Origin of the sequence: Stenotrophomonas sp. Pemsol (genome assembly GCF_003586545.1) — a bacterium.
In the GTDB taxonomy this organism is placed as follows: Bacteria; Pseudomonadota; Gammaproteobacteria; order Xanthomonadales; family Xanthomonadaceae; genus Stenotrophomonas; species Stenotrophomonas sepilia.
Window position 1 is genome coordinate 720,257 of the sequence record NZ_CP025780.1, and the last position, 83,695, is coordinate 803,951.

At 67.3% G+C, this 83,695-nt stretch carries 78 protein-coding genes (1 of these 78 only partly in view); 32 read left to right on the forward strand and 46 right to left on the reverse strand.

Annotated elements, in window-relative coordinates:
* The 4 genes in view from PEM_RS03325 to purM are tightly spaced (at most 39 nt apart) and all read right to left on the reverse strand, a layout consistent with a single transcriptional unit that may run on beyond the window.
* Nucleotides 1-194, reverse strand: partial view of a DUF2238 domain-containing protein gene (locus tag PEM_RS03325; protein WP_111126886.1) — the 5' end (the start) only. It extends 469 nt beyond the left edge of the window; only the first 194 of its 663 coding nucleotides appear in the window; its start codon is at nucleotides 192-194; its stop codon lies beyond the left edge, outside the window.
* A 39-nt stretch (nucleotides 195-233) separates the two neighbouring features.
* The gene (locus PEM_RS03330) at nucleotides 234-656 is read right to left on the reverse strand and encodes a hypothetical protein (RefSeq protein ID WP_005415569.1); all 423 of its coding nucleotides are present in this window, start codon (nucleotides 654-656) and stop codon (nucleotides 234-236) included.
* Complete coding sequence (locus PEM_RS03335; RefSeq protein ID WP_005415570.1) at nucleotides 653-1,141, reverse strand: hypothetical protein; 489 nt, start codon at nucleotides 1,139-1,141, stop codon at nucleotides 653-655. Before PEM_RS03335 ends, PEM_RS03330 begins: the two co-directional genes overlap by 4 nt.
* Before the next feature lie 21 nt (nucleotides 1,142-1,162).
* Nucleotides 1,163-2,221 (reverse strand): phosphoribosylformylglycinamidine cyclo-ligase, encoded by a 1,059-nt coding sequence (purM, locus tag PEM_RS03340; RefSeq protein ID WP_053500215.1) that lies wholly within the window; start codon nucleotides 2,219-2,221, stop codon nucleotides 1,163-1,165.
* Between the two features lie 99 nt (nucleotides 2,222-2,320).
* On the opposite strand from purM, the gene PEM_RS03345 reads away from it, so the two are divergent.
* The 3 genes from PEM_RS03345 to hda are packed head-to-tail and all read left to right on the forward strand — an operon-like array spanning nucleotide 2,321 to nucleotide 5,333.
* Nucleotides 2,321-3,460, forward strand: a complete 1,140-nt coding sequence (locus tag PEM_RS03345; RefSeq protein WP_032953985.1) for a DUF2066 domain-containing protein — start codon at nucleotides 2,321-2,323, stop codon at nucleotides 3,458-3,460.
* Nucleotides 3,457-4,626 carry an AI-2E family transporter gene (locus tag PEM_RS03350; protein WP_053500214.1) on the forward strand — a complete coding sequence of 390 codons (1,170 nt, stop codon included), beginning with the start codon at nucleotides 3,457-3,459 and terminating at the stop codon, nucleotides 4,624-4,626. The genes PEM_RS03345 and PEM_RS03350 overlap by 4 nt, the downstream gene beginning before the upstream one ends.
* On the forward strand, nucleotides 4,626-5,333 hold the full coding sequence (hda, locus tag PEM_RS03355) for a DnaA regulatory inactivator Hda (RefSeq protein WP_053500213.1): 708 nt from the start codon (nucleotides 4,626-4,628) through the stop codon (nucleotides 5,331-5,333). The genes PEM_RS03350 and hda overlap by 1 nt, the downstream gene beginning before the upstream one ends.
* A gap of 204 nt (nucleotides 5,334-5,537) precedes the next feature.
* On the opposite strand, the gene murU is transcribed toward hda, so the two are convergent.
* From murU to PEM_RS03375, 4 genes are all read right to left on the reverse strand, one after another.
* On the reverse strand, nucleotides 5,538-6,248 hold the full coding sequence (gene murU, locus PEM_RS03360; protein WP_111127011.1) for an N-acetylmuramate alpha-1-phosphate uridylyltransferase MurU: 711 nt from the start codon (nucleotides 6,246-6,248) through the stop codon (nucleotides 5,538-5,540).
* Nucleotides 6,245-7,270 (reverse strand): phosphotransferase, encoded by a 1,026-nt coding sequence (locus PEM_RS03365; RefSeq protein WP_119706065.1) that lies wholly within the window; start codon nucleotides 7,268-7,270, stop codon nucleotides 6,245-6,247. The genes murU and PEM_RS03365 overlap by 4 nt, the downstream gene beginning before the upstream one ends.
* A 64-nt stretch (nucleotides 7,271-7,334) precedes the next feature.
* Nucleotides 7,335-7,604: a GlsB/YeaQ/YmgE family stress response membrane protein gene (locus tag PEM_RS03370; protein ID WP_005415577.1), complete on the reverse strand. Its 270-nt coding sequence runs from the start codon at nucleotides 7,602-7,604 to the stop codon at nucleotides 7,335-7,337.
* Nucleotides 7,605-7,673: 69 nt separating this feature from the next.
* Complete coding sequence (locus PEM_RS03375; protein WP_088496714.1) at nucleotides 7,674-9,167, reverse strand: M20 family metallopeptidase; 1,494 nt, start codon at nucleotides 9,165-9,167, stop codon at nucleotides 7,674-7,676.
* A 199-nt stretch (nucleotides 9,168-9,366) separates the two neighbouring features.
* Between PEM_RS03375 and PEM_RS03380 the strand changes: the two genes are divergently transcribed.
* The 4 genes from PEM_RS03380 to PEM_RS03395 all read left to right on the forward strand — a co-directional run bounded on the left by PEM_RS03380 (nucleotide 9,367) and on the right by PEM_RS03395 (nucleotide 12,520).
* Nucleotides 9,367-9,693, forward strand: a complete 327-nt coding sequence (locus PEM_RS03380) for a helix-hairpin-helix domain-containing protein (protein WP_032953992.1) — start codon at nucleotides 9,367-9,369, stop codon at nucleotides 9,691-9,693.
* 352 nt (nucleotides 9,694-10,045) lie between these two features.
* Complete coding sequence (locus PEM_RS03385; protein ID WP_111127811.1) at nucleotides 10,046-11,137, forward strand: L,D-transpeptidase; 1,092 nt, start codon at nucleotides 10,046-10,048, stop codon at nucleotides 11,135-11,137.
* A 17-nt stretch (nucleotides 11,138-11,154) separates the two neighbouring features.
* Complete coding sequence (locus PEM_RS03390; protein WP_065185834.1) at nucleotides 11,155-11,880, forward strand: murein L,D-transpeptidase catalytic domain family protein; 726 nt, start codon at nucleotides 11,155-11,157, stop codon at nucleotides 11,878-11,880.
* Between the two features lie 34 nt (nucleotides 11,881-11,914).
* The gene (locus PEM_RS03395; protein WP_111127813.1) at nucleotides 11,915-12,520 is read left to right on the forward strand and encodes a HutD family protein; all 606 of its coding nucleotides are present in this window, start codon (nucleotides 11,915-11,917) and stop codon (nucleotides 12,518-12,520) included.
* A 116-nt stretch (nucleotides 12,521-12,636) separates the two neighbouring features.
* Here PEM_RS03395 and PEM_RS03400 read toward each other — a convergent pair whose 3' ends face one another.
* From PEM_RS03400 to PEM_RS03460, 13 genes are all read right to left on the reverse strand, one after another.
* Nucleotides 12,637-14,241: a sulfite reductase subunit alpha gene (locus tag PEM_RS03400; RefSeq protein WP_111127814.1), complete on the reverse strand. Its 1,605-nt coding sequence runs from the start codon at nucleotides 14,239-14,241 to the stop codon at nucleotides 12,637-12,639.
* Nucleotides 14,238-15,209 (reverse strand): FAD:protein FMN transferase, encoded by a 972-nt coding sequence (locus PEM_RS03405; RefSeq protein ID WP_111127895.1) that lies wholly within the window; start codon nucleotides 15,207-15,209, stop codon nucleotides 14,238-14,240. Before PEM_RS03405 ends, PEM_RS03400 begins: the two co-directional genes overlap by 4 nt.
* A gap of 52 nt (nucleotides 15,210-15,261) precedes the next feature.
* A complete protein-coding gene (locus PEM_RS03410; RefSeq protein ID WP_095376991.1) occupies nucleotides 15,262-16,065 on the reverse strand; it encodes a DUF4198 domain-containing protein in 804 nt (267 codons plus the stop codon).
* 121 nt (nucleotides 16,066-16,186) lie between these two features.
* The gene (locus tag PEM_RS03415; protein WP_111127815.1) at nucleotides 16,187-16,705 is read right to left on the reverse strand and encodes a DUF2271 domain-containing protein; all 519 of its coding nucleotides are present in this window, start codon (nucleotides 16,703-16,705) and stop codon (nucleotides 16,187-16,189) included.
* A 40-nt stretch (nucleotides 16,706-16,745) separates the two neighbouring features.
* The gene (locus PEM_RS03420) at nucleotides 16,746-17,384 is read right to left on the reverse strand and encodes a PepSY-associated TM helix domain-containing protein (protein WP_111127817.1); all 639 of its coding nucleotides are present in this window, start codon (nucleotides 17,382-17,384) and stop codon (nucleotides 16,746-16,748) included.
* A gap of 169 nt (nucleotides 17,385-17,553) precedes the next feature.
* A complete protein-coding gene (locus tag PEM_RS03425) occupies nucleotides 17,554-19,974 on the reverse strand; it encodes a TonB-dependent receptor (RefSeq protein ID WP_111127818.1) in 2,421 nt (806 codons plus the stop codon).
* Between the two features lie 145 nt (nucleotides 19,975-20,119).
* The gene (locus PEM_RS03430; protein WP_111127820.1) at nucleotides 20,120-20,521 is read right to left on the reverse strand and encodes a hypothetical protein; all 402 of its coding nucleotides are present in this window, start codon (nucleotides 20,519-20,521) and stop codon (nucleotides 20,120-20,122) included.
* A 164-nt stretch (nucleotides 20,522-20,685) separates the two neighbouring features.
* Nucleotides 20,686-21,363 (reverse strand): Fe2+-dependent dioxygenase, encoded by a 678-nt coding sequence (locus PEM_RS03435; RefSeq protein WP_053496849.1) that lies wholly within the window; start codon nucleotides 21,361-21,363, stop codon nucleotides 20,686-20,688.
* Nucleotides 21,364-21,373: 10 nt separating this feature from the next.
* On the reverse strand, nucleotides 21,374-22,093 hold the full coding sequence (locus tag PEM_RS03440; RefSeq protein WP_111096446.1) for a tetratricopeptide repeat protein: 720 nt from the start codon (nucleotides 22,091-22,093) through the stop codon (nucleotides 21,374-21,376).
* A 68-nt stretch (nucleotides 22,094-22,161) separates the two neighbouring features.
* The gene (locus tag PEM_RS03445) at nucleotides 22,162-24,453 is read right to left on the reverse strand and encodes a TonB-dependent receptor (RefSeq protein WP_111127822.1); all 2,292 of its coding nucleotides are present in this window, start codon (nucleotides 24,451-24,453) and stop codon (nucleotides 22,162-22,164) included.
* A gap of 149 nt (nucleotides 24,454-24,602) precedes the next feature.
* A complete protein-coding gene (locus tag PEM_RS03450) occupies nucleotides 24,603-25,007 on the reverse strand; it encodes a hypothetical protein (RefSeq protein WP_053496854.1) in 405 nt (134 codons plus the stop codon).
* A 177-nt stretch (nucleotides 25,008-25,184) separates the two neighbouring features.
* Entirely contained in the window at nucleotides 25,185-25,517 is a 333-nt protein-coding gene (locus tag PEM_RS03455) for a non-heme iron oxygenase ferredoxin subunit (RefSeq protein WP_005415593.1), read from the reverse strand.
* The gene (locus PEM_RS03460) at nucleotides 25,514-26,053 is read right to left on the reverse strand and encodes a GNAT family N-acetyltransferase (protein WP_095376986.1); all 540 of its coding nucleotides are present in this window, start codon (nucleotides 26,051-26,053) and stop codon (nucleotides 25,514-25,516) included. Before PEM_RS03460 ends, PEM_RS03455 begins: the two co-directional genes overlap by 4 nt.
* Before the next feature lie 207 nt (nucleotides 26,054-26,260).
* Between PEM_RS03460 and PEM_RS03465 the strand changes: the two genes are divergently transcribed.
* Entirely contained in the window at nucleotides 26,261-26,911 is a 651-nt protein-coding gene (locus PEM_RS03465) for a transposase (protein ID WP_111127897.1), read from the forward strand.
* A gap of 15 nt (nucleotides 26,912-26,926) precedes the next feature.
* Here PEM_RS03465 and PEM_RS03470 read toward each other — a convergent pair whose 3' ends face one another.
* From PEM_RS03470 to PEM_RS03490, 5 genes are all read right to left on the reverse strand, one after another.
* Nucleotides 26,927-28,183, reverse strand: coding sequence for a cysteine desulfurase (locus PEM_RS03470; RefSeq protein WP_005415596.1), 1,257 nt, complete (start codon nucleotides 28,181-28,183; stop codon nucleotides 26,927-26,929).
* A complete protein-coding gene (sufD, locus tag PEM_RS03475) occupies nucleotides 28,180-29,442 on the reverse strand; it encodes a Fe-S cluster assembly protein SufD (protein ID WP_111127824.1) in 1,263 nt (420 codons plus the stop codon). The genes PEM_RS03470 and sufD overlap by 4 nt, the downstream gene beginning before the upstream one ends.
* Nucleotides 29,442-30,206 carry a Fe-S cluster assembly ATPase SufC gene (gene sufC / locus PEM_RS03480; RefSeq protein WP_005415598.1) on the reverse strand — a complete coding sequence of 255 codons (765 nt, stop codon included), beginning with the start codon at nucleotides 30,204-30,206 and terminating at the stop codon, nucleotides 29,442-29,444. Before sufC ends, sufD begins: the two co-directional genes overlap by 1 nt.
* 70 nt (nucleotides 30,207-30,276) lie before the next feature.
* Complete coding sequence (gene sufB, locus PEM_RS03485) at nucleotides 30,277-31,752, reverse strand: Fe-S cluster assembly protein SufB (RefSeq protein ID WP_019659402.1); 1,476 nt, start codon at nucleotides 31,750-31,752, stop codon at nucleotides 30,277-30,279.
* A gap of 18 nt (nucleotides 31,753-31,770) precedes the next feature.
* Nucleotides 31,771-32,226 carry an SUF system Fe-S cluster assembly regulator gene (locus PEM_RS03490; protein ID WP_049414161.1) on the reverse strand — a complete coding sequence of 152 codons (456 nt, stop codon included), beginning with the start codon at nucleotides 32,224-32,226 and terminating at the stop codon, nucleotides 31,771-31,773.
* A 211-nt stretch (nucleotides 32,227-32,437) separates the two neighbouring features.
* On the opposite strand from PEM_RS03490, the gene PEM_RS03495 reads away from it, so the two are divergent.
* A complete protein-coding gene (locus PEM_RS03495; protein WP_012479369.1) occupies nucleotides 32,438-32,905 on the forward strand; it encodes an SET domain-containing protein-lysine N-methyltransferase in 468 nt (155 codons plus the stop codon).
* Nucleotides 32,906-33,027: 122 nt separating this feature from the next.
* Entirely contained in the window at nucleotides 33,028-33,570 is a 543-nt protein-coding gene (locus PEM_RS03500) for a type 1 glutamine amidotransferase domain-containing protein (protein ID WP_005415602.1), read from the forward strand.
* Between the two features lie 38 nt (nucleotides 33,571-33,608).
* Here PEM_RS03500 and PEM_RS03505 read toward each other — a convergent pair whose 3' ends face one another.
* The 4 genes from PEM_RS03505 to PEM_RS03520 all read right to left on the reverse strand — a co-directional run bounded on the left by PEM_RS03505 (nucleotide 33,609) and on the right by PEM_RS03520 (nucleotide 35,884).
* Complete coding sequence (locus PEM_RS03505) at nucleotides 33,609-34,205, reverse strand: DUF1439 domain-containing protein (RefSeq protein ID WP_005415603.1); 597 nt, start codon at nucleotides 34,203-34,205, stop codon at nucleotides 33,609-33,611.
* 81 nt (nucleotides 34,206-34,286) lie between these two features.
* A complete protein-coding gene (locus PEM_RS03510) occupies nucleotides 34,287-34,826 on the reverse strand; it encodes a hypothetical protein (protein WP_065177922.1) in 540 nt (179 codons plus the stop codon).
* Between the two features lie 56 nt (nucleotides 34,827-34,882).
* Complete coding sequence (locus PEM_RS03515; protein WP_005415605.1) at nucleotides 34,883-35,191, reverse strand: DUF3861 family protein; 309 nt, start codon at nucleotides 35,189-35,191, stop codon at nucleotides 34,883-34,885.
* A 294-nt stretch (nucleotides 35,192-35,485) separates the two neighbouring features.
* The gene (locus PEM_RS03520) at nucleotides 35,486-35,884 is read right to left on the reverse strand and encodes an HU family DNA-binding protein (protein ID WP_005415606.1); all 399 of its coding nucleotides are present in this window, start codon (nucleotides 35,882-35,884) and stop codon (nucleotides 35,486-35,488) included.
* A 372-nt stretch (nucleotides 35,885-36,256) separates the two neighbouring features.
* Here PEM_RS03520 and PEM_RS03525 point away from each other — a divergent pair, with 372 nt between their 5' ends.
* Nucleotides 36,257-36,688, forward strand: a complete 432-nt coding sequence (locus tag PEM_RS03525) for an OsmC family protein (RefSeq protein WP_005415607.1) — start codon at nucleotides 36,257-36,259, stop codon at nucleotides 36,686-36,688.
* 99 nt (nucleotides 36,689-36,787) lie between these two features.
* On the opposite strand, the gene PEM_RS03530 is transcribed toward PEM_RS03525, so the two are convergent.
* Both PEM_RS03530 and PEM_RS03535 read right to left on the reverse strand, forming a co-directional pair.
* The gene (locus tag PEM_RS03530) at nucleotides 36,788-37,666 is read right to left on the reverse strand and encodes a PhzF family phenazine biosynthesis protein (protein ID WP_111127825.1); all 879 of its coding nucleotides are present in this window, start codon (nucleotides 37,664-37,666) and stop codon (nucleotides 36,788-36,790) included.
* Nucleotides 37,667-37,779: 113 nt separating this feature from the next.
* Nucleotides 37,780-38,655 carry a PhzF family phenazine biosynthesis protein gene (locus tag PEM_RS03535; RefSeq protein ID WP_111127827.1) on the reverse strand — a complete coding sequence of 292 codons (876 nt, stop codon included), beginning with the start codon at nucleotides 38,653-38,655 and terminating at the stop codon, nucleotides 37,780-37,782.
* 76 nt (nucleotides 38,656-38,731) lie between these two features.
* Here PEM_RS03535 and PEM_RS03540 point away from each other — a divergent pair, with 76 nt between their 5' ends.
* From PEM_RS03540 to PEM_RS03555, 4 genes are all read left to right on the forward strand, one after another.
* Nucleotides 38,732-41,326, forward strand: coding sequence for a bifunctional aspartate kinase/diaminopimelate decarboxylase (locus PEM_RS03540; protein ID WP_072168632.1), 2,595 nt, complete (start codon nucleotides 38,732-38,734; stop codon nucleotides 41,324-41,326).
* Nucleotides 41,327-41,402: 76 nt separating this feature from the next.
* Nucleotides 41,403-42,755 (forward strand): UDP-N-acetyl-alpha-D-muramoyl-L-alanyl-L-glutamate epimerase, encoded by a 1,353-nt coding sequence (gene murL / locus PEM_RS03545; RefSeq protein WP_111127828.1) that lies wholly within the window; start codon nucleotides 41,403-41,405, stop codon nucleotides 42,753-42,755.
* Nucleotides 42,736-44,145 carry a UDP-N-acetylmuramoyl-L-alanine--D-glutamate ligase gene (murD, locus tag PEM_RS03550; RefSeq protein WP_111127830.1) on the forward strand — a complete coding sequence of 470 codons (1,410 nt, stop codon included), beginning with the start codon at nucleotides 42,736-42,738 and terminating at the stop codon, nucleotides 44,143-44,145. Before murL ends, murD begins: the two co-directional genes overlap by 20 nt.
* A gap of 98 nt (nucleotides 44,146-44,243) precedes the next feature.
* Entirely contained in the window at nucleotides 44,244-44,777 is a 534-nt protein-coding gene (locus tag PEM_RS03555; protein ID WP_111127831.1) for a hypothetical protein, read from the forward strand.
* A gap of 87 nt (nucleotides 44,778-44,864) precedes the next feature.
* On the opposite strand, the gene PEM_RS03560 is transcribed toward PEM_RS03555, so the two are convergent.
* The gene (locus tag PEM_RS03560) at nucleotides 44,865-45,458 is read right to left on the reverse strand and encodes an SMI1/KNR4 family protein (RefSeq protein ID WP_032953996.1); all 594 of its coding nucleotides are present in this window, start codon (nucleotides 45,456-45,458) and stop codon (nucleotides 44,865-44,867) included.
* 133 nt (nucleotides 45,459-45,591) lie between these two features.
* On the opposite strand from PEM_RS03560, the gene PEM_RS03565 reads away from it, so the two are divergent.
* A complete protein-coding gene (locus PEM_RS03565; protein WP_111127832.1) occupies nucleotides 45,592-46,383 on the forward strand; it encodes a dienelactone hydrolase family protein in 792 nt (263 codons plus the stop codon).
* A 185-nt stretch (nucleotides 46,384-46,568) separates the two neighbouring features.
* Here the strand turns inward: PEM_RS03565 and PEM_RS03570 are convergent, their stop codons facing one another.
* Complete coding sequence (locus PEM_RS03570) at nucleotides 46,569-47,567, reverse strand: polyprenyl synthetase family protein (RefSeq protein WP_111127834.1); 999 nt, start codon at nucleotides 47,565-47,567, stop codon at nucleotides 46,569-46,571.
* Nucleotides 47,568-47,781: 214 nt separating this feature from the next.
* On the opposite strand from PEM_RS03570, the gene PEM_RS03575 reads away from it, so the two are divergent.
* Nucleotides 47,782-49,395 (forward strand): alpha-glucosidase family protein, encoded by a 1,614-nt coding sequence (locus tag PEM_RS03575; RefSeq protein ID WP_065196576.1) that lies wholly within the window; start codon nucleotides 47,782-47,784, stop codon nucleotides 49,393-49,395.
* 280 nt (nucleotides 49,396-49,675) lie between these two features.
* Here PEM_RS03575 and PEM_RS03580 read toward each other — a convergent pair whose 3' ends face one another.
* Nucleotides 49,676-52,429, reverse strand: a complete 2,754-nt coding sequence (locus PEM_RS03580; protein ID WP_111127898.1) for a TonB-dependent receptor — start codon at nucleotides 52,427-52,429, stop codon at nucleotides 49,676-49,678.
* A gap of 251 nt (nucleotides 52,430-52,680) precedes the next feature.
* Nucleotides 52,681-54,732 carry a glycoside hydrolase family 97 protein gene (locus tag PEM_RS03585; protein WP_111174784.1) on the reverse strand — a complete coding sequence of 684 codons (2,052 nt, stop codon included), beginning with the start codon at nucleotides 54,730-54,732 and terminating at the stop codon, nucleotides 52,681-52,683.
* A 237-nt stretch (nucleotides 54,733-54,969) separates the two neighbouring features.
* Here PEM_RS03585 and PEM_RS03590 point away from each other — a divergent pair, with 237 nt between their 5' ends.
* From PEM_RS03590 to PEM_RS03615, 6 genes are all read left to right on the forward strand, one after another.
* On the forward strand, nucleotides 54,970-57,159 hold the full coding sequence (locus PEM_RS03590) for a Six-hairpin glycosidase-like protein (RefSeq protein ID WP_111127837.1): 2,190 nt from the start codon (nucleotides 54,970-54,972) through the stop codon (nucleotides 57,157-57,159).
* On the forward strand, nucleotides 57,156-58,643 hold the full coding sequence (locus PEM_RS03595; protein WP_111127839.1) for an MFS transporter: 1,488 nt from the start codon (nucleotides 57,156-57,158) through the stop codon (nucleotides 58,641-58,643). Before PEM_RS03590 ends, PEM_RS03595 begins: the two co-directional genes overlap by 4 nt.
* Entirely contained in the window at nucleotides 58,643-60,358 is a 1,716-nt protein-coding gene (locus tag PEM_RS03600; protein WP_111127840.1) for an alpha-amylase family glycosyl hydrolase, read from the forward strand. Before PEM_RS03595 ends, PEM_RS03600 begins: the two co-directional genes overlap by 1 nt.
* Before the next feature lie 121 nt (nucleotides 60,359-60,479).
* A complete protein-coding gene (locus PEM_RS03605; RefSeq protein WP_111127841.1) occupies nucleotides 60,480-60,866 on the forward strand; it encodes an SseB family protein in 387 nt (128 codons plus the stop codon).
* A 140-nt stretch (nucleotides 60,867-61,006) separates the two neighbouring features.
* Nucleotides 61,007-61,471, forward strand: coding sequence for a GNAT family N-acetyltransferase (locus tag PEM_RS03610; RefSeq protein ID WP_032954000.1), 465 nt, complete (start codon nucleotides 61,007-61,009; stop codon nucleotides 61,469-61,471).
* Nucleotides 61,468-61,761, forward strand: a complete 294-nt coding sequence (locus PEM_RS03615) for a hypothetical protein (RefSeq protein ID WP_065177907.1) — start codon at nucleotides 61,468-61,470, stop codon at nucleotides 61,759-61,761. The genes PEM_RS03610 and PEM_RS03615 overlap by 4 nt, the downstream gene beginning before the upstream one ends.
* A 115-nt stretch (nucleotides 61,762-61,876) precedes the next feature.
* Here PEM_RS03615 and PEM_RS03620 read toward each other — a convergent pair whose 3' ends face one another.
* The 3 genes from PEM_RS03620 to PEM_RS03630 all read right to left on the reverse strand — a co-directional run bounded on the left by PEM_RS03620 (nucleotide 61,877) and on the right by PEM_RS03630 (nucleotide 67,537).
* A complete protein-coding gene (locus PEM_RS03620; protein ID WP_111127842.1) occupies nucleotides 61,877-65,461 on the reverse strand; it encodes an ABC transporter permease subunit in 3,585 nt (1,194 codons plus the stop codon).
* 12 nt (nucleotides 65,462-65,473) lie between these two features.
* A complete protein-coding gene (locus PEM_RS03625) occupies nucleotides 65,474-66,376 on the reverse strand; it encodes an ABC transporter ATP-binding protein (RefSeq protein WP_005412555.1) in 903 nt (300 codons plus the stop codon).
* A gap of 129 nt (nucleotides 66,377-66,505) precedes the next feature.
* On the reverse strand, nucleotides 66,506-67,537 hold the full coding sequence (locus PEM_RS03630; protein ID WP_053496894.1) for a LacI family DNA-binding transcriptional regulator: 1,032 nt from the start codon (nucleotides 67,535-67,537) through the stop codon (nucleotides 66,506-66,508).
* A 291-nt stretch (nucleotides 67,538-67,828) separates the two neighbouring features.
* On the opposite strand from PEM_RS03630, the gene PEM_RS03635 reads away from it, so the two are divergent.
* The 5 genes from PEM_RS03635 (at nucleotide 67,829) to PEM_RS03655 (ending at nucleotide 72,555) form a co-directional block, all read left to right on the forward strand.
* Complete coding sequence (locus PEM_RS03635) at nucleotides 67,829-68,401, forward strand: single-stranded DNA-binding protein (RefSeq protein WP_043034165.1); 573 nt, start codon at nucleotides 67,829-67,831, stop codon at nucleotides 68,399-68,401.
* A 202-nt stretch (nucleotides 68,402-68,603) separates the two neighbouring features.
* Nucleotides 68,604-69,509: a TIM barrel protein gene (locus PEM_RS03640; RefSeq protein WP_111127844.1), complete on the forward strand. Its 906-nt coding sequence runs from the start codon at nucleotides 68,604-68,606 to the stop codon at nucleotides 69,507-69,509.
* A gap of 27 nt (nucleotides 69,510-69,536) precedes the next feature.
* Nucleotides 69,537-71,222 (forward strand): GMC family oxidoreductase, encoded by a 1,686-nt coding sequence (locus PEM_RS03645; protein WP_111127845.1) that lies wholly within the window; start codon nucleotides 69,537-69,539, stop codon nucleotides 71,220-71,222.
* The gene (locus PEM_RS03650; RefSeq protein ID WP_005415638.1) at nucleotides 71,222-71,797 is read left to right on the forward strand and encodes a gluconate 2-dehydrogenase subunit 3 family protein; all 576 of its coding nucleotides are present in this window, start codon (nucleotides 71,222-71,224) and stop codon (nucleotides 71,795-71,797) included. The genes PEM_RS03645 and PEM_RS03650 overlap by 1 nt, the downstream gene beginning before the upstream one ends.
* Entirely contained in the window at nucleotides 71,797-72,555 is a 759-nt protein-coding gene (locus PEM_RS03655) for a DUF1080 domain-containing protein (protein ID WP_065186013.1), read from the forward strand. The genes PEM_RS03650 and PEM_RS03655 overlap by 1 nt, the downstream gene beginning before the upstream one ends.
* A 10-nt stretch (nucleotides 72,556-72,565) precedes the next feature.
* On the opposite strand, the gene PEM_RS03660 is transcribed toward PEM_RS03655, so the two are convergent.
* The 5 genes from PEM_RS03660 to PEM_RS03680 are packed head-to-tail and all read right to left on the reverse strand — an operon-like array spanning nucleotide 72,566 to nucleotide 77,201.
* Nucleotides 72,566-72,862 (reverse strand): cytochrome c, encoded by a 297-nt coding sequence (locus PEM_RS03660; RefSeq protein WP_111127847.1) that lies wholly within the window; start codon nucleotides 72,860-72,862, stop codon nucleotides 72,566-72,568.
* 18 nt (nucleotides 72,863-72,880) lie between these two features.
* The gene (locus PEM_RS03665) at nucleotides 72,881-73,747 is read right to left on the reverse strand and encodes a sugar phosphate isomerase/epimerase (protein ID WP_111127848.1); all 867 of its coding nucleotides are present in this window, start codon (nucleotides 73,745-73,747) and stop codon (nucleotides 72,881-72,883) included.
* A gap of 19 nt (nucleotides 73,748-73,766) precedes the next feature.
* Nucleotides 73,767-74,891: a Gfo/Idh/MocA family oxidoreductase gene (locus PEM_RS03670; RefSeq protein ID WP_111127850.1), complete on the reverse strand. Its 1,125-nt coding sequence runs from the start codon at nucleotides 74,889-74,891 to the stop codon at nucleotides 73,767-73,769.
* A 12-nt stretch (nucleotides 74,892-74,903) separates the two neighbouring features.
* Nucleotides 74,904-76,121, reverse strand: coding sequence for a nucleoside permease (locus PEM_RS03675; protein ID WP_111127851.1), 1,218 nt, complete (start codon nucleotides 76,119-76,121; stop codon nucleotides 74,904-74,906).
* Between the two features lie 27 nt (nucleotides 76,122-76,148).
* Nucleotides 76,149-77,201 (reverse strand): sugar phosphate isomerase/epimerase family protein, encoded by a 1,053-nt coding sequence (locus tag PEM_RS03680; protein ID WP_111127853.1) that lies wholly within the window; start codon nucleotides 77,199-77,201, stop codon nucleotides 76,149-76,151.
* A gap of 95 nt (nucleotides 77,202-77,296) precedes the next feature.
* On the opposite strand from PEM_RS03680, the gene PEM_RS03685 reads away from it, so the two are divergent.
* The 4 genes from PEM_RS03685 to PEM_RS03700 all read left to right on the forward strand — a co-directional run bounded on the left by PEM_RS03685 (nucleotide 77,297) and on the right by PEM_RS03700 (nucleotide 82,549).
* Nucleotides 77,297-78,301, forward strand: coding sequence for a LacI family DNA-binding transcriptional regulator (locus PEM_RS03685; RefSeq protein WP_111127854.1), 1,005 nt, complete (start codon nucleotides 77,297-77,299; stop codon nucleotides 78,299-78,301).
* 148 nt (nucleotides 78,302-78,449) lie between these two features.
* Complete coding sequence (locus PEM_RS03690) at nucleotides 78,450-79,502, forward strand: sensor domain-containing diguanylate cyclase (protein ID WP_111127856.1); 1,053 nt, start codon at nucleotides 78,450-78,452, stop codon at nucleotides 79,500-79,502.
* 116 nt (nucleotides 79,503-79,618) lie between these two features.
* Nucleotides 79,619-80,644, forward strand: a complete 1,026-nt coding sequence (locus tag PEM_RS03695) for an AI-2E family transporter (protein ID WP_095376960.1) — start codon at nucleotides 79,619-79,621, stop codon at nucleotides 80,642-80,644.
* 162 nt (nucleotides 80,645-80,806) lie between these two features.
* Complete coding sequence (locus tag PEM_RS03700; protein ID WP_111127899.1) at nucleotides 80,807-82,549, forward strand: GGDEF domain-containing protein; 1,743 nt, start codon at nucleotides 80,807-80,809, stop codon at nucleotides 82,547-82,549.
* A 9-nt stretch (nucleotides 82,550-82,558) separates the two neighbouring features.
* Here the strand turns inward: PEM_RS03700 and PEM_RS03705 are convergent, their stop codons facing one another.
* Together PEM_RS03705 and PEM_RS03710 are read right to left on the reverse strand one after the other, a co-directional pair.
* The gene (locus tag PEM_RS03705) at nucleotides 82,559-83,065 is read right to left on the reverse strand and encodes a PaaI family thioesterase (RefSeq protein ID WP_005415649.1); all 507 of its coding nucleotides are present in this window, start codon (nucleotides 83,063-83,065) and stop codon (nucleotides 82,559-82,561) included.
* Between the two features lie 37 nt (nucleotides 83,066-83,102).
* Nucleotides 83,103-83,695 (reverse strand): hypothetical protein (locus tag PEM_RS03710; RefSeq protein WP_240431585.1); only part of this gene is annotated, 593 nt, incomplete at its 5' end.

Consider the following 83,695-nt stretch of genomic DNA (forward strand, 5'->3'; position numbering starts at 1 on the left):
CGGCGGTCGACCCATAGCAGTGCGGCCAGCCCGATCACGGTCAGGGTGCTGTGCAGGGCCTGCTCGATGGGCCACAGCGGGTGGATCCAGCTGATCGCGAACACCGCCAGCACGGCGGCGAAGGCCAGCTTCTTGGGGCCCGTGAAACGGGAAGCGGCAGGCGAGGCGGTCGTGGAGAGGGCAGGCGCGGACATGGGCAGTCGATCAGGGGAGGGAGGCGTCTGCCGGCAAGCTCAGACGCTGAGATGGTCGCCACGGTCGAACAGTGCGGCCATGTCAGGCTTGGACAGAAACACCCAGGCATAGGCGGTCAGGGCCATGCCCAGCGGGCCAGCCAGTACCGCCAGCCAGGCCGCGCGCTGGCACCAGGCCAGCCCGGTGCGGCGCGACAGCAGGCGTGCGGTGTGCAGCTGCACGACGCCAAGCGCGGCCGCCAACAGCGAAATGACCCCGTACACCGTGGCCAGTACCGCGCCATCGGCCAGCCCGCGTGAGCTGGCGACCAGGCCGATGAAACCGAGGAACGCCAGCGCGGCCATCCAGTGGAAAACCGCCAGCGCGTAGAACAGCACCTTCAGCGTCTGCAGGTGGCTGGCCAGCTGCAGTTGCGCCAGGGTCTGCTGTGGTAGCGGCGGTGGTGCGCCGGGTGTCGTCATGTCGTTGCACCCCTTGCATCGAAGGCGGCCTTGACCTGCGGGCGCAGCAGCGTAACCAGGGTGAATACCCCCAGAACGGTGCCCAGCGGCGCGCACAGGCAGAGCAGGCCGGCCACGATCAGGCACAGCAGGTGGCGACGACGCTGGGCCAGGCAGCGTCCGGCCTGGATGACGAATGCGGCCATGCCCAGGCCACCGGCGACGAACACGGTCCCCAGCACCGTGAACACCCAGCCGAACAGGCGCTGTTCGGCCGGCGACGAGGGCTGGCCCCCGGAGTTCATCGGCAGATGGCCGCTCAGCGCACTGATGCCGAGCACGATGTACAGAATGAAAAACAGCGAGAGCAGCGCGATCAGGCCACCGAACACATAGTGCGCGATGGACAGCGCGCGCAGGTGGTCGGCGTCCTGCCTGCTGAAGACCGGCACGGCCGCCAACGGCGGCGGTACCGGGGTGGGTGCCAGGGGGGGCGTTGCGTCCATGCGGGCTCCTCGGGGTCGGGTTCAGCCGATGCGGACGCGTTCGGCGCCTTCGGCGGTGACCACCTGGCCGATGGTCCAGTGGTCCAGGCCCTGGGCTTGGACCGCCTCGGACACGGCAGCGACCTGCTCCGCTGCCACGATCAGCACGAAGCCGATGCCGCAGTTGAAGGTGCGCCACATCTCGCTGTCGGCGACCGCGCCTTCCTTCTGCAGCCACTGGAACACTGGCGGCAGGGTCCAGGACGAGGCCTGGATGTCCAGGCCGAGGCCATCGGGCACCACGCGGATGATGTTCTCGGTCAGGCCGCCACCGGTGATGTGGGCCATGCCGTGGATGGCATCGCCGTGCGACTTCAGCAGCGACAGGATCGGCTTCACGTACAGGCGGGTCGGTGCCATCAGCGCGTCGACCAGCTTCACGCCACCTTCCAGTTCCAGATCGGCCGGGCGGCCGGCGCGGTCGTAGATGCGGCGCACCAGCGAGTAGCCGTTGGAATGCGGGCCGGACGAGGCGATGCCGATCAGCACGTCGCCGGCGGCCACGCTGGCGCCGTCCTTCAGCTCGCTCTTCTCGACCGCAGCCACCGTGAAGCCGGCCAGATCGTACTCGCCCGGGGCGTACATGTCGGGCATTTCAGCGGTTTCACCGCCGATCAGCGCGCAGCCGGCCTCGGTGCAGCCGTTGGCGATGCCGCCCACCACCGCCGCGGCGGTATCGACGTCCAGCTTGCCGGTGGCGAAGTAGTCCAGGAAGAACAGCGGCTCGGCGCCCTGCACCAGCACGTCGTTCACGCACATCGCGACCAGGTCGATGCCGATCGTATCGTGGCGGTTCAGTTGATGGGCCAGCTTCAGCTTGGTGCCCACGCCGTCGGTACCCGACACCAGCACCGGCTCGCGGTACTTGTTGGACAGGTCGAACAGGGCGCCGAAGCCGCCCAGACCGCCCATCACTTCCGGGCGGAAGCTGCGCTTGACCAGGGGCTTGATCCGCTCGACCAGCGCGTTGCCGGCGTCGATGTCGACACCCGCGTCACGGTAGGTGAGGGGGGAGGGGGCGGAAGACGGGGTGTTGGTCACGGGCGTCGGCGCTGGCAGGGGTTGAACGGGCGATTTTAACAGGCCGCATTGGCGCAAAGGCCGTATTCGGGCAACAATTCCCCCGGATTCGTCGAGCCAATGGATGTCCTGATGCGCCGCAGCCTGATTCTGACCCTGCTCCTTGCACTGAGCCTGCCGGTGGCCACGATGGCCCAGAGCGGCCTGCGCACCGAGGGAGATGTTGCCACCGCCTCGGGTGCGTACGAGGCCGAAGTGCCCGTCAACAGCCAGGCCGAAGCCGATCGCAACGGCGCCCTGGCCCGTGCCCTGAGCGTGGTGCTGGGCAAACTGTCCGGCGACCGCAACGTGATGTCCCGCCCCGGCGTGGTGCAGGCGCTGCGCAACGCCAAGGACTACGTGGCCAGCTACGACTACAAGCAGGACCAGAGCGTGGGCGCCAGCGGCGCGCCGAGCTTCAGGACCCTGCTGGTGGCCCGCTTCCGCGAGGATGACGTCGACTCGCTGGTCTCGGCGCTGGGCCTGCCGCTGTGGCCGCAGCCGCGGCCGAAACCGGTGGTGTGGTTGGCCGTCGACGACGGCAGTGGCCCGCGCCTGGTCAGCGTGCAGCAGGCCAACGCCGCCCGCCCGCTGCTGAACCGCGCCATCGAGCGGGGTTACAAGCTGGGCCTGCCCAGCGGCGGTGCCGCCGAACAGGCGCTGGCCGGTGCCATCTGGCGCCAGGACAGTGCCGCCGTGGCCCGCGCCTCGTCACGCTACTCGCCGCCGATGCAGCTGATCGGCAAGCTCTACCGCGCCAACGGCGGCTGGCAGGCGGACTGGGTGTTCGTCGACAACGGCCGCGAGCTGAACAAGTGGACCAGCAAGGACGCCAACGCCATGCGTGCGATGGCCGCCGGTGCCGATGGCGCCGCCGACGCGCTGGTCAAGCGCTATGCCAAGGCGGGTGCCGCCGTCGGTCAGGCCGGGACCTACCGCGTGGTGGTCACCGGCATCAACAGTGCCGACGACTACCTGCGCCTTGCCGCCGGCCTGCGCGAGGTGCCGGTGGTGCGCAACGTCACCCCGCTGCACGCTTCGGCCGGCCAGCTGGAGCTGAGCCTGGAGATGACCACCGGCCTGGCCGGCTTCAACCGCATGCTGGGCGACAATGGCGTGCTGGTGCCCAGCGCGACGCTGCCGGCCCTGCCGACCCCGATCGATGACACCACCGGTGCCCCGGTGGCCGCGCCGGTCAGCAACGAGTACCGCTTGCGATGACCCTGACCCCGGAAGCCGAAATCGCGCAGTTCCTGCGCCGCCTGAAGTACATCCTGTTCGCCGGCCTGGTCGGCTGGGTGGTGTGGCTGCTGGCACCGATCCTGACCCCGTTCGTGCTGGCGCTGGCGCTGGCGTGGCTGGGCGATCCGCTGGTGGACCGCATCGAGGCCACCGGCCGTTCGCGCATGACCGGCGTGGTGCTGGTGTTCGCTGCGATGGTGCTGGTGATCGTGGCGCTGCTGCTGGTACTGGTGCCGATGATCGAGCGCCAGATCACCACCCTGATTGCGGTCGCGCCGCAGGCACAGGCGTGGCTGATGGAGAAGGGGATCCCCTGGTTCGAGCAGAAGACCGGCCTGGAAGTGATGCAGTGGCTGGATCCGGACCGCCTGATCGAATGGGTGCGCAGCCACTGGCAGCAGGCCGGCGGCTTCGCCACCACCTTCATGGGCTACGTCTCGCGTTCGGGCTTTGCGATGGTGACCTGGGTGGTCAACATCCTGCTGCTGCCGATCCTGGCGTTCTACTTCCTGCGCGACTGGGACAAGCTGGTCGAGCGGGTGGCGTCGGTGATTCCGCGCAACCACATCGGCACCATCAGCGCGTTGGCGCGCGAGTCCAACGAGGTGCTGGGGGCGTTCATCCGCGGACAGTTCCTGGTGATGCTGGCGCTGGGCGTGATCTATGCCGGCGGCCTGTCGCTGGTCGGCCTCAAGCTGGGCCTGCTGATCGGCCTGATTGCCGGCCTCATCAGCTTCATCCCATACCTGGGCGCGACCACTGGCGTGCTGATGGCGGTGATCGCGGCACTGGTGCAGGCGCAGGGCTTCGACCTGAAGCTGCTGATCCTGGTGGGCGTGGTGTTCACCGTGGGCCAGCTGCTGGAAAGCTACGTGCTGACCCCGCGTATCGTCGGCGACAAGATCGGCCTGCACCCGGTGGCAGTGATCTTTGCGGTGATGGCCGGCGGCCAGCTGTTCGGCTTCCTCGGCATGCTGCTGGCGCTGCCGGTGGCGGCGGTGACCAACGTGCTGCTGCGCTATGCGCATCAGCGCTACCGCCAGAGCGAGCTGTACGTGGGCGAGAAGCCGGCGATCGTGCTTGATGGCGTAGTGGACGCCCCCCATATCATCGTTCCGAACGACAAGGGCCCCGACCTGAAGTGATGGGTGTGCCGCAACTGCCGCTGGCCCTGCATTACCCGAGGGACCAGCGCCTGGAGACCTTCATCGGCGCGCCGGACGGCGCGCTGGCGCAGCTGCGCGCGATCGCGGTTGGTGCCAGCCACGACTGGGTCTACCTGGAAGGTGCGGCGGGAACCGGCAAGACCCACCAGGCGCTGGCGATGTGCTCCAGCGCCGAGCAGGCCGGGCGCCTGCCGACGTACGTGCCACTGGCCAGCGCCGCCGGCCGCGTTCGTGCAGCGCTGGATGGGCTGGACGCACGCGAACTGGTGGCGCTGGACGGGCTGGACGAGGTTGCCGGCAATCGCGAGGACGAGATCGCGCTGTTTGATTTCCACAACCGCGCGCGCGCTGCAGGTGTGACCGTGCTGTACACGGCGCAGAAGGCGCCGGGCGAGCTGGGCCTGGTGCTGCCGGACCTGCGTTCGCGCCTGGGCCAGTGCGTGCGCGTGCTGCTGCAGCCGCTGGATGAGGAAGGTCGTGCTGCGGTGCTGCGCGAGCGTGCACTGCGACGTGGCCTGGCCATCGATGAAGCGGCCATCGAATGGCTGCTGTCGCACACCGGCCGTGAGCTGGGTGGATTGATCACCCTGCTGGACTGGCTGGACCGCGAATCGCTGGCGGCGAAGCGGCGGATCACCGTGCCGTTCCTGCGCCAGGTGCTGGAAGAAGGCCGGCCCCGCTACTGAGGGTGGGGTTTGTTTGCAGGGCTGCGCCCTGCACCCGCGGTAGTGCCGGCCGCTGGCCGGCAGCTTCAACAGCAACGTCAAAAGCTGGCTTCCTGAGGGGAGGCGGGGTGGCTCAGGTTGCGGGGGGGACTTGCAGCGTCCCCTGCATGGCCCACCCGCCCGGCCAAGCACGCGATCCGCTTTACGCGACCAACCACGAGGGGCTCAGCCGTTCGCCGCCAGCTCCACATCCAGCGCGCGCAGGCGATCCACGGTCCCGACATCGGTCCAACGCCCCCGATGGTGCTGCCCCGTCATCAACCCCTGCGCCATGAAATGCTTCTGCAGCGGCACCACCGAGAACCTCGGCGGCAGCCGCTCGCTGCCCGGCGCATCGCCGATCACCGCGCGCCAGTCGGCCACGATCGAGGGGCGGTACACGCCGATGCCGGCATAGGTCAGGCATGGCCCTGCGCGGTCGTGGTGCAGCAGGCCCTGTGCATCCAGCCGATAGTCACCGTTCGGGTGCTGAACCGGATTGTCGACCAGCACCAGGTGTGCCTGGCCCTGCGGCTCGCGCGGCAGCGTGGCGAAATCGAAATCGGTCCAGATATCGCCGTTCACCACCAGGAACGGGGCATCGCCCAGCACCGGCAATGCGTTGAGGATGCCGCCGCCGGTTTCCAGCGGGGTCTGCCCTTCGTAAAGGAAATGCAGACGCAGGCCCCACTGGCTGCCATCACCCAGCGTCGCCGGGAACTGCTCGGCCAGCCACGCGGTGTTGACCACCACCTCGCGCACGCCGAGCGTTGCCAGGCGCTCCAGGTGCCAGACGATCAGTGGCTTGCCGGCCACTTCCAGCAGCGGCTTGGGTGTGTGCAGGGTCAGCGGGCGCATGCGCTCGCCGAGCCCGGCGGCAAAGACCAGCGCCTTCATCGGGCCACGCGCATCGGTGCGCCCAGTTCGGCCAGCGCCGGCTTGATGCGGCTTTCCAGCAGCTGCTGCAGAGGCGCCAGCTCGCGATAGCGTGGCAGCACTTCATCCAGATAGCCGATGAAGCGCGGTGCGTCGTCCAGGTAATGGCCCTTGTTGTCGCGGTAGCGCAAGCGGCAGAACAGGCCGAGGATCTTCACGTGGCGCTGGATGCCCATCCAGTCGGCATCGCGCAGGAAGGTGGCGCGGTCGGGCACCGGCAGGCCGGCGTCGCGCGCGCGTTCGTGGTACTGCGCCAGCCACTCGTCAACGCGCTGCAGCGGCCAGCTCAGGAAGGCGTCCTTGAACAGGCTCACCGCGTCGTAGGCGATCGGGCCACGCACCAGGTCCTGGAAATCCAGCACCGCGGGGCCGTCGTCGACCGGCATCAGGTTGCGCGGCATGTAATCGCGGTGGGTCATCAGCTGGGCCTGGCCCAGCGCGTTGTCCATCAACCGGCGATGTACCAGCTGCAGCCCCTCGAGCTCACCGCAGTCCAGTTCCAGGTTCAGGTGACGCTGCAGGAACCATTCGTCGAACAGGCCGGCATCGCGCTGCAGCAGCGCTTCGCCGAACTGGCCGAAGTCGGCCGGTACCGGAATCGCCTGCAGGCGCAGCAGCTGTTCGATCGAGCGGCCGAACCATTCATCGGCGTTGCGCGCGTCGAGGATCCTGGCCAGGGTCGGGCCGCCGAGATCTTCCAGCAGCAGGAAGCCGGCCTCCAGGTCCTGCGCCAGCAATGCAGGCACGCGCAGGCCGTGGTCGTGCAGCAGGCCGCGCATGCGCAGCCACGGCCGCGGATCTTCCAGCCCCGGTGGGGCGTCCATCACGATGTGGCTGCCACGGGTGCTGGTCGTGCGCCAGTAGCTGCGCATGCCGGCATCGACCGAAGCGCGCTCGACCACCGCGCTGGCATCGTCGAGCTGGGTACGGGCCCACTGCAGGCGCCGCGCGCTGCGCTGGGGATCGGAGGCGGGTTCGGTCATGCGGGCATATCCGGGGGCGCTGGGCGCGCCAACGTCGGGAACAGGAGGGGAAGGAGGGACGGGGTCAGCGGCGGCCGCTGAACAGGCGCAGGACGGCCAGCACGGCCACCGCGCCCACTACCGCACCGAGGAAACCGGCCGGTTCGCCGGGGGCGTACCAGCCCATGTACTGGCCGAACCAACCGGCCAGCAGTGCACCGAGGATGCCCAGCACGATGGTCAGCAGGCAGCCCATGCGGTTGTTGCCGGGCATGAAGAAACGCCCGAGCAGGCCGACGAAGAAGCCGACCAGCAGGATGTACAACCAGCTGCTGCTGCCGAACAGACCATTCATGCGCGCGGATTCCGCTTGAGTGTGGACGCAGCCTAGCAAGGCCAGGCTGCGTCCGTCACCGGTGCCGGATCAGCAGCAGCCGTGGTCGCCGTGGCGGGTGCCGCTGTCGGCAGCCACCGGCGAACCGCTGGTCTCGCCACGCAGGCTGGCGGCGTAGTGCTCGCTGATCACCTTGGACACGCAGGCGGTGACCTTCTTGCCCATCGGGATGTGCAGGAACTCGTTCGGGCCGTGCGCATTGGAGTGCGGGCCGAGCACGCCGGTGATCATGAACTGCGCACCCGGGAACTTCTCACCGAGCATGCCCATGAACGGGATCGAGCCGCCTTCGCCCATGTACATTGCCGGCTTGCCGAAGAAGGCCTGGCTGGCATCGTCGATGGCCTGGGTCAGCCACGGCGCCATGGCCGGGGCGTTCCAGCCAGTGGAGGCCTTTTCCAGGTCCAGGGTGACCTGCGCGCCGTTCGGTGGGTCGCGCAGCAGCGCTTCCTTCAGCAGCTCGCCGCAGGCCTTGCCATCGGCGGTCGGCGGCAGGCGCAGCGACAGCTTCACCGAGGTCTGCGGGCGCAGCACGTTGCCGGCCGATTCCAGCGGCGGCATGCCGCCCACGCCGGTGACCGACAGGGCCGGGCGCCAGGTGCGGTTGAGCACCAGTTCGGTCAGGTCCTCGTTCATCGGGCGCAGGCCGTCGACCATCGGGAACTTCTCGAAGATCTCGGTATCGACCACTTCGGCCGCGCGCTTGGCCTGTTCCAGGCGTTCGGCCGGGATTTCGACGTTCATGCCGTCGATCAGGATGCGGCCGGTGTCCTGGTCCTCGATGCGCGACAGCAGCTGGCGCAGCAGGCGGAAGCTGGACGGCACAACGCCGGAGGCATCGCCGGAATGCACGCCTTCGTTGAGCACCTTCACGGTGAAGTTGCCGCCGGTCAGGCCGCGCAGCGAGGTGGTGCACCACAGCTGGTCGTAGTTGGCGCAGCCCGAATCCAGGCAGACCACCAGCGAGGGCTTGCCGATGCGCTCGGCCAGGTGGTCGACGTACGCCGGCAGGTCGTAGCTGCCGGACTCTTCGCAGGCCTCGATCAGCACCACGCAGCGGGCGTGCGGCAGGCCCTGGGCCTGCAGCGCCAGCACCGCGGCCAGCGAGCCGAAGATGGCGTAGCCGTCGTCCGCACCGCCGCGGCCATACAGCTTGTCGCCGCGAAGGACCGGCGTCCACGGGCCGAGGTCGTCGTCCCAGCCGGTCATTTCCGGCTGCTTGTCCAGGTGGCCGTAGAGCAGGATGGTGTCGTCGCCGGTTTCGGCGCCGGTAGCCGGAATTTCCAGGAAGATCAGCGGGGTACGGCCTTCCAGGCGCACCACTTCAACCTTCAGGCCGGGCAGCTGCTGGGCCCTGGCCCAGTTCTCCATCAGGGTGACCGCCTGTTCCATATAGCCGTTCTGCACCCAATTGGCGTCGAACATCGGCGACTTGTTGGGAATGCGGATGTAGTCGACCAACTGCGGGACGATTTCGCTGTCCCACTTGTCATTGACGAATTGGCCGAGCTTGGCGCTGTCCATCTGAAACTCCGGTTGCATGGGCTGATCCGGCCATTCTACGCCTGTGCCACGGGTAGGGTTTTTCCTACATCACGTCGGGTATTTGGCTGGCTTACGGAAATCCGGGAAACCGATAGGCTGTGCACATGTGGTGACGGACACTGTTCCTGCCGACGGGATTGCCGGTCGGGGCGGCCAGAATCACAGGGAGATACACGTCGTGCCTTGGAGTGTCGTGTTGAGGGCACTGGTGCTGGTAGTGGGGATCGCTGGGGCGCATGCCGCCGAACCGATCGACATCAACCGCGCCGATGCCCAGGCGCTGCAGCAGGGATTGACGATGGTCGGAGCCGCCAAGGCCGAGGCGATCGTCGAGCACCGGCGCAGACACGGCCCATTTCATCGCGTCGAGGACCTGGCGCAGGTGAAGGGGATAGGGAAAGCGATCGTCGAACGGAATCGACAGCGGATCACCGTAGGCAACAGGTTGTTGCCGGCGGATCCGGTACCCGGATCGGTACCGGTGCGGACCGTACCCAGGCGCTGACAGCAGGAATCGTCGGAACCGGCAGGAGGCTGGTTCAGCGGTCACGGACAGGACGGCCGTGACCACCGACCGCCGCAGGATGCGGCACCAATCACCAGGATGGTGGCATCACAGACCTGTGGAAGGGGCTGAGATACAAACAGGACAGACGCGGCCGCGTGCAGGATGCAACGCTGCCCCCACAGCGCAGGATGCGAGGGGGCGGCAGCAGGCCGACAAGGACGTAACGATTGCCCGGTACGACACATGGCTGTGTCGCCGGGCAGTTTCATTTCCGGCGCCTGGTTTTGCCGCGGCCACCACGGGCCTATGGTGTACGGTGGCTGCACCGCATGGAAAGGACCCCCGCTGGATGCTTCCGCACCGCCCCACCACCCTGATGCTCGCCCTGGCACTGGCACTGGCCCTGCCGCTGCTGGCCCATGCCGCTGCGCCGGCACCGGCTGCCAAGCCCGCAGCTGCCACTGCCGGCACCGCCGAAGTGCGCGGGCCGACCGACCTGAAGCCGGGCGAATACCTGTGGCATCCGGAAATCTCGCCGACCGGCCCGATCGTGCTGGTGGTCAGCCTCGATGAGCAGCGTGCCTACGTCTACCGCAACGGTATTGCCATCGGCCTGACCACGATCAGCTCGGGCAAGGCCGGGCACGAGACACCGACCGGTGTGTTCACCATCCTGCAGAAGGACAAGGACCACAAGTCCAACCTCTACAACAGCGCGCCGATGCCGTACATGCAGCGGCTGACCTGGGACGGCATCGCCCTGCATGGCGGCAGCCTGCCCGGGCATCCGGCCTCGCACGGCTGCGTGCGCCTGCCGCAGGCCTTCGCGCAGAAGCTGTTCAGCGAAACCCAGCGCGGCGATACCGTCGTGGTGGCCGATGCCAAGAGCTCGCCGATGACCCTGGCCTATCCGTCGGTGCTGGCACCGGTCAATGCACGCGGCCAGGCCCTGCCGGAGACGGAGGGTGGGGCGCCGGCACAGGCCTGGTGGAACGACAGCGCGGCGCCGGCCGGGCAGGTCGGCATCCTGGTCAGCCTGCACGACCAGCGCCTGTACGTGCTGCGCGATGGCGTGATGATCGGCGAGTCGCCGCTGAAGGCCGACGCGCTGCCGGCCTTCCAGGGCACCACCCTGTTCGTGATGGGGCAGGGTTTCAGCGATACGCCCAGCCCGCTGGACGCGAACCAGCGCCTGCACCAGTGGACGGCCTACCCGTTGCTGGGCCAGGACCGCGCCCAGGCCACGCCGGACCTGCTGGCCACGCCCTCGCTGCCGATGGCGCTGCCGGCCGAGTTCGCCCGCCAGCTGTACCGGGTGCTGGTGCCAGGCACGACCCTGCTGGTCACCTCGCTGCCGGCGGTCCGCCCAAGCCCGGCTGAATCCGGAATGCAGCCGGTCTTGGAATCCGAGCCGCCAGGGTCCACCCTCAAGGGCAACTGAGTCCCTTCGTTGTGCCCATGACTGCATCCCGCCTGTGCCGGCTGGCCGCGTTCGGCCTGCTGGCGACCTCGGCCAGCGCCCCGGCGCTGGCACAGACGCCCGCCCTCGCCACCAGTGCCGAAGATCTGGCTGCCTTGCTGTCGCGCAGTGCGCCCAAGGCCGACCGCCACGTGTTGCAGCTGGCGGCGCGCGCCATGCGCTGTGCGTTGCAGCGGCCGGAGCTTGGCATCAACGGTGACCGACTGAGCGTTATCGATTACTCGCGACCGTCCACCGAGCCGCGCCTGTGGGTGTTCGACCTGGCCCACCAGCGCCTGCTGTTCGAGGAATGGGTGGCGCATGGCCGCAACAGCGGCGAGAACCGCACCGAGCACTTCTCCAACCGCGATGGCAGTTTCATGTCCAGCCTCGGCGCGTTCACCGCGCAGGAGACCTACATGGGCGGCAACGGCTATTCGCTGCGCCTGGCCGGGCTGGAGCCGGGCTTCAATGACCGCGCGCGTGATCGCGCGATCGTCATCCACGGCGCGCCGTATGTGAACCCGGCCACCGCGCAGCTGCAGGGGCGGCTGGGCCGCAGCCTGGGCTGCCCGGCGGTGCGCCTGTCGGTGGCCAAGCCACTGATCGATGCGTTGCGTGGCGGCACGATGGTGTTCGCCTATTACCCCGACCAGGACTGGTTGAAACACTCGCAGCTGCTGGCCGGCGGGTGCGGCGGCCAGGGCACGCTCGCCACGCGGTGATGCACGATGGCGCGCGGCGTGATGCAATGCGCCGATGAACGTCGACTCCCTGCTGCACACTCCGAGCCAGGTCATCTCACGCCTGGACTACCGCCGCGAACGCTGGCGCAACGGCCTGGGCTGGACCCGCGAGATCCTGCGCCTGCCCGCGCAGGGCGACGACTGGGCGCTGCGCCTGTCGGTGGCCGAGATCGAGCAGGACGCGGCGTTCTCCGCGTTTCCCGGTGTGGAGCGTGAGCTGGTGCTGCTGCAGGGCAATGGCGTGCGCCTGCGCTTCGAGGATGGCCGCGTGGCCGAAGTCCTGCCGCCGCATGGGCGCGTGCGCTTTGCGGGCGAGGAAACGCTGCACGGCGAACTGGTCGACGGCACCACCCACGACTTCAACCTGATGTGGAAGCGCGACCTGCTGCAGGCCGAACTACTGCATCGGCCGCTGGTGGGCTCGATGTTCTTCTTCTGCGAACCAGGCGTGGCCTGGGCGCTTTACCTGTTGGCCGGTCATGCCGAATTTGGGGCTGACAGCGGTCTGCCGCCGATGCACGCTGGCGATACCGCGTGGTTGGCGGCCGGTGAACGGCAAAGGCATGCGTTGCAGGGCGGGGGCGAGTTGTTGGCGATCAGGGTGAGTGCGGCGGGATGATTCCTGGGCGCCGGTGGGTACCATCCACGCATGGCGTGGATCTACTTGCACTGCGGTTGCCACCCTGCCTGGACACGCGGTTCAGTAGATCCACGCCATGCGTGGATGGGGCAACCTCAATACACATCGCGCCGGTAACGACCGGCCAGCAGTAGCGCTTCCTTGTCCGCAGTCCCCAGCACCTGCTCGATCACCGCATCCACCGCCGGGGCCATGCCCTGCAGGCTGCCACAGACCAGGATCGTCGCGCCTTCATCCACCCACTGCCGCAGTGTTGCTGCTTCGGCCAGCAGGCGGTCCTGCACATAGCGATGCACACCGCCATCGCGGCTGAACACAGCATCCAGCCGCGCCAGCGTGCCGTCGGCCAGCATCGCCTGCAGCTCTTCGCCGAAATGGAAGTCATGCGCGGCGGTGCGCTCGCCGAACAGCAGCCAGGTACGGCGCGCGCCACTGCGTACGCGTTCGTGCAGGTGTGCGCGCAGGCCGGCGATGCCGGTGCCGTTGCCGATCAGCAGCAGCGGTACCTCGGCGGCGACGCCATGGAAATTGTCGTTGCGGCGCAGGCGCAGTTGCACCGGTTCGCCAAGTGCGGCGTGGTCGCACAGCCAGCCGCTGCCGATGCCGGGTGTTCCATCGGCGCGTAGCTGGCGACGCAGCAGCAGCTCCACCGCGCCGTCGGCCATCACCGAGGCGATGGAGTACTCGCGATGCGGCAGCGGCTGCAGGGTCGCCAGCAGCGCGGGCAGATCGCCCGGGGGGACCAATGAAGGCAGGTGCGAGTGCGCGACGCGTGCCAGCAACGTCTGCCCGTCATCCAGCACCCTGTCCGCATCGAAGCGCTGTGCGTCCAGCCAGGCACGCACGGTGTGCGACGCATGCTGCGGGCCGATCTCGGCGATGTCGCCGGCCTGCCACTGCACATCTGCGCCGGCCGGTGGCCGCAGGCGCAACCAGTACACTGGACCGCCGGAGCTGCCCGGGTTCAGATGTTCGCGCTGCAGCAGCGTCCACGGCTGGTATTCGGCCGGGCTCCAGTCGGGCAGTTCACTGGCGCCACCACCGAGTTGTCCCAGCAGCTGTTGCCAATGACGCAGCGCTGCCGGATCGGCGTTGTCGACCTCGATCACATCGAACAGCGCATGCGCGCCGTGCTGCCGCAGCCATTGGTCAAGCTGGTGGCCGAATCCGCAGAAGTGGCCGTAGCTGCGGTCGCCCAGCGCGAGCACGCCGTAGTGCAGGTGCTGCAGTGAAGGCGGCGAGACCATGACATCGCGCAGGAACGGCAGCGCGTGGTCAGGCGGATCGCCCTCACCGGTGGTGCTGGCGATGAACAATGCACGCTGGCTGCCGGCCAGCAAGGCGGCGTCGACCTCATGCAGACCGCGCACGCGCACCGGCACGCCGGCACCACGCAATGCCTCGCCACTGCGTTCGGCCAGCTCGCGGGCAAAGCCGGTCTGGCTGGACCAGACCAGCAGGAGGGGCGCGGTGTCTCCGGTTGCGACATCGTCGCGCGCGCGCCCACTCCACCACAGTACAGCGCAGGCCAGCGCATACAAGGCCGTGGCGAGTGCCGCGATCTGCGAGTGTCGAATCGGTGGCGCGCCCTGCCACCATGCCTCACCGAGATGCAGGCGCAGCAACGCCCCGCCGATCAGCGCCAACAGGAGCAGGGCCAGGGTGTTGCCGAGCCACGCGCGCGACCGGCGTCCGCTCATGCGCCCTGCTCGTCAAGAAGACGCTGGAAGGCGCTGCTGAGGAACTCCTGTGGGCCGCCTGCAGCGCGCTGCAGGTAGCGCGCCGCCAGGCCTTCGCGCTCGGCCAGCGCCATGCCCTGGTCGCGACCGAGTACGGTCAGCGCGGTTGCCCAGGCATCGGCGTGCATCGCATCGCCGGCCACCACCGTGACTGCCGCAGCGACCTGGCGCACCGGCCTGCCAGTACCCGGATCGAGGCTGTGGCTGTAAGCCTCGCCATCGGCGTGGTACTGGTGCCAGCGATCGCCGGAGGTGGCCACCGCCCGGCCATCCAGTGCCAGCACGCGAGGCGGGGTGTCGGTCCGCGCATCTTCTTCCGGTGCGGACTCCACCAGCACGCGCCACGGCTGGCCATCCGGTTTGCGGCCGTAGCCGGCCAGCTCGCCGCCGACTTCGATCAGCGCTGCCGCAATGCCTTGACCACGCAGCCAGGCAGCCACGTGATCGACGCCGAAGCCCTTGGCGATCGCAGAGAGATCCAGTTGCAGTCCGCCCGGCTGCTGCAGCGCATCGCCGCGCCATTGCAGGCGCTGCCAACCGCAGCGCTCGCGCGTGGCCTGCAGGGTAGCGTCGTCGGGCGGGCGGCGTTCGCCGGCGTGTGCACCGAAGCCCCACAGCGCAACCAGCGGACCGATGGTGGGATCAAAGGCGCCGCCACTGGCGGCAGCGATGGCCTGTGCGCAGGCCAGAACGTGGCGGGTCTCGGCCGGCAGCACGCACCATTGGCCCGCGTTGGCGCGGTTGTAGCGACTCAGGTTCGAGCCGGGCTCCCAGGTGCTCATCTGCGCCACCACCGCATCCAGCCGCGCCTGGATGCCGGCATGCAGTGGGTGCAGGTCGCGCTGGCGCGGCGCGACCAGCGACACGCTCCAGGTGGTGCCCATGGTGGTGCCGCCGAGGTGGGCGATGTCGAGCTGGGGATCAGTCATGGTGATGCGTCGTGGCGGCGATGCCGGGGTGTGCCCGGCATCGTGGTCCACATCACTGCGGCAGCACTTCCAGCGTGGCGACGTAGCTCAGGCGGCGCTTGGCGGCCTGCTTCACCGAGGTCTTGTTGTCTTCGGTGCCGGTTTCCAGCCAGTACATGCCGGCTTCCGGCCAGGTCACCTTGATCTCGCCCCTGGCGTCGCTGGTGAGCTTCAGTTCGTCCTGTGCGTTGCGGTAGCGGGTGGCGCCCCGCACGATCTCGAACTCCAGGCCAGCGGTCGGCTTGCCATCGACCAGCACGCGGAAGGTGGCTTCCTCGCCGGCGAACAGGTCGTTCGGGTGGCCAACAGCGACCAGCTCGATACCCCGGTTGGTCGGCTTCAGGGCGGTATCGTTCGGTGCACCGTTGGTGACGAAGGTCTCCACGCGGCCCACCGACTGGCTCAGTTCCAGCTTCTTCGCGTCCTTGGGCAGTTCGCCAAGAGTCGCCACGCTGCCGCGCCAGCGCTTGCGCTCGCCGTTCTGCTCGTAGGTGGCGAACAGGCCGTCATTGACCGAGGCGATGCGGTAGGTGCCCGCCTGCTTCAGTTCGATGTCGAACACGCTGCGGTACTTGCCGGTGGTCGCGTTCTGCGGCAGCACGGTGCTGCCGTCCGGCGCGGTGATCACCAGCGATTCCAGTCGCAGCGGCACGTGGTTGAAGTAGAACAGGTCGTTGGAGACCGCACCGTCGACGGTGATCCACGGTGCGTTGCCGGCGATCACGGTCTGCGAGGGCAGCAGCCAGGCCTTGTGGGCCAGGGCGGAGAAGGGAAGGGCAGCGGCCAGGGCGGCGGCGAGGACGAGCGTGCGCTTCATGCGGAAGACTCCAGTTGGAAGGGGTCGGATCCCTTTCCAACGGAAAGGGCTCTGATCCCGGGGATGTGGCGATGGGGTCAGAGCCCTTCCTGTGGAAGGGATCCGACCCCGGCTCAGACAATTACGGTTTGACGGACAGGGTGACCTGACCCAGTTCGGTGGCGCCCTGCGCCTTGCCGTTCTGCGCGGCGGTGGCCGGCCAGGTGAAGGGGATCTTCAGCAGTTCGCGGCCGCCGACTTCGCGCACCGCCTCCACCACCAGGGCGTAGTTGCCCGGGGCCAGCTGCTTCAGTGCCGGCTGCCTGTCGCTGAACGACAGTGCGTGCCTGCCGGCCGGGCGGGTCGGGCCGGTCACGCCGTCCACCGGCACCTGCAGGGTACGGCCACTCTTGCGCCACCACTGGCGCAGGTCGGGCAGCCACTTGGTGCCGTGGCCCTCGCTGTTGCTGGTCTGCTGGTACCAGACCGACAGGTTGGCCGCGACCTTCTGGTCGGCGCCTTCCAGCCACACCGCCACATACGGGCGGTGGTACTCGGCCACGTTGAGCCTGGGCACTTCGACGTTGATGTCGAGGGTGGTGGCATAGGCCGGCGAGGTGGCCAGCAGGCCGCTGAGGGCGATGGTCAGGGTGACGCGCATGGGGCGGCTCCGGAGGAACGGATGGAATTCACGGTGGAAGTCAGTGGATCAGCAGCAGGGCGATCAACAGCGGGATCATCAGGCCGAGGCCGACCAGCGGCCAGGTCATGCGCCGTTGCCGCGCATGCAGGTGCAGCAGGAACAGGCCGGTGATGCAGAACACCAGGCAGGCCACGGCGAACAGGTCCAGGAACCATCCCCACGCCGGGCCTGCGTTGCGGCCCTTGTGCAGGTCATTGAGGTAGGAGACCACGCCGCGCGAGGTCGATTCGTACTCCACCGCGCCGGTTTCGCGGTCGATGCTCAGCCAGGCGTCGCCACCGGGGCGCGGCAGCGACAGGTAGATCTCCTCGGCCGACCACTCGGCCGGGCGCCCACCGATGGCGATGCCCAGCTGCGTGTCCAGCCATTGCCGGGCCGGGCGCGGAATCGGCGCGTTGCCGTCCTCGCGCGTGCCCAGCTGGCCCAGCAGCGCGGCCGGCAGTTCCACATGCTGGTTCTGCACCTCGGGCTTGGCCTCGATCTTCGCGGCATGGTTAAGAGTCAGGCCGGTCACCGCGAACAGCAGCATGCCGATCAGGCACACCGCCGAGCTGATCCAGTGCCACTGGTGCAGCGTCCGCAGCCAGAAGCCACGGTTCTGTTGCTGCTGCACGGTGGAAGAGGCAGGACGGCTCACGGCACGGTTCGAAGCGGACGGGGACTGCCCATTACATCATTGATGAGAATAGCTCGCAATTGCGTGTCGTTCTGTATCCCGGAGCAGGCATTCCGGGGTGCCGGCCAGCGGCCGGCACTACCGATCGGTAGATCCACGCCATGCGTGGAGCAGGAGCAGGGCGCGGCGATCAGAACTTCGCGTTCAGCGAAATCCAGTAGCTGCGCCGCTGGTCCTTGGTCGCATAGTCGTCCACGCAGTTGAATTCGCTCTGGCTGATCAACAGGCACGACTGCGAGACGAAATCCTTGTCGAGCAGGTTGTTGACCCGCGCGTTCACCGTCAGCCAGGGCGTGGCCTTCCAGCTGCCACCGAGATGGAAGATCGTGTAGTCCTCGTAGTAGCGGGTGTTGCTGGCGCCGTTGGCATCCAGCAGCGTGTCGCGGTAGCGGTCGTAGCGGCCCTCACCGATCAGCGACAGGCTGACCGCTTCGTTGATCTGCCAGTTGAGGCTGGCGTTGGCCATGTGTCTTGCCGGCATGGTGCCGCTGATCGGCAACCCCTTCTGTGCGCCACTGGTCTGCTCACTCTTCGTCCAGGTGTAGTTGCCGCGCAGCTGCAGAGTGTCGAGCAGGTCGACATGCGCGGCCAGTTCGGCACCGCGGGTCTCGGCCTTGTCGATGTTCACGCTCTGGGTGAAGGTGCTGTAGCCCAGTGCCGCCCAACCCGGGCCGATGTCCACGCAGTAGCCGCTGCCGGCGCGCGCCACTTCGCAGTTGGGGAAGGTGCCGCCGCTGGCGATCTTGTCTTCGAACGTGTTGAAGAAGCCGGTGACGTTGAAGCCCCAGCGCTGGCCCTCGTAGTAGGCGGCCAGCTCGTAGTTGGTGCTGGTTTCAGGCTTGAGGTTCGGCGAACCGACCAATGGCAGCACGCCCTGACCACCGAAGCCGGTGATGCCCGGGAACAGCTGGTCCGGTCGCGGGGTCTTGTAGCCGGTGCTGACGCCGCCCTTGAAGGTCCACGCATCGCTGGCGTTCCACACCAGGTAGCCACGCGGACTGACGTGGCTGCCGAACACGTTGTGGTCGTCGTAGCGCAGGCCGAAGGTGGCGGTGAGGGTGTCGGTCAGCGCCCAGTTGTCCTCGGCGAACAGCGCCCACATGCGGTGCTTCTGCCTGGTGTTGCTGCGGTAGCCAGCGCCATCCATGCCGAACACGCCATCGACCATGTCAGTGTTGTTGTACTGGCCACCCACGGTCAGCTTGTGTGCGCCGAAGTCCAGGTCGAGCATCGTGTCGAGCAGGTAGCCTTCCAGCTCCATGGTGCGCAGCGGGCGCGGCAGGAACGCCTGCAGGCGCGCCATCTCGCTGGGATGGAGTGCGGCCAGCGCATTGCCACGGCCGGCCGCGCAGTTGTTGGAAGCGCCGGTGCGACGGCAGACGTCATTCCACAGCGCCTGCAGGTTGGCACGCTCGTCCAGGGTCAGCGGCAGAGAACGGCCGAGATTGCTGCTCTTGCTGTGGGTCAGCGAAGTCTGCCAGGTGCCGAAGCTGTAGCGGCCCTGGTGGGTCAACGATAGCTGATCGCGCTCGTAGCGCTGGTAGGCGGTGTAGCCCACGCGCGGCTGCACCACACGGCGGGTGACGGTGCCGCTGCCGTTCGGGTTGGGGATCACCGCATTGCCGACGCGCCACAGGCTGGCCAGGCTGTCGAGGGTGCCGGTCTGGCCTTCGCTGTTGTCGTATTTCTGCCGCGACACGTCGTAGTCCAGCCACAGTTCGTGATCGTCGTTGATGCGGAAGTCCAGGCGCACCCCGGTATTCCAGTTGGTGTTGGCGACCGACTTGCCGCCACCGCCGAAGCCGATGCTGCGCTCCCACGGCGTACCGTCGGGAAGGGTCAGTGCATCCCATTCCGGGTTCGAGGCCTTGGCATCGTAGTAGCTGCCGCGTACCGCCAGGCTGAGGCGATCCTTCAGCAGTGGGCCGCTGAGGTAGAGGTCGGTGGTGCGCGCATCGCCGAACTGGTCGTCCTGCTGCACGGTGAAGCCTTGGGTCACCGAGCCGTGCCAGCTGTCCTGGTTGCGGCGGGTGATGATGTTGATGACGCCGCCCATCGCGTCCGAGCCGTACAGCGTGGACATCGGCCCGCGCACGACTTCGATGCGTTCGATCGCCTCCAGTGGCGGCAGGTAGGCGAACTGGCCGCCACCGAAGTTGTTCGGGTAGATCTGGCCGACATTGCTCTGGCGACGGCCGTCGATCAGCACCAGGGTGTACTCGGACGGCAGGCCGCGCATCGACACGGTGGCGCGGCCGTTCTTGTCGGTCGCTTCCAGGCCCACGTCGATGCCTTCGACGTCGCGCAGCGCATCGACCAGGCTGGTATACGGGCGCTTGCTCAGTTCCTCGCGGCTGACCACGCTGATGCTGGCCGGGGCATCGATCACCTTCTGTTCGAAGCCGGAGGCAGTGACCACCACCTTGTCCAGCGTCTGCGGTGCGCCGGCGGCGTCACCGTGGGCGAAGGCGGGGCTGGCGAAAGCCGCCAGCACGGCGCTGGTCAGCAGGGTACGGGACAGGGACGAACGGACACGATGGCGCTGGGCCATGGCAGTTACCTCGAAGGATGCAGGGTGGCGCGATGCCGTGCGCGAAGGGCGCGGCAGGCACGGAAGGCCCGGTCAGGGGCGGCAGGGATGAAGCAGACAGTGGCGTGCAGGCGCGACCGCGCAGGCGGTCACGCCAGGCCGTGGATCAGGCGAGCGGCGGCGCCTGGCCGCGTTGCTGGCGGCGCCCGGGCGCATCGGCCCAGGGCGTGTCCGGAGCGGCCAGCGGCCAGTCCGGGCGCACGCCGGGCATGGCCGGCGTGGCGGGTACGAGTTCGAGTTCAGTGCGCAGCCAGTGGCTGGCCAGCAGCAACGGCGGGTGTGGCTGCTCGGCCGCTTTCACCGGGGTGGCGGCACAGCGGCGCAGCTTGGCCGGCGCCTCTTCCTGCAGGGGGCTTTCGCCACCGCGCTCTTCCAGCGGCATCTGCATGGCCATTCCGGCCTGGGCCTGTGGCAGCAGTGGCAGGGTGCCCAGCAGCAACGCCAGCATCGCCACCCATGCCAGCAGGCTGGCCAGCGCCGGACGCTGGCCGCGCATGGCGGTGCCCATCTTGCGATGGATGAGTGGGCGAGGGCGAAGCGGACGCAGCAAGCAGGGGTCCCCAGGGGTCTGCCGGCAGCGGCCGGCATCAACGGGGCGTGATTGTAATGAGAGCCGTTAGCTGTTGCAAATGAGAATGATTGCCAAAATATCGCAGGCCGGCCCGGCAAGGCTCAGACTTCGCTCCAGCGCCGCAAAAGGTTGTGGTACACGCCGGTCAGCTGCAGGATCGCCTCGGCGTCGCCGCCGGTCTGCCGCAGGCGCTCGATCGAGCCATCCATTTCCCACAACAGGCGGCGCTGCACGTCGTCGCGGATCATGCTCTGCACCCAGAAGAAAGAAGCCACGCGTGCGCCACGGGTAACCGGCCGCACCTGGTGCAGGCTGCTTGACGGGTACACGACCAGGTCGCCGGCCGGCAGCTTCACTTCGTGCTCGCCGTAGGTGTCGCTGATGATCAGCTCGCCGCCTTCGTACTCCTCGGGCGCGGACAGGAACAGGGTGCAGGAGATGTCCGAGCGCAGCTGCTCGCCATTGGCCAGGTTCATCACCGCACCATCGACGTGGTAGCCATAGGCGCCGCCACCACTGTAGCGGTTGAAGCGCGGCGGCAGGTACTTCAGCGGCAGCGCGGCGCTGAAGAACAGCGGGTGCCGGGCCAGCGCGACGAGGATGATCTCGCCCAGTTCGCGGCGCAGCGGGGAAGCCTCGGGCAGCTGCTGGTTGTGCTTGGCCTGTGCGCCCAGATGGCCGACGGTCTCGCGGCCATCGGTCCAGTCGGCGTCGTCGAGGCGGCGCCGGAAGCCGGCCACCTGGTCGGCGCTGAGAATATCGGGGATGTGCAGCAGCATGCGGAACTCCTCAGAGCGACGGTGGCGCGACCAGGGCGCGCACCTGGGGATGCGGCGATGCGGCCAGCTCCGGCACGATGTGCGCCATGAACGCCGGGCTGCCGTGCGCCAGTGCAAGCTGCAGCCAGTGCACCGCCTGCTCGACCTGGCCGGCCTGCAGCAGGATCGAGGCATAGTTGGCCTGGCCGCGGAAATCACCGGCCTCGGCCGCGCGCTGGTACCAGGCCAGCGCCGCCTGCGGATCGGGTGCGGTATCCAGCCCGTCCTCGAGGTGGCGGGCCAGCAGGTTCATCGATTTGGCATGGCCCAGGTGCGCGGCACGGGTGTACAGGGCCAGTGCCTGCGCGCGGTCCTGGGTCACGCCGCGGCCGGTGGCCAGCAGGTTGGCCAGGTTGTACAGGCCCCAGTCCAGCCCGGTGTCGGCCGCACGCCGGTACCACACCGCCGCCAGTGCCGGGTTGGCCGTGGTGCCCTGGCCCAGCTCATGGCAGCGGCCGAGCATGTTCATCGCCATCGGCGCGCCGTTGTTGGCGGCGGTTTCGTACCAGAGCAGCGCGGCCGAGGCGTCCTGTGCGGTGCCTTTGCCTTCCATGAGCATCTGCGCGAGCAGCAGTTGTGCCTCGACCTGTCCGGCCTGCGCGGCGTCGCGCACGCGTGCGAACGCGGCCTGCGGATCGTGCTGCAGCAGCTCGGCCAGGGCGTCGCTGTCGATGGGAGTGCGGGTAACCATGGGGTGAGTATCGCCGGAAACAAAAACGGCGGCAGGAGCCCCTGCCGCCGTGGTGGAGCGCCGTTACATCAGAACTTGACGTTCAGTGCCAGGGTGGCCGAGCGACCCGGGGCGATGCTCGCGTAGTGCGAGGCATAGGCCTTGGTGAAGTAGGTCTTGTCGGTCAGGTTCTGCACGTTGAGCTGCAGGCTGATGTTGTCCTGGATCGCGTAGCTGGCCATCGCGTCGAAGCGGGTGTAGCTCGGGATCCACTTGGTGTTGGCGACATCACCGTACTGCTTGTCCGAGTAGAACGCGCCGGCGCCGATGGTCAGGCCGATCGGGAAGCGGTAGGTGGTCCACAGGTTGGCGCTGTGCTTGGCAGTGTTCGGGAACACGTTGCCGTTGTAAGGCGACGGCACGTACACGTTGGACGGGCAGGTGCGGCCCACCGGTGCGCCACAGACGAAACCGTTGTCCTTCAGTTCCGAGTCCAGGTAGGTGTAGCCGCCGTATAGGCTCCAGGCGTCGGTCAGCTGGCCGGTGAAGCCCAGTTCGAAGCCGTTGATTTCCTTCTTGCCGGCGTTCTGGCTGGTGCCGTTGTCGACCGTCACGCGTGCGTTGTTCATCACGGTGTGGAAGATCGCTGCGGTCAGGTTCAGGCGCTGGTCGAACAGGTCCCACTTGGTGCCCAGTTCGAGGTTCTTCGTGTCCTGCGGCTTGAGGTCGGCCACGGCGGCGCTCAGGCCGTCCGAACCGTCACCACCGTCCATGCCGGGCGGGGTCGAGGAGGTGCCCCACGACAGGTAGATGCTGCCGTTGGCGGCCGGCTTGAACACCACACCGGCCTGGTAGTTCAGGAAGTCGTTGCTGTTGCGCACGCGGGTCGGTGCCTTGCCCGCCACCGGAGTGGTCAGGGTGGTGCGGAAGTCGTCGTAGCGCAGGCCGAGGTTGATCATCCACTGCTCATTGAGCTCGATGGTGTCGAACACGTAGGCGGAGGTGGTCCTGGTGCGCTGCTCGACGTCCAGTGCCTTGTCGCTGCGGTACACCGAATGCGTGGCCGCCCACGGATCGCGCGGATCCGGATGGGCGAAATCGGTGCAGTTGTAACCGGTGGCCGCGCCGGTGGTCGGGCACTTGCTGTTGCCGGTGAGCGGGTTGCTGGTGCCCGGCGTCATCAGGTAGCTGCCGCGGGTCATCTTCTCGTCGCTGTATTCGACGCCAGCGCTGTAGCTGTGCTTGAGCGCGCCGGTCTGGAAGGCACCGGTCAGGCCCAGCTGGTCGGCGAAGCTCTTGACGTCGACGGCGCGGGCGTTGGTACGGCGCCACAGGGTGCCGTAGTTGTTCGGGTTGCCCTGGCTGTCGTCCGGCTGGGTCCACAGGTAATCGTTGCTGGTGTTGCCCAGGCGCGCGATGTTGCGCAGCTTGTGGCCGCCGAAATCGTAGCTGGCATCCAGCGTGCTGATGTCGGCGCGGGTGCGCTGGAAGTCACGGTCGACCAGGCCGTAGTAGTTGTTGCGGTCCGGCACCATCGGGCGGCCGTCGACCCACTTCGAGGCCGGCGCCCCGTTCGGGTTGCCATACGGGAAGCCACCCGCGTCCGGCAGGTCATCGCTCTGCATGTGGTAGTGGCTGGCGATCAGCTGCGCCGGGCCGTTCAGGCCGAACGCGATCGACGGTGCGATGCCCCAGCGGCTGACATTGGCGGCGTCGCGGCCAGCGATGTCCGATTCGTGCTTCATCAGGTTCAGGCGCGCGGCGATGCCGTCGCCCAGCACGTAGTTGGCGTCCACGGTGCCGCGTGCGTAGCTGTCGGTACCGATGCCCATGCTGGCGCTGGTCTCGTTCTTCAGCTTCGGCGTTTTGCTCACCAGGTTCAGGCTGCCACCACCGGAATCACGGCCACCGTAGGCCGAGCTCGGGCCCTTGACCACTTCCACCTGCTCCAGGTCGAAGATCTCGCGGGTCTGCGAGCCGACGTCGCGCAGGCCGTCGACGAAGACGTTGCTCTGCGAATCGAAGCCACGGATGAAGGGGCGGTCGCCGGTCGGGTTGCCGCCTTCGCCGGCACCGAAGGTGATGCCCGGCACCATGCGCAGCGCATCCTGCAGGTTGGTCGCACCGGTTTCGGCGATCAGCTTCTCCGACACGATCGACACTGACTTGGGGGTGTCCAGCAGTTCGGCGGTGAACTTCGGCGAGGACGGATTGAACCAGCTGCCGCGCACCTGCACCTTGTCCAGGTCGGTGGCCTTGCTGGATGCGGCATCAGCGCTGTCGGCAGCCTGCGCGGCCAGCGGCGCGAAGCCTGCGGCCAGGGTGGCGGTGGCGAGCAGGGAAACGCGCGGGGCGTGCTTGCGGGACGTGATGTGGGTCATGGCTTTGGGTAGTGGCGTGGATCGGGAAACGGCGAAGGCCGAAGCGCAGACAGCGCGACGACAGGGAGGGAGCGTCTTCTGTAGAGCCGAGCTGATGCCCGGCGATGCGGCGAACGACTTCAGGCGCACGGCAACAGCCGCAGGGCGCCTCAGCTGGCGTGCGGTGCGGGCGGTGCGTGGCCGGGGTTCAAGCGCAGTGCGGGATCGTGCAGTTGCCGGCGCAGGGCATCGGAGCGCCATAGCGGGATATGTGCGACCAGGGGCGCGCGCAGGGGTGCCACTCCGGTGCAGGGCGTGTTGCCCTCACCATCAAGCGGCGGCTCCGGTGCAGGTGCAGCATGTTGCGGGCATTCGTCTGCCGACGGCGCCGGCAATGGCATGACCTGGCGCAACCCTTCGGCATGTGCCTGCCACCCTTGGGTAGTCGGGGCGTTGCTGCGTCCTTCGTGCAGCGCCGACCAGCCCAGCAGCAGCGTCAGCAGCACGGCCACGGCCAGTGGCCACCCCTGGCGGGCGAGCTGGCACAACGTGGCAGTGGGCGCGGGCGATGCCATGGCGCGAGGGCGAAGTCGTTACGAAGATGTTACGTAGAATAACATCAACGATAATGATTCGCATGTACGGGGTGCTGCGGGACGCCGGGGCGGCCGGGGAACGCCCTGCGAAGGCCCTTGCGGGGCCTCCTGCAGATCCAGCCCATGGGTGGGTACCCCCCAGGTCGGGGCGCCGCCTCAATCCCGGTCGTCGCGCGTCCAGACGGCGTCGTGTTCGCGCTTCACCGGGAACTTGGGCACCGGGGTATAGGCCGGTGCGCACAGGGCGCGGCCATCGCGTACGTCGAAGCGCGCGCCGTGCAGCACGCACTCCACGCTGCCTTCGGCGGTGTTGAACTCGCCCGAGGACAGCTCGAATTCCTCGTGCGTGCACTGGTCTTCCAGCGCGTACAGCTCGCCGTCGAGGTTGAACACCACGATCGGGGTGCCGGTCACCTCGTCGAACACGCTCTTCATTTCACCGGGCAGCAGCTCGTTGCTGGCGCACACGAAGGTCCAGGTATCGCTCACGCGGCCGCTCCGGCCAGCGGTTTTTCCAGGATCTCGAAGCGCAGGTCGTCGCGCTTGGGGATGCCGAAGCGTTCGTCGCCATACGGGAAGGGTTTCTTGATGCCGGTCCGCTGGTAGCCACGACGCTCGTAGAAGGCGATCAGTTCGTCGCGTACGTCGATCACTGTCATCTGCATCACCGGCACGTTCCATTCGCGTGCAGCGTGGGCTTCGGCGGCGACCATCAGCTGCTTGCCGACGCCGCCGCCCTGCTGTGCGGGGTCGACCGAGAACATGCCGAAGTAGCCCTTGCCGTCAACGTCGGCAACGTGGGCGCAGGCGACAAGAAGGCCATCGCGCTCGGCCAGCAGGATGGTGGAGCGCGGGCGGTCCAGGTCGGACTGGATGCCTTCGGCGTCGATGCGGGCGCCATCCAGCAGGTCGGCTTCGGTGGTCCAGCCCACGCGGCTGGCGTCGCCACGGTAGGCCGAGGTGACGAGGGCGATCAGGGCGGGGATGTCGGCCGGCGTGGCGGCGCGGAAGGTCAGGGTGCTCATGGGGGCATTTTAGGTGGGCAGTGGGCGGGCGCAAATGGGGGAGTGGGGTCAGATCCCTTTCGCAACGCGAAAGGGATCTGACCCCGGTATCTACTGACTCAACGGCAGGCCATGGACCGACTGGCGCGGGCCCGGAATCGGCAGATGCTCGGGGTCAGATCCCTTTGCGCAGTGAAGGGCTCTGACCCCTGTTCCCAGGAGAAGCCCATGCCAAGGCCACCACGCATCGATGCGCCCGGTCACCCGCAACATGTCGTTCAACGTGGCAACAATCGCCAGCCCGTGTTTTTCACCGATGGCGACCGTGTGGCCTACTTGCGCCTGCTGTGCCAGCACGCGGACCATCAGCACTGCCGGGTCCACGCGTACGTGCTGATGGACAATCACGTTCATCTGCTGGTGACGCCTGATGTCTCCGGCGGGCTGTCACGGATGATGCAGGCCGTGAGCCGGACCTACGTGCGGCGGGTGAATGATCGGCAGGGCCGCACGGGGACCCTGTGGGAGGGGCGTTTCTACTCGACGCTGGTCGATACGGATCGCTATCTGCTGGCCTGCCAGCGCTACATCGAGCTCAACCCTGTCCGTGCGGGAAGGGCGGCGCGCCCAGGGGACTATCGCTGGTCGAGCTATCGGGCGAATGCGCACGGCAGGCCGAATGCGCTGCTCAAGCCGCATTCGGCATTCGAACTGATTGCCCTGCATCTGGATGAACGGCGCAGGCGCTATGCGGCGTTCATCGAGGAGGGAATTCCTGCCGCGGATGTGGCGGCGATCCGGCGAGCATTGCGGTCGCAGCGACGGTTGGCCGGTTCGCTAGCGGGGGCAGAGCCCTTTCGCGATGCGAAAGGGATCTGACCCCGTCTGCCGGGGTTACCCCAGCAGCTTGCGTACCTTGGTCAGCGCGGTCATGAACCGCTCGATCTCGGCGTGCGTGTTGTAGAACGCCAGCGAGGCGCGGCAGGTGGCGGCGACGCCGAAGTACTGCAGCAGCGGGTGTGCGCAGTGCTGGCCCGATCGCACGGCCACGCCTTCCAGGTCGAGCAGGGTGGCCAGGTCGTGGGCATGCGCGCCATCGATCAGGAACGAGACCACGGCGGCCTTCTCCGGTGCCTGGCCGATGATGCGCAGGCCATCGACGCGGCGCAGCTCTTCGGTGAAGTGCGCCAGCAGTTCGGCTTCGCGCGCTTCCACGTTGTCCTGGCCAAGCTGCTGCAGGTAGTCGGCGGCCACGCCCAGGCCGATGAAACCGGCGATGTTCGGGGTGCCGGCTTCGAACTTGTGCGGGGCATCGTTGAACACGGTGCCGTCGAAGCTGACTTCCTTGATCATCTCGCCGCCGCCGAGGAACGGTGGCATCGCGTCCAGGTGCTCGCGACGCGCCCACAGCGCGCCGGTACCGGTCGGGCCACACATCTTGTGGCCGGTGATGGCGTAGAAATCGCAGCCGATCGCGGCGACGTCGACCTTGCGGTGCGGTACTGCCTGCGAGCCATCGACCACGGTGATGATGCCGCGCTTGCGCGCTTCACGGCAGATCTCGCGCACCGGGTTGACCGTGCCCAGCACGTTGGAGACATGGGTGACCGCCAGCAGCTTGACCTCCGGGGTCATCGCCGCGCGCAGCGCATCCAGGTCCAGCGCGCCGTCAGGCGTGATCTCGGCCACGCGGATGGTGGCACCGGTACGCTGCGCGACCAGCTGCCACGGCACGATGTTGGCATGGTGCTCCATGCGCGACACCAGGATCACGTCGCCGGCCTTCAGCCGCGGCAACGCCCACGAATACGCCACCAGGTTGATGGCGAAGGTGGTGCCACTGCACAGCACCAGGTCGCTGGGGCGCACGTTGAGGAAGCGCGCCAGCGTGTTGCGCGCACCTTCGTAGGCATCGGTGGCTTCGCTGCCCAGTGCATGCACCGCGCGGCTGACGTTGGCGTTGTAACGGCGGTAGAACTCGTCCACCGCGCCGATCACCTGCACCGGCTTCTGGCCGGTGTTGGCATTGTCGAAATAGACCAGCGGCTTGCCGTGCACTTCGCGCATCAGCAGCGGGAAGTCGAGGCGGACGCGGTCCCAGTCGGGGGCGCCGGTGCGTTCTTCGATCGGGCGCGGCGTGGACAGGTTCATGCCACACCTGCCTCGGCCAGGGCCTTGTCCAGGCGGCGTGCGAGCTGTTCGCGCAGCACGCCTGGCAGGATCTTCAGCGGTTCATGGCAGAACGCAGCGCTCAGCAGCGCCTGCGCCTGGGCCTGCGGCAGGCCGCGCGCGCGCAGGTAGAACAGCGCGTTGGCATCGAGCTGGCCAACGGTCGCGCCATGCGCGGCCTTCACTTCGTCGGCGTCGATCACCAGCGTCGGCTGGGTGTCGATCTCGGCGTCGGCCGACAGCAGCAGGTTCTTGTTGGACAGGTTCGCGTCGGTGCCATCGGCGCCTTCGCGGATCTGGATGCCGCCATGGAACACCACGCGGCTGCGGTTGGCGGCTACGCCGCGCCACAGCAGTTCGCAGGCGGTATCGCGGGCGATGTGGTCGATGCCCAGGCGGGTTTCGACGTGGCGGCGGCCATTGCCGAGCAGCACGCCGTTGGCGGTCAGCTGGGCGTTGTCGCCTTCCAGTCGCACGTTCAGTTCATGGCGGCTGAGCGCGGCGCCCAGTTCCAGGTCGACGCGGTGGTACTGCGCGTCGCGGGCCAGCACCGCGTCGGTGCGCAGGAAGCTGGTCTGGCGCGCGCTGCCGGCCTGCACGCGGGCGTGCTTGAGCACGGCGTCGCGCGCGACGTGGGCATGCAGCACGGTGTTGTCCAGGTGGGCGGAGTCACCCACGCTGAAGCGGTGCTCGACCACGCCAAGGCTGGCGCCGGCACGCAGTTCGATCAGGTGGCGGTGATGCCAGGCCAGGTCGGTCTCGCCGGCCACACTGGCGAACACCAGCTGCAGCGGCGCTTCGACCTGCACGCCTTCATTCACGCGCAGCACTACGCCCTCATCGGCCAGCGCGGCATTGAGGCGGGCGAAGATCTCCTCGCTGCGCTCGTAGCGGCGGCCAAGGAAACGCACGGCGTCTTCGCCGCAGGCCAGTGCGGCCGACAGCGGCTGCAGCTGCACGCCGGCCGGCAGGGCCTGCACGTCGCTCAGCGTGGCATCGAGGCGGCCGTTGACGAACACCAGGCGCGGTGCCGGGATGTCGTCCAGCAGCGCGGCGTCCAGCGCCGGGCCCTGCAGCGGTGCCGCAGCAAACGCACGGCGTTCCAGCTGGCGCAGCGAGGTGTACTTCCAGGCTTCATTGCGGGCGGCCGGCAGGCCATCGCGCAGGGCCGCATCCAGCACTTCGCGGCGCGCGTCGCTGCCGCAGAAGGCCTGGGCCATCGAGTCGAGCAGGGCGCTCATCAGACCGCCGCCTCGGGCACGACCCGGTCCTTCAGGAAATCATAGCCGTGCGCTTCCAGTTCCAGCGCCAGCTCGGGGCCGCCGCTCTTGACGATGCGGCCATCGGCCAGCACGTGCACCACGTCCGGCTTGATGTAGTCCAGCAGGCGCTGGTAATGGGTGATGACCAGGAACGAACGGTCGGCGGCGCGCAGCGCATTGACGCCGTCGGCCACGCTCTTCAGCGCGTCGATGTCCAGGCCCGAGTCGGTCTCGTCGAGGATGGCCAGCTTCGGTTCCAGCACGGCCAGCTGGAAGATCTCGTTGCGCTTCTTCTCGCCGCCGGAGAAGCCTTCGTTGACGCCACGATGCAGCAGCTCGTCCTTCAGGTGCAGCACGGCCAGCTTCTGGCGCACCAGCTTGAGGAACTGCATGGAGTCGAGTTCGTCCTCGCCGCGTGCCTTGCGCTGGGCGTTCAGTGCCGCGCGCAGGAAGTAGGTGTTGTTCACGCCCGGGATCTCCACCGGGTACTGGAACGCCAGGAACAGGCCGGCAGCGGCACGCGCTTCCGGGTCCTGCTCCAGCAGGTCGACACCGTCGAACTGCACGCTGCCTTCGGTCACTTCGTAGCCGTCGCGGCCGGCCAGGACATTGCCCAGGGTGGACTTGCCGGCGCCGTTCGGGCCCATGATGGCGTGTACTTGGCCGGGCTTCACATCCAGCGACAGGCCCTTGAGGATTTCCTTGTCGCCGATGCGGGCGTGGAGGTTTTCGATCTTCAGCATGGTGGGGGTTTCCGTGGGGCGGGCCAGGGCCCGCCGGTAAAGAGAATGCGTTTGCGAAGGGCAGGGGCGGTCAGCCCACCGAACCTTCCAGCGAGACTTCCAGCAGCTTCTTGGCTTCCACTGCGAACTCCATCGGCAGTTCGCGGAACACCTGCTTGCAGAAGCCGTCGACGATCATCGACACCGCGTCTTCCTGGCTGATGCCACGGGCGCGGCAGTAGAACAGCTGGTCGTCGGAAATCTTGGAGGTGGTGGCCTCGTGCTCGACGGTGGCGCCCGGGTTCTTCACCTCGATGTAGGGGAAGGTGTGGGCGCCGCACTGCTTGCCGATCAGCAGCGAATCGCACTGGGTGTAGTTGCGCGCGCCGTCGGCATTGCGGTCCACGCGCACCAGGCCGCGGTAGGTGTTCTGGCCGCGGCCGGCGCTGATGCCCTTGCTGACGATCTTGCTCTTGGTGCGCTTGCCGACGTGGATCATCTTGGTGCCGGTGTCGGCCTGCTGCCGGTGATGGGTCAGCGCGACCGAGTGGAACTCACCGACCGAATCGTCGCCCAGCAGCACGCACGAGGGGTACTTCCAGGTGATCGCCGAGCCGGTCTCGACCTGGGTCCAGGTGACCTTGCTGCGCGCGCCGCGGCATTCGGCACGCTTGGTGACGAAGTTGTAGATGCCGCCGACACCGTTCTCGTCGCCCGGGTACCAGTTCTGCACCGTGGAGTACTTGATCTCCGCATCTTCCAGTGCCACCAGTTCGACCACCGCAGCGTGCAGCTGGTTCTCATCGCGCATCGGTGCGGTGCAGCCTTCCAGGTAGGAGACGTAGGCCTTGTCCTCGCACACGATCAGAGTGCGCTCGAACTGGCCGGTGTGGCCGGCGTTGATGCGGAAGTAGGTGCTCAGTTCCATCGGGCAGCGCACGCCTTTGGGAATGAACACGAAGCTGCCATCGGAGAACACCGCCGAGTTGAGTGCGGCGAAGTAGTTGTCACCCACCGGCACCACGGTGCCCAGGTACTGGCGCACCAGCTCCGGGTGTTCCTTGATGGCCTCGGACATCGAGCAGAAGATGATGCCCTTCTCGGCCAGTTCCTTGCGGAAGGTGGTACCGACGGAGACCGAGTCGAACACCGCATCCACCGCCACGCCGGCCAGCTTGGCGCGCTCGTGCAGCGGCACGCCCAGCTTGTCGTAGGTGTCGAGCAGTTCCTTCGGCACGTCGTCCAGCGAGGCGTACTTCGGGCCCTTCGGCGCGGAGTAGTAGCTGAGCGCCTGCAGGTCGATCGGGGCGATCTCCAGCTTGGCCCAGTCCGGCATCGGCAGGGTCAGGAAGTGGCGATAGGCGTCCAGGCGCCACTGCGTCATCCACTCCGGCTCGTCCTTCTTGGCCGACAGGGCACGGATGGTGTCCTCGTCCAGGCCCGGCGGCAGGGAGTCCGACTCGATCTCGGTGATGAAGCCGGCCGAATACTTGCGGCCGAGCTGCTCGTGGATCTCGCGGTTGGGGGTGTCGTCGTGGGCGACGTTTTCGATGGTTTCGGTGGCCATGGCGGGGCTGCCTGTGGATCAGGAGACGACGTCGACAGCGATGGTGCGGCGCTGTTCGTCATCGGCAAGGGGAAGGGGGGGCAGGATCTGCGCAAGACTGACGTCGCGCAGGGCCTCGGAGACCACGTCGTTGATCAACCGCCAGCTGCTGCGCGCGCCGCACTTGGGTGCCATGCCGCACTGGTGGTGGTCGTGGCTGCATTCGGTCAGGGCAAGCGGCCCTTCCATCGCTTCGACCACTTCGAACAGCGAGATCTCGATGGCCGGGCGGGTCAGCCGGTAGCCGCCACGGACGCCGCGCAGGCCTTCGACCAGGCCGGCCTGGGCCAGCGGCTTGAGTACCTTGCTGACGGTGGGCGGCTCCAGGCCGGTGAATTCGGCCAGTTCGGTGGCACTGAGCACCTCGCCCGGACGGGCGGCGAGCACGGTCAGCACGACGGTGGCGTAATCGGTGAGCTTGGTGACGCGCAACATGGGGATGCGAGTGGTTCTTAAAGCGGACTGAAATTGTACGCTTTTATTCGCCACCATCCAACCCGGGCATTCAGCCGGCGCTGGGGCCGGGCCGGGAGGCTCTGCCAGCGGGCGCTGCCGGGGGCGCCATGCTGCGCCAACCGGGTGATTTTCGCAATCACCCGGAATGGGCGAGAATCCCCGTTCCATCCGCTGCAAACAGCCCGTGCCGATGCCGAAGAAGATCCAAGCCCGCAAGTCCGCCATCCATGGCAACGGCGTGTTCGCCGTCGCCCCGATCAAGCAGGGCGAGCGCGTGATCCAGTACAAGGGCCTGCTGCGCAGCCATGGCGACGTTGATGCCGATGACAGCGGCGACGTCGAAAGCGGCCATACCTTCCTGTTCACCCTCAATGACGACTGGGTGATCGATGCCAACTACAAGGGCAACGATGCGCGCTGGATCAACCACAGCTGCGACCCGAACTGCGAGGCGGTGATCGAGGAGGATGAGGATGGCGACAGCCGTGGCGACAAGGTGTTCATCGAGGCGCTGCGCGATATCAAGGCTGGCGAAGAGCTGACCTACAACTACGGCATCACGCTGGCCGAGCGCCACACCGCCAAGCTGAAGAAGATCTGGGAATGCCGCTGCGGCTCGCCCAAGTGCACCGGCACCATGCTGCAGCCCAAGCGCTGATCCTTCCGGTAGTGCCGGCCGCTGGCCGGCACGGGTCCTCTCCACCTGCCGTGCACGGCAGGGTCACCGCCGTGCAAGGGCCGTTCGTCCACGCTGTGCACTCCCCCAACTGGAGTGCACCCATGGCAGAGCGATTGAAGGGCAAACAGATCGCAATCCTCGCGACCCACGGCTTTGAACAGTCCGAATTGACCGAGCCCAAACGGCTGCTGGAAGCGGAAGGTGCGCGGGTCAGCGTGGTGTCGCCCGCAAAGGAGGCGACCATCAAGGGCTGGAAAGAGAAGAACTGGGGCGACGCCGTCGCGGTCGACATTCCGCTGGACGAGGCGGATCCGGCGGGCTTTGATGCCCTGGTGCTGCCAGGGGGCGTCATCAATCCGGACACACTGCGCACCGACGACGCGGTGCTCAGCTTCATCCGCTCAGTGGATGAAGCCGGCAAGCCCGTCGCGGCGATCTGCCATGGTCCGTGGCTGCTGATCAACAGCGGGCTGGCAGATGGCCGCGAGCTGACCTCCTGGCCCTCCCTTCAGCAGGACCTGGCCAACGCGGGCGCGAACTGGCGCGATGCCGAGGTCGTGGTCGACGGCAACGTGATCACCAGCCGCAAGCCGGATGACATTCCTGCTTTCAGCGAGGCGGTGGTCAAGGCACTCGCCGCGTGATGCCTTGCCGGTAGTGCCGGCCGCCGGCCGGCACTACCTTATTTGCCCAGCAGGCCTGCCGGCACCAGGTTGCCCAGGTTCTGGTTGAAGGTGACCACCAGCTTGCCGTTCTTGACCTGTGCCGCCTGCACCTGCAGCGCGCCGAGCACCCCGGCCACGGCCGGGTCCAGCTTGTAGATCGGTTCGCGCTGGGCGTAGTCGCTCAGCCAGGCATTGAGCAGGCCGCGGGTGCGTGAGTCGAGGCGGCCGCCCTGGTTGGCCGGGGTGAAGTCATCCACGCTGGGCTGCTGCAGGTGGAAGCCCTGGGTCTGCGCGTCGTAGCGCAGGCCGCTGCTGAGCTTCACCGTACCCAGTTTGGCCGGGTTGCCGCCGGCGGTGGCCAGTGCCACGTCCATGCCAAGGTTCAAGCGCTCGCCGGCCGGAAGGCTCAGCTGAGGATGGCTCATGGTCAGGGAGATCAGGCCGCCAAGGGCGTCCTGGGTGCGCGGGAAGCTGCCATCGAGGTACTGCTGCACGTCGCTGGCACCCACCGACAGTTCGCGGCCGGAAATGGAGGGAGCCGCCTGCGCGCCGATCGCAGCGGCGATCAGTACGGTGGAGGCAGCGAGGCGGGTCATAAGGGAACGCAGGCGCATGGCGGTGACCGATGGCAGGGAATGGATGGATCAAAGAGTAGCCGTGCAGGCTGAATCGCGCGTGCATGCGGCTGTAACGGTTCAGTCCAGCATCGGACGCAGTTGCGCCGACTGGATCTGCCAGGCGCTGCCATCGCTGCTGGGTTGCACGCGGTACCAGCCACCGAAGCGGAACGTACCGTTGGCGGTGACCGCGCGGATCTGCACCGGCACTTCAAGCAGCTGCGGTGGCTGCCGATCGTCGCGGGCGAGCGGGGGATCGCTGTGCAGGCGCAGGGTGCGCAGGTCCTGCAGCTGCCGCAGCGCGGCGTCGTCCGCATGCCGCGGGTCGCTGGGCGGGATCGTCCAGGCGGCATCGCTGGCGGCGCGGTCGCGGTTGAGCAACGCCGCTACGTAGCGGTTGAGCATCGTCGATGGCGGCTCGGCACCGTCGGCGACAGCAGACAGCACCGGCATTTCACTTGCCTGCACTGCTGCGGGATCGGGGCCGGTGCGAGTGTCCGCGGCTGCGGTGGCAGCGACGGGAGCGGACGCTGCCGCGATGTCGCCGGTCGTCTGTGCTGCCGGGCGTGAACAGCCCAGCAGCACCAAGGGTGCGATCAGCAACAGGTTCCTGCGCATGTCTGCCTCCTCCGCGAGGCAACCTGGAGGGCGGCAGTGTAGCGATTGCGCCGGGATCAGCGGGAGGAGGGCAGCTGATCCAGAGCGTCCAGCGCTGGCAGGACCTGGCCGGCGATGGCCGCCAGTGCGTGGCCGCCGGTCTCGGCATGGCGCTGCACGATATCGCGCAGCAGCTGGGTGGCGATCACCAGGGTCGCACGCTCGTCGCCGCTGATACCGGCGGTACGCGGGGCCGCCTCCAGCAGGCGCATCAGGTCGCGGCTGGCGCGATGCTCCAGTTCGATGGTGCAGCGCCCTGTGCACTGCAGCCCGTCCTTTTCGATGGGGGTCACCGAGATCCGGTAGCGGGTGGAGGGGCTGGCCATGAGGGTGTGCTCGCCGTAGCTGTGGAGGATGTGCCCACCATAGGCAAGGCCACGGCCTGAGGCGACGGCCGGCGCTGCACGCAGTGTTCCACCCGGTACGTTCCAGCACCTGCCCAAGCCGCGCTCGGCCAGTGGCGACGGGCCTGTACGGGCATTGCCGGGGAGGCGGCAACGCTGTGTTGCGGATTGCCGCAGCGCGACGCATCCACGCATGGCGTGGATCTACCGCCGGGCACGCAAAAAAAAACGGGACGGCCAGAGCCGTCCCGTCGGAATCCACGTTGGGGCGCGCGCTTACAGCGCGGCGTCCTTCAGCTTCTTCAGCGGACGCACCTTCAGCTTGGTGGTGGCCGGCTTGGCGGCGAACCACTGCTCTTCCTTGGTGAACGGGTTGATGCCCTTGCGCTTCGGCTTGGCCGGCACATTGACGGTGGTGATCTTCAGCAGGCCCGGCAGGGTGAAGGAGCCAGCGCCCTTCTTGTGCACCGAGGAGGCGACGGCGCTTTCCAGCGAGGCCAGCACAGCGCGGACGTCCTTGGCGATGACGCCGGAGGCTTCAGCGATGTGTGCAACCAGGCCGGACTTGGTCAGCACTTCCTTGATCGGCTTCGGAGCGGCCGGCTTGGCGGCTGCCTTCGTCGCGACTTTCTTCGCTGCCTTCTTCGGGGCAGCCTTCTTAGCGGTCTTTGCCATGGTTTCCTGTTCCGTGAACGGTTGGTTGTTTGGTCGGCGCCGAACCCCGTCGGCAAGCGCAATGTAGGGCAACTCTTGGGCGCCGCCAATAGCCCGAAGCGCGGAAAGTGCATGTTTTTTCATATCCAGGCCGATTCAGTACATGGTCGGCGGTGGGGGATGGGGGCACGCCTGCGTGTTCGATCGTCGGCGCCCGCCGATCGGTGGGGTGCGCGAAACCACTGAAAACAAGAGGAAAATGCGTTCCGGGCTGGCGAGGAAGTGTCCACGCGCCGGGCTCGGGGACGACGTCCGGCGTGCGGCGGAGCGACGCAGGGCTAACGCGTGGCGTGCGAGGGTAGCCGTTCATCACCGCCACGCAGGAGCAGCACAATGGGAATCTCGCGACACGCCACCGCGCACTGGGAAGGCGATCTGAAGACGGGCAAGGGCCAGTTGAGCACGCCGCAGAGTGGGCTGCTGGAGAAGACCCGCTACGGTTTCAACAGCCGTTTCGGCGACGAAAAGGGCACCAATCCGGAAGAGCTGATCGCCGCCGCGCACGCGGGTTGTTTCACCATGGCGCTGTCGGCCAAGCTCGGCGAAGCAGGCTTCACCCCGACCTCGCTGGACACCGAAGCCAAGGTCGACCTGTCGCTGGAAGGCGGTCCGCAGCTGTCGCAGATCCGCCTGAAGGTCAGGGCGGTGGTGCCCGGCATCGATGCGACGCAGTTCCGTGCCATTGCCGATGACGCCAAGCAGAACTGCCCGGTATCCAAGGCGCTGAGCGCGGTGCCGATCAGCCTGGAAGCCGAACTGGGCTGAGCCGGCGCATCTGTAGAGCCGAGCCCATGCTCGGCTTCTGCAGGTCCCGTGATCTGGCCGGGAAGCAGCCGAGCGTGGGCTCGGCTCTACAGTATCCCTTTACCAATCAAGGGTGCCGGTGATCACCGTCTGCACCTGGCCGCCCGACCAGACCTCGCCGTCCTCGTCGACCCGCAGGGTCAGGCGCGCATCGTGGCCGACTTCGCGGCCTTGGCTGACTTCGAACGGCGCACGGCCACGTGGCAGCGCGTCGCGCAGGTCCAGCCACGCGGCCAGCACTGCATTGGCGGCCCCCGAGGCGGCGTCCTCGAAGCGCCGACCATTGCCGACGAAAGCGCGCACGGCCAGATCGAATCCCTCACTGCCATCGCTGAAGGCATAGGCGAACACGCCCATGCTGTCGGTGGACTCGGCCAGCGCAGCCACCGCGTTCCAGTCAGGGCGCAGCGCGCGTAGTGCTGCTTCATCGGCCACCTGCACCACCCACCAGCTGCGTCCGCCCTGCATGCGCGCCGGCGGCAGCGAGCCCAGTGGCCAGTCCTTCAGTGCTGCCCGCAGGCGCGGATCGGTGGCTTCAGCGGTCTCCGCCAACTGCGCGCGCGGGGTGCGGATGGCGATGCGCTGCTGCGCGCCCTCACCGCTGACGCGCAGCGGCAGGGCGCCGGCAATGCCGTCCTGCACCAGCACGCCGTCGACCGGTGTGGCCAGGCCTGCCTGCAGCACCGCATGCGCCGTGCCGACGCTGGGGTGGCCGGCGAACGGCACTTCCTTCTGCGGGCTGAACATGCGCAGCCGGTAGCTGGCACCGGCGGCCTGGGGCGGAAACACGAAGGTGGTCTCGGGTAGGCGCGTCCAGCGCGCGATGGCCTGCATGCTGGCATCGTCCAGGCCGTCGGCATCGAGTACCACGGCCAGCGGGTTGCCAGCGCCGGCGCGCGGGGAAAACACATCCAGCTGCAGGAAACGGCGGGTGGTCATCGGGGCGAAACTCCAGGATCGGGTGGCGCGCAGCTTAGCGCGCGGTTGTAGAGCCGAGCCCATGCTCGGCTGTGTCGGGACGTGAGAAGAAGCAGCCGAGCGTGGGCTCGGCTCTACAGCCAACGGATCTGGCCGTCGATGACCGGCTGCACCTGGCCGCCGATCCACACCGTGCCCTGCGCATCGACCTGTACCTGCACGCGGCCATCGCGGCCCACTTCGCGGCCCTGGCTGGCCACGTAGTGGCCCTCGCGGCCGGGCAGGGCATTGCGCTGCCGCAGCCAGGCGCCGATCAGTGCATTGGCACTGCCGGTCACGGGATCCTCGGGCACGGCGGGCGCATCAGCGGGGCAGAAGGCACGCACCACGCGGGTGTGGCCGGTGCCGGCTTCATCGGCGAAGACGGCCAGGCCTGTAGCGTCGGTGGCGAGGCTCCAGTCGGCCAGCGCGGCCATGTCCGGTGCCAGCTCGCGAACGGCGGCGGCATCGCGCAGTGGCAGCAGCCACCAGCGTGCGCCGTTGTCCCAGAGTTCGGGCACCTGCCCGTCGGCAGCGAGCGCCAACAGCGCGGCGGGCGCTCCGTCTGCCTCCGTGTCCAGTTGCCGTGCCGGCGGGCTGGCCAGCTGGATCTCCAGTGCCTCGGCCGGGCCGCTCACCCGTACTGGCAGCACCCCTGCCGCGCATTGCTGCAGCAGGGCGCCGTCGCGCGGTTGGGCCAGGCCGCAGGTCACCGCCGCCCAGGCGGCGCCGACGCTGGGGTGGCCGGCGAAGGCCAGCTCACGGGTCGGGGTGAAGATGCGGATGTGGTAATCGGCGCCGGGCGCGGTGGGGCGCAGGAAGAACACCGTCTCGGACAGGTTCAGCCAGGCAGCCAGGGCCTGCATCTGGCTGCTGGAGAGCGCGTCGGCGTCCAGGATGACGCCCAGTGGATTGCCGGTTCCGGGGCGGGGGGCGAAGACATCGAGCTGCAGGTAACGGAGGACGGCCATCTACGGGGACATTGCGCTTAGAATCAAAGGTTCCGCCCCCCGAGGGCGGCTTCCCCACATTCTACATAGCCAATCCATGTCAGCTTCCCCCCTTGTCGATCGTTGGATCGTACTGAAGTTCGGCGGCACCTCGGTGTCGCGTCGTCACCGCTGGGACACGATCGGGAAGCTGGCGAAAAAACGCGCGGAGGAGACCGGATCGCGCGTGCTGGTGGTGGTATCGGCGCTGTCCGGGGTCACCAACGAACTGACCGCGATTGCCGACGGCGCGCCGGACAGCGGTGATCGCGTGGCAGCGCTTGTCGAGCGCCATGAGGGCTTCCTGGCCGAACTCGGCCTGGGCCGCGAGGTGTTGGCCGAACGGCTGGCGGCGCTGCAGGGCCTGCTCGACGATGCGCGGGCGGCTACCCGTCCGCTGGATTGGCAGGCCGAAGTGCTGGGCCAGGGCGAGCTGCTGTCCTCCACCCTGGGCGCGGCCTATCTGCGCGCCTCGGGCCTGGACATGGGCTGGATGGACGCCCGCCAGTGGCTGGACGCGATGCCGCCGCAGCCGAACCAGAGCGACTGGTCGCAGCGGCTGTCGGTGAACTGCCAGTGGCGCGCCGACGCGGAGTGGATGCAGCGCTTCCGCGCGCAGCCGACCCGCCTGCTGATCACCCAGGGCTTCATTTCGCGGCATGCCGATGGCGGTACCGCCATCCTTGGCCGTGGTGGCTCGGATACCTCGGCGGCGTACTTCGGTGCGCTGCTCGGCGCCAGCCGGGTGGAGATCTGGACCGATGTGCCGGGCATGTTCAGCGCCAATCCGAAGGACGTGCCCGACGCACGCCTGCTGACCCGCCTGGACTATTACGAAGCGCAGGAAATCGCCACCACCGGCGCCAAGGTGCTGCACCCGCGCTCGATCAAGCCGTGCCGCGATGCCGGCGTGCCGATGGCCATCCTCGATACCGAGCGCCCGGAACTGCCGGGCACCAGCATCGATGGCAGCGCCGCACCGGTGCCGGGGGTGAAGGCGATCAGCCGCCGCAATGGCATCGTGCTGGTGTCGATGGAAGGCATCGGCATGTGGCAGCAGGTCGGCTTCCTGGCCGATGTGTTCAACCTGTTCAAGAAGCACGGCCTGTCGGTGGACCTGATCGGTTCGGCCGAGACCAACGTCACCGTGTCGCTGGACCCGTCCGAGAACCTGGTCAACACCGATGTGCTGGCCGCGCTGTCGGCCGACCTGTCGCAGATCTGCAAGGTGAAGGTGATCGTGCCGTGCGCGGCGATCACCCTGGTGGGCCGCGGCATGCGGTCGCTGCTGCACAAGCTGTCGGACGTGTGGGCGACCTTCGGCCGCGAGCGCGTACACATGATCTCGCAGTCGTCCAACGACCTGAACCTGACCTTCGTCATCGACGAGGCCGATGCCGATGGCCTGCTGCCGATCCTGCACGCAGAGCTGATCGACAGCGGCGCGATGCCGGTGGAGGAGACCGAAGTGTTCGGCCCGCGCTGGCGCGAGATTGCCGGCACCGTGCGCCCGCGCGGCACGCCGTGGTGGCGCGGCCAGCGTGCGCACCTGCTGCAGCTGGCCGATGCCGGTACGCCGCGCTACGTCTACCACCTGCCGACGGTGCGCGCCCGCGCCCGTGCACTGGCCGCAATCAAGCCGATCGACCAGCGTTACTACGCGATCAAGGCCAACAGCCACCCGGCCATCCTGCAGCTGCTGGAAGCCGAAGGCTTCGGCCTGGAGTGCGTGTCGCATGGCGAGCTGAAGCATGTGTTCCAGCACCTGCCGGAACTGTCGCCCAAGCGCGTGCTGTTCACCCCCAGCTTCTGCCCGCGCAGCGAGTACGAGGCGGCGTTTGCGCTGGGCGTGACCGTGACCGTCGACAACGTGGAAGCGCTGCAGCGCTGGCCGGACCTGTTCCGCAACCGCGAGCTGTGGCTGCGCGTCGATCTGGGCCGGGGCGAGGGCCACCACGCCAAGGTCCGTACCGGTGGCAAGGAGTCCAAGTTCGGCCTGCCGATCGCCCGCGTCGACGAGTTCGTGCGCGCGGCCACCGAACTGGGCAGCCGCGTGGTGGGCCTGCATGCGCACCTGGGCAGCGGCGTGGAAACCGCGCAGCACTGGCGGCTGATGTGCGATGAGCTGGCCGGTTTCGCCCGCCGCATCGGCAGCGTACAGACCATCGACATCGGTGGCGGCCTGCCGATTCCGTACAGCGACGAAGACGAACCCTTCGACCTGGACGCCTGGGCCGAGGGCCTGGCCGAGGTCAAGGCGCTGCACCCGGCATTCCGCCTGGCGATCGAGCCGGGTCGCTACCTGGTGGCCGAATCGGGCGTGCTGCTGACCCATGCCACCCAGGTGGTGGAGAAGGACGGCGTGCGTCGTGTCGGCCTGGACGCCGGCATGAACGCACTGATGCGCCCGGCGCTGTACGACGCCTGGCATGACATCGAGAATCTCAGCCGCCAGGGCGGTTATGCCGAAGCGGCGTTCGATGTGGTCGGGCCGATCTGTGAATCCAGCGATGTGTTCGGCAAGCGCCGCAAGCTGCCGGTGTCCACTGCGCCGGACGACGTGATGCTGATCGCCGATGCCGGTGCCTACGGCTATGTGATGGCCAACACCTACAACCAGCGGAAGCTGCCGCGCGAAGACGTGATCGAATGACCACCGCGCGCGCCTTGCACCCGCCCACCGACACGCCCCGCGCCCTCGCGCGGGCCCGTGCCTGACCGGATACACCATGACTGCTTTCGACAAACACCAGGTTTCCCGCTTCCGCTTCGTCCACTGCGACTTCGCAGCGGATACCGGCGTGGCCCGGCTGGTCTATGCCTTCGACGACGGCCCGGAGATGGTGGAGACCATCACTGTGCCGGGTGCCCCGTTCGTGCTGGACGAGGCGCGCGCCGCTGCCGTGCAGCGTGCGCTGCAGCTGCTGCACCTGATTGCCGGCGTCAGCTACTACAAGGCCGGCGTACCGGATACGGTCAGCATCGACAGTTACAGCATCGATGCCGATACCGCCGCACTGGTTGAGACCATTTACCTCAATGGCCTGGGCGAATTCGCCTACCGTAACGGCCTGAACCTGCGCGGCCGCTTCCGGTTGCCGGTGCAGGGCGAGGCCGTGCAGGCGCCGGCGCTGGGCCTGCAGCCGCACGCACTGGTGGCCATCGGCGGCGGCAAGGATTCGCTGGTCAGCATCGAAGCGCTGCGCCGTGCCGGCGTGGACGAGACGGTGACCTGGATCGGTGGCTCGCAACTGATCCGTGCGTGCGCCGAGCGCACCGGCCTGCCGACATTGAACCTGGGCCGCACGCTGGCACCGGAACTGTTCGAGTTGAACCGCCAGGGCGCCTGGAACGGCCATATCCCGGTGACGGTGGTGAACTCGGCAATCATGGTGCTGGCCGCCCTGCTGCACGGCGTGGACCAGGTCGTGTTCTCCAACGAGCGTTCGGCCAGCTACGGCAGCCAGATTCCGGGCACCGGCGAAGTGAACCACCAGTGGTCCAAGGGCTGGGCCTGCGAGCAGGCGTTCGGCAGCCATGTGCGGAAGTACGTGGCGGCGGATCTGCAGTACTACTCGCTGCTGCGACCGATGTCCGAGCTGGCGGTGGCCCGCCAGTTCGCCAAGACTGATTTCTACGACGCGCACTTCTCCAGCTGCAACCGCAATTTCCACATCCTCGGCGAGCGCCCGGTGAACCGCTGGTGTGGCGTCTGCCCGAAGTGCCATTTCGTGTTCCTGGCGCTGGCCCCGTTCATGCCCAAGACGCGCCTGGTGCGCATCTTCGGCCGCAACCTGCTGGACGATGCCGAGCAGGCCGGTGGCTTCGATGCGCTGCTGGAATTCCAGGACCACAAGCCGTTCGAGTGCGTGGGTGAAGGCCGCGAATCGCGTGCGGCGATGGCGACGCTGGCGCAGCGCCCGGAATGGAAGGAAGACGTGCTGGTGAAGCGCTTCTGCAATGAAATCCAGCCGCAGCTGGATGCCGCCGAACTGGAACTGGCACCGCTGCTGCAACTGCAGGGCGAGCACCGCGTTCCGGCTGCGCTGTGGGAACGGGTGCGTGAAGATTTCGAAGCTTGAAGGAAAGCGCGTCGCGCTGTGGGGCTGGGGCCGCGAGGGCCGCGCCGCGTTTGCGGTGCTGCGTGAGCGCCTGCCCACGCTGCCGCTGAGCCTGTTCTGCCCGGCGGCCGAAGTCGGGGCCGCACGCGTGGAAACACAGGGCGCGCTGGACGTGCGTGGCGAGCCTTCTGCCGAAGCGCTGGCCGCGTTCGACGTGGTGATCAAATCGCCCGGGATCAGTCCCTATCAGCCGATCGCGCTGGCGGCGGCAGCGCAGGGCACCACCTTCATCGGCGGCACCGCGCTGTGGTTCGCCGAACACGCGGCCGACGATGGCATCGTGCACGACACCGTGTGCGTGACCGGCACCAAGGGCAAGAGCACCACCACCGCACTGGTCGCGCACCTGTTGCGCGCGGCCGGCCACCGTACCGGACTGGTCGGCAACATCGGCCTGCCGCTGCTGGAAGTGCTGGACCCGCAGCCGGCGCCCGAGTACTGGGCCGTCGAGCTGTCCAGCTACCAGACCGGTGAAGTGGCGCGCAGTGGCGCCCACCCGCAGGTGGCAGTGGTGCTGAACCTGTTCCCGGAACACCTGGACTGGCACGGCAGCGAACAACGTTACATCGAGGACAAGCTGCGGCTGGTGACGGAAGCCGCGCCGCGCATTGCCGTGCTCAATGCCGCCGATCCGCACTTGGCGGCACTGTCGCTGCCCGATAGTGAGGTGGTCTGGTTCAACCAGCCGCAAGGCTGGCATATGCGGAGCGACATCGTGCATCGCGGCGAACAGGCGGTGTTCGATACCCGCAACACGCCGCTGCCGGGCCGCCACAACCGCGGCAACCTGTGCGCGGTGCTGGCCGCGCTGGAGGCACTGGGCCTGGACGCGGTGGCGCTGGCACCGGCGGTGCAGGATTTCCGCCCGCTGCCGAACCGCCTGCAGCGCATCGGCGTGGCCGATGGCCTGACCTACGTCAACGATTCGATCAGCACCACGCCGCACGCCAGCCTGGCCGCGCTGGAGTGCTTCGCCGGGCAGCGCATCGCGCTGCTGGTGGGCGGGCACGACCGTGGCCTGGACTGGACCGACTTCGTGCAGCACATGGCGCACGACGTGCCGCCGGTGGAGATCGTGACCATGGGCAGCAACGGCCCGCGCATCCACGCGATGCTGCAGCCGCTGGCCGATGCCGGCCGCTTCGGTCTGCACGCGGCGTCGGATCTGCCCGAGGCGATGGCCTTGGCGCGCGCCGCGCTGGGGGCGCAGGGCGGTGTGGTTCTGCTGTCGCCGGGCGCGCCAAGCTTTGGTGCCTACCGCGACTACGTGGCCCGTGGCCGTCATTTCGCCGAACTGGCCGGATTCGATCCGGACAGCATCAGCGCGATTCCGGGGTTGGGCATCGCCTGACCGGCGGGATCGGGGTCGGATCCCTTTCCGCAGGAAAGGGTTCTGACCCCATCGTGCATTTATCATGCAGGCATCCCCGGACGGACCCGGATGCCCGCATGTGCACCTTCATTACCCTGTTCCTGCCCGCATCCTTATCGCACGTTGAAGCCGTCGCGATCATGCAGCGCAGTGGCCGGCGCCTGTTTGCGCAGGATTCGCCCAGCCTGCAGGCGGCCGTCGGGCCCGGCTGGCAGCCGTGGCTGAGCGCCGCGCACTGCGATTGCGGTACCGCGCTGGCCTCGTCGCGGGCCGAGCGGGAGTGGAAGGGCGATGCCGGGCGCTGGCGGAAGAAGGGTTGGAGCGAAGCCAAGATCGCCCGCGCGCTGGCCGAGCAGCAGGCGCGGCATGAACAGGATCAGCAGGCACGCCGCGATGAAGCGCTGGACGATGCCGGCCAGTGGTTGCAGCGTATCGACGCGCTGTTGCAGGCCGGAGCCGCGCGCATCGGCCTGCTGGTGCGCGACTACGACGGTTCGGTGGGTGCCCGGCAGCCGAACCCGCCGGAACGCCACTGGCCGCGGAATCAGCTGGCCGCAGCGGACCTGCTGGCGCTCATGCCGGGCACGTTGCATTGGATCGAGCGCGGGTAGTGCCGGCCGCTGGCCTGCAACCTGCGGAGAAATTCACCCACGCATGGCGTGGCTCTACTGTAGAGCCGAGCCCACGCTCGGCTGCCTTCATTCGTCTTCATCGATGAACGCGTAATCGCCATCGATCAGCTGCTGCAGATACACATCGAAGCTCCGCGCAATGACCGCATAGCTGTCCGGATCGTGCAGGTAGCGCACCACCTGGCCGACGGTGCCGCCTGGCGCGGGATCGAAATCCAGGTACAGCATCGACGTGCCACCGTTGTTCATGCAGTGCGAGAAACACAGCCGGCGGTTCATCGGCAGATCCGCGTCGATGCCCTCGCCGAGAATCTCCGGTTCCTCATCCAGCCACTCTTCGTAGATGGAACGGATGCTGTCGTCCCATCGCTGCTGGTCCTCGAAGATCTGCGCGACCGATCGCAGGTAGTACGGGTAGCCACCGTCCTCCACGTCCGAGCCGAGCATCAGTACGCAGACCTTGCCGCCGGGGTACTCCCGGTAGTGGGTGCCATCCACGCGCGATAGGAGTTCCACCAGGCTGTCCGGCACCTGCGGCCACTGCACACGCAGGCGCTGCAGGTCTTCAGCGCTGGCGCCCTGCACGTGGACCCACTGCGGGGCATCCTCGGCAGGCAAACGCGGGATCAGGCCAGACAGAAAGCGATCAACAAGATTCATGCGAAAAAAGGGGACGGAGGGGATTAAGTCGTATCCAACCACACCTGCGTCACGCCGCCAATGCAGAATGCGACGCAGGAGGGGCGAATACGGCTTAATCCCCTCCGTCCCCTTTTTCTTGCGGAGCAGGCGCATGAATCGTTGGCGATGCGGTGTGGCGATGATGCTGGGGCTGGCGGCGATGCCAGCGTGGGCGGCGATGAAGACGCAGCCGGTGGAGTGGAAACACCAGGGCACGACCTTCAGTGGCGTGCTGGTCTACGACGATGGCGAGCATGACCAGCGCCCGGGCCTGGTGATGGTGCCGAACTGGAAGGGTGTGAACGAGTCGGCGGTCGAGAAGGCCAAGCAGCTGGCCGGCGACGACTACGTGGTGCTGGTGGCCGATGTCTACGGCAAGGACGTGCGGCCGAAGAGCGATGCGGAGGCGGGGCCGGTGGCCAGCAAGCTGCGCAACGACCGGCCGCTGCTGCGCGCACGTGCGCTGGAAGCGGTGAACGTGCTCAAGGCGCAGGCCGGCAAGGTGCCGCTGGATGCCAGCCGGATCGGTGCGGTGGGCTTCTGTTTCGGCGGTACCACCGTGCTTGAACTGGCTCGCGCCGGTGCGCCATTGGCCGGTGTGGTCAGCCTGCATGGTGGGTTGGGTTCGCCGCTGCCGGCGCAGGCCGGTGGCAGCCATCCTTCGGTGCTGGTGCTCAACGGGGCCGATGACAAGAGCGTGACCGCCGAGGACATCGCCGCGTTCCAGAAGGAAATGGATGCGGCCAAGGTCGATTGGGAGTTCACCAACTACAGCGGTGCCGTGCACTGCTTCGCCGAGCGCGATGCCAACAGTCCGCCGGGTTGCCAGTACAACGAACGGGCGGCCAAGCGCGCATGGAAGGCGCTGGATGAGTTCTTCGAGGAGCGCTTCGAGAAACGTTGATTCGTGCAGTGGTAGTGCCGGCCGCTGGCCGGCAACCTCATGATGCTGCGGATGTCATCGGGAATGCCGGCCAGCGGCCGGCACTACCAGATGCGGTCAATGCGACCGTTTCAGTGCCGACCAACGGTCGGCATCCACCCACAGCCGCGGTAGGTGCCGACCGTTGGTCGGCACACCTCAACCGATCAATGCGAGCGCTGCACCGCGTAGCGGGCCAGGCCGCGCAGGGCGGCCACGGCATCGTTGTCGCCCAGGCCATCGAGCGCGCGCTCGGCGGCTTCGGCATATTCCTCGGCACGCGCGCGGCTGTACTCCAGGCCGCCGGTGACGCGGATCGCGGCCAGCACTTCCGGCATCGCCGAGGCGTCGCCGTCCTGCACGATGGTGCGCAGGCGCTCGCGGGTAGCGTCATCGGAGTGGGCCATCGCGTGGATCAGCGGCAACGTGGCCTTGCCCTCGGCGAGGTCGTCGCCCAGGTTCTTGCCCAGCTCCTCGGCGTTGGCCGAGTAGTCCAGCACGTCGTCGGCGATCTGGAATGCGTAGCCCAGGTGCATGCCGTAGTCGAACAGGGCCTGCTGGGTCGCCTCATCCACGCCGCTGGCCAGCGCGCCCAGGCGGGTACCGGCGGCGAACAGCACCGCGGTCTTGCGCTCGATCACGCGCAGGTAGGCGGCTTCATCGGTGTCCGGGTTGTGCACATGCAGCAGCTGCAGCACTTCACCCTCGGCGATGCGGTTGGTGGCATCGGCCAGGATCTGCATCACCGGCATGCGCTCCAGCTCGACCATCAGCTGGAAGCTGCGCGAGTACAGGAAGTCGCCCACCAGCACGCTGGGCGCGTTGCCCCACAGCGCGTTGGCGGTGCTGCGGCCACGCCGCAGGCTGGACTCGTCCACCACGTCGTCGTGCAGCAGGGTAGAGGTGTGGATGAACTCGATGATCGCCGCCAGCTGGTGGTGCTCCGGGCCGGCCTGGCCGACCGCGTGGCCGGCCAGCATCACCAGCATCGGGCGCAGGCGCTTGCCGCCGGCGGAAATGATGTGGTCGGCGATCTGGTTGATCAGCACGACGTCCGAGGACAGCCGGCGCCGGATCAGGGCGTCGACGGCGGCCATGTCGGCCGCGGCAAGCGACTGGATCTGGGGCAGGCCCAGGGCGGGACGGGTGTCTTCGGTGATGGTCATGCGATCAGGCTTTCAGGCTCACCATCGATTATAGGCGCTGGCCGTGAATTCGGGCGCAAACCGGCCCGAGCGGCAATTCCAGCCCGGCCTGCGCGGCCCTTCGCGTGAATACGTATGCAGGTTGCGCCATGCCCGCGAGGCCACCGCTAAGCTTGCCGGATCAGGATTTCGGCCCGCTGCCGGCGGGTCCCGCATGCCCGGAGGGGGGCTGTCGATGTCGCACTATCCATGGTGGCGCGGAGCCGTCATCTACCAGATCTACCCGCGCAGTTTCCTCGATGCCAACGGCGATGGGGTGGGCGACCTGCCGGGCATCATCGAGCGCCTGGACCACATTGCCGCGCTGGGCGTGGATGCGATCTGGATCTCGCCGTTCTTCAAGTCCCCCATGGCCGATTTCGGCTACGACATCGCCGACTACCGCGACGTCGACCCGCTGTTCGGCAGCCTGGACGACTTCGACCGCCTGCTGGCCAAGGCCCATGGCCTGGGCCTGAAGGTGATGATCGACCAGGTGTTGAGCCATACTTCGATCGAGCACGCCTGGTTCCGCGAGAGCCGCCAGGACCGCAGCAATCCGAAGGCCGACTGGTACGTCTGGGCCGACCCGCGCGAGGACGGCACCCCGCCCAACAACTGGCTGTCGCTGTTCGGCGGCTGTGCCTGGCAGTGGGAGCCGCGCCGTGAGCAGTACTACCTGCACAACTTCCTGGTCGACCAGCCGGACCTGAACTTCCACCACCCGGACGTGCAGCAGGCCACCCTGGACAATGTACGTTTCTGGCTCGATCGCGGCGTGGATGGCTTCCGCCTGGATGCGATCAACTTCTGCTTCCACGACGCGCAGCTGCGTGACAACCCGCCCAAGCCGGCGGAGAAGCGGGTGGGGCGCGGCTTCAGCCCGGACAACCCGTACGCCTACCAGTACCACTACTACAACAACACCCAGCCGGAGAACCTGCCGTTCCTGGAGCGCCTGCGCGCGCTGCTGGATCAGTATCCGGGCGCGGTCAGCCTGGGCGAGATCTCCTCGGAGGACTCGCTGGCGACCACCGCCGAGTACACCCGCGAAGGCCGCCTGCACATGGGCTACAGCTTCGAGCTGCTGGTGGATGACTACAGCGCGGCCTACATCCGCGACACGGTCTCGCGGCTGGAAGCGGCGATGACCGAAGGCTGGCCGTGCTGGGCGGTGTCCAATCACGACGTGGAGCGGGCGGTCAGCCGTTGGGGCGGCCACCCGGCCGATCCGCGCCTGGCGCGGATGCTGGTGGCGATGCTGTGCTCGCTGCGCGGTTCGGTCTGCCTGTACCAGGGCGAGGAGCTCGGCCTGGCCGAGGCCGAGGTGCCATTCGAGGCCCTGCAGGACCCCTACGGCATCACCTTCTGGCCGAACTTCAAGGGCCGTGATGGCTGCCGCACCCCGCTGCCGTGGACCGATGCGCCGTTAGCAGGTTTCACCAGCGGCCAGCCCTGGCTGCCGATTCCGGCCGAGCACCGGGCGGCGGCGGTGGCTGTGCAGGAACGCGACCCGCATTCGGTGCTGGCGGCGTTCCGGGCGTTCCTGGCCTGGCGGCATACCCAGCCGGCGCTTCTGCATGGCAGCATCAGATTCCTTGAAAGCGCCGAGCCAGTGCTGCTGTTCGAGCGTATGCTTGCAGATGAAACCCTCCTGCTGGCCTTCAACCTGTCGGCCGAGGCAGTGACCCATCCGCTGCCGCCGGGCAACTGGCAGCAGGTGGCGGTACCGGGCCCGGATGCGGGCACGGTGCAGGGCAATGAACTCCAGCTGCCGCCGCGCGCGGTGTATTGCGCCCGACGCAGCTGACCGTTTTCTCCGGTGGCGGTACTTGCGGGGACGGGGCCGAAGCGCCCCGTCCCTTTTTTGTGGGTGGAGTTCCAGAGAACGGCATCCACGCATGGCGTGGATCTACCGACCCGTTGACATCGTGCCGTGCGAAGGTCGCCTCGCTCGTTCAGTAGATCCACGCCATGCGTGGATGGTCCTTGCCGACCAACGGCCGGCATCCGCGCAAAAGAAAGCCCGCTACCTGCGCAGCGGGCATTCCATGGGGTGCCAGCCAGCGGCCGGCACGACCCGGCCGTGATCAGAACTTGTAGTTCACGCCCAGCATATAGGTGCGGCCCCACTCGATGTACTCCAGCGGGCGGTCCTTGCTGCCGGCGTAGGTGCGGTACGGCTCGTTGGTCAGGTTGCTGCCCTGCAGAAGCAGGGTCAGGCCACGCAGGGCACTGCTGTCGCTGAAGGTGTAGCTGACCTGCGCATCGGTCACGTTCTCGCCGACAACGTAGCGCAGGCTGCGGTTGCCGTTGAAGTTGCCGATCTCGCCGATGAAGTCCGAACGCCGGCGCTGGCTGACGCGTGCTTCGAAGCCGCTGCGCTCGTAGTAGGCGGTGAAGTTGTACACGCGCTTGGACAGGCCCGGCAGGCTGATCGGATCACTGCCCACGCTGGAGGCGCTCTCCGGGTCCAGGATGGTGATGTCGCTCTTGTTGAAGGTCGCGCTGGCCTGCACACCGAAGCCACGCAGGCTGTCGGTCAGCATCTCCAGCGGGAACGATGCGGTCAGTTCCAGGCCCTTCAGCGTGCCGCCCTTGCCGTTCTGCGGGGCGGAGAAGGTGCCGGTGTACTGAACCGGCGCCGCACCTTGCTGAGGAACGTAGTTGCGAAGCAGTTCGGTGAAGTCGTAGTTGTCGACCGACTGGGTGTAGACGTAGCTCTTCAGGTCCTTGTAGAAGATCGCGGCAGCCACGTAGGCCTTCTCGCCGAAGTACTTCTCATAGGACAGGTCCAGCGCGGTGGCACGCCACGGGTCCAGCAGCGGATTGCCGCCGCTGCCGCCGGGGCGCCCGGTGCCGGTGTCCACGCCGAACTCCAGGCCGGCACGCATCTGGTCCACGCGCGGCCGCGCAACCTGCTTGGCGGCGGCAAAACGCAGCGTCTGCTGATGCGGGAACAGGAAGGCCAGGTTCAGGCTCGGCAGCCAGTCATTGTAGGTGCGGCCGTTCGAGTACGGCTGCACGTTGTTGCCGGCCGACTGCGAGCTGTCCCAGTACCGCGAATCCGAGCTCTGGTCGGTGTGCTGCATCTGCACGCCGATGTTGCCGCGCACGCCGACGTCACCGATGTCGGCGTTGATGTTCAGGCGCGCCCAGGCGGTGGTGATCTTCTCCTGTACCGTCCACGACTTGGGGATCAGGTAGTCCAGGTTGTCGACCGGGTTGAAGGTCATGTAGCGCCCCACTGCGGCGGGCACGTTCCAGGCCGGGATGGTGCCGAGGCCGGCGAAGCCCAGGTTGACCGGGCGGTACTGCAGGTCCGAGGCGATGTTGGCGTCGCCCTGCGCACCCAGCAGGATGTTGCCTTCGGACTGGGTCTTCACCTTGCGGCGGTCGGCATAGTTCACGCCGATGTCGATGTCCGGCGCCCACGACGCGACGGCATCGGGCAGGGCGATGGTGGCTGCCAGCTTGCCACCCTTCAGGCGGTCTTCCACCTGCGGCACCTTGCCGTAGCCGGAACCGTAGATGGTGTTGGTCAGGAACAACGCATCCGGGTTGGAGTAGTTCAGGCCCGGGCTGATCTGCGAGAAGCCGTCCTGGCGGATCGACACGCCGACCGTATCCAGCTGCGGCATCGGGGTCAGCTGCAGGTTGTTTTCCAGGTTCAGCTCGTCGCGCGTGGCCTTGGAGTAGTTCAGGTCGGCGACCAGCTTGACGCCACTGAAATTGAACTCGTTGTTCCAGCCGAACGCGTCGATCTTGTCCTTGCGCTTGTTGTACATGCCGCGAACCAGCGGATACACGCCACTGGCGGTGCCGCCAGTGAACGAACCATTGGCGTTGACCTGCGGGTTGCTGACCAGCAGGCCCGGGGTGTAGTTGCCGTTGTAGTTGCTCAGGTTGAGCTCGAACTGGTTGGCGGTGTCGATCTGCTCGGCTTCGGTGTGGAATGCATCGAAGGTGCTGGTCCAGCTGTTGTTCGGCCGGAACTGGATCGTGGCCATCACGCCGTCGCGCTTGTTGTTGCCGGTGCGGCGCAGCGCCTTGATGCCATCGGAGAAGTAGGTGCCGGCACCCACGCCCGGACGGTCGCCCTTGTCGGTGTGCTCGGTGGTCCACGGTTCGTACAGGCCGACCTGGTTCTCCTGGATCGGCATGTCGCTGTGCGCATAGCCGATGGCGATGCCCAGGGTCTTGTCCAGGAACTGGTCGATGTAGCTGGCGCTGAAGCGGTTGCCGTACGGATCGGTGTTGGCGGCGCGGCCCAGCGAGCTCTTCTGGTAGCGGCCACTGACCGCGATCACGCGCTCGCCGAAGCTGAGCGGGCGCGCGGTCTGCATGTCGATGGTGCCCGACAGGCCCTGTCCGACCAGCGCCGCGTCCGGGGTCTTGTACACGGTCACGCCGTTGACCAGTTCGGACGGATACTGGTCGAACTCGACGCCACGGTTGTCGCCGGTGCTGACCACTTCGCGGCCATTGAGCAGGGTGGTGGCGAAGTCCGGCGACAGGCCGCGCACGCTGATCACCTGCGCACGGCCCGCCACGCGCTGTGCGGCAAGGCCGGGCAGGCGCGAGATGGACTCGGCGATGCTGACGTCGGGCAGCTTGCCGATGTCTTCGGCGGAGATCGCTTCGACCACCGAGGTGGCGTCCTGCTTGACCGCGATCGCGCTCTCGATGCCGCGGCGGATGCCGGTGACCTGCACCGTATCGAGGTTGGTGGCGGCGGTGCCGGCCGGCGTGGTGGTGCTCTGCGTGGACTGTGCCGACGCCAGCGTCGGCGCCAGGACAACGGCCAGCGCGATGCTGAGCGCGCTGCGCTTGTGGTTCAACATTTTCCCCTCCCAGGCAATGTTGCAGATCGATTTGTGAGCGTTCCGGCGGCGCCGTGAACGTGCGACGCGGTGGCCGCTGTCGTCGCCGCTATGGTAGGCAGCGCATTCTTCGCGGGAATCACCCTGCATACGTATTCAATGGCGTCTGCAGGGGTGTAATCGCTTTCATGCAGTGCTTCCGGTAGTGCCGGCCGCTGGCAGGCAATCGCGTTCGCCGGGTTGCCGGCCAGCGGCCGGCACTACCCGGGCATTCACAGCGGCGTGAAGCGAATGGCCTGGCCACCGCCTGGTGCCAGCACCAGCGTCAGTGCATCGGCGCTGGTCACTTCGCGGGTTTCGCGAACGAACGCGAACGGGCTGCTGCGGAAATCCGCGCCTTCACCATCACGGTAGATCTCGGCGCGGTAGCGCACGCCAGGTTCCAGGAAGCCCAGCGATACCGGCAGCACGCGGCCGTGCTCGTCGGTGATGCTGCCGAGGAACCAGTCGCGGCTGTTGCGGTCGCGGCGCACGATCGTCACGTAGTCACCCACTTCGCCATCGAGCACGCGGCTCTGCTCCCAGTCCACCGCCACGTCCTCGATGAAACGGAACGCCTCGCGATGCTGCAGGTAGTGTTCGGGCAGGTCGGCGGCCATCTGGATCGGGCTGTACAGCACCACGTACAGCGCCAGTTGGCGGGCCAACGTACTGGGGATGGCCTGGCCGTGGCGGCCCTTCAGGCTGAGGATGCCGGGGGTGTAATCCATCGGCCCGGCCAGCATGCGGGTGAACACCAGGTTGACCTCGTGCTCCGGCGGGTTCGGTGGCTGGCCCCAGGCGTTGTACTCCATGCCGCGTGCGCCTTCGCGCGAGATCCAGTTGGGATAGGTGCGGCGCAGGCCGGTATCCTTGATCGGCTCATGCGGGTTCACCGACAGGTGCCGGCGCGCGGCTTCCTGCACCACCTTCAGATGGTGGCGGGCCATGAACTGCCCGTCGTGCCACTCGCGCCACAGTGGGCCCCCCGTGGGATTGCGGCGGTCGACCTGGCCGTCGTCGCAGACGTAGCCGGTCTTGAACTGGTCCACGCCCAGTCGTGCGTACAGGTCCAGCGCGGCGCCAAGCTGGTCCTCGTAGTGCTCGATGGCGCAGCCGGTTTCATGGTGGCCGATCAGGTGCACACCCTTTTTCAGGCCATACGCCGACAGCGCTTCAATGTCGAAATCGGGCGTGGCGCGGGTGAATTCGAAATCGTAGCCATTGCCCACCCACATGCCGTCCCAGCCCGGGTTCCAGCCTTCCACCAGCACGCCACGGAAGCCGTGCGCGGCGGCGAAATCGATGACTTTCTTCGTTTTGGCCGTAGTGGCCGCGTGCTTCGGCCCTGTCGCCCAGCTCTCGTTGTCCAGGTGCATCGACCACCACACGCCCAGGTACTTGGCTGGCTTCACCCAGCTCACATCGCCCAGCGCGTTGGGTTCGTTGAGGTTGAGGATCAGGTCCGATTCGACCAGGCCGCCGGCACGGTCGGCGATCTGCAGCGTGCGCCAGGGCGTGGCGAAGGGCAGGGCGCGGCGTGCCTTCCAGCCTTCGGCCGAGGGCGACAGCTGCGCGCGCAGGCGCTGTCCCCCGCTGCGGCGCAGCCACATGCCGGCGTAGTCCACCAGCGCGGCCTCGTGAATGGCCACATGCAGGCCATCACGGCTGCGCAGGGTCATCGGCGTATGCACCAGCGGTACTTCGTGCAGCGGGGTGCGCTGGTACAGGTACTCGTAGTGGATCGGCTCGCCGGCCGGGATCCACCAGGCGGTGGAATCCTGCGCGATGGCGAACTCGGTCAGCTCGTCATCGATGATGGCCTCGCGCAGATTCGGCTGTTCGGGGAACACGTAGCGGAAGCCGATGCCATCGTCGTAGACGCGGAACACCACATCCAGCCGGCGCTTGCTGCCGGTGGTTTCGGCCAGCTGCACGGTCAGCTCGTTGTAGTGGTTGCGGGTGAGCCGGCGTTCGCCCCACGGCTGTTCCCAGGTGTCATCCACGCTGTGCCGCTGCTGGCCCAACAGGGTGAAATCGCGGTCCAGGCGACCGTCGCGCAGGTCGAAGCCGAGCTTCGAATCCTCCACCACAGTGTCGCCCAGGCGCTCGACCCGGTAGCGGGCCGTGCCGCCGTCCAGCACCAGGCTGACCTTCAACACCTTGCCCGGCGATTCGACGCTGGCCACCTGGGGCGCGGCCTGTACCAGCGTGGCCCAGCCGATCAGGGCCAGGCCCAGCATGTGCGCGAACACCGCGCGTACAGCAGTGGGTGACATCGGCAATTCCCCTCCCAAGGCGCCGTTGGCAGACCCGGACCATAAGCCAGCGCGGCGGGTGCGCTACCGCGCGATGCCATGAATACGTATGCAACTGGACGCAGCCGACAGCCCCGCGTCTACCATGGGGCCAGGGCACCTTGAGGGAGGGGCCGCGCCCGCCCGCCGGCAACGACGGTGCGGACCTACAACGCGTGCAGAGAGGGAGGGAGGCCGACGGGCGCGAGCCGGTCCGCCGCTTCGATGCTGAAGATCATTTGCCTGACCGCTGCCCTGGGGGCAGCGCTGGGGACGACCGCGCAGGCGGCCGACCTGCAATTCGACGGCCGCCATGCGCGCGCCGAAGCCGCTGCCAACGGCAGCTTCGTGCTGCATGCGCCGAAGGGCGATGTGCGTATCGCGCCGATGCCGATGCGCAGCCAGACCGGCAGCGTGATGTTCGATGCCCTGTTCGCGCTGGCCCAGCAGGAGATGGACCAGGACCGCGTGGACGCGATTCGCGATCCCGCGTTCGACGAAGGCCGACCGGTGCCGTGCGAGTGCTTCCAGACCGGCGCGCGCTGGCCCTATGTGTGGACGCGCGATGTCAGCTTTGCCGCCGATCTGGCGCTCGCACGCCTGGACCCGAAGCGCACCCGGCAGTCGCTGCAGTTCAAACTGTCGGCGGCGCGCGACGGGCACACGCCCGGCCTGTTTGTGGCGCAGGACACCGGTTCCGGTGGCAGCTGGCCGATCAGCAGCGACCGCGTGGTGTGGTTCCTGGCGGCTCGCCAGCTTCTGGAGGATCGCGCATTTGCCGACCAGGTCTGGCAGGCCCTGCAGGGCACGCTGGCGCAGGACCGCGCGATGGTGTTCGACGCGCAGATGGGCCTGTACCGTGGCGAGACTTCGTTCCTGGACTGGCGCGAGCAGACCTATCCGGACTGGACCCGCGAGGACGTGCGCTTCATCGGTGATTCCTATGCACTGTCCACCAACGTGCTGCACTATCAGGCACTGCGCCTGGCCGAACGCCTGGCCGGGCAGCACGGCGATGCCCGCGCGGCCGATTACAAGGCCTGGGCCGACGCATTGGCGCAGCAGATCGATGCGCGCTTCTGGCGCGAGGATATCGGCCAGTACATGAGCTACATCGGCGAAGCGGCGCACCCGGTGCCGTACGCCAAGGTCGATCTGCTAGGCCTCTCGCTGGGCATCCTTGCCGAGGTGCTGCCGCCCGAGCGCGCGCGGCGTGCGCTGGCGGCGTATCCGATGGGGCCAGCCGGCAGCCCGGTGGTCTGGCCGCAGGAAGCACAACAGCCGATCTATCACAACCGGGCGATCTGGCCGTTCGTCAGTGCCTACTCGCTGCGTGCGGCGCGGCAGCTGGACGATGCGCCGCGCATCGCCGCCGAGATCCGCTCGCTGATGCAGGGTGCCGCGCTGGCCGGTTCCAACATGGAGAATTACGAGCTGGTCAGCCAGGCCGTGCATGTCGATGAAGGCGCGCTCAGCGGGCCGGTGGTCAATTCGGAGCGCCAGCTGTGGTCGGTGGCCGGGTATCTGTCGATGGTGCTCGAAGGCGTATTCGGCGTACAGGCTGACGGCCGCGTGCAGCCCAAGCTGCCAGCCGCGCTGGTCCCCGAACTGTTCGGCAAGCAGCGCCGCATCTCCCTGGAGGCCGATGGCAAGCGCTATGTGCTGGAGCGGCCGAAGCAGGTGGGTGATGGCCTGCTGGTGGCGGGCCAGGTAAAGACGCGTGGTGCCACCACCACCGTGCAGCTGGTGGCCACCGCAGCGGCACCGCGCAGCGTGGCGACGACGGCCGACGCCAATGCGCGCGCACCGGCCACGCCGGCCGCACCGCAGGCGCGACGCAAGGGCAGGGGCTGGAACATCGAGGTCGCTGCCGGCCAGGTGCTGTGGCAGGACGGTCGCGCGCTCACCGCCAGCAATGGCCTGGCACGCATCGGTGACGATGGCCTGCAGCATTGCCTGAGCCTGACCCGGCGCGACGGCGCATTGGAATCGCTGCACAGTCCGATGGTCTGCGTCGGTCCGCAGCAGCGACTGAAGGGTGCCGAGCGCTGGCAGTTCACCTCGGCCAAGGCGGGGCAGGTGCGCCTGCGCCTGCAGTACAGCAACGCGAATGGGCCGATCAACACGGGCGTGACCGCCGCGGTGAAGCAGCTGGCGCTGCAGTGCCCTGGCCAGCCGTTGCAGCGGCACGCCGTCACCCTGCCGCACAGCGTGGCCGTGCAGGACTCGACCTCGGCGACGTTCCCGGTGCCGAAGGGCCGATGCACGGTCACGCTTGAAGAGGGCTTCAACATGAGCACACTGCAGCATTTCGCGCACTACACCGGGGGCAAGGGCGGGCGCGACGGCGTGCTCAACCAGGCGCAGGTGCAGGCGCTGACGGTGGCGCCCGTGGCTGTAGAGGACGCACGATGAATCGCCCCGCCAAACCCCAGCTGTCGTTCTGGCAGATCTGGAACATGTGTTTCGGTTTTCTCGGCATCCAGTTCGGCTTCGCCCTGCAGAATGCCAACGCCAGCCGCATTTTCGAGACGCTGGGCGCGGACATCGACGCGGTACCGGGGCTGTGGATCGCCGCGCCGCTGACCGGCCTGCTGGTGCAGCCGGTGATCGGTTACCTGTCCGATCGCACCTGGACGCGCTGGGGGCGGCGCCGTCCGTTCTTCATGATCGGTGCGGTGCTGACCACGCTGGCCCTGCTGGTGATGCCGAATTCACCGACGCTGTGGATCGCGGCCGGCACGCTGTGGGTGCTCGATGCCTCGATCAACGTATCGATGGAGCCGTTCCGAGCCTTCGTCGGCGACCAGCTGGCGCCACGCCAGCGTCCGGCCGGCTATGCGATGCAGAGCTTCTTCATCGGTGTGGGCGCCATCGTCGCCAGCTTCCTGCCGTTCATCCTGGCCCACTTCGGCGTTGCCAATACGGCCGCCGCCGGTGATGTGCCGGACACCGTGCGCTATGCGTTCTACTTCGGCGCGGCGGTGCTGCTGGCGGCGATCACCTGGACGGTGGTCAGCACCCGCGAATATTCACCAGCAGAACTGGCTGCCTTCGATGATGCCGAGCCGCCGGCGCATCATGCGGGAGCGGTGATCAACGGCCCGGCGCCATGGACGCGGGTGGCCCTGTGGCTAGGGCTGGGTGTGCTGTTGGCGCTGCTGATCACCTGGCGGCAAGGCGACAGGATGCTGTACGTGCTGGCAGGCCTGTGCGCCGGCTACGGCCTGCTGCTGGCGGCCGCGCGCGCGTTGCCGGCCACGCATATGCTGGCCGCCATCGTCGGCGACCTGCGCGCGATGCCGGTGACCATGCGCCGCCTGGCGTGGGTGCAGTTCTTCTCATGGTTCGCGCTTTTCGCCATGTGGATCTACACCACTGCTGCGGTGGCCGGTACCCACTTCGGTTCGACCGATCCACAGTCGGCGGCCTACAACGAAGGTGCCAACTGGGTGGGCGTGCTGTTTGGCGCCTACAACGGCTTCGCTGCGTTGGCGGCGGTGCTGATTCCACCGATGGTGCGTGCGATCGGCCTGCGCTGGAGCCACCTGGTCAACCTGTGGCTGGGCGCTGCCGGCCTGGTCTCGCTGATGTTCATCCGCGACCCGCACTGGCTGCTGCTGTCGATGGTGGGTGTGGGTTTTGCCTGGGCATCGATCCTGTCGTTGCCGTATGCACTGCTGTCCGACAGCGTGCCGGCGTCGAAGATGGGTGTGTACATGGGCATCTTCAATTTCTTCATCGTGATCCCGCAGCTGGTGGCGGCCAGTGCGCTCGGCTTTGCCCTGCGCGCATGGCTGGGTGGCCAGCCGATGCATGTGCTGGTGCTGGGCGGCTGCAGCCTGTTCGTCGCCGGCCTGTGTGTGCTGCGGGTTCCGTCCCGTCCGGAGGTGGTGTGATGCGTGGTGTCCTGGCTGTTGCCGTTTCCCTTGCCCTGTTCGCCGGCCAGGCCGTGGCCACGCCGCGCCCGGACTACGTCGGCACCACCGAACCGTTCGCCAGCGATGCGGTGTATTTCGTGGTCACCGACCGCTTCGTCAACGGTGATCCATCCAATGACCATCGCGACCAGGGTGGCGCGCACCGCACCTTCGACATCCCGGTGCCATGCCCGGACAAGGTGGACGGCAACATCGGCTATCTCGGCGGTGATTTCCGTGGCGTACTCGACAACGCGGAGTACATCCGCAATCTGGGCTTCGGCGCGGTGTGGATCACGCCCATCGTCGACAACCCGGACGAGGCCTTTACCGGCAGCAAGCCGATCAGTTGTACCAGCACGCTGACCGACCGCGGCAAGACCGGCTACCACGGCTACTGGGGCATCAACTTCTACAGACTCGATGAGCACCTGCCCAGCAGGGACCTGGACTTCGCCGGACTGACCAAGGGCCTGCACGGTGCCGGCTTGAAGGTGGTGCTGGACATCGTCGGCAACCACGGTTCGCCGGCCTGGACCATGCCGATACGGCAACCGCAGTTCGGCCAGATCTTCGACAAGGACGGAACGCTGATTGCCGACCACCAGAACCTGCCACCGCAGAAGCTGGACCCGAAGCACAACCCGCTGCACGCGTTCTACAACAACATCGGCCCGGTCGACAGCAAGGACGGCTCGATCTTCGACGGCAACCTCGCCGAACTGTCCGACTTCAACCAGGACAATCCGGCGGTGATGGACTATCTGGTCGGCGCTTACCTGCAGTGGACCGCGCAGGGCGTGGACGCGCTGCGCATCGATACCATCGGCTGGCTGCCGCACCCGTGGTGGCATGAATTCGTCAAGCGCATCCGCGCCGAGCACCCGGGCATGTTCATGTTCGGCGAAGCCTTCGACTACAACGCGGCGACCATTGCCGAGCACACCTGGCCGGCCAACGCCAATGTCAGCGTGCTCGACTTCCCGTTGCGCGGTGCTCTGGAGCAGACCTTCGGCACCGCCGGCAAGGGCTTTGAGACGCTGGCCGAGCCGCTGCACCTGAGCGGTGGCCCGTATGCCAATCCGTACGAGCTGATGAGCTTCTACGACAACCACGACATGCCGCGCCTGCAGGCCAGCGACAATGGCTTCATCGACGCGCACAACTGGCTGTTCACCGCGCGCGGCATTCCGGTGGTCTATTACGGCTCGGAGACCGGCTTCATGCGTGGCCGCGCCGAGCACGCAGGCAACCGTGCCTACTTCGGCCAGCCGCGTGTGGACGCTGCGCCGCAGAGCCCGATCTTCGCGCCGCTGCAGCGTATCGCCAAACTGCGTGAAGCGACCCCGGCACTGCAGCGTGGCTTGCAGGTGAACGAGCGGCTGCAGGGCGATGAGGCCGTGTTCTTCCGCGTGCTGCAGCACGGTGACGTGACGCAGACCGCGCTGGTGCTGCTGAACAAGGGTGATGCGGCGCGCACCTTCGAGGTGGACCGCTACCTGCAGGCTGGCACGTGGCGTGATGCGCTGGATGGCGGCACGGTGAAGGTCGAGCAGCAGCTGAAGACTGACGTGCCGGCGCATGGGGTAAAGGTCTATGTGCTGGACGCCACCGTGCAGCAGCCGGCACTGCAGGCCGAACTGGACAAGGCGATGGCCGACCAGAAGGCGCGGGACCAGCGCCTGGGGCGGTAGTGCCGGTCGCTGGCCGGCAACTCATGAATCCATGGTCCCTTCAGGTGCCGGCCAGCGGCCGGCACTACCGGGGGAACCACATCCGGCACAATAGGCACCCCTCACGCCCCGCCGTATCGCCATGACCGACCTCGCCCCGCAGACCCCGATCGAAACCCTGCTGAAGGCGGCGATGGACGGGGCGGTGCCGATCCGCGCCTTCATGGAAGCCTTCGTCGCCTCCGAGGTGGTGCTGCAGACCGGCAGCCTGGTGACCCCCGATGGCAGCGGTTTCGACCCGCTGCTGTTCGACAAGCAGGGCACGTTGCACGTGGCCGTGTTCACCGATCCGTCGCGGGTGGGCATCTACAGCCAGCAGGCCGAACACCAGATCCGCTGGCTGATGCTGGACGTGCTGCGTCGCGTGCCGGGTGGCTACGGCGTGGTGATCAATCCGGGCACCCCGCTGGGCTTCGAGATCTCGCCCAGCGGCATCGGCGAGATCCTGAAGGACTTCGCGCAGGGCTGATTGTCCTGTACAGCCGAGCCCATGCTCGGCTGCCGTTCGCGCAATGCCCGCTCAGTCGAGCAAGGCTCGACGCTACAGAAGGCTTCCCTTCGAACGCCGTCCGTGATCCCCTTGGGCGACATCGGGATCGAGGCCTGGTCATGGAGTTCAGGGTATTGCCTGCCGACGCAGCGGAACGACAGCAATTGGCGCAGTGGTACCACGCGCAATGGGGCCGGGACGCCGGCCTGACGCTGGAACAGGAACTGCAACGGCTCGACCCGCCGCAGGATGCTGAAGGTTTCCCGCACCTGATCGCCGCTTTCGAAGATGGGCAGGTGGTCGGTGCAGTCCAGCTCAAGCGCCGCGAGATGCAGGCCTTTCCACAGTACGAGTACTGGTTGGGCAGTGTATTCGTGGCCGACAGCCATCGCGGCCGCGGATTGGCCAGTGGTCTGGTCGAACAGGCTGCGGCACAGGCCGCGCGGATGGGCGTTTCCGACCTGTACCTGCAGACCGAGGCCCTGGATGGTGGTCTGTATGCGCGGCTGGGCTGGAAGCCGGTGCAGGAAGCCGACAACCGCAGCTATCGCGTGCTGGTGATGGTGCGCAGGTTGGCCGCATGAGCGCATCCACGGTACGCCATTCCCGCTCGGCCCTGATCTTCCTGATCGTGGCCATCGTTGCGGCCCTGGTGGCCATGCCCCTGCTGCGCGCGGTAGGCATGGTGCAGTGGCCGGTGTTTGTCATCGCCTGGCTGATCAACCTGGGCGCGGCTTGGCATCTGGCCCAGTGGGCGCGCCAGCAGGGGCGCTCGGGCTGGGCGTTCGGGGTACCGGCAGCGCTAGGTACGGTCGCCTCGATCGTGGTCTATGTGCTGTTGGCGTTGCTGGGGCCGAAGTCCCCGGTGCGCTGAACCTTCGCCGGCTGTCCTGGACAAGGTGCCGAGCAGGGCTCGGCACCACAGCAAGGCCGAGCCAAGCCCGCACGCGTTGCGTGGAGCGCCGGCGCACAGGCCGGCGCCCCCTCCCTCACATCGTCACCTTGCGCCGGTTGTCATCGCTCACCCGGTCGATCAGCTTGTTGTAGGGATCGAAGCCCGCTTCATCCGGCTTCTCGTCCACCGTCACCGTGATCTTCGGCGCGGCGCTGGTGATGTGGTGGCGCTGCAGGTACAGCACCTTCTGGTCGCGCTCCTTGCCCGACGGGCCGTTGGCGAACACGCCGATCTCGACCCAGTCATCCATCTTCGCGTCGCTCTCCTTGCCCTTGCCATCGGCGTACTGCTTGGCGGCGTGCAGGTCCAGGGTCACGTCGTAGCGCCCGTCATCGCGCTTGCGGGCGCTGGCGGCCATCACCCGGTTGTCGTAGAAGCTGATCTTCTCGAACAGATCGGTGACCAGCTGCTGGCGGTCAGCCGGGGTCTCGGCGCGGATGTAGCCCAGCAGCTCGCGTGAGGTGGTGTACGGCGGCTGCTGGTAGCCCTTGTCCTGCAGGAAGCGCTTCAACGCCCGGTTCAGGGCCTGCTCGCCGATTTCCTCGCGCAGCCGATAGAACACCAGCGAACCCTTCTGGTAGTGGATGTACTGCTGGTTCTCCACGCGCTCCAGCGGCTGTTCCTCGATGGCCTCGCCGCCGCGGCCGGACAGGTAACCGTCCAGCTCGCGCTTGAGGAACTGGCGCATATGCTGGCGGCCGTACTCCTGCTCCATCACCATCAGCGCCGAGTACTGCGACAACGATTCGGACAGCACCGTTGCGCCCTGCACGTTGGCACCAATCACCTGGTGCGCCCACCACTGGTGTGCGATCTCGTGCGCGGTCACGTAGAACACGTAGTCCACCTTGTCCGGGTCACGCAGGTCAGCGATGAAACCGATGGCCTCGGAGTAGGGGATGGTGTTGGCGAACGACTGCGCGAAGCGGGCATAGCCCGGGAACTCGATGATGCGTACCTGGCGGTGCTGGTACGGCGTGAAGTTCGCCTCGTAGTAGGCCAGTGATTTCTGCACCGCCTCGATCATCCGGTCCACGTTGTAGCCGTGCGCCGGTTCGAAGTAGACCTCGATCGGGATGTCCTTGTACTTCGCCTTGCGCACCTCCCAGCGTGCCGACAGATACGCGTAGAAGTTCAGCATGGGCCGGTCCATGGCATAGCTGAAGCAGCGCCGGCCATTCACCGTGGTCTCGTGCCGCAGGTAGCCCGGCGCCAGCGCGACCTGGTCCGGCGCGGTGCACACCGTGGTGCGGAAATCGAGCCAGCCGGCATCATTGGAGATATAGGTGTTGGCCCGCGCTGCCTCGTCTTCCAGCCTGGGCATGCGCCGCGGTTCACCGAGATCGCGCTTGCGGCGTTCGTTGCGGTCGCTGATCTCGGCGCCCTCGTTATAGCCGAAGGACGGCAGTACGCGGCTGTTGAAGAAGGTGCCGTTGTCGACGATGTTGCTCGGTGCCTGGCCAGCGGTGATGCCGTTGGGCTTCTGCACCACCCGGAAATGCACGCTGCGGGTTTCACCGGGTTGCAGCGGCCTGTCCAGCCGGTAGATGCGGTAGCCGAGATCCTTGTCGTGGAAGGTCAACTTCTGCCCGCCGAGGTCGGCGGCCAGCAGCTGCTTGTCGTCGCCCATTGAGACATGCAGGTCCTGGATGGGCTGCGCGTGCAGGTTGCGGATGGTCCAGTTCGCATCGATCACCATTGACTGCGATTCCGGGAACAGGTCCACGCGGTTGTCCACGGCGACAATGCGTGGCTGTGGCAGGTTACGGTACTTCGACAGCTCGCGCTCGTAGCGGGCCTGCAGGTCCAGCTGCTGGTCGGGCGGGATGAACTCGTTGCGGATGTTGGTGCTCCAGTACAGCCAGCCGCCCACGCCGACGAACGCCACTGCTGCCAGCGCCGCAAAGGCGCCGGTAGGGCCGCGCAGGCGACGGCCAGCCAGCGCCAGGCGCTGGCGCAGCCCCTGGCTGACACCGCGTACCCAGAAGGCTGACGCCAGACACATCAGCGTCAGCAGGAACAGCGCCCAGTAGCCCTGGAAGGCCAGCTGCCCCGGCAGGAAGTGGCCGTAGCCGTTCATGTCCGAATAGGGCGCGTTGGGCCAGCTGCCGAAGTTGTACAGGTGCTGCGTGTAGTCGAGCAGGCCGAGCACGCCCTGGCCGATCACCACCACGATCAGCAGCGCGTAACCGACGAACTTGTTGTTGGTAAGTACCTGCAGCACCAGCGCCAGGCCCCCCATCAGGATGTAGACCACCGAATCCAGCGCCAGGCTGCGCAGGTACAGCAGCGGCTCCAGATGGGTGTAGCCCTTGGCCAGCTGCACGCCCATCGCGGCCAGCGCACCGGCGGCCTGGAAGCAGACGATCACCGCCAGCAGCGCAGTGAACTTGGCCAGCAGTGGCACCCAGTTCGGCACCGGCATGGCATCGGTCACTTCGTTGATACGCGCGCTGCGTTCCTTCCAGACCAGTTCACCGGCGAAGAAGAGCACGATGATCACCAGCAGCCAGCTGAAGGCGCCCTGCAGGGCCATGATCATCTGCGAGGTGACCGGCCAGATCGAGGTGCCGTACAGGGTCTGCCGGAACAGCGCGCTGGGCAGGAAGTTGGCCAGGCCCAGCACCAGCAGCACGATGAACGGTACGCTGCGCAGCACGCCGCGTGTATCGAAGCGCACCTGGCGCAGGAACTGCCGCCACGCCGTGGTGGCGGTGAACGCCGGCACCACGCGCGGCAGTGCTGCGCGGGTGGGGCGGACACTGGCGGCATCGGCAACCGGTTGCGCCTGCCTGCGGCCCCAGCGCCGACGACCACTGCCGCTGCGTTCGGTACGGAACAGCGCGAAGGTGGCGGCGAACAGCGCGGCAGCCACACCCAACCACAGAGCACGGTTGGCCAGCAGGTAACCGGCCAGCTCGGGAATCCCGTTGTTGCGTTCGGCGGTGGACCAGTAGCGGATCGTGCGGCCGAGGGCGCGCATGCCCAGCGGTTCGCTCAGCACCGCGATCCACGTATTGTCGATGTCACGCAGCAGGGCCGCGCTGGCACCGTACAGCACCAGGTAGGCCACCAGGCCGATGTAGACCCACAGGATCGAGCGGGTCAGTGCCGCCAGCAGCGACAGCAGTGCGGTGGTGAACAACAGGTTCGGAATGACGATGACCGCGAACGTCCACGCATAGCCCTGCCAGCTGATCGGGCCCATGCGCTCGGGATCGACCCACGGCATGAACGGTGCCAGCCACAGCCCGAACGCGATCACCACGTAAACCAGCAGCCCGGCGGCGAGGGCAGCGGCGATGCGCCCCGCCAGGTAGTCGCGGCGTTTCACCGGGCTGGCGAAGATCAGTTCGGCGGTGCCCAGTTCGAAGTCACGCAGCAGCGCATTGCTGACGAACAGTGCAGTGACCAGCATGCCGAGCAGGGTGAAGATGCCCAGCATCTGCGCGATCACGGTGGGCGCGTTGCTGTGCACGTTGCCGCTACCGCCACCGATCTGCACCGCATCGCTGGAGGCGGCGGCGAAGGCGAGCAGGGCGAACAGCCCGGCCAGCAGCCACAGCAGCGGGGAGCGCAGCTGCTCGCGCAGCTCGAAACGGAAGAAATCAAGGATCATGGTGTGCTCCGCTCAGGCTGCCGCGCGGGCACGGGCCTGCAGGCGCAGGCGCTGGAAGTACACGTCCTCAAGGTCGGGAGCCACGGCCGCGAAGCCATCGCCGGGGTCGTTGGCGCTGTGCACGTGGATCACTGGGCGGCCCCCGACCAGGCGGGTCGAGAGCACCACGTAGCGTGCTTCATGGTCGGCCAGTTCCGAAGGATCGACCTGCTTGCGCCAGACCTGCTGCTGCAGGGCATCGATGGCATCGGCCGGTCGCCCGGTCAGCAGCACCTGGCCCTTGTTCATGATCGCCATCGTCGGGCACAGGTCGGTCACGTCCTCGACGATGTGGGTGGACAGGATCACCGCCACGTTCTCGCCAATCGCCGCCAGCAGGTTGAGGAAGCGGTTGCGTTCCTCCGGATCGAGGCCGGCGGTGGGTTCGTCGACGATTACCAAGCGTGGGTCACCCAACAGCGCCTGAGCGATGCCGAAGCGCTGGCGCATGCCGCCGGAGTAGGTGCCCAGCTTGCGCTTGCGCGCGTCCCAGAGGTTCACCTGCTGCAGCAGTCCATCGACCACCTCGCGACGCTGGGCGCGCTGGGTCAGGCCCTTGAGCACCGCGAAATGTTCCAGCAGGTCCAGCGCGCTGACTTTCGGGTACACGCCGAAATCCTGCGGCAGGTAGCCCAGCCGGCGGCGCACCGCATCCTTGTCGCGCAGTACGTCGATCGGCGCCTCGCCCGGAATGCTGAGCGTCGCCGTGCCGCTGTCGGCCTCCTGCAGGGTGGACAGCGTGCGCATCAGCGACGACTTGCCAGCGCCGTTCGGGCCGAGCAGGCCGAACATGCCGCGCGGGATGTCCAGGGTGACGTTGTTGAGGGCATGCACGCCGTTGGCGTACGTCTTGGAAAGCGAATCGATCTTCAGCATGCGACGTACACCTTTCCATGGGCAATGTCTGCGCGTTATCCGCGCAACCGCGTCCGTGCGCATCCGCCGTTGGTCATGGGGGGAGAACCCCGCCATCGTGCGTTGGCCGGAGCGCCGGCCCAGCGGCGCCTACCCGCGCAGGGATGATTCGCGCACGACCAGCTTCACCGGGATGCTCTGGCTGTCCACCGGCTGCCGCCCGATCAGCGCCAGCAGGCGTTCCACCAGCAGCTGCCCGGCCTGCTTGGTGTCCTGCTGCACGGTGGTCAGCGCCGGGGATACCGAAGCGGCCAGCGGGATGTCGTCGAAGCCGGTCACCGCCACGTCCTGCGGTACCCGCAGCCCGGCCTCGCGCAGGGCGCGCATCGCACCGATGGCGATCAGGTCGCTGGCCGCGCAGATCGCATCGATCGGCTCGCCGCGCGCCAGCAGGGCCTGGCAGGCCTCCTGGCCGGAGGCCTCGGTGGTGATCGCATCGTGCTGCAGCGCCGGTTCGGCGGCCAGGCCGTGGTCCTGCAGCGCCGCGACATGGCCGCGGTAGCGCTCCTGGAATTCGGGGTAATGGCTGGAGGCATGGCCGAGGAAGGCGATGCGGCGGCAGCCCTGCAGCAGCAGATGGGTGGTGATGTCATGCCCGCCCTGGAAGTTGTCGCTGCCGATCGAGACACCGGGCTGGCCAGGCAGGGCGGCGCCCCAGCGCACGAAGTGCGTGCCCTGTTCGACCAGCCGCTGCAGGCGGTCGCGCGATTCGTGGTAGTCGCCGTAGCCGAGCAGGATGATGCCGTCGGCCTTGTTGCTGTCTTCGTAATCGGCCTGCCAGTCGGTGGACAGCTGCTGGAACGACACCAGCAGGTCCTGCCCGTGCAGGGCGCAGGCGCGGGTGATCGAGCCCAGCATCGAATGGAAGAACGGGTTGATCAGCGAATCGTCGTTGGTCGGATCCTCGAAGAACAGCAGGGCCAGCGTGCCGGCATTGCGCAGGCGCAGACTGGAGGCGTTCTTGTCGACCTTGTAATTCAGCTCGCGGGCGATGCGCAGGATGCGCTCGCGGGTCTCGGCGTTGACCATCGGGCTGCCACGCAGGGCCCGCGACACGGTCGGCTGGGAGACCCCGGCCAGGTGGGCGATGTCGAGGGAGGTGGCTTTGCCTTTGATCGTCATGTGCGGGCGGAGCGGGCAGGTGGAAGGTGCCCGGGCATGATGCCATGCGCAGACGCGAATGCCCCTCTGAACGTCGGTCGGGGCGCAGGTAAGTCATTGCCGGACAAGGAAATCAGCCCGATCCTTCGGTGCGGTCGGGGTCTCCTGACCGGGCGGATGGCGGCGGCAATGGTAAGATGCGTCGTTCTCGCATTCCCCCAAATTTCACCAGGGGCGGCCCAGCGTACTGCACCCCGCCCGGGGCTGTGCTATCACTGGCGGTCTGCCCCTGGACAACGGACGAAGGTACCTATGGCGCGCGGCATCAACAAAGTCATCCTGGTCGGCAATCTTGGCAACGACCCGGACGTGAAGTACACCCAGGGCGGCATGGCGATCACCCGCATCAGCCTGGCCACCACCAGCGTCCGCAAGGACAAGGATGGCAACCAGCAGGAGCGCACTGAATGGCACCGCGTGGTGTTCTTCGGCAAGCTCGGCGAGATCGCCGGCGAGTACCTGCGCAAGGGCAGCTCGGTCTACGTCGAAGGCAGCCTGCGTTACGACAAGTACACCGGCCAGGACGGCGTGGAGAAGTACTCCACCGATATCATCGCCGATGAAATGCAGATGCTGGGCGGCCGCGGTGAAGGCGGCGGCGGTGGTGGCGGCAACTACGGCGGCGATCGTCCGCAGCGCCAGCAGGCGCCGCGCCAGGAGTACGGCGGCGGTGGCGGCGGCCAGCGTGGTGGCCAGGGCGGTGGCTATGGCAACCAGGGCGGCAACCAAGGTGGCGGCTACGGCAACCAGGGCGGCAACCAGCGTCCGCAGCCGCAGCAGGCGCCGCCGATGGACGACTTCGCTGACGACGATATTCCGTTCTGATCGACCGCTTGCGCGCAGCAGAAAAGAAAGCCCCGCTCATGCGGGGCTTTTCTTTGTCCGCGATTCCTGCGGAGTTGTGCCCCGCAGCATTGAATTTTCGTGCACCGCAACTTGCAAGCATGCAATTTCCTCCCCTATGGTGCAATCGATTGCATTGCTGTGAATCGTTGCGTTTGATACCGGTTGGGAGGCCGGCAGATGGATGTCCATCCATTCGATCAGACCGGCCCCGGCGACGGGGCTCACGCGGCGCGATGCGCTGCGCCTCGCAGTTGCCGGCAGCATTGGCCTGGGGGCCGTGACGACCGCGGGGGCGTTGCCCGCATTCGCCGCCACTGCACCGCTGAAGGGCAACCTGAAGCACGCCGTGGCCCGCTGGACCTTCCCGCAGCTGTCAGTTGCCCAGCTCTGCGCAACGGTGAAGGACATCGGCTTTGCCGCGATCGACCTGGTCGGCCCCGAAGACTGGCCCACGCTGAAGGCCCATGGCGTCTACAGCTCGATGTGCAACGGCGCGGAGCTGGGCCTTACCAAGGGCTTTGCCGGCCGTGAGTTCCACGACCAGCTGGTAGAGCGCTACACGCGGCACATCGATCTGGTGGCCGATGCCGGTTACCGGAATCTCATCTGCTTCTCCGGCAACCGCAACGGTATGGACCCGCATGACGGCATGGCCAATGCCGAGGCTGGCCTCAAGCGCATCCTCGGGCATGCCGAGAAGCGCGGTGTGGTGCTGGTGATGGAGCTGCTCAACTCCAAGGTCGATCACCGCGACTACCTGTGCGACCACTCGGCCTGGGGCGTGGAGCTGTGCCAGCGGCTCGGCTCGGACAATTTCGGCCTGCTCTACGACATCTACCACATGCAGATCATGGAGGGCGACATCATCGCCACCATCGGCAAGCACCACGCCTGCTTCAAGCATTACCACACCGCAGGCGTGCCCGGCCGGAACGAGATCGGAGACCAGCAGGAGCTCAACTATCCGGCCATCTGCCGCGCGATCCGCGATACCGGTTTCAAGGGGTATCTGGCGCAGGAGTTCATGCCTGCCGCGCCCGATGCCGTTGCTTCATTGCGCGAGGCGATCCGCCTCTGCGACGTCTGAAACGATATCCACCCAGGTGAGAGACCCATGGCAGATAATCACTACGACGCCATTGTTGTTGGCTCGGGAATCAGTGGCGGTTGGGCGGCAAAAGAGCTGACCGAGAAGGGCCTGAAGGTCCTGATGCTGGAACGAGGACGCAACATCGAGCACGTCAAGGACTACGTCAATGCGATGAAGGAAGCGTGGGACTTCCCGCATCGCAACCGTCCGACGCAGGCGATGAAGGTCGCTTTTCCGGTGCTGATGCGCGACTACGGCCTCGCCGAGAACCTGGAAGGAATGTGGGCCAACGAGCAGGACTCACCCTACATCGAAACCAAGCGTTTCGACTGGTTCCGTGGCTACCACGTCGGTGGCCGCTCATTGTTGTGGGGCCGGCAGAGCTATCGCTTCTCCGACCTGGACTTCGAGGCGAACCTCAAGGAGGGCATCGCCATCGATTGGCCGATCCGCTATGCCGACATCGCGCCGTGGTACGACCATGTGGAAAAGTTCGCCGGCATCGCCGGCACGCGCGAGGGACTGGACGTGCTGCCGGATGGTGAGTTCCTGCCGCCGATCCCGTTGAACATCGTCGAGAAGGACGTGGCCGCGCGGATCAAGAAGGCCTTTGGCGGCACCCGGCACATGATCCACTCGCGCACTGCCAACATCACCCAGCCGATGCCCGAGCAGGGGCGCGTAAACTGCCAGTATCGCAACAAGTGCATCCTGGGCTGCCCCTTCGGAGCCTACTTCTCCACCCAGTCGGCGACGCTGCCGGCGGCGATGAAGACCGGCAACCTGACCCTGCGGCCGTTCTCGATCGTCAAGGAAGTGCTCTACGACAAGGATCGCAAGCGCGCGCGTGGCGTGGAGGTGATCGACGCCGAGACCGGGCAGACCTATCAGTACACGGCCAAGGTCATCTTCCTCAATGCATCGTCCTTCAACTCGACCTGGCTGCTGATGAACTCGGCCACCGATGTCTGGGAGGGGGGGCTGGGTTCTTCGTCGGGCGAGCTGGGGCACAACGTGATGGACCATCATTTCGGTGCGGGCGCCTCGGGCCGGGTCGAGGGCTACGAAGACAAGTACTACTTCGGCCGCCGTCCGTGCGGCTTCTACATTCCGCGGTTCCGCAATGTCGCCGCCGACAAGCGTGGCTACCTGCGCGGATTCGGCTACCAGGGCGGTGCCAGCCGCACCGGCTGGTCGCGCGAGATCGCCGAGCTGAACATCGGTGCCGACCTGAAGGAGGCGCTGACCGTGCCGGGTGACTGGCGCATCGGCATGACCGGGTTCGGTGAAATGCTGCCGCACCACGACAATACGATCCGCCTGGACCGCGACCGCAAGGACAAGTGGGGGCTGCCGGTGCTGGCGATGGACGTTGCCATGCGTGCCAACGAACTGGCGATGCGCAAGGACATGGCCGCTGACGCCGCCGAGATGCTGGAGGCGGCCGGGGTCAAGGACGTGAAGATGCACGACAACGACTACGCTCCGGGCAAGGGCATCCATGAGATGGGGACTGCGCGTATGGGACGGGACCGGAAGAGCTCGGTATTGAACGCGCACAACCAGGTGTGGGATGCGCCCAATGTGTACGTCACCGACGGTGCCTGCATGACCTCCAGCGCCTGCGTGAATCCGTCGCTGACCTACATGGCGCTGACCGCGCGCGCGGCCGACCACGCGGTACGCGAACTGAAAGCGGGGAACCTGTGATGGATCGCCGCGAACTGCTGAAGATGATCGTCGCCGCCACCGGTGCGGCGATGGTTGGCCTGCCAGCGCTGGTGCATGGCAAAGCACCAGCGGCCGGGATGATGGCCGCGTTCTCCGATGCCGAAATCGGCACGCTGGACGAGATTGCCGAAACCATCCTGCCGCGGACCCGGACACCCGGGGCGAAGGACGCGGGCGCCGGTGCGTTCATGGCGACGTTCGTCAGCGACTGCTACACCGCCAGGCAGCAGGCGGTGTTCCGCGCCGGGCTGGCGGACATCGACAAGCGTGCCGGTGGCCGCTTCGTGTCGCTCACGCCGGAGGCGCGCACCGGGTTGCTGCGTACACTGGATGCCGAAGCCAAGGCGCGCAATGCAGACGTGACCGAGACCGGAACGCCCGAAGAGGGCGAAGCCATGCCGCATTACTTCACGATGATCAAGCAGCTGGCCATCTTCGGCTTCTTCACCTCCAAGGTCGGTGCGACCGGGGTGCTGCAGTACGTCGCCGTGCCGGGGCGCTACGACGGTGACCTCGCCTATGTCCCCGGCACACCTGCCTGGGGGACCAGCTGATGGACACCAACCTGATGATCCGCCCTGCGTTGATCACCGCCGGCCTGCTGGCTGCTGCATCTGCGTTCGCACAGGATAATGCCGACGCTGTGCGTGACCCGAAGAAGACGGAAGTGTGGACCCCTGTGCCCGCGACCGTGGCAACGCCACCTGGCAAGGCACCGTCCGATGCGATCGTGCTGTTCGATGGCAAGGATGTCTCCGCGTGGGAGGCGGAGCAGGGTGGCCGCGTGCCCTGGAAGGTTGCCGGAGGCGCCATGACGGTTGTTCCGGGCAGCAAGGGCATCCGCACCCGGCAACGCTTCTGCGATGTCCAGCTGCATGTCGAGTGGCGAACGCCCACCGAAACGAAGGGCTTCGACGGCCAGAACCGGGGCAACAGCGGGATCTTCCTGCAGGAACTGTATGAACTGCAGGTGCTCGACAGTTACCACAACCCGACCTATGCCAATGGCCAGGCGGGTTCCATCTACAAGCAGGCCATGCCACGGGTGAACGCCTCGCGCGCACCGGGCCAGTGGCAGGTCTACGACATCATCTGGAAGGCCCCGCGCTTCTCGCCGGGCGGCGGCCTGACGTCGCCCGCACGGATCACCGTGCTGCACAACGGCGTGCTGGTACAGGACGACACCGTGCTGGCGGGCAGGACCGAATACATCGGTGCGCCTTCGTACGCACCGCATGGGTGCGCGCCGCTGTATCTGCAGGAACATGACTCCAAGGTCAGCTACCGCAACATCTGGGTGCGCGAGCTGTAGCGCTCACCGGCTACTTCGCCAGGTAGCTGGCGATGTCATCGATCTCCTGCTGTGACAGCTGCGGGAAGGGTGGCATCAGGCCGCCGCCCTTCCTGATCCTGTCCTTGACCTGGGCGGGCTGCAGCCGCTTGCCGACATCGGTGAGCGCCGGGAACGTCGGTGGTACCCCGGTGCGTTCAGCACCGTGGCAGGCAGTGCAGTGCTGGGCGTAGAGTTTCGCACCCGCGGCCGAGTCGTCCTTGGCCCACGCTGCCGTCGCAACGTTCATGCCGCCCAGGGCCACGGCCACTGCCAGGATCATTTTCATGTGGGGCTCCTTGATGCGTCAGCGATGGGCGCGGGTGGGCGGGTTGGTAGTCAGGTGTTCACGCAGGTAGTCCGCGCCGGCCTGGATGACCTTGGCGGGGTCGCGTGGCTGGTCGTGTTCGACGATGTACCACTGCACGCCAGCGTTGGCGGCGGCTGGCAGGATCGCGTTCCAGTCCAGCACGCCCTGGCCGACCGCAGCGAATCCACCTTCGTCTTCGGCCTGGCCCTTGGGCGCATTGTCCTTGGCGTGTACCGCAAATACGTGGCCGCGGAACTTGCCAAGCATCACGGCCGGGTCCAGGCCCGCGCGCGCGACCCAGGCCAGGTCCAGTTCGGTCTGCAGCTCGGGGCCGGCGGCGTCGAACAGCAGCTCCAGTCCGGTTCTGCCATTGAAGTCGACCAGCTCGAAGTCGTGGTTGTGGTAGGCCAGCTGCATCCCCCTGCCGCGCACCTGCCTGGCAATCCGGCCCAGCTCCCGTCCCAATGCGGTCCAGCCGGCGGCATCGCGCGGGCGGTCCTTCTGGTCCAGGTAGGGCACCACCAGCGTGCTGTTGCCAATCGAGCGGTTGAAGGCCACCACGGCATCCAGGTTGTCGCGCAGCTCGGCCAGCTGAACGTGCGACGAAACCGCTTTGATCGAGTAACGGTCCAGCAACTGTTTCAGTTCCGCAGCGCTTGCATTCTGAGTACCGACGGTTTCCACCGCACGCACGCCCGCGTCGTGGACGATCTTCAGCTGTTGGTCAAGCGGGCCGGCGTTGCGCAGCGTGTACATCTGCACGGCGATGGGCTTCTGCGCACCGGCTGTGTTCCCTGCGAAGGCGGGCAGGACTGCGAGCAGCAGCAGGACGAGGGTTGCAGTTCTACGGACAGGGATGTTCATCAACAGATCCTCCCGGGATTCAACCGATGGTGGTCCAGGTGCGTGACCTGGCCGATGCAATGACACGATCAACGATCCGCGCCGAGCGCAGGCCGTCTTCGAAGGTGGGCAGGCCCTGCGGCCGCTCGCCTTCAATGGCGCGATAGGTGTCGGCCACGAACGCTTCGAAGCACTGCCCGTAGCCCTGCGCGTGCCCCGCTGGCAGCGGCGACAACCGGCGTTGTTCGGCGCTGCCGGCGCCCGGGCCGCGCACGAAGATTTCCTCGCGCTGTTCGGGCAGGCCGATCCACAGCCGCTCGGCATCCTCCTGGTTGAACGCCACGCTGGCGTTGGCGCCGTCGATCTCGAACCAGAGCCGGTTGTGGCGTCCGGCCGAGACCTGGCTGACCGTCAATGACGCCAGCGTGCCCGCGCCGGTCCTGAACATCGCTGCGGCCACGTCCTCGCTCTCGACCGCTTGCTTTGCGCCGTCTGTCGCCGGCGTGCTGAAGCTCTGGGAGGTGGTTGCGCTGCGTTCGGCGATCACCGTGGCAAACGCCGCGTTCACTTCGGCGAAGCACTCGCCGCTGACCCATTCAACCAGGTCGCACCAATGCGACCCGATGTCAGCGAACACGCGCGATGTACCACCCAGTGCCGGGTCAACCCGCCAGTTGTTGCTGGCCGGGTCCAGCAGCCAGTCCTGCAGGTAGCTGCCATGGATCAGGTGCAGTGGCCCCAGGTCGCCCTGCGCGATGCGTGCACGTGCCTCGCGGACCACCGGGTGGTAGCGGTAGACGAAGGGGACGGTGGCGACCAATCCGGTCGAGGCGGCCAGCGCCGCCAGCGCCTGCGCATCGTCCAGCGTCGTCGCCAACGGTTTCTCGCAGATCACGTGCTTGCCGGCTTCCAGTGCGGCCTGCGCCATCGTGCGGTGCAGATGATTGGGCGTGCAGATGTGCACGACCTGTACCTGGGGATCAGCGACGACGTCCTCGATATCGCGATAGGCGCGCGGGACATTCCACGCGTGCGCCACCTCGCGCGCGCGCTGCGGCGACGAGGCGGCCACGCCGCGCACCTCGGCGCCAGCCAGCAGTGCCGCGCGGCGATGCACCGCACCGATCATGCCGGTACCAATGATGGCGATTCCAAGCGGGGGCATCGGCCGGTCTCCTCAGGCGGTGGACGACGCGGCCGCAGCTACCGGGCGGTCGCGGAACAGCAGCAGGAAGGCGATCAGCACCACCAGTGCGACGCCGGCCGGGAACAACCAGATCTGCTGCCAGTCCGGGCCCGCTGCAGTGGTGAAGTGCTCCACTACCGCGCCGGACAGGAAGGTGCCGATCAGCATGCCCACGCCATAGGTGGCCAGGGTGATGAAGCCCTGCGCGCTGCTGCGCGCGGCGGGGCCGGCGTGGGCATCGGTGTAGATCTGGCCGGTGACGAAGAAGAAGTCGTAGCAGATGCCATGCAGTACGATGCCGATCACAAGCAGGGAGAAGCCACTGCCCGCATCGCCGAAGGCGAACAGCGCGTAGCGCACGACCCAGGCCGCCATGCCGACCGCCAGCATGGTCTTCACCCCCAGCCGCACGAACAGGAACGGCATGGCCAGCATCAGCAGCACTTCGGAGACCTGGCCCAGCGACTGCAGTCCGGCGGCGCCGTGCACACCGAGGTCGTTGAGATACGGATTGGTGAAGTTGTAGTAGAACGACAGCGGGATGCAGATGGCGATGGAAGCCAGGAAGAACACCAGGTAGGCGCGCGACTTCAGCAACCGCAATGAATCCAGCCCCAGGATCTGTCCCAGCCCGGCATCGCGCTGCTGCGCCAGCGGCGGCGTGTGCGGCAGGGTGAACGCATACAGGCCCAGCACCAGCGATGCCAATGCGGCCATGCGGAAGGTCAGTTCAAGCCGGTGCGCCTGTTCCCAGCCCAGCCAGCCGATCAGCACCCCGGCGATGATCCAGCCGATGCTGCCGGCCACGCGTACCAGCGGGAACTGCTTCTCCGGCGATTGCATGTGCCGCATGGCGACGCTGTTGGCCAGTGCCAGCGTCGGCATGAACAGCAGCATGTAGCCCATCACGCAGGCGGAGAACATGCTGAAGCTGGTGGCGGTGGACGCCAGCCACATCAGCACCGCGCCGGCCAGGTGCAGTATCGCCAGGATGCGCTGCGCCGCGAAGTAGCGGTCTGCGATCAGGCCGACCAGGAACGGCGCCACGATGGCGCCGATGGACTGGCTGAGGAACGCCGTTGCCACCTGGCTTGCGCTGGCCTGCAGCGGGCCCTGTACCAGGTAGGTACCCAGGGTGACGAACCACGCCCCCCAGATGAAGAACTGCAGAAACATCATCGCGCCCAGGCGCGACATGGCGTGCGTCATGGCTTGCCCTCCCGGGGCGGTCGTGGCTCAGATTCCCAGCATGCGGCGCAGTGATCCAGCGTCCGCGGCGCTCCCGGCAAAGTCGTCGAAGGCGCGTTCGGTTACATGGATGATGTGATCGCGGATGAAGGCGGCACCCTCGCGCGCGCCGTCCTCCGGGTGTTTCAGGCAGCATTCCCACTCCAGCACCGCCCAGCCGGGGAAGTCGTACTGGGCGAACTTCGAGAAGATCGCCTTGAAGTCGATCTGGCCGTCACCGGGTGAGCGGAACCGGCCCGGACGATCGATCCAGTCCTGGTAGCCGCCATACACGCCGCTGCGCGCGCTGGGGCGATACTCCGCGTCCTTGACGTGGAAGATGCCGATGCGGGCGTGGTAGCGGTCGATGAAGCCGAGGTAGTCCATCTGCTGTAGCAGCAGGTGGCTGGGGTCGTACAGGATCTTCGCGCGGGGATGATGGTCGACCTCATCGAGGAAGCGCTCGAAGGTCGCGCCGTCGTGCAGGTCCTCGCCGGGATGGAGTTCGAAGCACAGGTCCACGCCGCAGGCGTCGAACACATCCAGGATCGGGCGCCAGCGACGGCCCAGTTCGGCGAAGGCTTCTTCCACCAGGCCCGGCGGGCGCTGCGGCCACGGATAGAAGTAGGGCCAGGCCAGCGCACCGGAGAAGGTGGCGTGCGCGGTCAGCCCCAGGCGCTGGCTGGCCTGCGCGGCGAGCCGCAGCTGCTCCACGGCCCAGGCCTGGCGCGCGGGCGGGTTGCCGCGCACGTCTACGGGTGCGAATCCGTCGAACAGGCTGTCGTAGGCGGGATGGACCGCGACCAGCTGCCCCTGCAGGTGGGTCGACAGTTCGGTGATCTGCAGGCCGTGCCCGGCCAGCATGCCGGCAACATCGTCGCAGTACGCCTGGCTGCGTGCCGCCGCGGCCAGATCGAACAGGTGGGGCGCGGAGGTGGGAACTTGTACGCCAGAATAGCCCAGACCCGCGGCCCATCCGGCCAGCGTGTCCAGCCGATCAAAAGGAGCTGTGTCGCCGATGAACTGCGCCAGGAACAGCGCTGGACCCTTGAGCGTCTTCAACGTGATTCGCCCTCGATGCAATCGATTGCATTATCCTAGCAGGGGCGCACGCAGGACCTGTTGTGCACTGCACAGCGGACAGGAGAACTAACGCCATGGCCACCATCTACGACATCGCCAGGCACGTCGGCGTCTCCGCAGGCACGGTGTCACGGGCGCTTTCCCGGCCGGACAAGGTGCTGCCGGCCACCCGTGCGCGCATCGAGCAGGCCGCCGTCGCATTGGGCTATGTGCCCAACACGGTGGCCCGCACGCTCAAGACCCAGCGCAGCGGCAAGATCCTGGTCACCGTCCCGGACATCGCCAATCCGTTCTTCGCACAGATCCTGCAGGGTGCGGAGGAGGCCGCGCAGGCGGTCGGCTACGCGGTTCTGCTGGGCGATACCCAGCATCAACCCGATCGTGAGGAGCGCTACGCGCAGATGCTACGGCGCAACGAGGCAGACGGCATGATCGTGCTGGGCCATCGCCTGCCACCGACCGCGCGCGAGATCGTCGAGCAGCGCGGCGCAGCTGCGCCGGTGGTCAATGGATGCGAGTTCGACCCCGCACTGGGCATCCCCAGCGTCCATATCGACAACGCGGCCGCCGCACGCGCGGTGATGGAGCACCTGTACGGCCTGGGGCACGAACGGATCGCCGTGGTCGGCGGGCCACCTGACAACCCCCTGCACCAGCAGCGGCTGGAAGGGGTCCGGGCCGCCGGCAAGGCGCGGGGTCGCCTGCGCCAGCTGAGCATCGTGCCCGGGGACTTTTCCGTTGAGTCCGGGCATGCGGCGGTGATGGCGCTGCTGGATGGCACGCCCGTGCCGACCGCGGTGTTCTGCTTCAGCGACCAGATGGCACTGGGGGCACTGGCGGCCTGTCGCGACCGGGGCATCCGCGTTCCGGAAGCGCTCTCCATCGTCGGCTTCGACGACCTGGCCTCGTCGCGTTACCTCACCCCGCCGCTGACGACCATCCAGCAGCCGATGCGTGAAATCGGCGAGCGCGCGGTCAACCTGCTGCTCGCCATCATTGAGCAGGTCGATGTACCGCTTCAGCAGACGCTGGAGTTCAGCTTCATGCTGCGCGGTTCGACAGCGGCGCCTGGGCGGTAGCGGAGGCGAGGCAGGGCAGCCGGAGCAGGGCGGCCGGCCCGCGCGTCGTCCCGCGACCTTGATCCCGAATTGACGCAAAGCTGTCAGACTCATCGCAGGCAGCCCGGCAAGGGCCGTAGCAGCGGGTGTGATCGCGCAGGGGGGGGCAATGCCATTCTTTACCGATTCGGCGGAAGGCGCGGTCGAAGGCATTGGCGCGGCACGTCGCATCGGCTGGATGCGTTTCGTCGGCAATGGGCTGGGGGCGATCCCCATCGCTTCGATCATCCTCGAGCGCCACGATGGGCCGCTGGCATGGGCCCTGCTGCTGCTCAACGCGCTGGCGTGGCCTGCGCTGGCATTGAAGCTGACCCAGCGCTCCGGCCAGCCCGCCCTCGTCCAGTTCCGCTGCATGGTGGCCGACTCCTTGTTCGGCGGTGGCTGGATCGCCTTCATGGCATTGAGCGCGGTGCCCAGTGCACTGTTCGCCGCACTGCTGGTGGCCGACAAGATCGCTGCCGGTGGCGTTCGCCTGGCGATGCGCGCCACGCTGGCCCTGCTGGTGGGCTTTGCGCTCACCTGGTGGGCGCTCGGCTTCCCTTACCAGCCGGTCACCTCGCAGCGCACGATCATGCTGAGTGTCCCGTTCCTGTTCGTGTATGGCATCGGCCTGAGCATTCTCAGCTGGCAGCTGGCGCGCCGGGTCAAATCGCAGAACCGCCAGCTGCAGCGTCTCAGCCGGATGGACCCGCTGGTCGAGCTGGCCAACCGCGGCTTCCTGATCCTGCGTGCGCAGCAGGCGCTGGACCGGGCACAGGGCCAGGGCGGCTTTGCCTGCCTGCTGATGCTCGATGTGGACGACTTCAAGCGCATCAATGACTCGCACGGCCACCGCGCCGGTGACGAGGTGCTGCGGCATATCGCGGCGACATTGCGCACCGTTGCCCGCCCAGGTGATACGCCCGCGCGGCTGGGGGGCGATGAGTTCGTCGTGCTGCTGCGCGACTGCGCGCCCGTCGATGCGATGCACGTGGCCGAGCGGGTGCGCCTGCACCTGCTCGAGGCTGCGCGGCAGGCCACGCCGGGGGTGGAATTCAGCGTCAGTATCGGCATTGCGGCCACGCCGCGTGGCGGCAGTGTCGAGGACTGGTTGGCACTGGCCGACCGCGCGCTGTACCACGCCAAGCGCCAGGGCAAGAACACCGCCAGCTACGGCGAGTGAGCGCGCGTGGGGACGGCACGGCTGCCGCCGAACGCGGATGAAATGCCCATTCATCCTGCACGCGGAATCAGCACGCCAATCCTCTACCATGGGCCACCCCGCCCGGACGCGCTCCCATGCAAGACGCTCTCGTTGCCCAGCCCAAGCCCCCCATCCCAAGGATCGCGGCATGGCTGATGATGCTGCTGGGCATGTGGCTGGCGCTGAAACTGGGCCTGGTGGTCACCCTGCTGTCCGGCCTGCTGGTGTTCCAGCTGACCCACCTGCTGGCCTCCACCGTGGAAGGCAGGCTGCCGCCGGGACGCGCACGGGCGATCGCAGTGATCGTGCTGTCGGCGATCATCATCAGCGCGCTGGTGCTGGCCGGGATCGGCGTGGCCTCGTTCTTCCGCAACGAGACCGGTGGCCCGGACGCTTTGCTGGCGCGCCTGATGGAGATCCTCAACACCTCGCGGCACCAGGTGCCGGCGCTGCTGCAACCCTACATTCCCGAAGACATGCCAGCGCTGCGCGCGGCGCTGAACGACTGGGCCGCCGAGCATCAGCGCCAGCTGGGCGTGGCCGGTACCTCGGTGGTCCAGGTGGGTGTGCGCGTACTGATCGGCATGGTGCTGGGTGCGATGATCGCACTGTATGACGAACTGCCGCTGCCGAAGCTGGGTCCGCTGGCGCAGGAGCTGGTCGGGCGCACCAGCCGCCTGGCCACCGCGTTCCGTCAGGTGGTGTTCGCGCAGGTGAAGATCTCGCTGCTCAACACCGTGTTCACCGCGATCTTCCTGCTGGGCGTGCTGCCGTTGTTCGGCGTGCACCTGCCGCTGTCCAAGACCCTGGTGCTGATCACCTTCCTGGCCGGCCTGCTGCCGGTGGTGGGCAACATCATCTCCAACACGATCATCACCATCGTCGCACTGTCGGTCTCGTTCTATGTGGCGGTGGCGGCGCTGCTGTACCTGATCGTGATCCACAAGCTGGAGTACTTCCTCAACGCGCGCATTGTGGGTGGCGAAATCCAGGCGCGGGCCTGGGAGCTGCTGCTGGCCATGCTGGTGATGGAGGCGGCCTTCGGCCTGCCGGGCCTGGTCGCCGCGCCGGTGTTCTATGCCTACGTGAAGCGCGAACTGGTCGACCAGCGCTGGATCTGACGCGGCGGGGCATGACGTATTTGTCCCGATTCGAGCGTCCGCGCGGCCTTGTCGGTGCGTTCGCGGCGCGCACGGTGTACCCACGGCCACGGTTGGCCCGTCAGCGGCTTGGCGCCTGTGCAGGCGGCCGCTACAGTGTTCCGCACGACAGGGGAAATGTGCATGGCCCGCAAGGCGTCGCCCATCGGATTGCGGACCTGGGTCTGGATCCTGGCCGGGCTGTTCGTAGTCTGTACGCTGCCGCTGATGGCCATCGCACTGGTGCAGGGCACGCTGCGCTTCACCGCCGCCGAGGACAACCTGGTCAGCCTGCGCCGGCTGCAGCAGACCTTCGATCTGGCCAACCGGGTGTCGGCCGAGCGCGGCCCCGCCAACAGCCTGCTGGGAGCCAATACGGCCGATGCGGCCGAACAGGCCCGGCTGGCCGCGCAGCTGGCGGTTGCGCGCAAGCGGGTCGACACCGCCCTGCTGCAACTGGACACCGTGTTCAAGGCCGATCCCGGCGTGGTCGGCGAACATGGGCTGTTGACCGACGTGCAACGTCGCCTGCAGTCGGGGCGGGCCGCAGTGGACCAGGTGGCGGCACAGCCGCACGACGCGCGCCGGGTGGAAGACGTGGAGCGCGCGATCAGCAGCATGTTCGCCGTGGTCGATCGCCTGCACGTGTTGACCTCGACGCAGATCGGCGTGCTGGTCAGTGCCGACCGCGAAGCGGCGATCCCGGCAATGCAGGGCCAGGTGCTGATCGACCTGCGCGAGCATGGCGGCCGCCTGGCCTCGAACGTGATGGCGCCAGTGGCGGTACCGGGGGCCTGGCGTGACGAACAGGTGCGGGCGGCATTGCAGACCGAAGGCCGCCTGCTGGAGCTGTGGCGGCTGGCAGGCAGCCATGAAGCCGTGTTCCGCAGCGATCCGACGCTGTCCTGGCATTGGGACATGGCACGCCGCCAGTTCTTCGGCGAATCGCTGCCGATGATCGAACAGCTGATCGAAGATGGCCGGCGGGGCGTGCCGCCGCCGTGGACCGCCGCCGAGTTCACCACGCGCTACGTGCCGACCCTGCGGTCGCTGGAAGCGCTGCGTGATGGTTACCTGAGCGTGTCCATCGCCCGTTTCGAGCGCACCCGCAACCGCGAAGCGACGCGCCTGGTGGTGCTGGTGGCGACGGTGCTGGGCACGCTGGTGGTGCTGGGCGTGGCGCTGCGCATCGCCCATCTGCAGATCCTGCGGCCGCTGCTGCAGGCGCAGAAGCAGGTCATCCAGATCGCCTCGGAAGCCCCCGGCCCGGAGCAGCATGTGACCCACCCGCTGTCCGAGATGCAGCGCCTGTTCGATGCCATCGAAGTGCTGCGCGAGAAGTCGCGCGAGCGCTCGGCATTGACCAGCGAGCTGCGCCAGCTGGCCGGCACCGATGAGCTGACCGGGCTGTTGAACCGGCGCGCGCTGGACGAGTTGGTGCAGCAGCGTCATGCCGACGGCGGCAACAGTGCGGTGGTGATCCTGCTGGATGTCGATCGCTTCAAGGCCATCAACGACGGCCATGGGCATGATGCGGGCGACCAGGTGCTGGTGCAGGTGGCGCAGCTGCTGCAGCGCCACCTGCGCCGCAGCGACAGCATCGCCCGCTACGGTGGCGAGGAGTTCCTGGTGCTGCTGGCCGACGGCGACCTGGCCGGCGGACGCCAATTGGCCGAGTCGCTGCGCATGGCACTGCGGCAGCTGGACATCGCACTGGCCGGTGGCAACGTGCTGCGGGTCACTGCAAGCTTCGGCGTGGCCGAGGGGGGCACCGATGCGCTGGGCTGGCGCACCCTGCTGCGTGCCGCCGACGCGGCCATGTACCAGGCCAAGGCGCAGGGCCGCGACCGCGTGCGGGTGTCCGGCGGCGGCCGCAACGCACGTTGAGGACACGCATCAGCCGATCCGTGCATGCACGCGGCGCAGCGTGCGCGCGATCATCCGTCGCGCGATGGGACGCGGCACCGAGAACCCGCGCCAGCGCAGCGCACCCACCCGGAAGGTGGCGCTGGCGGTGGCCAGTACCTTGCCGGCCGGGTCAGTCAGCCAGCCACGGGTGAAGGCGATGCTGCCCTTGCTGTGCTCGACTTCGCCCCAGCCGATGATCCGCCCCGGCCGCGCCGGGTTGACGAAACTGGTCTTGGATTCCACCGTGACCGCGATGCGGTTGGCTGGCAGGGTGGCGTAGATCGCCGGTCCCATGCAGTCGTCCAGCATCGCTGACAGGAATCCGCCCTGCACGTTGCCCATTGGGTTGGTGAGCACCGTCCCGGCGTCGAACTCGACCTGGATGCGACGCAGTGCATCGTCATAGCCGACGAAGCGCCAGCCGAGCAGGGTGCCGGCCTGGGAACGTGGAAGATCACCGTTGACCACGCTGTAGAAGATCGATTCGGGATTCATCGTGGAGCCTCGTGGGGGGAGGGGAGAGAAAGGGAACTCACCGCGGTAGCGACAACAGGGCCAGTACGAATCCAATGACGGACAGCAGCACCACTGCGGCGCCAGCGGGCACCGGTGTACGTGCACCGGTGCGTCTTCGCACACCCGAAGCGACCAGGACCGGCGGCAGCGTGGCGACCAGGCAGAACAGTTGGAACGCCAGCAGCTGCGGCAGTGCGAAGTGACCGCCGAAGAAGATCAGCCAGGCCAGCATCACGCCGGCGCCGGCCAATGCGATCCAACCGGCGCCGACCACGCGGATGAGTGCCATCAGCAGCACCTGCATGCGCGGTTCGATCTCTGCCCACGGCACACCCACCGCCTGCCCGTGGTAGGGCATGAAGTCGGAACGTTTCAGATAGGCCGCAGCAAACAGCGAGACAATGAAGAACGCCAACAGGTAGCAGCCGAACGCGAGCCAGGCGAACAGATCCATGTGGAGGCCATGCGGTTGCGAAGGAGTCGCCGCGCGCATGCCGGCTGCCATGCCGGTCGTGCCACGGGGTTGCGCGATTCTCCGGCAGCCCCCTGTTAGCTGTGTAAACCCACCACGTTGTTCAGCGGGATTCTGGAAATAGGCGGCTGGCTGCC

Coding starts and splice junctions, on each gene's coding strand:
- PEM_RS03330 (WP_005415569.1), bottom strand. CDS start 656: ATGACGACACCCGGCGCACCACCGCCGCTACCACAGCAGACCCTGGCG.
- PEM_RS03335 (WP_005415570.1), bottom strand. CDS start 1,141: ATGGACGCAACGCCCCCCCTGGCACCCACCCCGGTACCGCCGCCGTTG.
- PEM_RS03345 (WP_032953985.1), top strand. CDS start 2,321: ATGGATGTCCTGATGCGCCGCAGCCTGATTCTGACCCTGCTCCTTGCA.
- PEM_RS03350 (WP_053500214.1), top strand. CDS start 3,457: ATGACCCTGACCCCGGAAGCCGAAATCGCGCAGTTCCTGCGCCGCCTG.
- hda (WP_053500213.1), top strand. CDS start 4,626: ATGGGTGTGCCGCAACTGCCGCTGGCCCTGCATTACCCGAGGGACCAG.
- murU (WP_111127011.1), bottom strand. CDS start 6,248: ATGAAGGCGCTGGTCTTTGCCGCCGGGCTCGGCGAGCGCATGCGCCCG.
- PEM_RS03365 (WP_119706065.1), bottom strand. CDS start 7,270: ATGACCGAACCCGCCTCCGATCCCCAGCGCAGCGCGCGGCGCCTGCAG.
- PEM_RS03370 (WP_005415577.1), bottom strand. CDS start 7,604: ATGAATGGTCTGTTCGGCAGCAGCAGCTGGTTGTACATCCTGCTGGTC.
- PEM_RS03375 (WP_088496714.1), bottom strand. CDS start 9,167: ATGGACAGCGCCAAGCTCGGCCAATTCGTCAATGACAAGTGGGACAGC.
- PEM_RS03385 (WP_111127811.1), top strand. CDS start 10,046: ATGCTTCCGCACCGCCCCACCACCCTGATGCTCGCCCTGGCACTGGCA.
- PEM_RS03390 (WP_065185834.1), top strand. CDS start 11,155: ATGACTGCATCCCGCCTGTGCCGGCTGGCCGCGTTCGGCCTGCTGGCG.
- PEM_RS03395 (WP_111127813.1), top strand. CDS start 11,915: ATGAACGTCGACTCCCTGCTGCACACTCCGAGCCAGGTCATCTCACGC.
- PEM_RS03400 (WP_111127814.1), bottom strand. CDS start 14,241: ATGAGCGGACGCCGGTCGCGCGCGTGGCTCGGCAACACCCTGGCCCTG.
- PEM_RS03405 (WP_111127895.1), bottom strand. CDS start 15,209: ATGACTGATCCCCAGCTCGACATCGCCCACCTCGGCGGCACCACCATG.
- PEM_RS03410 (WP_095376991.1), bottom strand. CDS start 16,065: ATGAAGCGCACGCTCGTCCTCGCCGCCGCCCTGGCCGCTGCCCTTCCC.
- PEM_RS03415 (WP_111127815.1), bottom strand. CDS start 16,705: ATGCGCGTCACCCTGACCATCGCCCTCAGCGGCCTGCTGGCCACCTCG.
- PEM_RS03425 (WP_111127818.1), bottom strand. CDS start 19,974: ATGGCCCAGCGCCATCGTGTCCGTTCGTCCCTGTCCCGTACCCTGCTG.
- PEM_RS03430 (WP_111127820.1), bottom strand. CDS start 20,521: ATGGGCACCGCCATGCGCGGCCAGCGTCCGGCGCTGGCCAGCCTGCTG.
- PEM_RS03435 (WP_053496849.1), bottom strand. CDS start 21,363: ATGCTGCTGCACATCCCCGATATTCTCAGCGCCGACCAGGTGGCCGGC.
- PEM_RS03440 (WP_111096446.1), bottom strand. CDS start 22,093: ATGGTTACCCGCACTCCCATCGACAGCGACGCCCTGGCCGAGCTGCTG.
- PEM_RS03445 (WP_111127822.1), bottom strand. CDS start 24,453: ATGACCCACATCACGTCCCGCAAGCACGCCCCGCGCGTTTCCCTGCTC.
- PEM_RS03450 (WP_053496854.1), bottom strand. CDS start 25,007: ATGGCATCGCCCGCGCCCACTGCCACGTTGTGCCAGCTCGCCCGCCAG.
- PEM_RS03460 (WP_095376986.1), bottom strand. CDS start 26,053: ATGAGCACCCTGACCTTCCGCGCCGCCACGCCGGCCGACATCCCCGCC.
- PEM_RS03465 (WP_111127897.1), top strand. CDS start 26,261: ATGCCAAGGCCACCACGCATCGATGCGCCCGGTCACCCGCAACATGTC.
- PEM_RS03470 (WP_005415596.1), bottom strand. CDS start 28,183: ATGAACCTGTCCACGCCGCGCCCGATCGAAGAACGCACCGGCGCCCCC.
- sufD (WP_111127824.1), bottom strand. CDS start 29,442: ATGAGCGCCCTGCTCGACTCGATGGCCCAGGCCTTCTGCGGCAGCGAC.
- sufC (WP_005415598.1), bottom strand. CDS start 30,206: ATGCTGAAGATCGAAAACCTCCACGCCCGCATCGGCGACAAGGAAATC.
- sufB (WP_019659402.1), bottom strand. CDS start 31,752: ATGGCCACCGAAACCATCGAAAACGTCGCCCACGACGACACCCCCAAC.
- PEM_RS03490 (WP_049414161.1), bottom strand. CDS start 32,226: ATGTTGCGCGTCACCAAGCTCACCGATTACGCCACCGTCGTGCTGACC.
- PEM_RS03495 (WP_012479369.1), top strand. CDS start 32,438: ATGCCGAAGAAGATCCAAGCCCGCAAGTCCGCCATCCATGGCAACGGC.
- PEM_RS03500 (WP_005415602.1), top strand. CDS start 33,028: ATGGCAGAGCGATTGAAGGGCAAACAGATCGCAATCCTCGCGACCCAC.
- PEM_RS03505 (WP_005415603.1), bottom strand. CDS start 34,205: ATGCGCCTGCGTTCCCTTATGACCCGCCTCGCTGCCTCCACCGTACTG.
- PEM_RS03510 (WP_065177922.1), bottom strand. CDS start 34,826: ATGCGCAGGAACCTGTTGCTGATCGCACCCTTGGTGCTGCTGGGCTGT.
- PEM_RS03515 (WP_005415605.1), bottom strand. CDS start 35,191: ATGGCCAGCCCCTCCACCCGCTACCGGATCTCGGTGACCCCCATCGAA.
- PEM_RS03520 (WP_005415606.1), bottom strand. CDS start 35,884: ATGGCAAAGACCGCTAAGAAGGCTGCCCCGAAGAAGGCAGCGAAGAAA.
- PEM_RS03525 (WP_005415607.1), top strand. CDS start 36,257: ATGGGAATCTCGCGACACGCCACCGCGCACTGGGAAGGCGATCTGAAG.
- PEM_RS03530 (WP_111127825.1), bottom strand. CDS start 37,666: ATGACCACCCGCCGTTTCCTGCAGCTGGATGTGTTTTCCCCGCGCGCC.
- PEM_RS03535 (WP_111127827.1), bottom strand. CDS start 38,655: ATGGCCGTCCTCCGTTACCTGCAGCTCGATGTCTTCGCCCCCCGCCCC.
- PEM_RS03540 (WP_072168632.1), top strand. CDS start 38,732: ATGTCAGCTTCCCCCCTTGTCGATCGTTGGATCGTACTGAAGTTCGGC.
- murL (WP_111127828.1), top strand. CDS start 41,403: ATGACTGCTTTCGACAAACACCAGGTTTCCCGCTTCCGCTTCGTCCAC.
- PEM_RS03555 (WP_111127831.1), top strand. CDS start 44,244: ATGTGCACCTTCATTACCCTGTTCCTGCCCGCATCCTTATCGCACGTT.
- PEM_RS03560 (WP_032953996.1), bottom strand. CDS start 45,458: ATGAATCTTGTTGATCGCTTTCTGTCTGGCCTGATCCCGCGTTTGCCT.
- PEM_RS03565 (WP_111127832.1), top strand. CDS start 45,592: ATGAATCGTTGGCGATGCGGTGTGGCGATGATGCTGGGGCTGGCGGCG.
- PEM_RS03570 (WP_111127834.1), bottom strand. CDS start 47,567: ATGACCATCACCGAAGACACCCGTCCCGCCCTGGGCCTGCCCCAGATC.
- PEM_RS03575 (WP_065196576.1), top strand. CDS start 47,782: ATGTCGCACTATCCATGGTGGCGCGGAGCCGTCATCTACCAGATCTAC.
- PEM_RS03580 (WP_111127898.1), bottom strand. CDS start 52,429: ATGTTGAACCACAAGCGCAGCGCGCTCAGCATCGCGCTGGCCGTTGTC.
- PEM_RS03590 (WP_111127837.1), top strand. CDS start 54,970: ATGCTGAAGATCATTTGCCTGACCGCTGCCCTGGGGGCAGCGCTGGGG.
- PEM_RS03595 (WP_111127839.1), top strand. CDS start 57,156: ATGAATCGCCCCGCCAAACCCCAGCTGTCGTTCTGGCAGATCTGGAAC.
- PEM_RS03600 (WP_111127840.1), top strand. CDS start 58,643: ATGCGTGGTGTCCTGGCTGTTGCCGTTTCCCTTGCCCTGTTCGCCGGC.
- PEM_RS03605 (WP_111127841.1), top strand. CDS start 60,480: ATGACCGACCTCGCCCCGCAGACCCCGATCGAAACCCTGCTGAAGGCG.
- PEM_RS03610 (WP_032954000.1), top strand. CDS start 61,007: ATGGAGTTCAGGGTATTGCCTGCCGACGCAGCGGAACGACAGCAATTG.
- PEM_RS03615 (WP_065177907.1), top strand. CDS start 61,468: ATGAGCGCATCCACGGTACGCCATTCCCGCTCGGCCCTGATCTTCCTG.
- PEM_RS03620 (WP_111127842.1), bottom strand. CDS start 65,461: ATGATCCTTGATTTCTTCCGTTTCGAGCTGCGCGAGCAGCTGCGCTCC.
- PEM_RS03625 (WP_005412555.1), bottom strand. CDS start 66,376: ATGCTGAAGATCGATTCGCTTTCCAAGACGTACGCCAACGGCGTGCAT.
- PEM_RS03630 (WP_053496894.1), bottom strand. CDS start 67,537: ATGACGATCAAAGGCAAAGCCACCTCCCTCGACATCGCCCACCTGGCC.
- PEM_RS03635 (WP_043034165.1), top strand. CDS start 67,829: ATGGCGCGCGGCATCAACAAAGTCATCCTGGTCGGCAATCTTGGCAAC.
- PEM_RS03640 (WP_111127844.1), top strand. CDS start 68,604: ATGTCCATCCATTCGATCAGACCGGCCCCGGCGACGGGGCTCACGCGG.
- PEM_RS03645 (WP_111127845.1), top strand. CDS start 69,537: ATGGCAGATAATCACTACGACGCCATTGTTGTTGGCTCGGGAATCAGT.
- PEM_RS03650 (WP_005415638.1), top strand. CDS start 71,222: ATGGATCGCCGCGAACTGCTGAAGATGATCGTCGCCGCCACCGGTGCG.
- PEM_RS03655 (WP_065186013.1), top strand. CDS start 71,797: ATGGACACCAACCTGATGATCCGCCCTGCGTTGATCACCGCCGGCCTG.
- PEM_RS03660 (WP_111127847.1), bottom strand. CDS start 72,862: ATGAAAATGATCCTGGCAGTGGCCGTGGCCCTGGGCGGCATGAACGTT.
- PEM_RS03665 (WP_111127848.1), bottom strand. CDS start 73,747: ATGAACATCCCTGTCCGTAGAACTGCAACCCTCGTCCTGCTGCTGCTC.
- PEM_RS03670 (WP_111127850.1), bottom strand. CDS start 74,891: ATGCCCCCGCTTGGAATCGCCATCATTGGTACCGGCATGATCGGTGCG.
- PEM_RS03675 (WP_111127851.1), bottom strand. CDS start 76,121: ATGACGCACGCCATGTCGCGCCTGGGCGCGATGATGTTTCTGCAGTTC.
- PEM_RS03685 (WP_111127854.1), top strand. CDS start 77,297: ATGGCCACCATCTACGACATCGCCAGGCACGTCGGCGTCTCCGCAGGC.
- PEM_RS03690 (WP_111127856.1), top strand. CDS start 78,450: ATGCCATTCTTTACCGATTCGGCGGAAGGCGCGGTCGAAGGCATTGGC.
- PEM_RS03695 (WP_095376960.1), top strand. CDS start 79,619: ATGCAAGACGCTCTCGTTGCCCAGCCCAAGCCCCCCATCCCAAGGATC.
- PEM_RS03700 (WP_111127899.1), top strand. CDS start 80,807: ATGGCCCGCAAGGCGTCGCCCATCGGATTGCGGACCTGGGTCTGGATC.
- PEM_RS03705 (WP_005415649.1), bottom strand. CDS start 83,065: ATGAATCCCGAATCGATCTTCTACAGCGTGGTCAACGGTGATCTTCCA.